The 111,836-nt window shown below is 70.8% G+C and carries 102 protein-coding genes, 1 tRNA gene and 5 pseudogenes; 53 read left to right on the top strand and 55 right to left on the bottom strand.

Annotation, left to right across the window (positions count from 1 at the left end; translation table 11 throughout):
- Positions 1 to 194: 194 nt before the first annotated feature.
- Genes ACSUPV_RS25695 through ACSUPV_RS25710 form a run of 4 tightly spaced genes read right to left on the bottom strand, consistent with a single transcriptional unit; the run spans position 195 to position 5,170 of the window.
- Positions 195 to 1,529 carry an AAA family ATPase gene (locus tag ACSUPV_RS25695; protein WP_037769872.1) on the bottom strand — a complete coding sequence of 445 codons (1,335 nt, stop codon included), beginning with the start codon at positions 1,527 to 1,529 and terminating at the stop codon, positions 195 to 197.
- On the bottom strand, positions 1,526 to 3,118 hold the full coding sequence (locus ACSUPV_RS25700; protein ID WP_037769875.1) for a hypothetical protein: 1,593 nt from the start codon (positions 3,116 to 3,118) through the stop codon (positions 1,526 to 1,528). The genes ACSUPV_RS25695 and ACSUPV_RS25700 overlap by 4 nt, the downstream gene beginning before the upstream one ends.
- Positions 3,109 to 4,266, bottom strand: a complete 1,158-nt coding sequence (locus ACSUPV_RS25705) for a hypothetical protein (protein ID WP_031114298.1) — start codon at positions 4,264 to 4,266, stop codon at positions 3,109 to 3,111. Before ACSUPV_RS25705 ends, ACSUPV_RS25700 begins: the two co-directional genes overlap by 10 nt.
- Positions 4,217 to 5,170 carry a phosphatase PAP2 family protein gene (locus ACSUPV_RS25710; RefSeq protein WP_436948634.1) on the bottom strand — a complete coding sequence of 318 codons (954 nt, stop codon included), beginning with the start codon at positions 5,168 to 5,170 and terminating at the stop codon, positions 4,217 to 4,219. The genes ACSUPV_RS25705 and ACSUPV_RS25710 overlap by 50 nt, the downstream gene beginning before the upstream one ends.
- 191 nt (positions 5,171 to 5,361) lie before the next feature.
- Between ACSUPV_RS25710 and ACSUPV_RS25715 the strand changes: the two genes are divergently transcribed.
- Complete coding sequence (locus tag ACSUPV_RS25715) at positions 5,362 to 5,955, top strand: histidine phosphatase family protein (protein ID WP_436948635.1); 594 nt, start codon at positions 5,362 to 5,364, stop codon at positions 5,953 to 5,955.
- A 10-nt stretch (positions 5,956 to 5,965) separates the two neighbouring features.
- On the opposite strand, the gene ACSUPV_RS25720 is transcribed toward ACSUPV_RS25715, so the two are convergent.
- Positions 5,966 to 7,426, bottom strand: coding sequence for a hypothetical protein (locus ACSUPV_RS25720; protein WP_436948636.1), 1,461 nt, complete (start codon positions 7,424 to 7,426; stop codon positions 5,966 to 5,968).
- Between the two features lie 297 nt (positions 7,427 to 7,723).
- Between ACSUPV_RS25720 and ACSUPV_RS25725 the strand changes: the two genes are divergently transcribed.
- Together ACSUPV_RS25725 and ACSUPV_RS25730 are read left to right on the top strand one after the other, a co-directional pair.
- Positions 7,724 to 8,119 (top strand): hypothetical protein, encoded by a 396-nt coding sequence (locus tag ACSUPV_RS25725; RefSeq protein WP_051649426.1) that lies wholly within the window; start codon positions 7,724 to 7,726, stop codon positions 8,117 to 8,119.
- 73 nt (positions 8,120 to 8,192) lie between these two features.
- Entirely contained in the window at positions 8,193 to 9,059 is an 867-nt protein-coding gene (locus tag ACSUPV_RS25730) for a spermidine synthase (RefSeq protein ID WP_037769886.1), read from the top strand.
- Positions 9,060 to 9,092: 33 nt separating this feature from the next.
- Here the strand turns inward: ACSUPV_RS25730 and ACSUPV_RS25735 are convergent, their stop codons facing one another.
- The gene (locus ACSUPV_RS25735) at positions 9,093 to 9,602 is read right to left on the bottom strand and encodes a hypothetical protein (RefSeq protein WP_436948637.1); all 510 of its coding nucleotides are present in this window, start codon (positions 9,600 to 9,602) and stop codon (positions 9,093 to 9,095) included.
- A 132-nt stretch (positions 9,603 to 9,734) separates the two neighbouring features.
- Between ACSUPV_RS25735 and ACSUPV_RS25740 the strand changes: the two genes are divergently transcribed.
- The 6 genes from ACSUPV_RS25740 (at position 9,735) to ACSUPV_RS25765 (ending at position 16,574) form a co-directional block, all read left to right on the top strand.
- Positions 9,735 to 10,439, top strand: coding sequence for a response regulator transcription factor (locus ACSUPV_RS25740; RefSeq protein WP_031114284.1), 705 nt, complete (start codon positions 9,735 to 9,737; stop codon positions 10,437 to 10,439).
- Positions 10,436 to 11,824 carry a sensor histidine kinase gene (locus ACSUPV_RS25745; RefSeq protein WP_436948638.1) on the top strand — a complete coding sequence of 463 codons (1,389 nt, stop codon included), beginning with the start codon at positions 10,436 to 10,438 and terminating at the stop codon, positions 11,822 to 11,824. Before ACSUPV_RS25740 ends, ACSUPV_RS25745 begins: the two co-directional genes overlap by 4 nt.
- 201 nt (positions 11,825 to 12,025) lie before the next feature.
- Complete coding sequence (locus tag ACSUPV_RS25750; protein ID WP_359790050.1) at positions 12,026 to 13,339, top strand: ABC transporter substrate-binding protein; 1,314 nt, start codon at positions 12,026 to 12,028, stop codon at positions 13,337 to 13,339.
- A 33-nt stretch (positions 13,340 to 13,372) separates the two neighbouring features.
- The gene (locus ACSUPV_RS25755; protein WP_031114281.1) at positions 13,373 to 14,356 is read left to right on the top strand and encodes a carbohydrate ABC transporter permease; all 984 of its coding nucleotides are present in this window, start codon (positions 13,373 to 13,375) and stop codon (positions 14,354 to 14,356) included.
- Complete coding sequence (locus ACSUPV_RS25760; protein WP_031114279.1) at positions 14,353 to 15,240, top strand: carbohydrate ABC transporter permease; 888 nt, start codon at positions 14,353 to 14,355, stop codon at positions 15,238 to 15,240. The genes ACSUPV_RS25755 and ACSUPV_RS25760 overlap by 4 nt, the downstream gene beginning before the upstream one ends.
- A gap of 26 nt (positions 15,241 to 15,266) precedes the next feature.
- Positions 15,267 to 16,574 (top strand): glycoside hydrolase family 36 protein, encoded by a 1,308-nt coding sequence (locus ACSUPV_RS25765; protein ID WP_436948639.1) that lies wholly within the window; start codon positions 15,267 to 15,269, stop codon positions 16,572 to 16,574.
- Positions 16,575 to 16,632: 58 nt separating this feature from the next.
- Here ACSUPV_RS25765 and ACSUPV_RS25770 read toward each other — a convergent pair whose 3' ends face one another.
- The 4 genes from ACSUPV_RS25770 to ACSUPV_RS25785 all read right to left on the bottom strand — a co-directional run bounded on the left by ACSUPV_RS25770 (position 16,633) and on the right by ACSUPV_RS25785 (position 21,482).
- Positions 16,633 to 18,069, bottom strand: coding sequence for a GH1 family beta-glucosidase (locus ACSUPV_RS25770; protein WP_031114276.1), 1,437 nt, complete (start codon positions 18,067 to 18,069; stop codon positions 16,633 to 16,635).
- 138 nt (positions 18,070 to 18,207) lie between these two features.
- Positions 18,208 to 19,128: a carbohydrate ABC transporter permease gene (locus ACSUPV_RS25775; RefSeq protein ID WP_031114275.1), complete on the bottom strand. Its 921-nt coding sequence runs from the start codon at positions 19,126 to 19,128 to the stop codon at positions 18,208 to 18,210.
- A 12-nt stretch (positions 19,129 to 19,140) separates the two neighbouring features.
- Entirely contained in the window at positions 19,141 to 20,151 is a 1,011-nt protein-coding gene (locus ACSUPV_RS25780; RefSeq protein ID WP_436948640.1) for a carbohydrate ABC transporter permease, read from the bottom strand.
- A 5-nt stretch (positions 20,152 to 20,156) separates the two neighbouring features.
- On the bottom strand, positions 20,157 to 21,482 hold the full coding sequence (locus ACSUPV_RS25785) for an ABC transporter substrate-binding protein (RefSeq protein ID WP_031114272.1): 1,326 nt from the start codon (positions 21,480 to 21,482) through the stop codon (positions 20,157 to 20,159).
- A gap of 409 nt (positions 21,483 to 21,891) precedes the next feature.
- On the opposite strand from ACSUPV_RS25785, the gene ACSUPV_RS25790 reads away from it, so the two are divergent.
- Entirely contained in the window at positions 21,892 to 22,947 is a 1,056-nt protein-coding gene (locus ACSUPV_RS25790; RefSeq protein WP_031114271.1) for a LacI family DNA-binding transcriptional regulator, read from the top strand.
- 93 nt (positions 22,948 to 23,040) lie between these two features.
- Here ACSUPV_RS25790 and ACSUPV_RS25795 read toward each other — a convergent pair whose 3' ends face one another.
- From ACSUPV_RS25795 to ACSUPV_RS25805, 3 genes and pseudogenes are all read right to left on the bottom strand, one after another.
- The gene (locus ACSUPV_RS25795; protein WP_382609895.1) at positions 23,041 to 23,571 is read right to left on the bottom strand and encodes an NUDIX hydrolase; all 531 of its coding nucleotides are present in this window, start codon (positions 23,569 to 23,571) and stop codon (positions 23,041 to 23,043) included.
- 39 nt (positions 23,572 to 23,610) lie between these two features.
- Positions 23,611 to 24,483: pseudogene (locus ACSUPV_RS25800) on the bottom strand (MFS transporter); the annotation flags it as partial.
- Between the two features lie 55 nt (positions 24,484 to 24,538).
- Entirely contained in the window at positions 24,539 to 24,904 is a 366-nt protein-coding gene (locus ACSUPV_RS25805) for a VOC family protein (protein WP_436948641.1), read from the bottom strand.
- Positions 24,905 to 24,996: 92 nt separating this feature from the next.
- Between ACSUPV_RS25805 and ACSUPV_RS25810 the strand changes: the two genes are divergently transcribed.
- Positions 24,997 to 25,962 (top strand): helix-turn-helix transcriptional regulator, encoded by a 966-nt coding sequence (locus ACSUPV_RS25810; protein ID WP_436948642.1) that lies wholly within the window; start codon positions 24,997 to 24,999, stop codon positions 25,960 to 25,962.
- A 138-nt stretch (positions 25,963 to 26,100) separates the two neighbouring features.
- Here ACSUPV_RS25810 and ACSUPV_RS25815 read toward each other — a convergent pair.
- The 4 genes from ACSUPV_RS25815 to ACSUPV_RS25830 form a co-directional block, all read right to left on the bottom strand.
- A tRNA-His gene (locus tag ACSUPV_RS25815) sits at positions 26,101 to 26,173 on the bottom strand.
- 115 nt (positions 26,174 to 26,288) lie between these two features.
- Entirely contained in the window at positions 26,289 to 26,891 is a 603-nt protein-coding gene (gene orn, locus ACSUPV_RS25820; protein WP_031114254.1) for an oligoribonuclease, read from the bottom strand.
- Between the two features lie 173 nt (positions 26,892 to 27,064).
- Positions 27,065 to 28,312: a helix-turn-helix domain-containing protein gene (locus ACSUPV_RS25825; RefSeq protein WP_031114253.1), complete on the bottom strand. Its 1,248-nt coding sequence runs from the start codon at positions 28,310 to 28,312 to the stop codon at positions 27,065 to 27,067.
- A 377-nt stretch (positions 28,313 to 28,689) separates the two neighbouring features.
- Positions 28,690 to 29,022, bottom strand: coding sequence for a hypothetical protein (locus ACSUPV_RS25830; protein ID WP_031114251.1), 333 nt, complete (start codon positions 29,020 to 29,022; stop codon positions 28,690 to 28,692).
- Between the two features lie 332 nt (positions 29,023 to 29,354).
- On the opposite strand from ACSUPV_RS25830, the gene ACSUPV_RS25835 reads away from it, so the two are divergent.
- A complete protein-coding gene (locus ACSUPV_RS25835; protein WP_031114250.1) occupies positions 29,355 to 29,882 on the top strand; it encodes a universal stress protein in 528 nt (175 codons plus the stop codon).
- Positions 29,883 to 30,034: 152 nt separating this feature from the next.
- Positions 30,035 to 30,595 carry a GPR1/FUN34/YaaH family transporter gene (locus tag ACSUPV_RS25840; RefSeq protein ID WP_037769917.1) on the top strand — a complete coding sequence of 187 codons (561 nt, stop codon included), beginning with the start codon at positions 30,035 to 30,037 and terminating at the stop codon, positions 30,593 to 30,595.
- A 171-nt stretch (positions 30,596 to 30,766) separates the two neighbouring features.
- On the opposite strand, the gene glmS is transcribed toward ACSUPV_RS25840, so the two are convergent.
- From glmS to ACSUPV_RS25855, 3 genes are all read right to left on the bottom strand, one after another.
- Entirely contained in the window at positions 30,767 to 32,584 is a 1,818-nt protein-coding gene (glmS, locus tag ACSUPV_RS25845) for a glutamine--fructose-6-phosphate transaminase (isomerizing) (protein WP_031114247.1), read from the bottom strand.
- A 12-nt stretch (positions 32,585 to 32,596) separates the two neighbouring features.
- On the bottom strand, positions 32,597 to 32,854 hold the full coding sequence (locus ACSUPV_RS25850; RefSeq protein ID WP_031114246.1) for a hypothetical protein: 258 nt from the start codon (positions 32,852 to 32,854) through the stop codon (positions 32,597 to 32,599).
- Positions 32,855 to 33,190: 336 nt separating this feature from the next.
- On the bottom strand, positions 33,191 to 34,072 hold the full coding sequence (locus tag ACSUPV_RS25855) for a DUF4429 domain-containing protein (protein WP_031114243.1): 882 nt from the start codon (positions 34,070 to 34,072) through the stop codon (positions 33,191 to 33,193).
- Positions 34,073 to 34,152: 80 nt separating this feature from the next.
- Here ACSUPV_RS25855 and ACSUPV_RS25860 point away from each other — a divergent pair, with 80 nt between their 5' ends.
- Positions 34,153 to 35,757, top strand: coding sequence for a beta-N-acetylhexosaminidase (locus ACSUPV_RS25860; RefSeq protein ID WP_436948643.1), 1,605 nt, complete (start codon positions 34,153 to 34,155; stop codon positions 35,755 to 35,757).
- Positions 35,758 to 35,905: 148 nt separating this feature from the next.
- Here the strand turns inward: ACSUPV_RS25860 and ACSUPV_RS25865 are convergent, their stop codons facing one another.
- From ACSUPV_RS25865 to ACSUPV_RS25895, 7 genes are all read right to left on the bottom strand, one after another.
- Positions 35,906 to 37,678, bottom strand: coding sequence for an IucA/IucC family protein (locus tag ACSUPV_RS25865; RefSeq protein WP_436948644.1), 1,773 nt, complete (start codon positions 37,676 to 37,678; stop codon positions 35,906 to 35,908).
- The gene (locus ACSUPV_RS25870; RefSeq protein ID WP_031114239.1) at positions 37,675 to 38,205 is read right to left on the bottom strand and encodes a GNAT family N-acetyltransferase; all 531 of its coding nucleotides are present in this window, start codon (positions 38,203 to 38,205) and stop codon (positions 37,675 to 37,677) included. Before ACSUPV_RS25870 ends, ACSUPV_RS25865 begins: the two co-directional genes overlap by 4 nt.
- Complete coding sequence (locus ACSUPV_RS25875) at positions 38,202 to 39,479, bottom strand: lysine N(6)-hydroxylase/L-ornithine N(5)-oxygenase family protein (protein WP_037769924.1); 1,278 nt, start codon at positions 39,477 to 39,479, stop codon at positions 38,202 to 38,204. The genes ACSUPV_RS25870 and ACSUPV_RS25875 overlap by 4 nt, the downstream gene beginning before the upstream one ends.
- Entirely contained in the window at positions 39,463 to 40,905 is a 1,443-nt protein-coding gene (desA, locus tag ACSUPV_RS25880) for a lysine decarboxylase DesA (RefSeq protein WP_031114236.1), read from the bottom strand. The genes ACSUPV_RS25875 and desA overlap by 17 nt, the downstream gene beginning before the upstream one ends.
- Positions 40,906 to 41,060: 155 nt before the next feature.
- Positions 41,061 to 41,915, bottom strand: a complete 855-nt coding sequence (locus ACSUPV_RS25885; RefSeq protein WP_436948645.1) for a siderophore-interacting protein — start codon at positions 41,913 to 41,915, stop codon at positions 41,061 to 41,063.
- Between the two features lie 136 nt (positions 41,916 to 42,051).
- Positions 42,052 to 43,095: an ABC transporter substrate-binding protein gene (locus ACSUPV_RS25890; RefSeq protein ID WP_031114233.1), complete on the bottom strand. Its 1,044-nt coding sequence runs from the start codon at positions 43,093 to 43,095 to the stop codon at positions 42,052 to 42,054.
- Between the two features lie 251 nt (positions 43,096 to 43,346).
- On the bottom strand, positions 43,347 to 44,351 hold the full coding sequence (locus ACSUPV_RS25895) for a hypothetical protein (protein WP_382609540.1): 1,005 nt from the start codon (positions 44,349 to 44,351) through the stop codon (positions 43,347 to 43,349).
- 276 nt (positions 44,352 to 44,627) lie between these two features.
- On the opposite strand from ACSUPV_RS25895, the gene ACSUPV_RS25900 reads away from it, so the two are divergent.
- Positions 44,628 to 44,849, top strand: coding sequence for a hypothetical protein (locus tag ACSUPV_RS25900; protein WP_359790036.1), 222 nt, complete (start codon positions 44,628 to 44,630; stop codon positions 44,847 to 44,849).
- Between the two features lie 210 nt (positions 44,850 to 45,059).
- Here the strand turns inward: ACSUPV_RS25900 and ACSUPV_RS25905 are convergent, their stop codons facing one another.
- From ACSUPV_RS25905 to ACSUPV_RS25920, 4 genes are read right to left on the bottom strand one after another with little or no spacing between them, the layout of a single operon-like run.
- Positions 45,060 to 46,220, bottom strand: a complete 1,161-nt coding sequence (locus ACSUPV_RS25905; RefSeq protein ID WP_436948646.1) for an acyl-CoA dehydrogenase family protein — start codon at positions 46,218 to 46,220, stop codon at positions 45,060 to 45,062.
- Positions 46,221 to 46,225: 5 nt separating this feature from the next.
- Positions 46,226 to 47,176 (bottom strand): hydroxymethylglutaryl-CoA lyase, encoded by a 951-nt coding sequence (locus ACSUPV_RS25910; RefSeq protein WP_031114229.1) that lies wholly within the window; start codon positions 47,174 to 47,176, stop codon positions 46,226 to 46,228.
- Positions 47,173 to 49,089 carry an acetyl/propionyl/methylcrotonyl-CoA carboxylase subunit alpha gene (locus ACSUPV_RS25915; RefSeq protein WP_436948647.1) on the bottom strand — a complete coding sequence of 639 codons (1,917 nt, stop codon included), beginning with the start codon at positions 49,087 to 49,089 and terminating at the stop codon, positions 47,173 to 47,175. The genes ACSUPV_RS25910 and ACSUPV_RS25915 overlap by 4 nt, the downstream gene beginning before the upstream one ends.
- Positions 49,090 to 49,103: 14 nt before the next feature.
- Positions 49,104 to 50,720 carry a carboxyl transferase domain-containing protein gene (locus ACSUPV_RS25920; RefSeq protein ID WP_359790031.1) on the bottom strand — a complete coding sequence of 539 codons (1,617 nt, stop codon included), beginning with the start codon at positions 50,718 to 50,720 and terminating at the stop codon, positions 49,104 to 49,106.
- Between the two features lie 86 nt (positions 50,721 to 50,806).
- On the opposite strand from ACSUPV_RS25920, the gene ACSUPV_RS25925 reads away from it, so the two are divergent.
- The 3 genes from ACSUPV_RS25925 to ACSUPV_RS25935 all read left to right on the top strand — a co-directional run bounded on the left by ACSUPV_RS25925 (position 50,807) and on the right by ACSUPV_RS25935 (position 53,715).
- Positions 50,807 to 51,415: an SACE_7040 family transcriptional regulator gene (locus ACSUPV_RS25925; protein ID WP_031114224.1), complete on the top strand. Its 609-nt coding sequence runs from the start codon at positions 50,807 to 50,809 to the stop codon at positions 51,413 to 51,415.
- Positions 51,416 to 51,634: 219 nt separating this feature from the next.
- The gene (locus tag ACSUPV_RS25930) at positions 51,635 to 52,792 is read left to right on the top strand and encodes an acyl-CoA dehydrogenase family protein (protein WP_031114216.1); all 1,158 of its coding nucleotides are present in this window, start codon (positions 51,635 to 51,637) and stop codon (positions 52,790 to 52,792) included.
- A 35-nt stretch (positions 52,793 to 52,827) separates the two neighbouring features.
- Positions 52,828 to 53,715: an acyl-CoA thioesterase gene (locus tag ACSUPV_RS25935; protein ID WP_382609519.1), complete on the top strand. Its 888-nt coding sequence runs from the start codon at positions 52,828 to 52,830 to the stop codon at positions 53,713 to 53,715.
- Here the strand turns inward: ACSUPV_RS25935 and ACSUPV_RS25940 are convergent.
- Positions 53,708 to 54,496, bottom strand: a complete 789-nt coding sequence (locus ACSUPV_RS25940; RefSeq protein WP_031114214.1) for a phosphatase — start codon at positions 54,494 to 54,496, stop codon at positions 53,708 to 53,710. The genes ACSUPV_RS25935 and ACSUPV_RS25940 overlap by 8 nt on opposite strands.
- 93 nt (positions 54,497 to 54,589) lie before the next feature.
- The gene (locus tag ACSUPV_RS25945; protein WP_436948648.1) at positions 54,590 to 56,053 is read right to left on the bottom strand and encodes a PucR family transcriptional regulator ligand-binding domain-containing protein; all 1,464 of its coding nucleotides are present in this window, start codon (positions 56,051 to 56,053) and stop codon (positions 54,590 to 54,592) included.
- A gap of 130 nt (positions 56,054 to 56,183) precedes the next feature.
- Here ACSUPV_RS25945 and ACSUPV_RS25950 point away from each other — a divergent pair, with 130 nt between their 5' ends.
- Genes ACSUPV_RS25950 through ACSUPV_RS25960 form a run of 3 tightly spaced genes read left to right on the top strand, consistent with a single transcriptional unit; the run spans position 56,184 to position 60,369 of the window.
- A complete protein-coding gene (locus ACSUPV_RS25950) occupies positions 56,184 to 57,650 on the top strand; it encodes a sodium:solute symporter (RefSeq protein WP_436948649.1) in 1,467 nt (488 codons plus the stop codon).
- Positions 57,651 to 57,706: 56 nt separating this feature from the next.
- A complete protein-coding gene (gene speB / locus ACSUPV_RS25955; RefSeq protein WP_031114210.1) occupies positions 57,707 to 58,687 on the top strand; it encodes an agmatinase in 981 nt (326 codons plus the stop codon).
- Positions 58,684 to 60,369 (top strand): thiamine pyrophosphate-binding protein, encoded by a 1,686-nt coding sequence (locus ACSUPV_RS25960; protein ID WP_436948650.1) that lies wholly within the window; start codon positions 58,684 to 58,686, stop codon positions 60,367 to 60,369. The genes speB and ACSUPV_RS25960 overlap by 4 nt, the downstream gene beginning before the upstream one ends.
- Positions 60,370 to 60,407: 38 nt before the next feature.
- On the opposite strand, the gene ACSUPV_RS25965 is transcribed toward ACSUPV_RS25960, so the two are convergent.
- From ACSUPV_RS25965 to ACSUPV_RS25975, 3 genes are all read right to left on the bottom strand, one after another.
- A complete protein-coding gene (locus ACSUPV_RS25965; protein WP_359790020.1) occupies positions 60,408 to 61,010 on the bottom strand; it encodes a hypothetical protein in 603 nt (200 codons plus the stop codon).
- Positions 61,011 to 61,203: 193 nt separating this feature from the next.
- Positions 61,204 to 61,824 (bottom strand): DUF7691 family protein, encoded by a 621-nt coding sequence (locus tag ACSUPV_RS25970; protein WP_436948651.1) that lies wholly within the window; start codon positions 61,822 to 61,824, stop codon positions 61,204 to 61,206.
- A 121-nt stretch (positions 61,825 to 61,945) separates the two neighbouring features.
- Positions 61,946 to 64,087: an ArnT family glycosyltransferase gene (locus ACSUPV_RS25975; RefSeq protein WP_436948652.1), complete on the bottom strand. Its 2,142-nt coding sequence runs from the start codon at positions 64,085 to 64,087 to the stop codon at positions 61,946 to 61,948.
- Between the two features lie 145 nt (positions 64,088 to 64,232).
- Between ACSUPV_RS25975 and ACSUPV_RS25980 the strand changes: the two genes are divergently transcribed.
- The 6 genes from ACSUPV_RS25980 to ACSUPV_RS26005 all read left to right on the top strand — a co-directional run bounded on the left by ACSUPV_RS25980 (position 64,233) and on the right by ACSUPV_RS26005 (position 72,629).
- Complete coding sequence (locus tag ACSUPV_RS25980) at positions 64,233 to 65,084, top strand: serine hydrolase (protein WP_037770121.1); 852 nt, start codon at positions 64,233 to 64,235, stop codon at positions 65,082 to 65,084.
- A gap of 52 nt (positions 65,085 to 65,136) precedes the next feature.
- Entirely contained in the window at positions 65,137 to 66,114 is a 978-nt protein-coding gene (locus ACSUPV_RS25985) for an esterase-like activity of phytase family protein (RefSeq protein ID WP_436948653.1), read from the top strand.
- Positions 66,115 to 66,194: 80 nt separating this feature from the next.
- A complete protein-coding gene (locus tag ACSUPV_RS25990) occupies positions 66,195 to 69,926 on the top strand; it encodes an ABC transporter ATP-binding protein (protein WP_436948654.1) in 3,732 nt (1,243 codons plus the stop codon).
- Positions 69,927 to 70,042: 116 nt separating this feature from the next.
- Positions 70,043 to 70,435 carry a hypothetical protein gene (locus ACSUPV_RS25995; protein ID WP_382609495.1) on the top strand — a complete coding sequence of 131 codons (393 nt, stop codon included), beginning with the start codon at positions 70,043 to 70,045 and terminating at the stop codon, positions 70,433 to 70,435.
- Positions 70,436 to 70,549: 114 nt separating this feature from the next.
- The gene (locus tag ACSUPV_RS26000; protein ID WP_436948655.1) at positions 70,550 to 71,986 is read left to right on the top strand and encodes a S28 family serine protease; all 1,437 of its coding nucleotides are present in this window, start codon (positions 70,550 to 70,552) and stop codon (positions 71,984 to 71,986) included.
- A gap of 97 nt (positions 71,987 to 72,083) precedes the next feature.
- Positions 72,084 to 72,629 (top strand): DUF4760 domain-containing protein, encoded by a 546-nt coding sequence (locus ACSUPV_RS26005; protein WP_051649431.1) that lies wholly within the window; start codon positions 72,084 to 72,086, stop codon positions 72,627 to 72,629.
- Between the two features lie 22 nt (positions 72,630 to 72,651).
- Here the strand turns inward: ACSUPV_RS26005 and ACSUPV_RS26010 are convergent, their stop codons facing one another.
- From ACSUPV_RS26010 to ACSUPV_RS26040, 7 genes and pseudogenes are all read right to left on the bottom strand, one after another.
- On the bottom strand, positions 72,652 to 73,308 hold the full coding sequence (locus ACSUPV_RS26010) for a hypothetical protein (RefSeq protein ID WP_031114196.1): 657 nt from the start codon (positions 73,306 to 73,308) through the stop codon (positions 72,652 to 72,654).
- A 146-nt stretch (positions 73,309 to 73,454) separates the two neighbouring features.
- Positions 73,455 to 75,290 (bottom strand): glycoside hydrolase family 3 protein, encoded by a 1,836-nt coding sequence (locus tag ACSUPV_RS26015; RefSeq protein ID WP_436948656.1) that lies wholly within the window; start codon positions 75,288 to 75,290, stop codon positions 73,455 to 73,457.
- A gap of 426 nt (positions 75,291 to 75,716) precedes the next feature.
- Positions 75,717 to 76,520, bottom strand: a complete 804-nt coding sequence (locus ACSUPV_RS26020) for a sugar phosphate isomerase/epimerase family protein (protein WP_031114193.1) — start codon at positions 76,518 to 76,520, stop codon at positions 75,717 to 75,719.
- A gap of 11 nt (positions 76,521 to 76,531) precedes the next feature.
- A complete protein-coding gene (locus ACSUPV_RS26025) occupies positions 76,532 to 77,497 on the bottom strand; it encodes a bifunctional helix-turn-helix transcriptional regulator/GNAT family N-acetyltransferase (RefSeq protein WP_037770143.1) in 966 nt (321 codons plus the stop codon).
- A 72-nt stretch (positions 77,498 to 77,569) separates the two neighbouring features.
- Positions 77,570 to 78,172 carry a dihydrofolate reductase family protein gene (locus tag ACSUPV_RS26030; RefSeq protein ID WP_436949942.1) on the bottom strand — a complete coding sequence of 201 codons (603 nt, stop codon included), beginning with the start codon at positions 78,170 to 78,172 and terminating at the stop codon, positions 77,570 to 77,572.
- A 227-nt stretch (positions 78,173 to 78,399) separates the two neighbouring features.
- Positions 78,400 to 78,537: pseudogene (locus tag ACSUPV_RS26035) on the bottom strand (amidohydrolase family protein); the annotation flags it as partial.
- A 544-nt stretch (positions 78,538 to 79,081) separates the two neighbouring features.
- Positions 79,082 to 80,131, bottom strand: a complete 1,050-nt coding sequence (locus tag ACSUPV_RS26040) for a LacI family DNA-binding transcriptional regulator (RefSeq protein ID WP_031114189.1) — start codon at positions 80,129 to 80,131, stop codon at positions 79,082 to 79,084.
- A 302-nt stretch (positions 80,132 to 80,433) separates the two neighbouring features.
- Here ACSUPV_RS26040 and ACSUPV_RS26045 point away from each other — a divergent pair, with 302 nt between their 5' ends.
- The 3 genes from ACSUPV_RS26045 to ACSUPV_RS26055 are packed head-to-tail and all read left to right on the top strand — an operon-like array spanning position 80,434 to position 83,584.
- Positions 80,434 to 81,585, top strand: coding sequence for a Gfo/Idh/MocA family protein (locus ACSUPV_RS26045; RefSeq protein WP_031114187.1), 1,152 nt, complete (start codon positions 80,434 to 80,436; stop codon positions 81,583 to 81,585).
- Positions 81,582 to 82,751 carry a dihydrodipicolinate synthase family protein gene (locus ACSUPV_RS26050; RefSeq protein WP_031114186.1) on the top strand — a complete coding sequence of 390 codons (1,170 nt, stop codon included), beginning with the start codon at positions 81,582 to 81,584 and terminating at the stop codon, positions 82,749 to 82,751. Before ACSUPV_RS26045 ends, ACSUPV_RS26050 begins: the two co-directional genes overlap by 4 nt.
- 35 nt (positions 82,752 to 82,786) lie before the next feature.
- Positions 82,787 to 83,584: a sugar phosphate isomerase/epimerase family protein gene (locus tag ACSUPV_RS26055; RefSeq protein WP_436949943.1), complete on the top strand. Its 798-nt coding sequence runs from the start codon at positions 82,787 to 82,789 to the stop codon at positions 83,582 to 83,584.
- Positions 83,585 to 83,661: 77 nt separating this feature from the next.
- On the opposite strand, the gene ACSUPV_RS26060 is transcribed toward ACSUPV_RS26055, so the two are convergent.
- The gene (locus ACSUPV_RS26060; protein WP_382609474.1) at positions 83,662 to 84,552 is read right to left on the bottom strand and encodes an NAD(P)-dependent oxidoreductase; all 891 of its coding nucleotides are present in this window, start codon (positions 84,550 to 84,552) and stop codon (positions 83,662 to 83,664) included.
- A gap of 50 nt (positions 84,553 to 84,602) precedes the next feature.
- On the opposite strand from ACSUPV_RS26060, the gene ACSUPV_RS26065 reads away from it, so the two are divergent.
- Complete coding sequence (locus ACSUPV_RS26065; RefSeq protein WP_382609471.1) at positions 84,603 to 85,010, top strand: MerR family transcriptional regulator; 408 nt, start codon at positions 84,603 to 84,605, stop codon at positions 85,008 to 85,010.
- Between the two features lie 28 nt (positions 85,011 to 85,038).
- On the opposite strand, the gene ACSUPV_RS26070 is transcribed toward ACSUPV_RS26065, so the two are convergent.
- Positions 85,039 to 85,632: a CGNR zinc finger domain-containing protein gene (locus tag ACSUPV_RS26070; RefSeq protein WP_359790009.1), complete on the bottom strand. Its 594-nt coding sequence runs from the start codon at positions 85,630 to 85,632 to the stop codon at positions 85,039 to 85,041.
- Between the two features lie 86 nt (positions 85,633 to 85,718).
- On the opposite strand from ACSUPV_RS26070, the gene ACSUPV_RS26075 reads away from it, so the two are divergent.
- Entirely contained in the window at positions 85,719 to 86,519 is an 801-nt protein-coding gene (locus ACSUPV_RS26075; protein WP_436948657.1) for an MBL fold metallo-hydrolase, read from the top strand.
- A gap of 7 nt (positions 86,520 to 86,526) precedes the next feature.
- Here the strand turns inward: ACSUPV_RS26075 and ACSUPV_RS26080 are convergent, their stop codons facing one another.
- Together ACSUPV_RS26080 and ACSUPV_RS26085 are read right to left on the bottom strand one after the other, a co-directional pair.
- Positions 86,527 to 87,174 carry a dihydrofolate reductase family protein gene (locus ACSUPV_RS26080; RefSeq protein ID WP_436948658.1) on the bottom strand — a complete coding sequence of 216 codons (648 nt, stop codon included), beginning with the start codon at positions 87,172 to 87,174 and terminating at the stop codon, positions 86,527 to 86,529.
- Between the two features lie 83 nt (positions 87,175 to 87,257).
- On the bottom strand, positions 87,258 to 87,623 hold the full coding sequence (locus ACSUPV_RS26085) for a hypothetical protein (protein ID WP_436948659.1): 366 nt from the start codon (positions 87,621 to 87,623) through the stop codon (positions 87,258 to 87,260).
- A gap of 214 nt (positions 87,624 to 87,837) precedes the next feature.
- Here ACSUPV_RS26085 and ACSUPV_RS26090 point away from each other — a divergent pair, with 214 nt between their 5' ends.
- The 6 genes from ACSUPV_RS26090 (at position 87,838) to ACSUPV_RS26115 (ending at position 94,434) form a co-directional block, all read left to right on the top strand.
- Positions 87,838 to 88,857: a LacI family DNA-binding transcriptional regulator gene (locus ACSUPV_RS26090; RefSeq protein ID WP_037770074.1), complete on the top strand. Its 1,020-nt coding sequence runs from the start codon at positions 87,838 to 87,840 to the stop codon at positions 88,855 to 88,857.
- Entirely contained in the window at positions 88,854 to 90,374 is a 1,521-nt protein-coding gene (locus ACSUPV_RS26095; RefSeq protein WP_382609453.1) for a sugar ABC transporter ATP-binding protein, read from the top strand. Before ACSUPV_RS26090 ends, ACSUPV_RS26095 begins: the two co-directional genes overlap by 4 nt.
- Positions 90,364 to 92,316: an ABC transporter permease/substrate-binding protein gene (locus ACSUPV_RS26100; protein ID WP_436948660.1), complete on the top strand. Its 1,953-nt coding sequence runs from the start codon at positions 90,364 to 90,366 to the stop codon at positions 92,314 to 92,316. The genes ACSUPV_RS26095 and ACSUPV_RS26100 overlap by 11 nt, the downstream gene beginning before the upstream one ends.
- Before the next feature lie 73 nt (positions 92,317 to 92,389).
- A complete protein-coding gene (locus tag ACSUPV_RS26105; RefSeq protein WP_436948661.1) occupies positions 92,390 to 93,292 on the top strand; it encodes a ribokinase in 903 nt (300 codons plus the stop codon).
- A complete protein-coding gene (rbsD, locus tag ACSUPV_RS26110; RefSeq protein ID WP_436948662.1) occupies positions 93,289 to 93,678 on the top strand; it encodes a D-ribose pyranase in 390 nt (129 codons plus the stop codon). The genes ACSUPV_RS26105 and rbsD overlap by 4 nt, the downstream gene beginning before the upstream one ends.
- Positions 93,679 to 93,921: 243 nt before the next feature.
- Positions 93,922 to 94,434, top strand: coding sequence for a hypothetical protein (locus ACSUPV_RS26115; RefSeq protein ID WP_436948663.1), 513 nt, complete (start codon positions 93,922 to 93,924; stop codon positions 94,432 to 94,434).
- Here ACSUPV_RS26115 and ACSUPV_RS26120 read toward each other — a convergent pair.
- Positions 94,388 to 94,796: pseudogene (locus ACSUPV_RS26120) on the bottom strand (GNAT family N-acetyltransferase). The gene ACSUPV_RS26115 and the pseudogene ACSUPV_RS26120 overlap by 47 nt on opposite strands.
- A gap of 8 nt (positions 94,797 to 94,804) precedes the next feature.
- Positions 94,805 to 95,218, bottom strand: coding sequence for a cytidine deaminase family protein (locus tag ACSUPV_RS26125; protein ID WP_436948664.1), 414 nt, complete (start codon positions 95,216 to 95,218; stop codon positions 94,805 to 94,807).
- A 162-nt stretch (positions 95,219 to 95,380) separates the two neighbouring features.
- On the opposite strand from ACSUPV_RS26125, the gene ACSUPV_RS26130 reads away from it, so the two are divergent.
- From ACSUPV_RS26130 to ACSUPV_RS26155, 6 genes are all read left to right on the top strand, one after another.
- The gene (locus ACSUPV_RS26130; protein WP_436948665.1) at positions 95,381 to 96,328 is read left to right on the top strand and encodes a GNAT family N-acetyltransferase; all 948 of its coding nucleotides are present in this window, start codon (positions 95,381 to 95,383) and stop codon (positions 96,326 to 96,328) included.
- Positions 96,329 to 96,427: 99 nt separating this feature from the next.
- Positions 96,428 to 96,754, top strand: coding sequence for a hypothetical protein (locus tag ACSUPV_RS26135; RefSeq protein WP_010046599.1), 327 nt, complete (start codon positions 96,428 to 96,430; stop codon positions 96,752 to 96,754).
- A gap of 98 nt (positions 96,755 to 96,852) precedes the next feature.
- A complete protein-coding gene (locus ACSUPV_RS26140) occupies positions 96,853 to 97,167 on the top strand; it encodes a pore-forming ESAT-6 family protein (protein WP_031114159.1) in 315 nt (104 codons plus the stop codon).
- Positions 97,168 to 97,224: 57 nt separating this feature from the next.
- Complete coding sequence (locus ACSUPV_RS26145; protein ID WP_382609444.1) at positions 97,225 to 97,611, top strand: DUF6507 family protein; 387 nt, start codon at positions 97,225 to 97,227, stop codon at positions 97,609 to 97,611.
- Positions 97,608 to 100,208, top strand: a complete 2,601-nt coding sequence (locus tag ACSUPV_RS26150) for a hypothetical protein (protein WP_436948666.1) — start codon at positions 97,608 to 97,610, stop codon at positions 100,206 to 100,208. Before ACSUPV_RS26145 ends, ACSUPV_RS26150 begins: the two co-directional genes overlap by 4 nt.
- Before the next feature lie 9 nt (positions 100,209 to 100,217).
- Positions 100,218 to 100,859, top strand: a complete 642-nt coding sequence (locus tag ACSUPV_RS26155) for a hypothetical protein (protein ID WP_359789908.1) — start codon at positions 100,218 to 100,220, stop codon at positions 100,857 to 100,859.
- Positions 100,860 to 101,102: 243 nt separating this feature from the next.
- Here ACSUPV_RS26155 and ACSUPV_RS26160 read toward each other — a convergent pair.
- Positions 101,103 to 101,390, bottom strand: a pseudogene (locus tag ACSUPV_RS26160) (transposase); the annotation flags it as partial.
- A 417-nt stretch (positions 101,391 to 101,807) separates the two neighbouring features.
- On the opposite strand from ACSUPV_RS26160, the gene ACSUPV_RS26165 reads away from it, so the two are divergent.
- Genes ACSUPV_RS26165 through ACSUPV_RS26175 form a run of 3 tightly spaced genes read left to right on the top strand, consistent with a single transcriptional unit; the run spans position 101,808 to position 103,406 of the window.
- Complete coding sequence (locus ACSUPV_RS26165; protein ID WP_031121098.1) at positions 101,808 to 102,176, top strand: toxin-antitoxin system YwqK family antitoxin; 369 nt, start codon at positions 101,808 to 101,810, stop codon at positions 102,174 to 102,176.
- Between the two features lie 42 nt (positions 102,177 to 102,218).
- Complete coding sequence (locus ACSUPV_RS26170; RefSeq protein WP_051649117.1) at positions 102,219 to 102,725, top strand: hypothetical protein; 507 nt, start codon at positions 102,219 to 102,221, stop codon at positions 102,723 to 102,725.
- A 42-nt stretch (positions 102,726 to 102,767) separates the two neighbouring features.
- Positions 102,768 to 103,406 carry a pentapeptide repeat-containing protein gene (locus tag ACSUPV_RS26175; protein ID WP_078650972.1) on the top strand — a complete coding sequence of 213 codons (639 nt, stop codon included), beginning with the start codon at positions 102,768 to 102,770 and terminating at the stop codon, positions 103,404 to 103,406.
- 15 nt (positions 103,407 to 103,421) lie between these two features.
- Here the strand turns inward: ACSUPV_RS26175 and ACSUPV_RS26180 are convergent, their stop codons facing one another.
- Together ACSUPV_RS26180 and ACSUPV_RS26185 are read right to left on the bottom strand one after the other, a co-directional pair.
- Positions 103,422 to 103,685 (bottom strand): hypothetical protein, encoded by a 264-nt coding sequence (locus ACSUPV_RS26180; protein ID WP_436948667.1) that lies wholly within the window; start codon positions 103,683 to 103,685, stop codon positions 103,422 to 103,424.
- Between the two features lie 94 nt (positions 103,686 to 103,779).
- The gene (locus ACSUPV_RS26185; protein ID WP_436948668.1) at positions 103,780 to 104,658 is read right to left on the bottom strand and encodes a helix-turn-helix transcriptional regulator; all 879 of its coding nucleotides are present in this window, start codon (positions 104,656 to 104,658) and stop codon (positions 103,780 to 103,782) included.
- A 165-nt stretch (positions 104,659 to 104,823) separates the two neighbouring features.
- Here ACSUPV_RS26185 and ACSUPV_RS26190 point away from each other — a divergent pair.
- Positions 104,824 to 105,183 (top strand): annotated as a pseudogene (locus tag ACSUPV_RS26190) (SDR family NAD(P)-dependent oxidoreductase); the annotation flags it as partial.
- Between the two features lie 76 nt (positions 105,184 to 105,259).
- Positions 105,260 to 105,754, top strand: coding sequence for a hypothetical protein (locus tag ACSUPV_RS26195; RefSeq protein WP_436948669.1), 495 nt, complete (start codon positions 105,260 to 105,262; stop codon positions 105,752 to 105,754).
- On the opposite strand, the gene ACSUPV_RS26200 is transcribed toward ACSUPV_RS26195, so the two are convergent.
- Both ACSUPV_RS26200 and ACSUPV_RS26205 read right to left on the bottom strand, forming a co-directional pair.
- Positions 105,736 to 106,032 (bottom strand): hypothetical protein, encoded by a 297-nt coding sequence (locus ACSUPV_RS26200; protein WP_436948670.1) that lies wholly within the window; start codon positions 106,030 to 106,032, stop codon positions 105,736 to 105,738. The genes ACSUPV_RS26195 and ACSUPV_RS26200 overlap by 19 nt on opposite strands.
- Positions 106,032 to 106,256, bottom strand: coding sequence for a hypothetical protein (locus ACSUPV_RS26205; protein ID WP_037766010.1), 225 nt, complete (start codon positions 106,254 to 106,256; stop codon positions 106,032 to 106,034). Before ACSUPV_RS26205 ends, ACSUPV_RS26200 begins: the two co-directional genes overlap by 1 nt.
- Positions 106,257 to 106,385: 129 nt before the next feature.
- Between ACSUPV_RS26205 and ACSUPV_RS26210 the strand changes: the two genes are divergently transcribed.
- Together ACSUPV_RS26210 and ACSUPV_RS26215 are read left to right on the top strand one after the other, a co-directional pair.
- Entirely contained in the window at positions 106,386 to 107,210 is an 825-nt protein-coding gene (locus ACSUPV_RS26210; RefSeq protein WP_436948671.1) for a helix-turn-helix domain-containing protein, read from the top strand.
- Complete coding sequence (locus tag ACSUPV_RS26215; protein ID WP_078650969.1) at positions 107,197 to 107,409, top strand: DUF397 domain-containing protein; 213 nt, start codon at positions 107,197 to 107,199, stop codon at positions 107,407 to 107,409. The genes ACSUPV_RS26210 and ACSUPV_RS26215 overlap by 14 nt, the downstream gene beginning before the upstream one ends.
- On the opposite strand, the gene ACSUPV_RS26220 is transcribed toward ACSUPV_RS26215, so the two are convergent.
- Positions 107,387 to 107,557, bottom strand: a complete 171-nt coding sequence (locus ACSUPV_RS26220; protein ID WP_157993107.1) for a hypothetical protein — start codon at positions 107,555 to 107,557, stop codon at positions 107,387 to 107,389. The genes ACSUPV_RS26215 and ACSUPV_RS26220 overlap by 23 nt on opposite strands.
- Before the next feature lie 526 nt (positions 107,558 to 108,083).
- On the opposite strand from ACSUPV_RS26220, the gene recD2 reads away from it, so the two are divergent.
- Both recD2 and ACSUPV_RS26230 read left to right on the top strand, forming a co-directional pair.
- Positions 108,084 to 110,366 carry an SF1B family DNA helicase RecD2 gene (gene recD2 / locus ACSUPV_RS26225; RefSeq protein WP_037766052.1) on the top strand — a complete coding sequence of 761 codons (2,283 nt, stop codon included), beginning with the start codon at positions 108,084 to 108,086 and terminating at the stop codon, positions 110,364 to 110,366.
- A 178-nt stretch (positions 110,367 to 110,544) separates the two neighbouring features.
- The gene (locus ACSUPV_RS26230; protein WP_031121088.1) at positions 110,545 to 111,834 is read left to right on the top strand and encodes a citrate synthase; all 1,290 of its coding nucleotides are present in this window, start codon (positions 110,545 to 110,547) and stop codon (positions 111,832 to 111,834) included.
- Positions 111,835 to 111,836: the final 2 nt, after the last annotated feature.

The following is a 111,836-nucleotide window of genomic DNA, read 5'->3' on the forward strand; positions in this document are numbered from 1 at the left end:
GGGAGGCTGGGGGTGGGTGGTTTCGGTGGTGCGGGTCATGGCCGCCACGCGACCCGGTGCTCGGCCAAGTGCGCCAGCACCGCGTGGTTCGCCTCCCACCCGTCCGGGCTGTGTTCATCGGCCGCCTCCGGCGGTGTGCCGGCCTCCGGCCGGCGGGCGGGGGGGCTGGGGGTGGGTGGTTTCGGTGGTGCGGGTCATGGCCGCCACGCGACCCGGTGCTCGGCCAGGTGCGCCAGCACCGCGTGGTTCGCCTCCCACCCGTCCGGGAACTTCACCACCGTCCCCAGCTGCACCGGCTCCGTCGACGGATAGTCGTCCAGGAGGTCGGTCACGCCCGCCCGGCACACCACCACGCACGCGTGCCGGTGGCGGGAGGCCAGGACGCAGAGGCGGCCCGTCTCCAGGTGGAACGCGGTCGCGTCGGGGCGGCCGGAGAGGGGGTGGAGGACCACCGTCACGTCGTACTCGCGGCCCTGCAGCCGGTTCGCCGTGTCCACGACCACCTCGGTGACGCCGAGGTCGGCGAGGGCGGCACGGACCGCGGCCGCCTGGTCCCGGTGGGCCGTGCCCACGGCGATGCGGTCGGCCGTGAGGGGGGAGGGGTCCGGTGAGCGTTCCGAGGTCGCCGCGCCGCCCCGGTCCAGCATGCGGCGTACGACCGTGGCCACCGCCCGGACCGCCTCCGGATCCGTGCGCGGGGTGTGCCGGGCGGGCAGTTCCAGCAGGCCCCAGCCCGACGCGGCCGCCTCGTCGATCACCCGGTCGGGGCCCGAGCCGTCCGACGGCACCGCGAAGGACAGGCCGCGGTCGCCGTGGCCGGTGCCGCTGCGGAACGGCGTGTAGGGGTAGAAGGCGTCCGAGACCAGGGGCGCCGCCGACGCCGGGAGCCGCCAGGACACCGGCAGGCGGTGCTGCGGCAGGTCCGGGTTGTGCGCGAGCAGCGTCGTCACCGCCGAGGCGGACGGATCGTAGGAGAGGCCCGCCCACTGCTCGCTGCCCACGATCGCGAACGGGTCGAGCTGCCCCGGGTCGCCCACGAACAGCGCCCGCTCGAACAGCCCGGCCACCGCGAGCAGCGCGTCCGAGCGCATCTGGTACGCCTCGTCGACGATGGCGTGCCGCCACGGCTCGTCGACCTTGACGTGCGCCCACTTCGCCGCCGTCGAGATCACCACGGCCTGCCCGGCGAGGTCCGCCGCCTTGGCCGACTTGCGTACGTTCTCCAGGCCGTCGAGCGCCTTGTCGTACGGATCGGCGTCGTTGCTGTGCAGGCGCCCCACGGGCAGCTCGGGGTTCTTCTCGGCGAGCCGCAGGACGAGGTCGTCGACCTGGGCGTTGGTCTGCGCGACCACCATCAGCGGGTGACCGGCCTCCGCCAGCTCCAGGGCCGCCCGGACCACGAGCGTGGACTTGCCGGCCCCGGGCGGGGAGTCCACGACCACACCGCGCGCGGTGCCGTGGAGGGTGTCGTGGAGGATCGCGTCGGTGGCCTGTGCCGCGGCGGCCGAGGGGTCGAACACCGTGGTCACAGCACATCCTCCTCGGTCACCGGGTCGGCGGCCTCCAGGGTCGCCTCGCCGGGCGGCCCGCCGTGCGTCCACGGCGTCTCCTCCGGGTCGGGCAGCTTGGCGCCGCCCCGCTGCTCGTGCTCGAAGAGCGTGAAGCAGACCCGGTCGCCCTTCTCCGGCACCGAGCCCGGCTCGGGCTCCTTGCCGCGGCCCATCTTGTCGAGGATCCGCAGCACGACGCAGGCCCCGTCCTCCTCGTCCGCGACGAACTCCGCCGACTGCGGCTTCCCGCCCAGCGAGCGGTACACCTTCGTGCGCTCGCCCAGGTGCGGCCGGTCGTCCGTGCGGACCGTGACCAGGGGGCGGGGGCTGGGGCGCTTGCCGTCGCTGTACGCCATCACGACATCGGTGACCTCGCCCGCGAACGCCTCCCCGGCCAGCCGTCGGCCCGCCATCACCAGCGGGTCGTCGAGGGCCTCCTGCGCCTCCAGCCGGGCCTGTTCGCGTTCGCGCGTCGCGAGCTTGTTGGCCGCGGTGACGGCGTCGTCGCGGCGCGGCTGCGGGGGCTCGCCGGCCAGGACCCGGTCGCGGTGGCCGGTGAACGACCAGCGGTCGCGGGTCCACCGCTCCTCGACATGCGCTCCCTCGGGCAGCTCGCGCAGCAGGTCCAGGCCCCGCCAGACCGCGTCCCAGGTGGGCCGGGTGCGGCTGTGCACGAGGTCGCGGATCTCCTGCTCGGCGGAGGTCAGCGCGCCCAGCCGTTCGTCGGCCTCCAGGCCGTCCTCGGCGGCGGCCAGGGCCGTGCGGGCGCGGTCGTAGCGCTCGATGGCCGGGGCGAGCAGCTTGTTGTCGAAGGCCGGGTCGGTGGCCGGACCGGCCGGGGGACACGTCAGCTGCCCCTGGGCGTCCCGCTCCAGCTCGGCCTTCAGCGCGGCCTCGGCGCCGGTCATGCCCTCGGGCGGGTCGATCCAGGCGAGCAGCGCCCCCAGGTGCTGGTCCTCCAGCGAGGACTGCCCGGTCGCCCAGTGCCGGCCCAGGACGTCGGTCATCGCCAGCAGCAGCGAGGAGCCGGGCACCCGGGCCCGCTCCCCGAAGTGCGTCAGCCACCGGCCGAGCAACGGCACCCGCGGCGGCGCCGGGTAAGGGGCCTCCGGGTCCTGCTCGGCCGTACGCCGGAACCGCATGGACCGCCCGAGCAGCCGCACCAGGTCGATGCCCGCCCGGCTCGGCACGATCAGCTGCGGCGCGTCCGCGCACAGGTCGACCTCGACCTTGACCCGCTTGCCGGTCTCCGGGTCGGTCTCCGTGCGCTCGGCGGCCTCGACGACCTCCGCGTACGCGTCGACGTAGGGCAGCACCACGTCGGCCAGGTCGGCCAGGAACGCGAACCTCAGGTCGCGGTCGCGGGGCTGCGGGACGACCAGCAGGCGCGGCGCGTCCCGGTCGGTGCCGACCAGCGCGCCGAGCGGGGCACCGGCCTCACCCGCGGTGATCAGCGGCACGAACACCAGCGGACGGTCGCCGAGGTGCCGGTGCCGGACGGTGGCGGCGGGCTGGGCGCGGCCCGTGCTGACCGCTTCGAGGCGGGCCAGGGTGGAGATCAGCGACACGCCGCCTCCAGGGCCTCGGCGCGCAGGGCCGCCGCGCGGCGCAGGGCCGCCACCGCCGGGTCGTCGGGGTCGCCCGCCTCACCGCGGGCGGCCGCGAGGACGTCCTCGACGGTCGTCAGGCCGCCCAGTTCCGCCCGCACCGGGCGGCCGAGGGACGTCACCGCGCCCGTCTCGCGCGACCGGGCCCGGCAGTGGAAGGCCAGCTCGCACGCGGACAGGCACTCGGGCGCGTACGTCGCCGGGACCGACTCCACGGCCGCCGTCAGCTCCTCGGCGGGCAGCTCGGGCGAGAAGCACGTGCCCTCGGGGAGCGCGTCGGCGATGTCCTCGATGCGGGTCAGCCGGGCCAGCTGGCGGGCCGTCACCGCGCGCTGCTTGCGGATGTCCACCGCGGACGCGGCCGGCTGGTTGGAGAAGTCCCGGGGGCAGACCAGCAGGATCCGGTGCCGCACGCGTGGGGCCGCGACCCTGTCCTGGGCGCCGCGCCCCTCCGGCTCCGCGCCGAGACGCGCCGCGACCTCCTCCAGCGCCAGCACGTACACCGCCGCCTGCCGGGCCGCCGCCCCCACCTTCGCCGGGTCCGCCGAACCGTCCAGCAGCGGGAACGACTTGATCTCCACCACCGTCCAGCTGCCGTCCGGATGCACCACCACCGCGTCCGGCTCCAGGAACGCGGGGGAGCCCGCGACGTCCAGCGCCAGCATCGGATGGTCGAGCAGGGTCCACGCGCCCGGGTGCGCCGCGGCCTCCCGCAGCTCCAGCGCCGTACGGGCCGTGCGGCCCTGCGGGCCGGTCGCGGTCAGGTCGGGCACGCGCGCGTCGGCGGGTGGTTCGGCCGAGCGGTCCAGCTTCTCGTGCACCAGCCGCAGCAGCTCCGCACCGCCGTCGGCCTTGACCTTCGCCTCGAACGCGTTGCCCCGCGTGAGCGCGAACTGCGACTGCCCGAAAGTCGACGGGGAGCCCAGAGCGCTCGCCAGGGCCGCCTTGTTCACCCCGGCGCCGTCGAGGATCGCGCGCCGCGCGCACCCGGGGTTGGCAGCCAGGGCCGCCAGGGCGCGCGCGTCCAGTGCCTTCGCGGGTACGTCGGGGCCGCGCAGCTCAGCGAGCCGGTGCCGGAGCGCCGTCCCCCGCGTCCTTGGGGGAGGCACTCGGCTCGGCTCCCGCTCCGAGCCGCGCATCGCGCTGCCGTGGAATTCGCTCACCCGCGGAAGTCTGGCATCCGGCACTGACAATTGAGGAACCTGCGCCGGAAGAGGCCGCCGCGACCGGCGCGACCCGCGGCAGGAGCTGTGCCCCGACCCGGTCCGCCGTCCGCATCACGACCGGCGCCAGCAGCAGTCCGACGCCCATGACGGCCGCGCCCGCGACGGCGTCGAGGAAGTAGTGGTTGGCCGTGCCCATGACCACGATCGTCGTGATCAGCGGGTAGGCGACACCGGCCGCCTTCGCCGTGCGCGAGCCGCCGTAGCGCCACAGCATCACTCCGCACCACAGGGCCCAGCCCACGTGCAGACTCGGCATGGCCGCGTACTGGTTGGTCATGCCCCCCATGCCGCGCGGTGCGCTCGCCGCGCCGCCCCACCAGCCGTAGGAGCTGTACTGGGCCATCGTGTCCACGAAGCCGTGGCTCGCGTCGAGGAGCCGGGGCGGGCAGGTCGGCAGCAGGGTGAAACCGATCAGGCCTATGAGGGTGGACGTCATCAGCCAGGTCCGCGCGGCGCGGTAGCGCACGGCCCGGGAGCGGAAGAGCCAGACGAGGATCGCCGGCGTGACCAGGTAGTGCAGGGACGCGTACCAGAAGTCCGCCGGTATGCCTATCCAGGCCTCGCGCGTGAAGAGGCGGTTGAGTGGTTGCTCGAAGTTGATGCGGAGCGCCTTCTCGAAACGCAGGAGCGCCAGACCGTGGTCGACCGCACCGGAGACGTCGCCCCGGGCGAGGAGCCGGCCCGCCGTGTAGCACGCGTACACCAGCAGGATCAGCGGCAGCTCGGTCCACCAGCGCAGCCTGCGCGCGGGGGCCGCCTCGGTGCCCGGTGTCTCGGCGTGCGGCATCCGATCGCCCTCCCCCTTCGTCGTCACGCGGCGCCCGGCCGTCCGGTCGTGCCACTTTACGGCGTACGTGTGCGCCCAGGGGGCGCTCTCCGGACCTCAAAGACGCAGAGATCGCCCCCCGGGTTGCCCGTGGACAGGGTGCGCGATGATGGACGCGTTCCGCTTGCGTTTTTCTTCCGGAAAGGTTCCCCATGGCTGCGCGCATCCTCCTGGCCCGCCACGGACAGACCGAGTGGTCCCTGTCCGGCAAGCACACGGGCAGGACCGACGTGCCGCTTCTGGAGGAGGGCCGGCGCGGCGCCAAGCTGCTCGGCGAGCGCCTGCACCGGGCGCCCTACGACGGCCTGCCCGGTGTCGAAGTGCGCACCAGCCCGCTGGCACGCGCGCGTGAGACGTGCGAACTGGCCGGATTCGGGGACCGCGCGCGGGCCTGGGACGTGTTGCTGGAGTGGGACTACGGGGCGTACGAGGGCATGACGCCGGCGGACATCCAGGCCGTCCGGCCCGGCTGGCTGATCTGGCGCGACGGCGTCCCCGAGGGCGAGACGCTCGCCGAGGTGACGGCCCGGGCGGACGAGGTGGTCTCCTGGGCCCGCTCCGAGGACCGCGACGTCCTGGTCTTCGCCCACGGGCACGTCCTGCGCTCCATCGGCGCGCGCTGGCTGGGCCTGCCGCTCGACTTCGCGGCCCGGATACGGCTGAACCCGACGTCCCTGTCGGTGCTGGGCTGGGCGTACGGGGAACCGGCGATCGAGAGCTGGAACGACCTGGGCCACCTGGTCTGAAACGGCCTGGTCACGTGGTCCGAGTCGAGCGCGGCGACGCGGCGTGCCGGTCCAGGAACGCCGACACCCCCGACGCCCTCCGGTGCGGCAGCAGCACGCGCGCGGTGGCCGCCAGCATCGTCTGGACCCGGGACGACTGGACCTCCTCCAGCAGGTCCAGCACCCGCATCCCGGCCACCGCGGCCTCGTCCGGCCGCCCGCCCCGCGCGAGGTCGTCCGCCAGCTCCGCCGTGTACAGGGCGATGTTCCGTGTGAAGTGCGGATCCTGGAGTTCCGCCGCCCGCCGGGCGTGCCGTGCCGCCCGGGGCCAGTCGCCCAGCGTGGACCAGCACTGCGCCTCCAGGCCCTCCAGTTCGGCCTCGCCGTAGAAGCTCATCCACTCGGGGTCGGCGTCCGAGGGGCCCCGCTCGAAGAGCGCCTGGGCCCGGGCCAGGGCCTGCTCGCAGCCGACGCGGTCGGCGAGACCGGCCCAGCCGCCCGCCTCGCGCAGCGCGAGCAGCGACATCAGCCGGGCCGACCCCACGGGCCGGGCGACGCGCTGCGCGGCCTGGGCCGCCCGGACGGCCTCGCGCGGGCGGCCCGCGTCACGCGCGAGGAACGCCGTGTTGCAGAAGGCGTGCGCCTCCAGTCCCGGGTCGCCGGTCATCCGGGCGGTCGCCAGGGCCTCGGCGTAGTGGGAGCGGGCGTCGTCGAAGCGTCCCGAGTCGTGGGCCAGCCAGCCCACGGAGATGGCCAGTTCACCGGCGCCTGAGTAGAGCCGGTCGGCCGTCGTCTGCCGGGTCGTGCCGGCGTCGAGCAGCGCGTAGGCGGCACGCAGCGGGGCCGCCGCCCGGCGGTAGAGGCCGTCGGCGCCGTGCCGGTCGTCGAGCAGGCGGATCCGGCGGACGGCTTCTTCCAGGGCACCCGCGTCGCTCGCCCCGGCACGGCGCACGGGGCGCTGTGCCGCCGCGGCGTCGAAGGCGAGGCCCACGGGCCCCAGCGAGGCGGCGGCCACCGTGGCGCCCCCGCCGGTCATGAATGCGCGACGTAGCACGTCGCTCTCCTCGTAGGTGTCGTGCGGGTGGTACGGGTCGTACGGGTTCTGCGTGTCATACGGCTCGGACGCCCCACTGGTCTCACTCGTGACGTTCGTGAGGTTCGTGGTGCGCGTCAGGGGCGCGTTCTCGATGCCGCGCGCCCGGCGTCCGCGTACCGACGAGCGGGGCGCGAACCCGAGGTCGGTGAGCGTGCGACCCGGGAACATGTGCAGGAACACCCGTTCATAGGCGTAGTTGGGGCAGCGGATCTCACCCGCCTCGACCCGCCCGATGTAGCGCGCGTCACAGCTCACCTGCTCGCCGATCTCGAGGCCGGCCCGGCGGATCGCCGCGGCGAACTCGGACGGCGAGCGCTGTCCGCGCAGCTGCCGGAAGGCGAGGTTCGGCCGTGTCGGCCGGTTGGGTTGAGACGAGGTCACCGCTGACGACGCCATGGCCGGGTCCTCTCGTGCGAACCGTCGAACCATGCCGGATTCGGGGTGACTTGTGCGTGTTGTCAGCATGGCCTGCCCTGTGTCCGGCGGGCAAGAACGTACCTGCTGTGTCGGAGCCACCACGCTGGGTTTGGCTACAAACCGGATATCTCATCCGTGATCTGCCATGAAGTGCCATCCTTTGCGGCTGACTTCCTCCGTAGCCGTTGACGGCCTCACGCGTTGAACCCTGCGGACCGGGAGGCCCCCGACTCCCGACCGCTCGTCCAAGCAGGGGTTTTCGTGGTGGAGGCCGGGATGGAGACCAGCCGGATCAACGATCATCGAACGCCGCCGAGCACACCGGCGGCCGGCTGCGATGTGGTGACGGTGCCGGCGCGGCAGGGGCTGGAGGCGGTCGACATCCTGCGGCGAGGGACAGCGGAAGCGGTGGGACCCGTCCTGCACCACGACGGGGGCGCCACCCTGGGGTTCCTGGTACCGCCGGGCACGGCCGCGGCATGGGACGTGCCCGGGAGCACGTGCACGGAGACCGACGGACGCGGACTGACCCTGGCGCCCGAACCCCCCGTGGCGGGCTCGGACTGGCTGCTCCCGCCCGGGGAGGCGGACCTCGCGACGGACCCCGCGGTGCTGCGCCGGGCCCTCGGGGAGGCGGCCCGGACGATCAGGGCGGCGGACGGCTGCCGCTGAGGCGCCGGGCCCCGGGCGCCGGTCGGCGCGGAGCGCATGCCCTGCTCGACGGCTCGCCCCTGATAATGCCCCCATGGGAAAGTCCAGGAGCGGGCGGCGCCGAGCCGGTGCGGAGGCCGTCGTCGAGAGCGTCGACGGCGGGCTCGCCGAGCTGATCCCCGACCGCGAGCGGGCCCGGGCCTGGACCCTCGTGATCGACGGGGCCCCGCAGTCGCACGTCGACCTGGACGACCCGGCGTACCTGTCCTTCGAGTACCAGCGCCGGCTCGGGCATGTCATCGACCTCGTCGCCCCGCCGGGCCGGCCCGTGCACGCCGTGCACCTCGGCGGCGGCGCGCTCACCCTCGCCCGGTACGTCGCTGCCACCCGGCCCCGCTCCACCCAGCAGGTCGTCGAACGGGACGCCGCCCTCGTGCAACTGGTCCGCCGCGAGCTGCCGTTGGATCCGAACGCGCGGATCCGGGTGCGGTCCGTCGACGCCCGCGAGGGACTCGCCAAGGTGCCGGACGGCTGGGCCGACCTCGTCATCACCGACGTGTTCAGCGGCGCCCGGACACCGGCCCACCTGACCTCGACGGAGTTCCTCGACGACGTCCGCAGGGCCCTCAAGCCCGGCGGTGTCCACGCCGCCAACCTCGCCGACGGGCCGCCGCTGACCCACCTGCGCGGCCAGATCGCCACCGCCGCCGCCCGTTTCGAGCAGCTCGCGCTGGTCGCCGACCCGACGGTGCTGCGCGGCAAGCGCTTCGGCAACGCCGTCCTGGTCGCCTCCGACCTCCCGCTGCCCGTCGCCGAACTGACCCGCCGCGCCGCCTCCGACCCGCACCCGGGCCGGGTCGAGCACGGCAGGACGCTCACCCACTTCACCGGCGGGGCCGTGCCCGTCACGGATCTCGCGGCGGTGGCCTCCCCGGCGCCGCCCGCGTCGGCGTTCCAGTAGCCGAGTGGGGCTCACGGGCCCCGGGTCCGGCGCTCAGTAGGTCCCGATCTCCACGCGCGGCGGCCCGTCGTGCCAGGTGCAGAACACCGACACCCGGTCCGCGCCCGAGGAGAACTCCACGCGGATCCACGACTCCGTCTTCCACACCTGCATCGACCAGCCCGCGCCGGGAGTCGCCGAGACGAGGGAGGCGGACGTCCTCCCGAGGTCGAACACCGCCCGGCCGCCGTCGGTGTCGTAGCTCCTGACCCGGCCGGTGGCGGCGGGAGAGGGGCTGGGGGTCGTCCGAGTGGGGGCGGGGGTCGGCTTCGACGTCGTCGGCGGGGCGCTCGGGGGCGTCCGCTTAGGCGGAGGCGTCCGCTCCGTCGGCGTCGCGAGCGGCTTGGGCTCCCGCGGGGCCGCGTCGGCGGCCTTGATGGGCAGGGCGCGCGGCGGGTCGTAGGCCGTGCCCGCCATCACCGTGTGGACACCCCACCACGACAGCGTGACCGCCGCGCCCGTGGCGAGCAGCCAGGCCAGCAGGTGTACGAGTCCTCTGCGCATCGCGGGCCATCCTGCCTCACGCGCCCCACGCGCTGTCCAGGAACGGGCGTCACGCAGGGGCCCGTTGTCCACAACCGCGGAGTTGTCCACAGGCCCGCACCCGGCTGTTCGAGATGGCGTACGGTGCGGCGCATGGCAAGTGTGCTCGTGGTCGAGGACGACCAGTTCGTACGCTCGGCGCTCATCCGGCACCTGACCGACGCCTCGCACGCGGTGCGCAGCGTCGGTACGGCACTGGAGGCGCTGCGCGAGGTCGCCCATGTCCGCTTCGACGTGGTGATCCTGGACCTCGGACTGCCCGACCTCGACGGGTCCGAGGCCCTGAAGATGCTGCGCGGCATCACGGACGTGCCGGTGATCGTCGCCACCGCCCGGGACGACGAGGCGGAGATCGTCCGGCTGCTCAACGCCGGAGCGGACGACTACTTGACCAAGCCCTTCTCCGTCGAGCACCTCTCCGCCCGCATGGCGGCCGTGCTGCGCCGTGCCCGCTCCGGCTCCGGGGAAGGGCAGCCCTCCCCGGTGCTCCGGGTCGGCGGCCTGACCGTCGACCCGCTGCGCCGCCAGGCCGAGTTGGACGGCGCCCGGCTCGACCTCACCCGCCGCGAGTTCGACCTGCTCGCCTTCCTGGCCCGCCGGCCCGGAGTCGTCGTCCCCCGCAAGGAACTGCTCGCCGAGGTCTGGCAGCAGTCGTACGGCGACGACCAGACCATCGACGTCCATCTGTCCTGGCTGCGGCGGAAACTGGGGGAGACGGCCGCCAGCCCGCGCTATCTGCACACCCTCAGGGGCGTCGGTGTGAAGCTCGAACCGCCGGGGGCGGAGGCGCCGCGATGAGGTGGGCGCTGGTCAAGGTGGCGCTGGCGGTGACGACCATGGTCGTGCTCGCCTTCGCGGTGCCGCTCGGACTCGTCATCCGCGAGATGGCACGGGACCGTGCCTTCTCCAACGCCGAGCGGGAGGCCGCGGCCGTCGCCCCCGCCCTGTCCATCACCACCGACCACGACCAGCTGGAGCGGGTCGTCGCCGCCGCCGGATCCGATGCCGGCCTGGCCGTGCACATACCGGCGGGCGACGGCCAGGAGGCCCTGGAACTCGGGCGGCAGCGCGCCGCCGACGAGGAGATCGCGGCCGTCCGGAAGCTGGGCCGCGCCTCCACCACCGGCGTCCCCGGCGGCTCGACGCTGCTCCAGCCGGTCGCGCTCAGCACCGGCGAGATCGCGGTCGTCGAGGTGTACGTGCCGCAGGCCGAGGTCACCAACGGCGTGGGCACGGCCTGGGCGGTGCTCGCCGGAGTCGGTGTCGCGCTCGTCCTCGGGTCGGTCGCGGTCGCCGACCGGCTGGGCGTGCGGATGGTCCGGCCCGCCAAGCGCCTGGTCGACGGGGCGCGTGAACTGGGGGAGGGCAGGCTCGGCGCCCGGGTGCCGGAGGAGGGCCCGACCGAGCTGCGGCTGGCCGCCGTCGCGTTCAACTCCATGGCCGACCAGGTCGTCCAGCTCCTGGCGAACGAGCGGGAGCTGGCGGCCGACCTCTCCCACCGGCTGCGCACGCCCCTGACCGTGCTGCGGCTCAACACCGCCTCGCTCGGCGAGGGACCGGCCGCCGACCAGACCCGGAGCGCGGTCGAGCAGCTGGAGCGCGAGGTCGACACGATCATCCGCACGGCCCGGGAGGCCAAGCCGCAGACGGCCGCGGCCGGTCCGGGAGCCGGGTGCGACGCCGCCGAGGTGGTGCGGGAACGGATGGCCTTCTGGTCGGCGCTCGCGGAGGACGAGGGCCGTACGTGGCGGGTGGCCGGGGCCGACCGGCCGGTGCGCATACCCGTGGCCCGCGCCGACCTGGCGGCCGCGCTCGACGCGCTGCTCGGCAACGTCTTCCGGCACACCCCGGAGGGCACCGCCTTCGCGGTCGACGTGCACAACGCCGAGGACGCGGTGATCGTCCTCGTCTCCGACGCGGGCCCGGGCATACCCGACCCGAAGGCGGCGATGGCGCGGGGCCGTGGCTCCGGGAGCGACGGCTCGACCGGGCTGGGCCTGGACATCGTGCGCCGGCTCGCGGAGTCGACCGGCGGGGACCTGCGCATCGGCTCCTCGGTGCTCGGCGGGACCGAGGTGCGGATCTGGATCCAGGTGGACGGCCGTGCCCCCGCGAGCCGGGGACACCGGCAGCTGCGACGCCGACGGCCCGGCAGGCCGGCCGCCGCCTTCAAGCACTCCTGACTCGTCGGGCGCACGGCACTCCTGACTCGTCGGGCGCACGGGTCGGTCACGTTTCGACAAATGCACGGAACGGCTCTTGACGCATGACCGGACATACGGCTGTTATTGCGCCACCGTGTTCGGTCAAGTTGATTTCTGGTCGATTGCGACTGGATTTCACGCCACACCCTCATGACCGAACCCTGCCCTCAGGAGCCGTTCATGCACGACCTCTCCCTCCCCGGACCCTCCCTCCCCGCCCCCGGCCGCCGCACGGTGCTGCGCGGCATAGGCGGTGCGGCCCTGCTCGGTGCGGGCATACCCCTGCTGTCCGCCTGCGGCGGCAGCGGCTCCGCCGCCGACCCGAAGACGGTCAGCCTGGGCTCCAACTCCTCGGACGCGGTGCCGAAGAAGGCGTTCGCGGAGATCTACGCGGCCTTCACGAAGAAGTCCGGGATCAAGGTCGACGTCAACACCAAGGACCACAACACCTTCCAGGAGCAGATCAACTCGTATCTGCAGGGCACGCCGGACGACGTGTTCACGTGGTTCGCGGGCTACCGGATGCAGTTCTTCGCGGCGAAGAAGCTCGCCACCCCGATCGACGACGTGTGGCAGAAGATCGGCGGGAACTTCCCCGAGGCGATGAAGAAGCTCTCCAAGGGCGAGGACGGCAAGTACTACTTCGTGCCGCTGTACACGTACCCGTGGGCGGTGTTCTACCGCAAGAGCGTCTTCGCCCAGCACGGCTACGAGGTGCCCACCACGTGGGACGACTTCGTCGCCCTGTGCAAGCGGATGCAGAAGGACGGGCTGGTGCCGATCGCCTTCGGCGACAAGGACGCCTGGCCGGCGATGGGCACCTTCGACCAGATCAACTTCCGCACCAACGGCTACGACTTCCACGTGGAGCTGATGGCGGGCAAGGCGTCCTGGACGGACGCCAAGGTGCGCAAGGTCTTCGACCACTGGACGGAGATCCTGCCCTTCCACCAGGAGGGCGCGGTGGGCCGTACCTGGCAGGACGCGGCGCAGACCCTGGTGGCGAAGAAGGCGGGCATGTACCTGCTGGGCACGTTCGTGGGCCAGCAGTTCACCGACAAGGCCGATCTGGAGGATCTGGACTTCTTCGCCTTCCCGGAGATCGACCCCGCCTTCGGACAGGACACCGTCGAGGCGCCGACCGACGGGTTCATGCTCTCCAAGGCCCCGAAGAACAAGGCGGGCGCGGTCGAGCTGCTGGAGTACCTGGGCACGCCGGAGGCCGAGGAGATCTACCTGAAGTCGGACCCGAACGTGGTGGCGGCCTCCACCAAGGCGGACACCTCCTCCTACAGCGCGCTGCAGAAGAAGGCCTACGAGATGATCTCCGGCGCGAAGAGCCTGACGCAGTTCATGGACCGTGACTCCCGGCCGGACTTCACCTCCACGGTGATGCAGCCCGCGCTGCAGAACTTCATCCGCAACCCGAAGAACATCGACAGCATCCTCTCGTCGATCGAGCGCCAGAAGAAGACGATCTTCGCCTCCTCCTGACCGGAAACGGAGAATCGACGACTCGGATCCGACATGACCGCCACCCCCGCGAAGGCTCCGGAGCCGGCCACCACGCCGGTTCCGGGGCCCGCCCCCACGTCAGAACCCGCCAAGGCGCCCCACGGGCACAAGCGGCTGCTCACCCGCCGTGACCGCATCACGCTCGGCCTGATGGCCGGGCTGCCGACGATCCTGCACGTGGCCCTCGTCTGGGTCACGGCCCTGGCCTCGATCGCCCTGGCCTTCACCACCTGGGACGGCATCGGCTTCGACTCCATCCAGTGGGTCGGCCTGCAGAACTTCAGGGAACTGTTCACCAACAACCCGCAGTTCTGGCCCGCCGTCGAGCACAACGTGATCTGGTTCGTCGTGCTCATCCTGCTGCCCACGCCGTTCGGCCTGTTCCTCGCCGTGCAGCTGGACAAGCGGATCCGCTTCAGCCGCGTCTACCAGACCGCGTTCTTCCTGCCGGTCGTGGTCTCGATGGCGGTGATCGGCTTCGTCTGGCAGCTGGTCTACAACCCGGACACAGGCCTGATCAACAGCCTCATCGGCGCCAACAAGCCCGGCCACTACATCGACTGGATCGGCGACCCGGACCTCAACCTCTGGGCGATCCTCGTCGCCGCCTCCTGGCGCCACACCGGCTACATGATGATCCTCTACCTGGCCGGCCTGAAGAGCGTCGACCCCGCCCTGCGCGAGGCCTCCGCCCTGGACGGCGCCAACGAGTGGCAGACGTTCAAGAACGTCATCTTCCCCACCCTGCGCCCGACCAACACCGTCGTCCTGGTCGTCACGATCATCGAGGCGCTGCGCGCCTTCGACCTGGTCTTCGTCTTCAACAAGGGCGCCCAGGGCACCGAACTGCTGTCGATCCTGGTGACCAACAACATCATCGGCGAGTCCAGCCGCATCGGATACGGCTCCGCGATCGCGGTCGTCCTGCTGGTGATCTCCCTCGCCGTGATCATCCCGTACCTGATCGCGACCTTCCGGAAGGAGCGGCAAGCGTGAGCACCGTGAGCGCACCGGTCAAGCAGCGCACCCCGATCCGCCCCGCCCGGATCCTGCTGCACACCTTCCTCGTCGTCACGGCCCTGGCCTGGCTCGCGCCGCTGCTGTGGGCGCTGCTCGCGGCGATGCGCCCGTACGGGGAGACCAGCGAGAAGGGCTATGTCTCCTGGCCCGACAAGCTCAGCCTCGACAACTTCACCAACGCCTTCACGCAGTCGGACATGCTGCACTACTTCGGCAACACGCTGCTCATCGCCGTGCCGGCGGTGCTGCTGACGCTGCTGCTGTCGTCGATGGTCGCCTTCTACGTCAGCCGTTTCGACTTCCGTCTCAACCTGGCGCTGCTGCTGGTCTTCACGGCCGGCAACCTGCTCCCGCAGCAGGTGATCATCACGCCGCTGTACCGGCTGTACCTGCTGATCGACCTGCCCGGCATCACCATGAGCGGCAAGCTCTACGACTCCGCGCTCGGCCTGGTGCTGATCCACGTGGCGTTCCAGTCGGGCTTCTGCGCGTTCGTGCTCAGCAACTACATGCGCTCGCTGCCGCACGAGCTGACCGAGGCCGCCCTGGTCGACGGCGCCTCGGTGTGGCGGCTGTACTGGCAGATCGTGCTGCCGCTGTGCAAGCCCGCGATGGCCGCCCTGGCCACCCTGCTCTCCATCTGGATCTACAACGACTTCTTCTGGGCCATCGTGCTGATCTCCACCGGCGAGAACATGCCGATCACCTCGGCGCTGAACAACCTCTCCGGGCAGTACTTCACCGACCCCAACCTCGTCGCCGCCGGCGCCCTGCTCACCGCGATCCCCACCCTGATCGTGTACTTCGTGCTCCAGCGGCAGTTCGTCAGCGGCCTGACCCTGGGCGCCAACAAGGGCTGACCCGCCCGCATCCGAAAGAGACCACCGTGCACCACCCCTTCACCCCCGTCGCCGCCGTGCCGGTGGACCCCCGCAAGGCCAGGGTCCACGAGGAGGGCTGGCAGTCCTGGAGCCCCAGCGGCGCCTACGCCCTCGGCGCGACGCCGTACCGCCCGACGAACGCCAACTGGGCGACCGTCTGCTACCGCCCGGGCGTCACCGTCCCCGCCGGCACCTTCCAGGGCGAGGGCCTGCTCGCGCTCGACCCCGGCGACGGCTCACCGGTCCGGCTGTGGGCGGCGGCCGAGCCGACGCGCGAGGTGCCGTCGATCCGGCTCGCCGTGCGGGACGGGGTGGCGGAGATCGGCGCGGACGGCCCGGTGAAGGAGTGGACGGGCCCGGACATCCAGTCGGTGCTGGGCGAGTGGGCCCGAGGCCTCGGACTCGACGCGCCGCGCCCGGCACCGACCGTCTGGTGCTCCTGGTACGAGTACTTCACGGCCGTCACCGAGGACGACATCCACGAGAACCTCCGCGCGATGGACACCCTCGACCTGCCCGTCGACGTCGTCCAGATCGACGACGGCTACCAGCGGGCCCTCGGCGACTGGCTCATCCTCTCCGGCCGCTTCCGCTCCCGCGCCGGAATCGCCGAGAAGATCCGCTCCCGCGGCCGCCGCGCCGGCATCTGGACGGCCCCGTTCCTCGTCGACCCGGCGAGCGACCTGGCCGCCGAGCACCCCGACTGGCTGGTCCGCGACACCGCCGGCGGCTTCGCGCACGCCGGCCGCAACTGGGGCCACGACCTGCGCGTCCTGGACACCACCCACCCCGGCGCCGCCGCGTACCTGACCGAGGTCTTCACCACCCTGCGCGCCGAGGGCTACGACTACTTCAAGGTCGACTTCCTCTACGCCGGCGCCCTGGACGGCGTACGCCACGCCGACACCGACGCGCTCACGGCCTACCGCTCCGGCATCCGCCTGATCCGCGAGGCGATCGGCGCCGACTCGTACCTCCTGGGTTGCGGGGCGCCCCTCCTGCCCTCCATCGGCCTGTTCGACGCGATGCGCGTCAGCCCGGACACGGCCCCGCACCGCCGCCCCGAGGCCGACGACTACTCCCAACCGGGCCAGGACCCGGCCGAGTTCACCGGCGCCGCCCGCCAGTGGCAGCACGGTCGCCTCTGGACCAACGATCCCGACTGCCTGATGGCCCGCCCGGCCGTCGAGACCCGCGAACGGTGGGCGGCCCACGTGGAGTCCACCGGCGGACTGATGGCCTCCAGCGACCGCCTGCTCTCCCTGGACCCGTGGGGCGTGGAGACCACGCGCCGCCTCCTCACGAAGGCGTGACCAGCGGGGCGCGGCACTCCCCTAATCGTGCCGCGCCCCGTCCCCCCTCTCCCGGTGGTCAGACCGCCGAGACCTCGGGCAGCGTCCCCGTGCGGGCCGCCCGCCCGTACCAGCGGGCGCTGGTCTTCGGCGTGCGCTCCAGCGTCGCGTAGTCCACGTACACCGCGCCGAAGCGCTTGCCGTAGCCGTACGCCCACTCGAAGTTGTCCAGCAGCGACCACAGGAAGTAGCCGCGGACGTCCGCGCCGTCGGTGATCGCGCGGCGGACCGCCGACAGGTGGCCGTGGAGGTAGGCGACGCGCTCCGGGTCGTGCACCCGGCCGTCGGAGTCGATCTTGTCGTCGTAGGCCGCGCCGTTCTCGGTGATGTACAGCGGCAGGCCCGGCGCCTCCCGGGTGTAGCGCATGATCAGCTCGTGCAGGCCGGTCGGGTCGATCGTCCAGTCCATCTCGGTGCGGTCGCCCGGCGTCTGGTGGAAGGCCACGTCGTCGGCGGCCGGCCACGGCGAGTGGTCGCTCGATCCGTGGCCGTCGGCGCGCGGCCCCTTCGCCTTCGGGTCGGCCGCCGAGACCAGCGTGGGTGTGTAGTAGTTGAGGCCCAGCGCGTCCAGCGGCTGGTTGATGAGCGCCAGGTCGCCGTCCAGGACGTGGTCCCAGTCCGTGAGGCTCGCCGTCGCCACGTACAGCGACTCCGGGTAGGCGCCGTGCAGCATCGGCCCGTGGAAGACCCCGCTGGCCAGGTCGTCGATCTTCCGGGCCGCCGCCAGGTCCGCCGGGTCCTGCGAAAGCGGCCGGACCACCGCGGAGTTGAGGCTGACCGCGACCGTATTGCGGGCCGGCATCACCGACCGCAGCGCGGACGCGCCCAGCCCGTGCGCCAGGTTCAGGTGGTGCGCGGCCCGCAGCGAGGCCGCCGGATCCGTACGCCCCGGGGCGTGCACTCCCGAGGCGTAGCCCAGGAACGCGCTGCACCACGGCTCGTTGAGCGTCATCCACTGCTCCACGCGGTCGCCCAGCGCCTCGCCGACGATCTGCGCGTACTCCGCGAAGCGGTACGCCGTGTCGCGCTCGGGCCAGCCGCCCGCGTCCTCCAGCTCCTGCGGCAGGTCCCAGTGGTAGAGGGTGACGGCCGGCTTGACGCCCTTGGACAGCAGCTCGTCCACGAGCCGGCGGTAGAAGTCCAGGCCCTTCTGGACGGCCGGGCCCCGCCCGGTCGGCTGCACCCGCGACCACGAGACGGAGAAGCGGTAGGCGCCCAGGCCCAGCTCCGCCATCAGCGCCACGTCGTCGCGGTAGCGGTGGTAGTGGTCGACAGCGATGTCACCGTGGTCGCCGCCGGCCGTCTTGCCCGGCGTATGGCTGAAGGTGTCCCAGATCGACGGCGTACGGCCGTCCTCCCGCACCGCACCCTCGATCTGGTACGCGGAGGTCGCCGCGCCCCAGAGGAAGGCGGGGGGGAAGGTCACCGGGGTGGCCGGGTTCTCGGAGTCAGGCATGGAAGCGCTCCCATTGGGGGTCGTGGAGACCGACAGGTGGAGGGGGAGGAGAGAGGGGGGAGGGGAGAGGGGGAGGAGGGGGAGGAGCAGGGGCCGGGGCGGCGCTGACCCGGCCCCCTGGACGAGCGGGCGAGGGCGTCAGCCCTTGACGGCGCCCTGCATGATGCCGCCCACGATCTGCTTGCCGAAGATCGCGAAGACCAACAGCAGCGGCAGCGTGCCCAGCAGCGCGCCCGCCATGATCAGGGACTGGTCGGGCGTGTAGCCGCGGCCGAGGCCCGCGATCGCGACCTGCACGGTCGGATTGCCCATCTGGGTCAGCACCAGGAACGGCCACATGAAGTCGTTCCAGGTCTGCACGAACGTCAGCATCCCGAGCACGGCCATCGCGGGCCGCGCGGCCGGGAACACCACGTGCCACACCACGCGCCAGCTGCTCGCGCCGTCCACCCGGGCCGCTTCGATGATCTCGTCCGGCAGTGCCTGGATCAGGTACTGCCGCATGAAGAACACACCGAACGCGCTCACCAGCGACGGGAAGATCACCGCCTGCAACTGGTCGGTCCAGTCCAGCTTCGCGACCATCATGTACAGCGGGATCACGCTCAGCTGGGGCGGCACCATCATCGTGCCGATCACGATCAGCATCAGCGCGCCGCGGCCCCGGAACCGCAGCTTGGCGAAGGCGAAACCGGCGATCGTCGACAGGAAGACGATGGTCAGCGAGGAAACCCCCGCCACGATCGTGGTGTTGAGGAACGCCTCGCCGAGGTTGGCGTCCTTCCAGGCGATCTCCAGCTTGTCGAACAGCCCCGAGCCGAACCAGAACGGCGGCGGTGTCTGCGCGAGGCGCTGGTTGTCACGCGAGGCGGCGATCGCCGTCCACACCAGCGGGAACAGCGAGACGATGGTGAACACGATCAGGATCGCGTACGCGATCGGACCGCCGTGCAGCTGCCCGCCCGCCCGGGCGGACTTCGGCAGACGGGGGCGTTTGGACTTGTTCGCGGGCGCCGCGCCGGGCGGCGGCGCGTCGGGGGGCGTCACAGTCGTCGTCACGGCCGGAACTCCTTAACTACTGGCGCGCAGCCGGCGCGAGATGACGTAGTTGACGATGCCGATGACGATCAGCATGAGGAACATCGTCCAGGCGATCGCCGAGGCCCGGCCCAGGTGCTGGGCGACCCAGCCCTGCTCGTACAGGTACAGGCCGAGCGTCTGGAACTGGTGCTCCGCGCCGCCGGACGTGCCCTTGTTGGCGTCGAACAGCAGCGGCTCGCCGAAGACCTGGCTGGCGCCGATCGTCGACACGACACAGGTGAACAGGATCGTCGGGCGCAGCGCCGGCAGCGTCACGTGGATGAACTGCTGCCAGCGGTTGGCCCCGTCCAGGGCCGCCGACTCGTACAGGTCCTGCGGGATCGCCTGCATCGCGGCGAGGTAGATCAGCGCGTTGTAGCCGGTCCAGCGCCAGATGATGATCGTCGAGACGGCGATCTGCGAGGGCCACTTGTCGTTCTGCCAGTCGACCGGGTTGATGCCGACCATGTCGAGCGCCCAGTTGATCATGCCGTAGTCACGGCCGAAGAGCAGCACGAACACCAGCGAGGCCGCGGCGATCGACGTCGCGTACGGCGCGAGCATCGCGACCCGGAAGAACGTCGAGGCCCGCAGCTTGTAGTTGAGGATGTGGGCGATGCCCATCGCCATCAGCAGCTGCGGGACGGTGGAGATGATGCCGATGGTCAGGGTGTTCTTCGCCGCGTTCCAGAAGAAGTCGTCGTCGAAGATCCGGGTGTAGTTGCGCAGCCCGACCCAGTTCATGTCGGTCGGCGCGGTCAGCTCCACCTGATGCAGCGAGGCCCATCCCGTGTAGATCAGCGGGAACAGGCCGAACGCGAGGAACAGCAGGAAGAACGGCGAGACGAAGGCGTACGGGCTCCAGCGGATGTCCCGCTGCCAGCGCCGGGACAGCCGGTCCCGGCGCCGCCGCGCCTTCTCGGCGTCGGCGTCCCCGGGCGGGCGGCCCGGGGCCGCGCCCCCCTTCGCGGGGGGCGCGGCGGTGTCGTGACGGGTGGCCATACGGGTCACTGGTCCAGCTTGTTGTCGATGGTCTTGATCGCCGAGTCCCAGGCCTCCTTGGCCGACTTGCCCTTCGTCACCAGGATCACGCCGTTGTCCGTCAGGCCCTGCATGATGATCTGATCCTTCGGGCCGATCACCTGGACCGGGGCGGCCTTGGCGGCCTCCGCGAAGATCGGGCCGATCTTCTGGTCACCGGTCATCTCGTTCGTCGCGCCGGTCACTTCGGGCATGGTGTAGGTGGACGGGGCGCTCGGGAAGCTGGCCTGCACCTTGAACAGCTTCGCCTGCTGCTCCGGCGCGGTCAGCCAGGTCACGAACTTCTGGGCTTCCTTCACGTTCTTGCCGCTCTTCGGCACGGTGAGGAAGGTGCCGCCCCAGTTGCCGCCCTTGGGCGCCTCGGCCACGGCCCACTTGCCGGCCGCGTCCGGCTTGGAGTTGCCCTTGATCGTGCCCAGCATCCACGGCGGGCAGGCGATGGTGGCGAACTTGTTGTTGGCGATCGTGGAGTTCCAGCCCGGCTGGAACTGCGTCTGCGACTGGACGAGGCCCTTCTCGGCGGCCTCGGAGGTCAGGTCGAAGGCGGCCTTGACGGCCGGGTTGGTCTTGTAGATGACCTTCCCTGAGGCGTCGTAGAACTTCTCCTTCTCGCTGCCGATGATCGCCTGGATCAGACCGCCGGGGGAGTCCATGAAGAAGGTGCCCTTGGGAGCCTTCGCCTTGTAGCGCTCACCGACGTCGACGAGCTTGGCCCAGTCGCCGGCCCACAGCTTGCCCACCTCGGCGGGGTCGGTGGGCAGGCCGGCCTGCTTGAAGAGGTCCGTTCGGTAACAGATCGCCATGGGGCCGACGTCGGTGCCGAGGCCGATGGTCCTGCCGTCCTTGGTGGTGGCCTGCTGCCACTTCCAGGGCAGCCACTTGCTCTTGTCCACGCCCGGAGCCTTCGACATGTCCTCGAGCTTGTCGGCCTGGGTGGCCGTGACCTCGGCGATGTTGGCGACTTCGACGGCCTGGACGTCCAGCAGACCGCTGTTGGTGGTCAGGTGGTTCAGCAGCGCCGGGTAGTAGTTCTCGTTCCGCTCGACGACGTTCTCGGCGATCTTGATCTTCGGGTTGAGCTTCTCGTACTCGGCGTAGAGACCGGCTTCCTTGAAGCCCATGGTGCCGAAGAGCCCCACCGAGATCGTCGTCTTGCCGCCGCTGTCGCCGTCCGAGGAGCCCGAGCCGTTGCTCTTGCCGTCGTCGGCACAGCCGGCCAGCAGCCCGGCGCCCAGCGACGCGGCGGCCGCGAGGACCATCGCCTTGCGGGCGGTTCGGATGCGTGCTCGCATGTCGTCCTCCTGTTGCCCTGACGTGCCGACCCCCCGGCCAACTGCATGGTTGGACCCGTTTTTGCTCGCTGCGGCTCGGGCGGGGAACGTGCGGGTTGTGTATGTGTCAGGTAGTGTGGGAGCGCTCCCACCAGTGATGTGTTGAAGAGTCCCCGGTAGCGGCGGGGGTGTCAAGGGACCGGGCAGCGAGATATGCGTTCAGTTATCGGGACGTTAACTGGACCCGGGTCGGACCCCGTTGCGACCCCGGTCGTCGGTATCCGGCCAGCCGGCGGCGGCCGGACCGGCTCGTCGGGCCGAAGCGGAACGCCGAGGACGGCGAGCCGCCGGGAGCGGTCACTACAGCTGACGGGCCTGTTAAATTCCAGGCCAGTCGCAGAGTGCGGGTGTGGAGGGGAAGGCGGAGCCCATGGCAAGCCACGGAGCGCGGGGCCGAAGCGGTGGCCGGCCCACCCTCGAAGAGGTGGCGGCGCGCGCCGGTGTCGGCCGCGGCACGGTCTCCCGGGTGATCAACGGTTCGCCCCGGGTCAGTGACGCGACCCGCGCGGCCGTCGAGGCGGCGGTCGCCGAGCTCGGCTACGTGCCGAACACCGCGGCCCGCGCCCTCGCCGCCAACCGCACGGACGCGATCGCGCTGGTCGTGCCCGAGCCGGAGACCCGGTTCTTCGCGGAACCGTACTTCTCGGACATGCTGAAGGGTGTCGGGGCCGCGCTGGGGGACACGGAGATGCAGCTGCTGCTGATCTTCGCGGGCAGCGACCGTGAACGCCGCCGCCTCGCCCAGTACCTGGCGGCGCACCGGGTGGACGGCGTCCTGCTGGTGTCGGTGCACGCCGACGACCCGCTGCCGGACCTCCTCGCCCAGCTGGAGATCCCGGCGGTGATCAGTGGTCCGCGATCGTCGGCGGAGACGCTGCCGTCGGTCGACTCGGACAACTACGGCGGTGCCCGGCAGGCCGTGGAACACCTGCTGTCCCGGGGCCGCCGCCGGATAGCCCACATCACCGGCCGCCTCGACGTGTACGGCGCCCAGCGCCGCATCGACGGCTACCGCGAGGCCCTGATCGACGCGGGCCTCGGGGCGGACGAGGCGCTGATCGAGCCGGGCGACTTCACGGAGGAGGGCGGCCACCGCGCCATGGCGGCGCTGCTGGAGCGCGACCCGGGCCTGGACGCGGTCTTCGCCGCCTCCGACGTCACCGCGGCCGGTGCCCGCCAGGCGCTGCGCGAGGCGGGGCGCCGCATCCCCGACGACGTGGCGCTCGTCGGCTACGACGACTCGGCCATCGCCCGCCACATGGAGCCGCCCCTCACCAGCGTGCGCCAGCCCATAGAGGAGATGGGCCGCCGGATGATCGACCTCCTCCTCACGGAGGTCGCCGACCGCCGCCCCCTCGCGTCCCGCGGGCTGGAGCGCCGGCAGATGGTCCTGGCGACGGAGCTGGTGTCCCGGTCGTCCTCGTGATGGGCCGGCCTCTGGACGGGTACCGCCCGGGCCCGTCCCTCATGGAGGTGGCGGTCGTGGAAGGGGCCACGCGCCCCGACCCGGGCGAACGGTTCACACGGGTGGGTGAGGTGGCGGCGGCGCGGCGGTGCCCGGTGCGCTGAGGGCCGGGTGGCGGCGCAGGGCATCCAGGCCGTCGGGCACGAACTCCCAGGTGTGGACGGCCTCGCGAAACTCCCGCTCGTCGAGCCAGCCGTGCCAGGCGATCTCGGAGGGGTCGGGGGTCAGAGGCCCGGTGACGACGGCCTCGTGCACCCCGAGCCAGTAGGGGCTGATCGCCCCGCGGCACAGGAACGTCAGGACGCGCCGCACCGGCACCCGCACGCCCAGCTCCTCGGCCAGTTCCCGCGCCGCCGCCTCCTCGTACGACTCGCCGACTCCGACGCCGCCGCCGAACAGCCAGTCGTACCGCCCTGGAAACCGGGACACATGGTCCGGCCTCCGGTACACCAGCACGCGCCCCCGGGCGTCACGGCAGACGGTTGTCGCGACCCTGTGCAGCCAGCCGTTGCGGATCGCTTCGTCCCGGTCGACCACCCCGATCACCCGGTCCTGTTCGTCGACCCGCTCCACCGGCTCACCCATGACCGTCACGATCCCACGGGCGTACGAACGGACGCGCTCAGCTCTCGCCGGTGCCGGTCGCCGGACGAGGCAGACGAACGCGGTCGTGACCAGGGCGGCCATGTACGCGATGAACACCTGGCCGGCGCCTTCCAGGCCGATCGGTTCGGTCAGCAGGCCGACGCCGATCGCCGGCACGGAGATGCCCGTGCAGGCCACCACGAACAGGGTCGAGATCACCGCCGCGCGCCGGTGCCCGGGGGACGCCGGCCCCTGCCCGCACCCGCCGACGAGCGCGCTGGCGACCACCAGCGACATCAGCTCCCATCGCAGCGGGCCCGCGAGCAGCGCGAGTCCGGCGAGGAGCCCGGCGCAGCCGAGGGGGAGCGACCGCCGCACCCCGACCCGGCCGACGGCCAGTTGCCCGGCGGTCGACGCGAAGAACGCCAGCGCGACGACCAGCCGCTCACGGCGTGGTCGTCCACGCCCAGGGACTCCGCGAGGAATTCCGGGCTGACCGAGGTGAACACCCCGAACAGGGTGAACCCGACGAATGAGGCGGAGGTCGCGGGGCCGAACACGGCCCGCACCCGCGGGGGCAGGGCGGGCCGCTGCGGCCGTACGGTGCGCAGCGGCCGCCGCTCCGGCACGGTCTCCGCGAGCCGCAGCAGCACGGCTGCCGAGGCGGCGACGAGGAGGAGGTGGGTGACGAAGGGGAGGTGAGCGGCCAGGGCCGTACTGCGCGAGGACGCCGGAGAGCGGGGGACCGCAACCCAGTCCGCCCATGGTGGCGGCCGTCGCCACGAACGTGGCCCGGGAGACGCCGCCGCCCGGCGCGAGCTCCCTCACGTACGCCGTGGCCGCGCCGGTGAACTGTCCGGCGGACAGCCCCGACAGCAGCCGCCCGGCGTACAGCCGGCCGAGCCCGGTGGCGCCGACGGCAGGCGCGTCACCTGTCGCTCGCGTGAGCCTGCCGCATTGCTGCCTTTCAGTCCTGCGGTGCGACGCGGATACGGTTCCCGTCAGGATCGGCTGCGAGGAAGGTCAGCCCGAACCCCGCATCATGAGGCTCGCGCAGGATCGTAACCCCCTTGGACTTCCACTGCTCAAAGGTCGCCTTGAGCTCGTCGGGTCCACCGTCGATGGCCAGGCAGACCTCACTGGTGCGCGGAACGTCCGGTGACAGATTCTCGAACTGGCCAGACCACAGACCGAGGTCAGCGCCTGGCCCGAGGTCGAAGGTGATGTATCCCGGAGTCTCGAACGAAGGGCTCATGCCGAGGAGGTCACCATAGAAACGAGCTGCGGCGGGAGCGTCGTTCACGTAGACGATGGACACGACGGATGTGAGCATGGTTGTTCCTTCTCGCAGGTGGCAGGTACGCATCCACCAGCCTGACCGGGATATGCGCCGCATCGTGTCGCAATTCCTGAAAAAATTGGTCGGTGACCCCAGACCGCTTCTTCACCCTGATGCTGCTCCTCACATCGAGGGATGCCGCGACCACACAGGAACTCGCCTCAGCGCTCGGGGTGTCCCTGCGAACCATCACCCGGGATCTGAACTGGCTCCGCGACGCCGGTCTGCCGGTGACCGCACACCGGGGCCGCCTCGGAGGCGTGACCATGCTGCCCGGCTCCGGACTCGACCTCACGCGACTCACACCGGGCGAGCGTGAACATCTGTCGCTCACCGGGCTGGACGAGAAACAACGTGCGGAGCTCAACACGTCGGTCGAAAGCCGGCGCGCGCTCTCCAAGATCGCCGCCGTACAGCCACGTCGAGTTGATGAACTCCTGCCGCTCACCGACGTCGTGCACGTGGACAGCCGTCCCTGGCGTCAGGCACAAGCTCCCAGCACGACTCCGGCTTCACTGATCGGCCCAGTGCGGCGAGGTCGCCGGCTACGGATCGAGTACGACAGCCCACGTGAGTCATGCCCACGCGACCTGGTGGTGGATCCCTACGGGCTGTTCGCCAAGGCCGGCGTCTGGTACCTCGTCGCCGACTGTGGCCGAGTGCCACGGATGTACCGACTCGAACGGATCACGACGTGGAAAGAAGTCGACCAGCCACGACGGATCCGCGAGGGCCAGACCCTGGCCACCGTCGCCGCAGCGCTCATTGATCAGTGGGAACACGACCACGCGATAGAGGTCAGCGCCACCATCGACCAGACCCAGATCGAGCGAGCGCAACGGATCTTCGGCCTACGACTCGTCCCGGACGACCATGAAGAATCCGCCACCGGCCGCAAGGTAACAATCCGCTTCCTGCACTTGGAGGACGTGCGAGCACTACTGCCGTTCGGGAGCGCCATCACTGTGCACGGCCCCACCGAAGCCAGGGCTCACCTCCGCGACCTCGCCACTCATCTTGCCCACCACTATGCGCCGTCACCAACGTCCTGACCCGTGCGGCTTCGAGCGATTCGAATGATCGTTTTCCGCTGTCCGGACAGCGGGGCAGGTGGTTCCCGTCGTGTTCCCATGACCTCGGGCATGACGAAGGGCTGACCTGTGTTACCAGGCCAGCCCTTGATCATTCAGGGTGAGTGACGGGACTCGAACCCGCGGCATCCTGGACCACAACCAGGTGCTCTACCAGCTGAGCTACACCCACCATGACCGGCTTGGAGATCAGTGATGTCCCCGACCGGCCGAGAAAAAGTGTACAGGGTCCGAAGGGGTGCTCGCGCACGGCTTTCGCGGCGCCCCTCGACGGGCCCCCGTCCCGCCTACTCGGCAGGCAGGACGTGCTTCGCGGCGATCGCCTTCGCGGTGTCCGAGTCGGGCCCGGGCTGCGGGACGAAGAGGGCCTCGCGGTAGTAGCGCAGCTCGGCGATGGATTCGCGGATGTCGGCGAGCGCGCGGTGGTTGCCGTTCTTCTGCGGGCTGTTGAAGTAGGCCCGGGGGTACCAGCGGCGGGCCAGCTCCTTGATCGACGACACGTCGACGATCCGGTAGTGGAGGTAGTCCTCCAGGGTCGGCATGTCACGCAGCAGGAAGCCGCGGTCCGTGCCGACGGAGTTGCCGCACAGCGGGGCCTTGCCCGGCTCCTTGACGAACTCCCTCACGTACGTCAGGACCTGCTCCTCGGCGTCCTTCAGCGTCGTGCCGTTCTCCAGTTCGGCGAGGAGTCCGGACGCGGTGTGCATCTGACGCACCACCTCCGGCATCGTCTCCAGCGCCCGCTCCGGCGGCCGGATGACGATGTCCACGCCGTCGCCGAGCACGTTCAGCTCGGAGTCGGTGACGAGGGCGGCCACCTCGATGAGCGCGTCGTCCGACAGCGAGAGGCCGGTCATCTCGCAGTCGATCCACACCATGCGATCGTTCATGTGTCTAACCTTACGGCGTCGCTCCGCGGGTCGGCCGTGTGTGCGGATGCGGTTGTTCGCCCTCGCCGGACGGGCCAGAGGCGGCCGAGCGCCGCTGTCGGCCGCTGGTGTCGTGCCCGAACGCCGGGCGGACCGAGTGGTCAGGTCGGTCCGCCCGGCGGTTCGAGGTCACGTCATGTTCCGCTGCGCTGTCCCGGCAGGCTCGCCGACAGGGCCGGGGACGGCCCGGCCGCGCTCGCCGCCGCCGCACGGCGGGACTGGAGCGGGACGGGGTGCTCAGGGTGCAGCGGGGCCGGCGCCTGGCCGGGATGCCCCGGGTGGCCGCTGTGACCCAGGTGGCCCGACGCGCCGCCGGAGCCGGGGCCGCCCTGGCCACCGTCGGTGTCCTGCGGCCGCTCGCCCTGCGGGCGCCGGGCGCGGTACGCCGCCCGGTACGCGGCCGGGGACGAGCCGAGCTGACGGCGGAAGTGGCCGCGCAGAGCCACCGGTGAGCGGAAGCCGCAGCGGCCCGCCACCTCGTCCACCGAATAGTCCGATGTCTCCAGCAGGCGCTGCGCCTGGAGCACCCGCTGCGTGATCAGCCACTGCAGCGGAGCGCTCCCGGTCAGCGAGCGGAAGCGGCGGTCGAACGTACGCCGGCTCATGTACGCGCGTGCCGCCAGCGTCTCCACGTCGAACTGTTCGTGGAGGTGCTCCAGCGCCCAGGCGACGACCTCGGCGAGCGGGTCGGCGCCGATCTCCTCGGGTAAAGACCTGTCGAGGTAGCGCTCCTGCCCGCCGGACCGGCGCGGCGGGACCACCAGGCGGCGGGCCAGGGCTCCGGCCGCCTCGTTGCCGTGGTCCGTCCGCACGATGTGGAGACAGAGATCGATTCCGGCCGCCGTGCCCGCCGATGTGAGCACGTCGCCGTCGTCCACGAAGAGTTCCCGTGGATCGACGTGCACCGACGGATAGCGCTTGGCCAGTGTCGGCGCGTACATCCAGTGTGTCGTCGCGGGGCGGCCGTCCAGCAGGCCCGCCGCCGCGAGGACGAAGGCGCCGGTGCACAGCCCGACGATGCGGGCGCCCTCCTCGTGGGCGCGGCGCAGCGCGTCGAGCGCCTCGTCCGGTGGCGGAGAAGTGATCGAACGCCAGGCCGGTACGACGACCGTGCCCGCGCGCGAGATCGCTTCCAGGCCATGCGGTGCGCTGAGTTCCAGGCCCCCTGTGGTCCGCAGTGGGCCGTCCTCACCGCCGCACACCAGCAGTCGGTAGCGCGGTACGCCGGCGTCCTGGCGGTCGATCCCGAACACCGACAACGGTATGGAACTCTCGAAGATGGGGCCGCCGCTGAACAGCAGCACCGCGACGATCTCCTTGCGGCGTCGCCCGGAAAGCTTCCGGGCCGCGGCTTCCGGCGCGGCAGTGGAGTCGTGGCTCATACTGCTAAGCCCCCCTCGGTGGTCGCGGCTCCTCGGTTGTGTCGCTCCTGCACGTTTCCCCTCGGTCCTGCACGAGTCCCCCGCCGTAGACAGTCAAGATCGAATCTACTGTGTCGCGTCACGCCGAAGTGGCCGGTTCGGCACTCGGCACATTGTCGACTTGGCAACTTGGCGTGAAGCATTCGATCACGAAGCGTTGCACTCGTGGGGCGTGCAGGGAAGTGCGCCTTGTCGCAGTGGCCAATCCACGTAGGGTGCGCAGACCCCCTGAGGCCCTTTCCGTGCAGGTCGAACGGGGGTTGGGGGGTGGTTCCGCAGGGTGATGCACAGGTGCGAGAAGTTGGCTGAAAAGCAGCGTGCGTGTGCGCGGAAACCGGTCAGCCGACCGGTGTATCTCCGCCGGTGTGTCGTCCGCCACGGTGCGACCCCGTTCCGGTGCGGTGGTGCCTGCCCCGGTGGGGCGCCCGGTCCTCGGCCGCGAGGCGGACCGCGCCGCGCTCGGACTGGCGCAGCAGGACCCGGCAGGCGGCCGTGACGGCGGCGAGCCCGAGGGCCGTGCCCGCGGCGCCGGCGAGGGAGGTGCCGTAGCCGAGGAGCACGACCGGGACGAGCAGGCAGCTGAAGGCCGCCCAGCGGACCACGTCCGTCGCGGTGTCCCGCGGCGGCGGGGTCGCGCGGTCCGCCTCCGGGGCGGGGCGAGGTCCGGACATGCGTGCTCCCTGTGGCGTGACTCACGGGGTTCAACGCGTGGCCGGGACGTCGGTCACTGGCCGACCGGATCACCCCCACGGGTAAGTGAATCCTGTGCAAACCGCCTGTACAGCGCAGCAACCATTGCGTTACGGGCGTCGCCTCGTGCATGCTCCCTGGAACCCGCACGCACGGCGGGCGGGATCTGGGCTAAGGAGGCGTGCCGCCGTACCCTTGGGGGTATGGGGTTGGGAAGACCATTCCCGGACACAGCTCTGCCGCTCACTGCTGCACTCGTCAGCGAGCCCCGCTCGCGGGCCCACCCATAAAGGATCACAACGCCGAGACAGCCATGGCCGGTCACGAATTCTTCGAACCCGCGGACCGCAAGCGGCCCGTCGCCGATCCCACGGCGGCCGAGCCCCTGGCGGCGGAAGAGCCACGCCATTCCTGCGACCCCGCCTTCAAGCACGGGGTCGTCGTCGGCTTCGACGGCTCCACGTCCAGCGAGCGCGCCCTGGCGTACGCGATCGGCATGGCCCATCGCTCCGGGTCGGGCCTGATCATCGTCCACGTGGCCAACCGGCTGCCGACCACGGTGTGGGCCGGCTGCGAGCCGCCCGTGTTCGTGGACGTGCCGGACCACCGCACCGAGGTGCTCGGTCTGGAGCTGGCCTGTGCGGACTACCTCGCCGAGGTGCCCTGGATCCTGGTCGAGCGCGGTGGCGACATCTGCCACGAACTCGAAGAGGTCGGCCGGGAGTACGAGGCCGACGCGATCGTCGTCGGGTCGACGCACGGCATCGTGGGCCGGATCTTCGGCTCCGTCGCCGGGCGGCTCGCCAAGCGGGCGCAGCGGCCCGTGGTCGTCATTCCCTGACGGGTCCTGACAGCCAGTCCCTGAGGGGCAGTCAACTTCCTTCCTCTTCTTTCGTGTACGCGTGAATCTACTCGCGCGTAGAGGTGTTTGTGCCCTTGTGAAGGGCATATACGGGACACCGCACAACTGCACATGCACGAAGGGAGCCCGCCGTGGACAAAGACGTCTCCGCGGGAAGCGGAATCACGACCGTGGTCGGTCGACTCGCCCTCGCCCTCACCCTGTTGGCCTTCGGCCTGGGGCATACCGCTGTGATCGACGGCGTGACAGCCGCTGACGCCGTGTCCATCGCCCAGTACGTGGGCGGCATCGCGCTCTTCGTCGCCGGGCTGGTGGCCCTGCGGGAGGGTGACTTCGCCGGCGGTACGGCGTTCTCCGTGCTCGGCGCGCTGTGGTTCACCTGGGCCGTGACCGAGGGCGCGGGCGGCAACGAGGCAGGGCTGTTCCTGCTGTTGTTCGCCCTCGTGGCGCTGTCGCTCACGCTGGCCGGTGGGGACCAGCTCGGTCAGGTGATGTACGGGCTGTTCTTCGTCGCCCTGCTGCTCATGGCGATCGCCGAGTTCGCCGGCAACGACGGGCTCACCAAGGTGGGTGGCTGGTTCGCCGTCGCCGGGGGTGCGGTGGCGTGGTACGCCGCGACGGCGGCGCTGGCGCACTGGCCGACCGTTCTTCCGAGGCGTGCTGCCGGCCGGGGGGTGACGGCCACCGGCTGAAATGGCAGCCGACGCCGGGGTATTGGGCGGCCCCGGCGTAGAAACGGACCCCCTGTGCTTGGTGGCAGCACGTGGGGGTCCGTCCTCTTTTTGCGCCTGAACCGGCGCCGCTCTCGCGGACGTGGTTGCTCGCCGCGGGGGTTCCTCAAGCGTCGCTTCGGTGGTCAGGCCTTACTCCACCGTCACCGACTTGGCCAGGTTCCTCGGCTTGTCGATGTCGCGGCCGAGCGCCAACGCCGTGTGGTAGGCGAGGAGCTGGAGCGGGATGCCCATCAGGATCGGGTCGAGTTCGTCCTCGTTCTTCGGGACGACGATCGTGTCGTCGGCCTTCTCCTGGTGCTGGTGGGCCACCGCGAGGATCCTGCCGCTGCGGGCCTTGATCTCCTCCATGGCAGCGCGGTTCTTCTCCAGGAGGTCGTCGTCGGGGACGATCGCGACCGTGGGGAGGGCCGGCTCGATGAGGGCCAGGGGGCCGTGCTTGAGCTCGGAGGCCGGGTAGGCCTCGGCGTGGATGTAGGAGACCTCCTTGAGCTTCAGGGAGGCCTCGCGGGCCACCGGGTAGCCCCGGACGCGGCCGATGAAGAGCATCGAGCGGGCCTCGGCGAACTGCAGGGCCAGCTTCTTGACGTCCTCCTCGTGCTCCATGATCTCGGCGATCTGCGCGGGGAGCTTGCGCAGGCCCTCGATGATGCGCTTGCCGTCGCGGACCGACAGGTCGCGGGTGCGGCCGAGGTGCAGGGCGAGCAGGGCGAAGGCGACCGTGGTGTTGGTGAAGCACTTGGTGGAGACCACGCAGACCTCCGGCCCGGCGTGCACATAGATGCCGCCGTCGGCCTCGCGGGCGATCGCCGAGCCGACCACGTTCACCACGCCCAGGACGCGGGCGCCCTTGCGCTTCAGCTCCTGCACGGCGGCGAGGACGTCGTAGGTCTCACCGGACTGGGAGACGGCGACGTAGAGGGTGTCGGGGTCGACGACCGCGTTGCGGTAGCGGAACTCCGAGGCCGGCTCGGCGTCGGCGGGGATGCGGGCCAGCTCCTCGATCATCTGGGCGCCGATCATGCCCGCGTGGTACGAGGTGCCGCAGCCGAGGATCTTCACGCGGCGGATCCGCCGGGCCTCGCGGGCGTCCAGGTTCAGGCCGCCGAGGTGCACGGTGGAGAAGCGGTCGTCGATGCGGCCGCGCAGCACGCGGTCCACGGCGTCGGCCTGCTCGTGGATCTCCTTGTGCATGTAGGTGTCGTGGCCGCCCATGTCGTAGGAGGCGGCCTCCCACTCGACCGTGGTGGGCTCGGCCGTGGTGCGGGTGCCCTCCGTGGTGTAGGTGCGGAAGTCGTCGGCCTTGAGGGTGGCCATCTCGCCGTCGTCCAGCGTGACGATCTGGCGGGTGTGGGTGACCAGCGCGGCGATGTCCGAAGCGACGAACATCTCCTTCTCGCCGATGCCGAGGACGACCGGGGAGCCGTTGCGGGCGACCACGATCCGGTCGGGGAAGTCGGCGTGCATGACGGCGATGCCGTACGTGCCCTCGATGAGCCGGAGGGTCTCGCGGACCTTGTCCTCCAGCTTGGTGGCCTGGGAGCGGGCGATGAGGTGGGTGAGGACCTCGGTGTCCGTCTCGGAGAGGAACTCGACGCCGTCCGCCTCCAGCTTGCGGCGCAGGTCGGAGGCGTTGTCGATGATGCCGTTGTGGACGACGGCGACCTTGCCCTCGGCGTCCAGGTGCGGGTGGGCGTTCACGTCGGAGGGGGCGCCGTGGGTGGCCCAGCGGGTGTGGGCGATGCCGGTGGTGCCCTTGAAGCGGGCCGGGACCTTGGCCTCCAGGTCGCGGACGCGGCCCTTGGCCTTGACCATCTTCAGGCCGGAGGTCTTCGGGGACGTGACGACGATGCCCGCGGAGTCGTACCCGCGGTACTCCAGGCGCTGCAGGCCCTCCAGGAGCAGGGGGGCGACGTCACGCTTCCCGATGTAACCGACGATTCCGCACATGTATACGTATTCCTAGCCGTAGACGATGCGCCGCAGCTGCCGGAGTGAGAGTTCCGGCGGTGCCACCGCGCGATACTTGAGGTCCGCCTCGATCCGCTCGAAGATCGCCGCGTTCACCAGGCCCTGGGCCTGGAGCTCGCGGTGGCGGCGACGGACGTACTCCTCGGTCGTCTCGTCGAAGTAGGCGAGCACGTCCTGGATCACGCGCAGCGCCTCGCCTCTACTGAGGGGCGTGGACCGCGTCAGATGATCTACGAGTTCGTCGTGCACTCGCTAGATCCTGGGGCACCGGCGGCGCTTTCGCAAGAATTCTGCCCGGTTTCGGGCAGGAGTCTGTGGAAAGCCGACCGACATCCCGTTGCCCGAGGCGTCGATTTTTTGGACGCGATGGACATTCCTGGTAGGGGCGCACCCGGTTCTCCCGGCGCACCATGATCAGAGACGGTGCCGTTACGTCGCCGTCAAGCTCGGCCAGAACCCCGTCTTCCACCTGCATGCCGGTGACATCGCCTACGGCGACCCGGCCGGCCAGGTCAAGACCTCCGACACCGGCTTCGACTCGCGCGGCCGGTAACGCCCCCGGGCCGTTGCCTCAGCCTCGGGCCGTCACATCCGCTTGAGGACCGCCTGTTTGGCCGCCGTGAACTCGTCGTCCGTCAGCACGCCCGTGCGGTGCAGTTCACCGAGCTCGCGCAGGCGGCGCAGCAGGGCGTCGTGGTCGTCCTCGGCGGGCGCGACCGGAGGGGAAGGCAGTTCCGGTCGCGCCTCCCGCACCTCGGCGGCGGCCTGGGCCGGGTGCGGAAGCCTGGCCTGGACCGCCGCCGCGACCAGTGCCATCAGCGGGTCCTTCTTGAAGCCCCACAGCTCCACGGCGTTGGGGTCGTACTTGGGCGGGGTCTTGGTGGGGGCGTTGCGCACGACGAAGCGGAGGTGGCCGTTCTCCAGGCCGGCCGCCGGGTGCCACTCCACGCCCGTGATGTCGCCGAGCGCGAGCGTGCGGGGGCCGGCGGCGGCCTTGGCGTCCTCCGTCTTCCAGTTCCACTCCAGGCGTATGCGCTCGCCGTCGAAGCTCGCGGTGCCGTCGCCGGCGGAGACCGAGAGCGGCACGGACGGTCCCGGCAGCAGGTACTCGGTCACCGGGTCCGTCGGCACCTGGTCGAGCAGCAGCGCGTTGCGGACTTCGTCCGTGAAGTACTCGGCGACCCCGTATCGGTCGGACTCGACGATCAGCTGGTACGGGTCGTGGGGCTCGGTGAGCCGCCCGCCGGTCGCGTGCAGCAGGGGATCGGCGCCGTCCCGCAGGCGCAGCCGCAGCCTGCCGCTCTTCTTGCCCTGCTCGAACGAGACCCCCGCCAACGCCCCCAGCGGGACGACCAGTTCACCCAGCTCTCTGCGCAGCAGGCTGACGTTCTTGTCCCGCCCGGGGGTCAGCCGCAGGGCGTCGCCGTCGAAGATCCACGAGCCGTCCTTCTGGATGATTTCCGCCATGGGGTGGATTGTTCCATCAGTCTCCCGGGATAGTGGTCCAGACCTCTTGGAGCTCCACGGCTCACGGAAGGGACGGTTTTGTGAGAGACGGTTCCGTAAGACAGCACAGCAGAACGCTTCGCCTTCTCGGATCCCTGCTGCTGGTCGCGGTGGGCGTCTGCGTCACCAAGGCCTCCCCGGCGCAGGCGGCGGCACCCACACCCCTCGACCGGGTCATACCGGCCCCCGCCTCGGTCGCCCCCGGCGGCGCCCCGTACCGCATCACGCGCGGTACGCACATCCGCGTCGACGGCTCCCGGGAGGCGCGGCGCGTCGCCGAGTACCTCGCGGACCTCCTGCGGCCCTCCACCGGCTACCGCCTCCCGATCACGACGTACGGCCAGGGCGGCATCCGACTGCGCCTCGCCGACGGTGACTTCGGCGCCGAGGGCTACCGCCTGAGCAGCACGCCCCGGGCCCTCACGATCAGCGCCGGGACGCCCGCCGGTCTCTTCCACGGCGTGCAGACCCTGCGCCAGCTCCTCCCCGCGGCCGTCGAGAAGGACACGGTCCAGCCCGGCCCGTGGCCGGTCGCCGGCGGCACCGTCGAGGACAGTCCCCGCTACGGCTGGCGCGGCGCCATGCTCGACGTCTCCCGGCACTTCTTCACCGTCGACCAGGTCAAGCGCTACATCGACCAGCTCGCCCTCTACAAGATCAACAAACTGCATCTGCACCTCAGCGACGACCAGGGCTGGCGCATCGCCATCGACTCCTGGCCGCGGCTGGCGACCTACGGCGGTTCGACGGAGGTCGGCGGCGGGCCCGGCGGCTTCTACACCAAGGCCGACTACAAGGAGATCGTGCGGTACGCCGCCTCGCGCTACCTGGAGGTGGTGCCCGAGATCGACATGCCCGGCCACACCAACGCGGCCCTCGCCTCCTACGCCGAGCTGAACTGCGACGGCGTGGCACCGCCGCTGTACACCGGCACCGAGGTCGGCTTCAGCTCGCTGTGCGTCGGCAAGGAGATCACGTACGACTTCGTCGACGACGTGGTCCGGGAACTGGCCGCGCTCACCCCGGGCAGGTACCTGCACATCGGGGGCGACGAGGCGCACTCCACCAGCCACGAGGACTACGTGAAGTTCATGGACCGGGTGCAGCCGGTCGTCGCCAAGTACGGCAAGACGGTCGTCGGCTGGCACCAGCTGACCGGGGCGACCCCGGCGAAGGGCGCGCTCGCGCAGTACTGGGGGCTGGACCGGACGAGCGCGGAGGAGAAGGCGCGGGTCGTGAAGGCCGCGCAGGGCGGGACGGGGGTGATCCTGTCTCCGGCGGACCGGGTGTATCTCGACATGAAGTACACGGAGCAGACACCGCTGGGGTTGTCCTGGGCGGGGTACGTCGAGGTACGGCGGTCCTACGACTGGGACCCGGGGGCGTATCTGCCGGGGCTGCCCGCGGGGGCCGTGCGGGGTGTGGAGGCGCCGATGTGGTCGGAGACCCTGGAGAACTCCGAGCACATCGAGTACATGGCGTTTCCGCGGTTGCCGGGGGTGGCCGAGTTGGGGTGGTCGGCGGCGGGTTCGCGGGACTGGGAGCGGTACAAGGTGCGGCTTGCTGCGCAGGATGAGCGGTGGGATGCCCTGGGTGTTGAGTGGTATCGGTCGCCGCAGGTGCCGTGGGGGGTCGCTGGGCAGTGATGCGGCTGCGGGTGCGTGGGGGCTGGTCGCGCAGTTCCCCACGCCCCTGAAAAGACTGCGCAGTTCCCCGCGCCCCTGAGAGTTCCCCTCTGCCTGAAAAGGACGGGCCCCCGGTGGACCGTACACCGGGGGCCCGTCTGCTTCCGGGTCAGAAGCCCGCGATGGGATTCTTCAGGTTGCCCACCAGCTGGAGGGCGCCCGACGGGTCCGACAGGTCCACCATCTGCTCGTTGTTGCGGAGCTGGAGGCGGTTCAGGCAGGACAGGGCGAACTCGGGGGCGAACATGTCGTACTGCTTGAACTTGTCGGCGAGTTCCGGCATCGACTCCTGGTAGGCGCGGGTGACCTCCGCGACCGTGCGCCAGAAGTCGTCCTCCTCCAGGATTCCCTCGGTGGCGAGGTTCGCCGCGAGGAAGCGGAAGAAGCAGTCGAAGACGTCCGTGAAGATCGACAGGAGTTTCTTGTCCTCCGGGACCTCCACGCGCAGCCGCTCGACCGTCGGCGGCAGCACCGCGTCCGGGTCCATGACCGCGATCTCCTCGGCGATGTCCTTGTAGATCGCCCGCTGCACGACTCCGTCCTTCAGCACGAGGATGACGTTCTCGCCGTGCGGCATGAAGACCAGGTCGTAGGCGTAGAAGCTGTGCAGGAGGGGAGTGAAGTACGCCTGGAGGTAGCGGCGCAGCCACTCCTTCGGGGCGAGGCCCGACCGCTCGATCAGCGCGCCCGCGACGGACGCCCCCTGCTCGTCGACGTGGATCAGCGAGGCCATGGTGGCCGGCTGCTCGCCCTCCTGGAGGGACGGCACCGGGCTCTCCCGCCACAGCGCGGCGAGCATCTTGCGGTACGGCGAGTAGCGGTCGGTCGCCCGCTCGTACTCCAGGTGCCGGTAGCCGACGGCCGCGCGCTCGCGGATGATCGACAGGCCCGTGGACTTCAGCACCGGGTCGCCCTCGATGAGCTGGGCCAGCCAGTCGTTGATCGCCGGGGTGGCCTCCATGTAGGCGGCCGAGAGACCGCGCATGAAGCCCATGTTGATGACGGACAGGGCGGTTTTGACGTAGTGCTTCTCCGGGCTGGTCCGGTTGAAGAACGTCCGGATGGACTGCTGCGCCAGGTACTCGTCGTCGCCCTCGCCCAGGCACACCAGGTGCTTGCGGGCGACCTCGGCGGCGAAGGTGACGGAGAGCTTGTTCCACCACTGCCAGGGGTGGACCGGGATGAACAGGTAGTCGGCGGGGTCGAGGTCCTGGTCGCGCAGGACGGCGTGGAAGCGCTCGACGGTCTCCGCGCCCAGTTCCTCGCGCAGGAAGGACTCGTACTCGATGCCGACGCCGGCCGTGAACGCGGCCCGAGAGCGGTGTGCCGCCAGCCAGACCAGGCGGACCGGGCTCGCCGTCTCGGGGGCGTACGACAGGTACTCGTGGATGCCGAAGCCGAGCCGCCCGTTGTTGGCCACGAAGCAGGGGTGGCCCTCGGTCATCGAGGTCTCGATGGTCTGGAAGTCGGCGCGGGCCAGCTCGGCCGCCGTGGTCTTCGGCTTGGTGAGCTTGTAGCAGGTGCCGGAGAGCGTGGAGGAGATCTCCTCCAGGTAGACGGGCAGGATGCTGTCGCTCAGGCCCAGGGACTTCTGCAGCTCGATGAAGAAGTCCAGGGCGGCGAGGGGGGCTTCGGTGCCGTCCCGGTGGCGGGTGATCGACTCGGCGTCGACCTGCCAGTGGTCGAGGGCCCGGACCGTCGCGGCGAAGGTGTACCGGGTCAGACCGTCGTCGCTGCGGACGACGTACGTGCCCTCGCCGGTGGCCTCCGGCGTGATGAGGCGCTCGTGCGCGAACTCGGCGAGCGCCTTGCGGATCAGGAGGCGGTTGGCCCGTGCCCAGCGGTGGGGGGACAGATGCGCTACGGCGTCGGACAGGGTCATACGGCTACTCCTCGGGCGGCCAGGAACTGTGCGCGCGTGCAGAAGCTGAGCAGCGCGCGCTTCTCCGGCTTCTGGATCTCGCGCTCGGGTACGAACCCGACGGCCTCGTTCAGGGCGTGCACGGCCTTGTTGTCCACGTCGGGCTCGACGACGACGCGCCGCACCGCCGGGTCCTCGAAGAGGTGCTCCATCACGGCGGTGATGACGGACCGGGTGAAGCCGCGCACGGGCGTGTCGGTCGGCGGGGTGAGGAAGTGCATGCCGATGTCGCCCGGCTGCGGCTCGTACAGGCCCACCAGCTCGCGGTGGGCCGGGTCGTACTTCTCCATCAGGAAGGCGGGGACACCGTCCTGGAGGCCGAGCTCGGCGTGGTGGTGCTCGTCGGCCGCGATCTCCATGTAGGCGCGCTCGACGTCCTCCAGTTTCGCGTCCTGCATCATCCAGAAGGCGGCCTTGGGGTGGGTGACCCAGGCGTGCAGGAGCTCGGCGTCCTTCAGCGGGTCGAGGGGGCGGAACGTGAAGGTCATACCGAGAACTCCTGGAACGCGATCGTCTTCTCCACCGGGTAGTACTCGGTGCCGAGCAGCTCGCGGATGATGTACGCGTTCCGGTACGGGCCCATGCCCAGGTCGGGGCTGGTGATGCTGTGCGTGTGGACCCCGGCGTTCTGCAGGAAGACGCCGCGGCCGGTGACGTCGATGGCGTAGTTGCGGGCCACGTCGAAGTTGCCGTGGGAGTCGTAGCGCAGGCGGTCGCGGACCGGCTTGAGGAACTCCGGCTCGGCGTAGCGGTAGCCCGTGGCCAGGATCAGGCCCTCGGAGGTGAGCTCGAAGTCCTTCTCCTGCTCCTCCTGGCGGAAGGACAGGGTGTACGTGCCGTTCTCGTACCGCGCCGCGTTCAGCGAGGAGTTGGTGAGCAGCCGCGTCGGGACCGGGCCGCCGAGGTTCTTCTGGTAGAGCAGGTCGAAGATCTCGTTGATCAGGTCGCCGTCGATGCCCTTGAACAGGCCCTTCTGCTCGGCCGTGAGGCGGTAGCGGGTGGCCTCGGGCAGCTCGCGGAAGTAGTCGACGTACTCCGGGGACGTCATCTCCAGCGTGAGCTTGGTGTACTCCAGCGGGAAGAAGCGCGGGGAGCGGGTGACCCAGTTCAGCTTGTAGCCGTGGACGTCGATCTCGCCGAGCAGGTCGTAGTAGATCTCGGCGGCCGACTGGCCCGAGCCGACCAGCGTGATGGAGTCCTTCTTCTGCAGCTCCGCCTTGTGCTGGAGGTAGCGGGAGTTGTGGATGAAGTCGCCGCCCAGGTCCTGGCAGGCCTCGGGGATGTGGGGCGGGGTGCCGGTGCCGAGGACCAGGTGGCGGGCGCGGTAGGTGTCGCCGGCCGTGGTCCGCACGACGTAGACGTCGTCCTCGTAGGTCACCTCCGCCACCGTCGTGTTGAAGCGGATGCTGCTCAGCTTGTTCGCGGCCCAGCGGCAGTAGTCGTCGTACTCGACCCGCAGCGGGTAGAAGTTCTCCCGGATGTAGAACGAGTACAGCCGGCCCTTCTCCTTCAGGTAGTTCAGGAAGGAGTACGGGGACGTCGGGTCGGCGAGGGTGACCAGGTCCGACATGAACGGCGTCTGCAGGTGGGCGCCGTCGAGGAACATCCCCGCGTGCCACTCGAAGTCGGGCTTCGACTCCAGGAAGACGCCGTCGAGTTCGGCGATGGGCTCGGTCAGGCAGGCCAGGCCGAGGTTGAAGGGGCCGAGCCCGATGCCCACGAAGTCATGGGTTCTGGTCGGGTTGTCAGGACGCGCGGTCAAGGGATTCTCCCAGGTACTGCTCGGCGTGGCCGGCGATCAGGTCGAGGACGGCGGCGATGTCGGACGCCTGCGTCTCGGGGTTGAGCAGGGTGAACTTCAGGTAGTGGCGGCCGCCCACCTTGGTGCCCGCGACGATGGCGTCACCGGAGGCGAACAGGGCCTTGCGGGCGTAGAGGTTGGCGCGGTCGATCTCGGCGGGGTCGGTGACGTTCGCCGGGATGTAGCGGAAGACCAGAGTGGACAGGCTCGGCTCGACCACCACGTCGAAGCGCGGGTCGGCGGCGAGCAGCTTCCAGCCCTCCCGGGCCAGCGCGCACACCTCGTCGAAGAGCTGCCCGATGCCGTCGGCGCCCATGGTGCGCAGCGTCATCCACAGCTTGAGCGCGTCGAAGCGGCGGGTGGTCTGCAGGGACTTGTCCACCTGGTTGGGGATACGTTCCTGCACCATGCGGCGCGGGTTCAGGTACTCCGCGTGGTAGGTGGCGTGGCGCAGCGTCGCGGCGTCCCGGACCAGCACGGCCGAGGAACTGACCGGCTGGAAGAAGGACTTGTGGTAGTCGACGGTGACGGAGTCGGCGCGCTCGATGCCGTTGATGAGGTCGCGGTGCTTGAGAGAGGCGAGGAGGCCGCAGCCGTAGGCGGCGTCGACGTGCATCCAGGTGGTGAACTGCTCGCACAGCTCGGCGATCTCGGGCAGCGGGTCGATCGAGCCGAAGTCGGTGGTCCCGGCGGTGGCGACGACGGCCATGGGGACGAGGCCGTCCTCGGCGCAGCGCTCCAGCTCGCGGGCGAGGGCGACGGTCTGCATGCGCTTGTCGTGGTCGACGGGTATGGAGACCACGGCGTCCTGGCCGAGCCCGAGGAGTTTCGCGGACTTCTTCACGCTGAAGTGGCTGACCTCGGAGGCGAAGATGCGCAGTTTGGCGAGCGTGTCGGTCTTGGCCTCCTCGCGGGCGAGCAGCAGCGCCTGGAGGTTGGACTGGGTGCCGCCGGAGGTGAACACGCCGTCGGCGTTCTCGCCGAGGCCGATGCGGGCCGTCGTCCAGTCGATCAGTTTCCGCTCGATGAGCGTGCCGCCGGCGGACTGGTCCCAGGTGTCCAGGGAGGAGTTCACGGCGGACAGGACGGCCTCGCCGAGCACGGCCGGGATGACGACCGGGCAGTTGAGGTGGGCCAGGTAGCGGGGGTGGTGGAAGTAGATCGCGTCCCGGAGGTAGACCTCCTCCAGTTCGTCGAGCACCGCGGTGGTGTCGTGCAGCGGCTGGTCGAGGTCGATCTCGTCGATGCGGGGAGCGAGGGCGTCGACGGTGACGCCGGTGAACGGCCTTTCGGTGGCGGCGAGTTTGGCGGCCACCCGCTCGACTCCGTCGGTCACGGAGCGGCGGTACTGCTCCGCGGTGGTGTCGTTGAGCAGGTGCGAGCGCATGTGGGGGTCCTCCGGTGGGGACAGTCCGGTGCGGGACAGGGGCGGGCAGAGCCCCGATCTAACTTAGGTAAGCCTAACCTAAGTTGATCGATCGAGGGCCGGGCCCTGCCGTGACCGTGGTCACTCGGATCACGTCGGTCGGTTCGGTTGTGCGGCTATCCCTCGGCCCGCAACTGCTCCTCGCTCACGCCGCGGCGCCAGTAGCCGACGAACGTGACCCGCCGCCGGTCGATCCCGCGCTCGCGCACGAAGTGCCGGCGCAGTTCCTTCACGCAGCCGGACTCGCCGGCGATCCAGACGTACGGGTGTTCGGCGGGCGGGAGTTCTGCGTCACGGAGGGCGTCGAGGGCCATGGGGGAGTTCTCGTCGCCCTGCTCCTCCCGCACGAGCCAGGTGATCTCGGCGTCCGCCTCGGTCACCAGGTCCTGGATGTCCCCGGCGTGCGGCACCTCCAGCCAGACCCGGGCGCGGGTGCCGGCCGGCAGGGACTCGACGATGGCAGAGGCGGCCGGGACGGCGGTCTCGTCGCCCCAGACGACCACCAGGTCGGCGTCCTCCGGCGGGCGGAAACGGATCGCCCGGTTGTCGGCGACGGCCGGACCGAGCAGCAGGACCCGGTCACCGGCGGCGGCCCGGGCCGCCCAGCGGGAGGCGGGCCCGGCCTGGACGGCGGCGCCCGGCTCGATGCCGTGCAGGGCGAAGTCGATGTCGATCTCGTCCGGGTCGCGGCGCAGGGCGCGCAGCGTGTACGAGCGCATCACGGCCCGTACGTCGTCCGGGAGTTCCCGCCAGCCCTGCCACCAGCCGTCGCCCAGTTCGAGCGGGACGACCGGCTCGGGCTGCCCCGGGTGCGGCAGGAACAGGGACAGGGACTGGTCCCGCCCGTCGGAGTGGAAGGCGTGCAGGTCGGGCCCGCCGAAGGTGACCCGGACCAGAGACGGCCCGAGCCGCCTCGTCCGCACGACCTGGAGGGAGAAGAAACGGAACGGGGCGGCTACGGCGGTGGTCATATAAGGCTCCTGAGTTGTCGTCAGGCGGTGGGGGCGCGGCCTCAAGGGGGGCGCACCTCAAGGGGCGCGGGGAACGCGCGCAGCCACACACGGCCCGCACGCGCGATCCCCGCTCAGCCCTCGGGGCGCTCAACGCCTAGCTGACCTTCTTCGCGGTCTCGATGGCCTTCGCCAGGTTCTCCACCAGTGGCACGCACTTGTCGTACGACAGGATCGGCTCGGGCGAGCGCGCGATGACCTGCCCGGCCTTGACCGCGGGCAGCTTCTTCCAGGTCGCCTCGGTGATGTCCGCCGGCTGGATCGTCGAGGAACGGTCGTCCATCATGATGATGTCCGCCGGGTACTTGTCGACGTTCTCCCAGCTCAGGCTCTCGAACCAGCCGCCGGTCTTGGCCTTGGCCTTCTCCGGCGGCTCGACGAAGTTCACGCCGAGGGCCTTGAAGTACTCCAGGTCGACGGAGAAGTTGGTGCCGGAGACGTAGAAGAGCTCCTGGCTCGCGGAACCGGCCATCACCTTGATGTCGGGGTGGGCCTTGGCGGCCTTGCGGAGGCGCTCGGAGGCCTCCTCGAAGCGCTTCTTGGCGTCGGTGGCCTTCGCGGCCTTCATGTCGCCGCCGAGGGACTCGGCCAGCTCCCACATGCGCTGCAGCGGGGCGGTGAGCTGGCGGTCGTAGACGGAGATGCCGACACTCGGGGCGAGCTTGGCGATCTTGTCCTTGGAGGCCTCGGGGACGTACCAGAGGGTGCCGGCCGAGTCGAACATGGTGCTGATCAGCACGTCGGGGGCGAGGGCGGCGTACTTCTCGACGCTGAACTGGTCCCAGGTGTTGCCGAGGATGGTCACCTTGCTGATGTCCATGTCGCCGGCCTGGACGTCGGGCTTGCCGGCCTGCGTCTTGGTGGGGCCGAAGACGCCCTTGACGGAGACGCCGTAGTCGTGGAGGGCGGCGGCGACACCGGTGAACGCGACGATGTTCGCGGGCACCTTGTCGAGCTTGACGGTCTTGCCGCGGTCGTCCTTGAAGGACCAGGGGCCGGACTTGGCGGACGCCGTCGATTCCGAGCCGCCGTCCTTGGAGTCCTCGGTGCCGCACGCGGTCACGAAGGCGCCGAGTCCGAGTGCGCCACCGGCAGCGAGGAGGCCGCGGCGGGAGAAGCGGGCGGTTCTGGCGTTCGACATGGGTGGGTCTGCTTTCGTACGTACGGAGCCACTGCGGGCGCGGCTGTTGGCCACTTGGCTGGAATCAGGCTTAGGTTAGCCTAACCTCAGATCTTGTCCAGGGGGGCCCTCGTATCCGTGCCCGGGGGAGAGGGCGGGGATGCCCGACGGGGTAGTGATCCGGATCACGGCGTAAGGGAGCTTCTCGGCGGCCCCGCCCGCAAGTTACGACGACGGGTCACGGTCCGGGACCGGGCGACGGCCTCTGGGCCTCAGTCGGGGCGTGCATCGGCCCCATGCGCCAGGCAGACCAGCCACATGCTCAGGAAGACCACGAGGGAGTACGCCCCGACCGCCAGCCAGGGTGCCGGTGCACCCGTGGTCCAGAGCGCGAGAGGCAGTGCGCCGGCGCAGGCTGCGCTGACCGGTGCGGCGTGTCGGTAGTGACTGCGGGGTGGGTCGTAACGGTCGAGATCCAAGGGCGCGGGCAGGGCAAGCTTCGGCTCCTTCCTCAGGAAGGCGCTCTGCCTGGCCAGCTGCGCGGCTCTCTGGCCCGCCTGCATGCGGAAATGGGAGTACCTGTCCACGTAGACGAGAGGTGTGGTGAGCTCAAGACCCGACGAGGGTGCGACCTCCCAGCCGTCATGATGTGCCTCCTCGTAGGCGGTGGCAATCTGGTCGGCCAGTTCCCGCCACTCCGCCACGCCCGTGATCTCCGTCAGCTCGGCCAGGCCGGGGAGGATCTCTGTCAGGCATTGTGTGCCGCGCTCCTCGTCGGACTTGCGAGCGGTGAAGAGCGGTATCAGGCGGTCGAGATAGTCGGTGAGGTCAACCCAGCAGGCCGCCGGTCCGTAGCCGAACTTGCGCCTTGAGTTGGGTAGTGACTTGTCGATCTCCTTGAAGAGTTTCTCGGTGTCGCGCAAAGCGCGGCTCCGCGCCAGGTCCTGTTTGGCCTGCACCTCCTCGGCGAGGATCCGCAGACGGTCCGCATTCCGCGCGGCGATTTCCTGGACTGCCTGTGCTTCGCCAGGCCTCTTGGCCAGCGCCTTGCCGCCAGAAGCCTCGAGATGCCGATAGGCCAGGACCCATCTCAGTTCCCAGTACTCGACCTTCTTGGGATCGGCACCCTTGAACCTCAATATCCTGTGCAGGGTGTCAAGCCCCACAAGCCTGTGTCCGTTGCAGATTCTGGACATCTCCGCTTTGCCGAGATGCGCTCCTGAAGTTCCGTAGGAGCTCCCCACAAGTTCTCGCAGCTCCCGAGCGAACTCACGCATGTGCGCATCATGCGCTGTCACGTCCAGGTCGTTCCTCGGCCGCCCCCGCCGCCGAGCCGGCGCCTCGCTCTCGTCCCTGCCGGGACCCCCCTGCCCTGACATGACCTGAGGCTACCCATGGCTTCGAGAACCAAGCAACAATTCTGACCTGCGCTTTCCAACAGGGAGGAATGCACAGGTTCCGCCGCTGACAGCGTGCGGATATGAACGGTGTGGGCCTCGTCGGTGTGGTTGTGGAACAGCCGGCGGGCCGATCACTCACACCGGAGGGACACCATGAGTAACGACCGTCAGCGTTCGCGTGTCGAACGCGTGGACATGATCGTCTTCTTGTCGATTCTGGCTGCTGGTGTTGTACTCACGCTTCTCGGCGTTCCGGCAGGCTCCATCGCCGGCATCGCTGCCGCCCTTGCGGGGCTCTACGGGGCATGGACGGCCGCGCGCGAGCGGCAGCCGTCACCTCGTGATGATCGTAAAGTGGACGACTGTGCCGACTAGACATATCGGCAGTTGATACAGGCCTTTTCGCCGAATGCGGGCCTGGCGTGCTTTGGCATTGTCTGCCCGAGCAACATGGGCATGGAACTTTCGGCCGGCGCCCGCTGTACCTGGATGAGGCCGGGACAGCGGGCGGACGGCGAGGCGCTGACTGCGAGGCCACCCGATTCGAAGGACTCCGTTACATCTCCTTGTGCCCAGCGGTCGAGATCAGCCCTCGAGCCCCAACTCCCGTGCGATGAGCATCCGCTGGACCTCGCTCGTGCCCTCGCCGATCTCCAGGATCTTGGAGTCGCGCCACATGCGGGCGACCGGGTACTCGTTCATGAAGCCGTAGCCGCCGTGGATCTGGGTTGCCTCGCGGGCGTTGTCGACCGCGATGGTGGAGGAGTGCAGCTTGGCGAGGGCCGCCTCCTTCTTGAAGGGTTCGCCGGCGACCAGGCGGGCCGCCGCGTCGCGCCAGGCCAGGCGGGCCGTGTGGGCCTTCATCTCCATGTCGGCGATCTTGAACTGGATGGCCTGGTTGGCGGCGATCGGCTTGCCGAAGGCGTGGCGTTCCTTGGCGTACTTGACCGATTCGTCGACGCAGCCCTGGGCGAGGCCCGTCGCCAGGGCCGCGATCGCGATGCGGCCCTCGTCGAGGATGCGCAGGAACTGGGCGTAGCCGCGGCCCTCCTCGCCCAGGAGGTTCGCCGCCGGGACGCGGACGTCCGAGAAGGACAGCTCGCGGGTGTCCGAGGCGTTCCAGCCGACCTTCGAGTACGGCGCCGCGATCGTGAAGCCCGGGGTGCCGGACGGGACGATGATCGAGGAGATCTGCGGCTTGCCGTCCGGGCTGCGGCCCGTGACCGCCGTGACCGTGACCAGGCCCGTGATGTCCGTGCCCGAGTTGGTGATGAAGCACTTCGTGCCGTTGATGACCCACTCGTTCGTCGACGCGTCCAGCCGGGCCGTCGTACGCGTCGCGCCCGCGTCGCTGCCGCCGTCCGGCTCCGTCAGACCGAACGCGCCCAGCAGTTCGCCCGAGCAGAGGCGGGGGAGCCACTCCCGCTTCTGGGCCTCGGTGCCGTAGCGGTGGATCGGCATCGCGCCGAGCGAGACGCCGGCTTCGAGGGTGATGGCCACCGAGGAGTCGACCCGCGCCAGCTCCTCCAGGGCCACGCCGAGGGCCAGGTAGTCACCGCCCATGCCGCCGTACTCCTCGGGGAACGGCAGGCCGAACAGGCCCATGCGACCCATCTCCCGGACGATCTCGTACGGGAATTCATGCCGCTCGTAGAAGTCGCCGATCTTCGGCGCCACCACCTCGTGCGCGAACTCCTCGACCGTGCGGCGGAGTTCCTCCAGCTCGGGGGAGAGACGGTAATCCATCGTGATCAGTGCTCCTCGGTGTCCTCGTGGGACAGGGCTCGGACGGTGCGGGACGGGCTGGGTCGGCCCAGGCGGGCGGCCATCCACGTGCTCGTGGCGACGAGGCGGCCGAGGTCGATGCCGGTGTCGATGCCGAGGCCCCGCAGCATCCACACGAGGTCTTCGGTGGCGAGGTTGCCGGTCGCCGACTTGGCGTACGGGCAGCCGCCCAGGCCGCCCGCCGAGGCGTCGACGGTGGTCACGCCCTGCTGGAGGGCCGCGAGGGTGTTGGCCAGGGCCTGGCCGTAGGTGTCGTGGAAGTGGACGCCGAGGGCGGACGGCGGGATGCCCGCCTCGTCGAGGGCCGCGAGGAGCGCGACCACATGGCCCGGGGTCGCCACGCCGATCGTGTCGCCGAGGCTCAGTTCGTCGCAGCCCATGTCCGTCAGGGCCCGGCAGACCCGCACCACCTGCGGGATCGGGACCGGGCCCTCCCACGGGTCGCCGAAGCACATGGAGAGGTAGCCGCGGACGTGGACGTCGTCCGCCTTCGCCCGGGTCACCACCGGCTCGAACATCGCCAGGGCCTCGTCCACCGTGCGGTTGAGGTTGGCCTTGGCGAAGGACTCCGTGGCGCTGGCGAAGACCGCGACCCTGCTCGCTCCCAGGGCCAGGGCGCGATCCAGGCCCCTCTCGTTCGGGACGAGGACCGGGAGGGCCACCGGGAGGTCGGCGACCTGAGGGAACAGCTGCTCGGCATCGGCCAGTTGGGGGACCCACTTGGGGTGGACGAAGCTCGTCGCCTCGATCGTCGTCAGGCCCGCGTCGGCCAGGCGGCGGATGAACTCCGCCTTGACCTCCGTCGGGACCGTCGCCTTCTCGTTCTGCAGGCCGTCGCGCGCTCCCACCTCGTGGATGCGGACCCGGGTGGGGAGGTCCCCGGCCGGGACGGCCATCGGGAGTCCTGGGGCTGTCATTCCGCCGCCTCCTCGTGGGGTGCGATGACCGCCAGGACCTCGTCCATGGCGACCGTGCTGCCGGGCGAGACGTCCAGCTCGGTGACCTTGCCCGCGTGCGGCGCGGAGATGACGTGCTCCATCTTCATCGCCTCCACGACGAGCAGGCTCTGACCGGCGCTCACCTCGTCGCCGACGGCCACCTTGACGACCGTCACCGTGCCGGGCATCGGGGCGGTGAGGGAGTCGGCGCCCGCGTGCGCCGCCCGGGTCAGCGACGCCGCGACCGGGTCGTGGTCGCGCACGTGCCAGGCGTCGCCGTCGCGCCCGAGCCAGTCGGCGGCGCGGTGGAAGGTGTGCCGGACGCCGTCCAGGCTCACCGCGACCCGGTCTTCGGTGACCGTGGCCGTGCCGCGCGGGGTGTACTCCAGCGGGTCCTGCACCCGCAGGTGGAAGGCCGGTGGCTTCGGCTCGCCGCCCAGGCGCCAGCCGCTCGGCACCGAGAACGGGTCCGTCCAGCCGCCCGGCTCGGGCTTCAGGGCCTCCAGGCGTACGGCCGCCGCCGCCTCGTAGACCTCCGCGGGGACCTCCGTGGGGACCAGCCCTTCCACCTCCCGCTCCACGAGGCCGGTGTCCATGTCGCCGGAGACCACTGCCGGGTGGGCGAGCAGGCGGCGCAGGAAACCGGCGTTCGTCTGCACGCCGAGCGTGACCGTCTCCGCCAGGGCCGCCCGGAGCTTGCGCAGGGCGGTCGCGCGGTCGGGGCCGTACGCGATGACCTTGGAGAGCATCGGGTCGTAGAGGCTGCCGACCTCCGTGCCCTCCGTGAGGCCCGAGTCGGTGCGGATGCCGTCGCCCTGGGGCTCGCGCAGCCTCAGGACCCGGCCGCCGGAGGGGAGGAAGCCGCGGGCCGGGTCCTCGGCGCAGATCCGGGCCTCCACGGCGTGCCCGGTCAGATGTACGTCCTCCTGCGCGAAGCCGAGGGGCTCCCCGGCCGCGACCCGCAGCTGCCACTCGACCAGGTCCAGGCCCGTGATCAGCTCGGTCACCGGGTGCTCCACCTGGAGGCGGGTGTTCATCTCCATGAAGTAGTACGACGACGGGTCCGTGCCCGGGACGATGAACTCCACCGTGCCCGCGCCCCGGTAGCCGCAGGAGCGGGCCGCCTGGACCGCCGCCTCGCCCATCGCCGCACGCGTCTCCTCGTCGAGGAGCACGCTCGGCGCCTCCTCGATGATCTTCTGGTGGCGGCGCTGGAGGGAGCACTCGCGCTCGCCCAGGTGGACCACGTTGCCGTGGCCGTCGGCCAGGACCTGGATCTCGATGTGGCGGGGGCGGTCGATCCAGCGCTCGACGAGGAGCGTGTCGTCGCCGAAGGAGGCGCGGGCCTCGCGGCGGGCGGAGGCGATCTCGTCCTCCAGGCGGGTCAGGTCCCGCACCAGGCGCATGCCCTTGCCGCCGCCGCCCGCGCTGGGCTTCAGCAGCACCGGCGCGCCCAGCTCGCGGGCCGCCTCCGCCAGGTCCGGGTCGCGGCCCCCGGGGACGACCGGCACGCCCGCGTCCCGGACCGTCTCCTTGGCGCGGATCTTGTCGCCCATCAGCGCGATCGCGTCCGCCGGCGGACCGATGAAGACCAGGCCTGCGTCGGCGCAGGCGCGCGCGAAGGCGGCGTTCTCGGCGAGGAAGCCGTAGCCCGGGTGGACGGCCTGCGCGCCCGTGCGGGCCGCGGCCTCCAGCAGGCGCTCCACCGACAGGTAGCTCTCGGACGCCGGGGCCGGGCCGATCCGCACCGCCGTGTCCGCCTCGCGGACGTGCCGGGCGTCGGCGTCCGCGTCGGAGAAGACGGCCACCGAGCGCACGCCCATCGACCGCAGCGTCCGGATGACGCGTACGGCGATCTCGCCACGGTTGGCCACCAGCACTGTCTCGAACATCGTCGTCCGTCCCCTCACATCCGGAAGACGCCGAACTGGGGGTCACCCAGGGGCGCGTTGGCGCACGCGGTCAGGGCCAGGCCCAGGACCTGGCGGGTGTCCAGCGGGTCGATCACCCCGTCGTCCCAGAGGCGGGCCGTCGCGTAGTAGGCGTTCCCCTGGCGCTCGTACTGCGCACGGACCGGGGCCTTGAAGGCCTCCTCGTCCTCCGCCGGCCAGGACTCGCCGCGGGCCTCCAGCTGGTCCCGCTTGACGGTCGCGAGGACCGAGGCGGCCTGCTCGCCGCCCATGACCGAGATCTTGGCGTTCGGCCACATCCACAGGAAGCGGGGGGAGTACGCCCTGCCGCACATGGAGTAGTTGCCCGCACCGTACGAGCCGCCCACCACGACCGTCAGCTTCGGTACGCGCGTGCACGCCACGGCCGTGACCATCTTGGCGCCGTGCTTGGCGATGCCGCCCGCCTCGTAGTCCTTGCCGACCATGAAGCCCGAGATGTTCTGCAGGAAGACCAGCGGGATGCCGCGCTGGTCGCACAGCTCGATGAAGTGGGCGCCCTTCTGGGCGGACTCGGAGAACAGGATGCCGTTGTTGGCGACGATGCCCACCGGGTGGCCGTGGATCCGGGCGAAGCCCGTGACCAGGGTCTGGCCGAACTCGGACTTGAACTCGGCGAAGCGGGAGCCGTCGACGACGCGGGCGATGATCTCGCGCACGTCGTACGGGGTGCGGGAGTCGACGGGGACCGCGCCGTAGAGGCCCTGCGGGTCGACCTTGGGCTCGACGGGCGCGGTGACCTCCCAGGGGAGGGGGCCCCGGGCGGGGAGCGTGGAGACGATCGTGCGGACGATGCGCAGGGCGTGCGCGTCGTTCTCCGCGAGGTGGTCGGTGACGCCCGAGACGCGGGAGTGGACCTCGCCGCCGCCGAGCTCCTCCGCTGTGACGACCTCGCCGGTGGCCGCCTTCACCAGGGGCGGGCCGCCGAGGAAGATCGTGCCCTGGTTGCGGACGATCACCGCCTCGTCGCTCATCGCCGGGACGTACGCCCCGCCGGCCGTGCACGAGCCGAGGACCGCGGCGATCTGGGGGATGCCGGCGCCGGACATGCGGGCCTGGTTGTAGAAGATCCGGCCGAAGTGGTCGCGGTCCGGGAAGACCTCGTCCTGCATGGGGAGGAACGCGCCGCCGGAGTCCACCAGGTAGACACAGGGGAGGCGGTTGTCGAGGGCGACCTCCTGGGCACGGAGGTGCTTCTTGACCGTCATCGGGTAGTACGTGCCGCCCTTGACCGTGGCGTCGTTGGCGATGACCACCGCCTCGCGGCCGCTGACCCGGCCGATGCCGGCGATGACACCGGCGGCCGGGGCCTGGCCCTCGTACATCCCGTCGGCCGCGAGCGGGGCCAGCTCCAGGAAGGGCGAGCCCGGGTCGAGGAGGGTGTCGACGCGGTCGCGGGGGAGCAGCTTGCCGCGGGCCGTGTGGCGGGCGCGGGCCTTCTCGCCGCCGCCCTGTGCGGCCGCGGCCAGCTTGCTGCGCAGCTCCTCCACGAGGGCGCGGTGCGCCTCCTCGTTGGCCCGAAAGGCCTCCGACGCGGGGTCTGCCGCGCTCGTGAGCTCCGGTGCCTCGTGCATCCTGCGGTCCCCTCACCTTGTTAATGAGCGTTAACGCATTTCCTTCAGGTTAACGAGCGCTAACCTCCCTGTCTAGAATTGATTTCATGGCCACCAGAACCGACGCCCCCACCCGCCGTGAGCAGATCCTCAAGGAGGCCGCGCGGCTGTTCGCCGAGCGGGGCTTCCACGGGGTCGGAGTCGACGAGATAGGCGCCGCGGTCGGGATCAGCGGGCCCGGGCTGTACCGGCACTTCGCGGGCAAGGACGCGATGCTCGCGGAGTTGCTGGTGGGGATCAGCGGGCAGTTGCTGACCGGGGCGAAGCGGAGGGTTGCGGAGGCGGACGGGGGTGCGGGGGCTGAGGTGGTCCTCGACTCGCTGATCGAGGGGCATATCGACTTCGCGCTGGACGACCGGCCTCTGATCACCCTGCACGACCGGGAGCTGGATCGCCTCCGGGACAGCGACCGGAAGATGGTGCGGCAGCTGCAGCGGCAGTATGTGGAGCTGTGGGTGGCGGTGGTGCGGGAGGTGTATCCCGGGCTGGGGGAGCCTGCGGCTCGGTCCGCTGTGCACTCGGTGTTCGGGTTGCTGAACTCGACGCCGCACCTGGGTAGGGGTGGGGTGTTGCCCGGGCGGGCGGCCACGGCGGAGTTGTTGCATCGGATGGCCCGGGGGGCGTTTGCGGCGGCGGGTTCGTCTGTGGCGGACTGAGCCGGGTTTTCCTCGCCCCGCCGCCCCCACGCATCTCTTCCCGCTCGCGGCTCCCGCTTGGAGTGGGCCTCCAGGGCCCACCCCGGGCCACGCTCCCCAGCTGACAGAGGGCGCGAGTGACGAGCGTTACCCCGCCACCACCCTGGACGGTCGTTGATACTCGCCGGTACCTTAGGGTGAGCAAGCGCTTAGACAGCTGAGGTCCGTGGAGGTGGCGGCGTGCGCCGTACGGTGTTCAACGAGGATCACGAGGCGTTCCGGGAGACCATCCGCGCCTTCATCGAGGCCGAGGTCGTCCCGGTTTACGACGAGTGGTTCGCGGCGGGCCAGGCGCCCCGCGACTTCTACTACAAGCTCGGTGAGCTGGGGATCTTCGGGATCAACGTCCCGGAGGAGTTCGGCGGTGCCGGCCTGGAGACGCACAAGTTCGAGGCCGTGCTGTACGAGGAGACCGCTCGTGCCGGTGTCCAGTTCGGCGGCTCCGGCGTGCACGTGCTGCTCGCCCTGCCCTACATCAAGATGCTGGCGACGGACGAGCAGAAGAAGCGGTACCTGCCGAAGTTCGTCACCGGCGAGGAGATGTGGGCCATCGCGATGACGGAGCCGGGCACCGGTTCCGACCTCGCGGGCATGAAGTCCACCGCCAAGCTGAGCGAGGACGGCACGCACTACGTCCTGAACGGCGCCAAGACCTTCATCACGGGTGGCGTGCACGCCGACCGTGTGATCGTCTGCGCCCGCACCTCCGCCCCGACCGCCGAGGACCGCCGCCACGGCATCTCCCTCTTCGCCGTCGACACCAAGTCCGAGGGCTACTCCGTCGGTCGCAAGCTCGACAAGCTCGGCCTGAAGACCTCCGACACCGCCGAGCTGGCGTTCGTCGACGTCAAGGTGCCCGTCGAGGACCTCCTCGGCGAGGAGAACAAGGGCTTCTCCTACCTCGGCCACAACCTCGCCTCCGAGCGCTGGGGCATCGCCTTCGGCGCCTACGCCCAGGCCAAGGCCGCCGTCCGGTTCGCCAAGCAGTACGTGCAGGAGCGCACCGTCTTCGGCAAGCCGGTCGCGCACTTCCAGAACACCAAGTTCGAGCTGGCCGCCTGCCAGGCCGAGGTGGACGCCGCCGAGGCCGTCGCGGACCGCGCGACCGAGGCCCTCGACGCCGGTGAGCTCACCCCTGCCGAGGCCGCCTCCGCGAAGCTGTTCTGCACCGAGGTCGCCCACCGCGTCATCGACCGCTGCCTCCAGCTGCACGGCGGCTACGGCTACATGAACGAGTACCCGATCGCCCGCCTGTACGCGGACAACCGCGTCAACCGCATCTACGGCGGCACCAGCGAGATCATGAAGTCGATCATCGCGAAGGACATGGGGCTGTAAGCCGGCCGTAGTCATTGGCCGGTACAACAGTTCTCATGAGCCAGGCACTTCAGGACCTCCTCGATCTGCTCGACCTGGAGCAGATCGAGGAGGACATATTCCGCGGCCGGTCCCGGTCCGCCGTCGTCCCCCGGGTCTTCGGCGGGCAGGTCGCGGCGCAGGCGCTGGTCGCCGCCGGGCGGACGGTCCCCGAGGACCGGCCCGCGCACTCGCTCCACGCGTACTTCCTGCGCCCCGGCGACCCGGGCGCGCCCATCGTCTACACCGTCGACCGGATCCGCGACGGCCGCTCCTTCACCACCCGCCGGGTGGTCGCCGTCCAGCACGGCAAGCCGATCTTCCATCTGTCGGCGTCGTTCCAGGTGTACGAGGACGGGCTGGACCACCAGGAGCCGATGCCCGCCTCGCCCGATCCCGCGACGCTGCCCACCGGTGAGGAACGGCTGCGCGGGTACGGGCACCTCGACCCGGTGGTGGTGGAGAAGTTCCTGGAGGCGCGTGCCGCCGTCGACCTGCGGTACGTCGACGAGCCGCCGTACGGGAAGTTCGGCGAACCCCGCGAGCCGCACTCGCAGGTGTGGTTCCGCACCAACGGCAAGCTCGCCGACGACCCGCTGCTGCACGTCGTCCTCGCCACGTACGTCTCCGACATGACACTGCTCGACTCCGTGCTGCTCGCGCACGGCCGGGGCGGCTGGGCCGTCGGGGACGTCGTCGGGGCCTCGCTGGACCACGCGATGTGGTTCCACCGGCCGTTCCGCGCGGACGAGTGGCTGCTGTACGACCAGGAGTCCCCGTCCGCGTACGGCGGCCGGGGACTGGGCCAGGCCCGGATCTATACGCAGGACGGGCGGCTGGCCATCACGGTCATCCAGGAGGGCGTGGTCCGCGTCCCCCGCGAGCCGGGCTCGGGACCTAGCTGAGCCCCGCCTCCGCCAGCAGGTACGCCGTCATCGGGTCGTAGTGGCGGGGGCTGACCACGTGGTCGTCCAGGGGCACCGTCACCTGCACGGTGCCCTCCGCCTCGGCGATGAAGAGGGCCGGGTCGTTGCAGTCGGCGTAACCCATGGAGTCCAGGCCGTGCTGTCCCGCGTAGCCGGCCCAGCCGTGGTCGGCGACGACCAGGTCGGGCAGCGGGCGGCCCTCGCGCTCCAGGCCCGTCAGGATCGCCTTCATGGGCTCGCCCGAGTGGGTGTGCCAGAGGGTGGCGCCGTGCTCCAGGACGGCCACGTCCGCGAACTGCATGACGTAGCCCTCCTCCGTCGTCAGGCCGTCCGGGATGACGACGATCTCGCAGCCGGCCGCGCGCAGGGCCGCCGCGGTCGCGCGGTGCACGTCGAGCAGGCCGCCGGGGTGGCCGGTGGCGAACAGGACCCGCTGCTGCCCGTCCGCCGCCTTGCGCAGCCGCCCGGCCATCCGCTCCAGCCCGGCCACGGTCAGCTCCGGGTCGATGGTGTCCTGGCCGTACCGGTGCTCGGGGTCGTCGTTCACGCCGACCCGCTCCGCCATCACCGCGAGGACGTCCTGCTCGTCGCTCCAGCGGTCGCCGAGTTCCAGGCCGAGCCAGTAGTGGCGGTCGCCGTTCGCGAGCTTGCGGTAGTGGGAGAGGTTGTTCTCGCGCGGGGTGGCGACGTCGCCCGCGATGCGCGTCCTGACGAGGTGCTCGACGAGTTCGGCGCGGCTGGGTGTCCCGGGTATCGGCATGGCACCCATTGTGAGGCAGCCTCCCACGGCCAACCCTGGCGTATCGCACGCTGGGACGTGCGTCACGTACTCAGTGGGGCCCCGCTCACGTACTCAGACCTGCCGCAGCGCGAACCAGAGTTCCATGCGGACGTCCGGGTCGTCGAGGTCCGTCTCCAGCAGGGCCGCGCAGCGGGCGATGCGCTGCCGGACGGTGTTGCGGTGCACGGACAGGGCGACGGCCGTACGGTCCCAACTGCCGTGCAGGGAGAGCCAGGCGCGCAGGGTCTCGGTGAGCGCGGGGTGGGCCGTCACCGGGGCGAGGAGCGCGCGGGCGTGGTCCGCCGCCTCACCGGGCGGGACCAGGTCGGCGAGGGCGGGGCGGGCGCCGTGCCGGAACAGCGGCGCCCGGGTGGCGCGGGCCCGGGCCAGGGCGCGGGCCGCCTGGGTGTCGGCGGCGGGCCACTCGGCGGGCGTGACGGCGGCGCTGACGCCCAGGGTCCAGCCGGGCAGCGGCTCCGGTGCCCGGTCGGCCGGAACCAGGACGCGGACGACGTCGCCCGCCGGATCGACCAGGGCGGAGCCGAGCGCGGCGCCCAGCGCGGAGGCCGCGACGGGGTCGGGGGCGCCGTCCCCGTCCGGCCGGGCGTGCACGACGAGCCACCGGTCACCGCCCAGCAGCGACGCGGCCTCCTCGGGCGGCGCCCCCAGCAGCAGTCGCACCAGCGCGGCGGACCGCGCCGCACCCGTGCCGCTTCGCTGATCGCCGGTGAGCAGGGAGAGGAGCACGGCGGCGACGGAGGCGATGGTGTGGTCCCCGGGGGCGCGGTGCGGCGTGGCGACCCCCAGCACGAAGCCGTGCCCCGCGCCGAGGGCATACACCGCCAGCTGGGCACCGGCGACGCTGTCGGTGGCGGAGGCCGGGCGGCTCGCGGGCGGCTGTACGACCTCCGCCAGCCGCGCCAGCGCCTCGCGCACCTCACCTCCCGGGTCCCTCCCCGCCCCCGCGATCTCCGCCCCTTCCGGCCCGTACAGCACGGCCCGGCCGCCCAGCCGCTGGGCCAACTGGCGGAGGACCGACGCGACCGGGTCGGGGCGGGACGCGGCGGCGGCGAGGCTCTGCTGAGCCTCGGTCACGCGGCGCAGTTCGGCCATGCGGGCCCGGGCCATCAGCTGCCAGACCGCCCGGGCCACACCCGAGAACGTGGTCTGCGGCGGCACCTCCAGCAGCGGCAGGCCGTGCGCGTCGCAGGCCGCGACCAGCGCCCTCGGCACCGTGTCGTGCACCGGCGCCACGCCGAAGCCGAGGGCCGCACCGCCCGCCGCGACGATCCGGGACACGTAGTCGTCGAAGTAGGTCCCGGACCCCGCCGCCTCGGGGATGTGCACGCCCGCTGTGAGCAGCAGTTCCCCGCCCAGCAGATAGGGGTACGGGTCGGCCATCTCCGAGGTGTGCACCCAGTGGACGACCGTGTCCGCGGCGGCGGGACCCGCGATCCGGCGCAGCGCCAGGTCCTCGTGGGCCAGCAGGGCGGACAGCGGTACCGGTGGGGTGGGCGGGACAGTCGGGTCCGGCATGTGCGTTCCCTCCAGCCAGTGCCGCGCGGATGGATGAAACGTACACTTCGCTGTCGCTTTCCGGCCACCTAGGGTCAGTCCTCGTCAACCTCGTCGTCCCCCACGACCGAGCGCGTGCGAAGGAGGCCCCATGGCCGTCGACTACCTCGTGATCGTCGTCTACCTGGCCGGAATGCTGGCCATGGGCTGGTGGGGCATGCGCCGCGCCCGGTCCAAGAGCGAGTTCCTCGTGGCCGGCCGCCGGCTCGGCCCGGCCATGTACTCCGGCACCATGGCGGCGATCGTCCTCGGCGGCGCCTCCACCATCGGCGGTGTGGGGCTGGGCTACCAGTACGGACTGAGCGGCGCCTGGATGGTGTTCACCATCGGCCTGGGCCTGCTCGCCCTGTCCGTGTTCTTCTCCGCCCGCATCGCCCGGCTGAGGGTCTACACCGTCTCCGAGATGCTCGACCTGCGCTACGGCGGTGGTCGCGCCGGCATCATCTCCGGGCTCGTCATGTGGGCGTACACGCTGATGCTCGCCGTGACCTCGACCATCGCCTACGCCACCATCTTCGACGTCCTGTTCGACCTCAACCGCACCCTGGCGATCGTCCTCGGCGGCTCGATCGTCGTGGCGTACTCGACCCTCGGCGGCATGTGGTCGATCACGCTGACCGACATGGTGCAGTTCGTCGTGAAGACCATCGGCGTGCTCCTGCTCCTGCTGCCCATCGCCGTCGTCAAGGCCGGCGGGTTCGGCGAGATGAAGGCGCAGCTGCCCACCGAGTACTTCGACCCGCTCGGCATCGGCGGCGAGACGATCTTCACCTACGTGCTGATCTACACGTTCGGCATGCTCATCGGGCAGGACATCTGGCAGCGCGTCTTCACCGCCCGCAGCGACCGCACCGCCCGGTGGGGCGGCACCATCGCCGGCACGTACTGCCTCGCCTACGCCCTCGCCGGTGCCGTCATCGGCACGGCGGCCAGGGTGCTGTACCCGAAGCTCGGCAGCGCGGACGACGCCTTCGCGACGATCGTGAAGGAGGAACTGCCCGTCGGCGTGCGCGGGCTGGTGCTGGCCGCCGCCCTGGCCGCCGTGATGTCGACCTCCTCCGGCGCGCTGATCGCCTGCGCCACCGTCGCCAACAACGACATCTGGTCCCGGCTGCGGGGGATCAGCCGGAGCGCACCGGCCGACGATCACGACGAGGTCAAGGGCAACCGGGCGTTCATCCTCCTCATGGGCCTCGCCGTCATCGCCACGGCCATCGCCATCGACAACGTCGTCGAGGCGCTGACCGTCGCCTACAACCTCCTCGTCGGCGGACTGCTCGTGCCGATCCTCGGCGGCCTGGTGTGGAAGCGCGGCACGGTGTACGGCGCCCTCGCCTCCGTGGTGGTCGGCGGAGTCGCGGTCGTCGTGCTGATGGCGACCCACGGCATCCTCGCCAACGAGCCCGTCTACTACGGCCTGCTCGCCTCGCTCGCCGCGTACGTGATCGTCTCCCTGGCCACCCCCGCCACCGACGCCGCCGTGCTGGCCGCCTGGCGCGAGCGGCTCGCGGGGCGGTCTCCCGAACTCGCGTCCGAACCGGTCGCGGCTCCCCAGTAGAGTCGTAGAGCAAGCAGTACATACGCGATGAAGCGTAGGAAAGAAGGCATTTCTTCATGAGCAGCAACGAGACTCCGCGCGGGCCCGTCGACTCCTCCCGCATCCCGCGGTACGCCGGCCCCGCGACCTTCGCCCGGCTGCCCCGGCTCGACGAGGTCGGCCGGGCCGATGTCGCCGTGGTGGGCGTCCCGTTCGACTCGGGTGTCTCGTACCGGCCGGGCGCCCGCTTCGGCGGCAACGCGATCCGCGAGGCGTCCCGGCTGCTGCGGCCGTACAACCCGGCGCAGGACGCCTCCCCGTTCGCCCTCGCGCAGGTCGCGGACGGCGGCGACATCGCCGTGAACCCGTTCAACATCAACGAGGCCGTCGAGACCGTCGAGGCCGCCGCGGACGACCTGCTCGGCACGGGCGCCCGCCTGATGACCCTCGGCGGCGACCACACCATCGCCCTGCCCCTGCTGCGCTCGGTGGCGAAGAAGCACGGCCCGGTGGCGCTGCTGCACTTCGACGCCCACCTCGACACCTGGGACACCTACTTCGGCGCCGAGTACACGCACGGCACCCCGTTCCGCCGCGCGGTGGAGGAGGGCATCCTCGACACCGAGGCGCTCTCGCACGTCGGCATCCGCGGTCCCCTCTACGGCAAGCAGGACCTGACCGACGACGAGAAGATGGGCTTCGGCATCGTCACCTCCGCCGACGTCTACCGGCGCGGTGCCGACGAGGTCGCCGACCAGCTCCGCCAGCGCATCGGCGACCGGCCGCTGTACATCTCCATCGACATCGACTGCCTCGACCCGGCCCACGCCCCCGGCACCGGCACCCCCGAGGCCGGCGGCATGACCTCGCGCGAGCTGCTGGAGATCCTGCGCGGCCTGGCCTCCTGCAACCTGGTCTCCGCGGACGTCGTCGAAGTGGCCCCCGCGTACGATCACGCGGAGATCACGTCGGTGGCGGCCTCCCACACGGCGTACGAACTGACCACGATCATGTCCCGCCAGATCGCCGCGGCCCGGAAGGACTCGGAAGCCAAGTGACCCACGACCACGACCTGGTGCTCCGCCCGACGCCCGCCCAGACGGAGGCCGCCCTCAACCCTCCTCCCGGCCGCAACGGCGGAGACCTGGTCGTGGAAACCCTGGCCGGGCTCGGCGCGACGACCGTCTTCGGCCTGCCCGGCCAGCACGCCCTCGGCATGTTCGACGCGCTGCGCCGCTCCGACCTGCGCTACATCGGCCTGCGCGTGGAGAACAACGCCGGGTTCGCGGCCGACGCCTACGGCCGGATCACCGGCGAGGCCGCCCCGCTGCTGCTGTCGACCGGGCCGGGCGCGCTGACGTCCCTCGCCGCGCTCCAGGAGGCCGCGGCCGCCTCCGCGCCCGTGCTGGCGATCAGCAGCCAGGTCCCCACGGCGGGCCTCGGCGGCGGACGCCACGGCTACCTGCACGAACTCCCCGACCAGGCGGCCTCGTTCCGGGGCGTGGTGAAGTCCGTCCACACCGTCCGCACCCAGTCCCAGATCCCCTCCGCGATCGAGGCGGCCTGGAAGTCGGCGCTGACCGCCCCGCACGGGCCGGTGTGGGTGGAGATCCCGCAGGACGTGCTGCTCGCCGGGACGGCGATCCCCGTGGTGACGGGCGGCGACGCGTTCCCCGAGGAACTGCCGCCCCGCCCCGAACTGACCGCCGTCGCCGCCGACCTGCTGTCGAAGGCCGCCCGCCCGGCGATCATCGCGGGCGGGGGAGTGGTACGGGCGGACGCCTCGGGCAAGCTGAAGCAGCTGGCGGAGCGGCTCCGGGCGCCGGTCGTCACGACCCCCGGCGGCAAGGGCGCGTTCCCCTGGACGCACCCCCTGTCCCTCCAGTCCTGGATCGAGGACCGGCACACCACGGACTTCCTGGAGGACGCCGACGTCCTGCTCGTGGTCGGGTCGGGCCTCGGCGAACTCTCCTCGAACTACCACACGTTCAAGCCGCGCGGCCGGGTGATCCAGATCGAGGCCGACCTCGGCAAGCTGGAGTCCAACCACCCCGCCCTCGGCATCCACGCCGACGCCCGGCTGGCGCTCCAGGCCCTGCTGGAGACGGTGTCGCCCCGCGAGGACGCGTCGGCCGCGGACCGCGTCCGTCAGGTGCTGGCGAAGGTCACCGACCGCATCGCCGCCCAGGACCTCACCCTGGAGCAGGACGTGCTGGCGTCCGTGCGCAGGGCGCTCCCGGCCGACTCCCCGTCCTTCTGGGACATGACCATCCTGGCCTACTGGGCCTGGTCGGCCTTCGACGCCAAGGGCCCCAACCACCTGCACTCCGCCCAGGGCGCGGGCGGCCTCGGCTACGCCTTCCCGGCGGCCCTCGGCGCGGCGGTGGCCGACCCGACCCGGCCGGTCCTCGCGGTCTCGGGCGACGGCGGGGCGCTGTACTCCGTCGCCGAGCTGGCGACGGCCCGCCAGTACGGCCTGAACGTCACCTGGCTCATCGTCGACGACGGCGGTTACGGCATCCTGCGCGAGTACATGACCGACGCGTTCGGCGAGGCGACCGCGACGGAACTGACCCGGCCCGATTTCGTGGCGCTGGCGGAGTCCTTCGGCGTCCCCGGGGTCCGGACGACCCCGGAGAGCCTGGAGCAGGACCTCGCGAAGGCAGTGGAGACGCCCGGGCCCTCGGTGGTCCTGCTCCCCGCCGTCCTGCGGATGTTCGCGCCGACGCACCTGGGGTGAGCGCCGGCCGGGCGGGCTGGGGGTGTCGGGGTGTACCCCTACAGCCCGTCGCGGACCATCGCGGCGACGATGTGGACGTGGCGGTCGGCCGCCGTGCCCGACCATTCGTTGTCGTAGTTCAGGCCGTAGGGCCAGAAGTGGCCGCCGCCGGTGGAGATCTTGGCGCCGGAGCCGTCGTACTGCTTGACGAGCGCGGTGGCCTGCGCGCCGGTCCAGGTGCCGCTGCCGCCGAGGCGGGACCAGCCGCCGCTCAGCCCCACGCCGAGGGTGTGGGAGATCTCGTGCAGGGCCGTCCGCTCGTTCATGTAGCTGCGGTTGCTGCCGAAGCGGATCGTGCCGTTCGTGCTGCCGTCGGCGGTGGGCACGCCCGGCTCGTAGCGGACGGTGATGGTCTTGCCCAGGTCGCTGAGGTTGTTGTAGCGGGCCACCGCCGCGTTCATGGCCTTGGTGATGAGGTCGTAGGCGGAGCGCTGGTCCGCGGTGGGGTTGCTCGCGCGGACGAGGGACCAGGTGATGGTGGCCGCCGCGGCGCGTTCCCGGGCCGGGGCGGGCGCCGCCTGGGGGGTGGCGGCCTGGGCGACGCCGGGGCCGGCCAGCAGCGCGGCGGTCAGGGCGGCCACGAGTGCCTTGCGTGGGCTCATTGCGGATCCTCCTGTGGGGGTGGCCGTCACGAAGTCTTCGATACTTCGCACAGCGTTCGGGATCTCGGACATGCGGCACCGTGGTCCACATCGGAGCGGATGAAACGAAAGCCCTTGCCCGACACGGCAGTTGGCGCGCTGTCGACCGCAAGTATCCCGGTGGGAAAGGCGACGTCAAGGGTTCGAGCAGAGGTCAGTGGAACCAGAAGAGCAGCGTGTCCGGGTTCATCCCGAGCTTCCGCGAACGCTCCCACTCCTCCGCCTCGAACCGCATGACCTCGGCGAACCGGCGTGCGGCAGCGCGGAATTCGGGATCCAGCCGGTCCAGCACGGACGCGTACGCGTCGGCGAGGGCGGCGGCCCGCTGGGTCGGCAGGGTGCCGATCGCGGGCACCGCGTCGCCGGGGTGGGGGAGGCGCAGGGGCGGGCCGCTGAACAGGAACGTGCCGGGGAGCAGGTCGGACGGGACGCCGTGCCGGGCCAGTTCGTCGTCCATGGCGTAGAACCACGCCGGACGCCGCCAGTCGCCGAGGTCGGTGGGATCCGAGAAGTGCGCGGCGACGACCTGGTAGAAGGCGTAACTGTACGAGGGGCAGAGGTCGGTGCTCGGGGTGCCGTCGATCAGCTCCTCCAGGGCCTGGTGGATGGAGACGTCCAGGTCGATGCCCTGCTCCAGGAACCGGGCGTCGGTGCGCTCGCACTCCGTGCGCACCCGGGCGAGCGTGCGCTCCTGCTGCTCGGTTCGCTCCACCGCGGTGAGCAGCCGCACCACCGTCCGCATGTCGCCGGTGCTCATCTCCAGGCAGTAACCCACCGCTCGTTTCCCTTCACCCGTCCGCCGGACACCCGGTGTCCATGATCGGGGACAGGGGAACGGCCCCGGACCGAGGGGTCGGGGCCGTTCGACGGGGCGCACCGGTCCCGGGGACGTGGTGTCAGCTGACGTCGGACGCGTCCAGGCGGTAGATCGTCGACTGGTTCGACTGGTTCGACTGCGTCGAGGAGCCGGAGGTCGCTGCCGAACTCGACTCCGTATTCGTGCTCTTGCTGTAGTCGCTCTCCTTCACTGCCGTGCCGTGCTTCTGCACCCACGCCGTGACCTCGGAGCTGACGGTGGACCCACCGCCCGGACCGCCGCCCAGCTGGATGTAGTGCAGCTCGCCCTTCTTCACCAGTTCCTTGAGCCGGGCGAGCGTCATCGCCTTGTCGCTGCCGGACCAGCCCCACATGGAGATGACGGGCTCGCCGCTGCTGACGATGAGCTGGGCCGCGCTCTGCGAACTGGACACCGCCAGCAGCCACTTGGCGCCATCCTGGTGCTTCTTCAGGTACGCGATCAGCTCGCTGCTCGCGCCGCCGCCCATGCCACCGGCCATGCCGCCGGGCTGCCGGGTGCCGGAGGTGCTGCCCTGGGGCATGCCGCCCGCCCCTTGAGGAGCCTGTCCGCTCTGGCCGCTCTGGCTTCCCTGCCTGGTCTGTCCGCCCTGCCCGTTCTGACCGCCGGGCGGCGTCCCGCCCCCCGGGAAGCCCCGGCCGCCGCCGTCGCCCCCGCCCCCGGGCCCGCCGAAGCCACTGCCCGTGGACGGCCCCGCGGTCGGGTTCGTACCGCTCATGCCCCCGCCGCCCGACCCGGACGGCACCGACCAGGCGTACGCGGCAGGACCCGCCACCGCCGCGACGACCGCCGCCACCACCGACACCGCGAGCAACCGCAGCCGCAGGCCCGAGGTGCCGGAGCGGAAGACGAACAGGCCCGCGAGGGCCAGCGCCATGACGACCAGGACGGTGGGCCACAGCCAGGTGTTCCAGCCGGAGGCCCGCCGCAGCAGCACCGCCGCCCAGACGGCCGTGACGCCCAGCCCGAGGGGCAGCACCCACAGCCACCGCCGGTCGCGGCGGAAGGCCCGCAGCAGCAGCACCCCGCCGCCCCCGCACAGCGCCGCGATGCCCGGGGCTAGCGCGGTCGTGTAGTACGGGTGCATCGTGCCCTCGGCCAGCGCGAAGGTCAGGTAGTGCAGCACGGTCCAGCCGCCCCACAGCGCCAGCGCGGCCCGGGTGGGGTCCGTACGCGGGGCGCGGCCGCACAGCACCAGGCCGCCGACGAGGGCGATGCCGGCGAAGGGGAGCAGCCAGGAGATCTGGCCGCCGAGGATCTCGTTGAACATCCGGCCGAGGCCCGCGGTGCCGGAGAAGCCGCCGCCTCCGCCCCCGCCGCCACCGCCGTTGCCCTCACCGCCGAGGATCCGGCCGAGGCCGTTGTAGCCCGTGATCAGGTTCCAGGCGGTGCCGTCCGTCGAACCGCCGATGTACGGCCGCTCGGAGGCCGGCACCAGCGACACCGCGGCCGCCCACCAGAAGCTGGACACCGCCAGCACCACGCCGGCCGCCAGCAGGTGCACGATCCGCTTCGCCCACGCGGGCCGGGCCGCGTACAGGTAGACCACGAACACGGCGGGCAGCGCGATGTACCCCTGGAGCATCTTGGTGTTGAAGGCGAGCCCGAAGCAGGCCGCCGAGCCGAGCAGCGGCAGCAGCCGCCCGTTCCGCGTCGCGCGCAGCGCGAGGGCCGCGCCGGACACCATCAGGAACACCAGCAGGGTGTCCGGGTTGTTGTCCCGGTTGATGGCGACCGTGATGGGCGTCAGGGCCAGGACGAGGGCCGCCACGGCCGCCGCCGCGTGCCCGAACACCCGCTTCACGCAGGAGTGCAGGATCCAGATCGTGGCCAGGGCCGCCACGGTCATCGGCGCCATCATCTGCCAGGTGCCGTACCCGAAGAGGCGGCACGACAGGCCCATGACCATCAGGGCGAGCGGCGGCTTGTCGACGGTGAGGAAGTTCCCGGCGTCCAACGAGCCGAAGAACCACGCCTTCCAGCTCTCCGTGCCGCTCAGCACGGCGGCGCTGTAGAAGCTGTTGAGACTGGACCCGGACAGGTTCCAGGAGTACAGCACCGCGGCCAGGGCGAGGATCGCGAGCAGCACGGGGAGCGACCAGCGCGGGGCGGCGGCGGTGTCCCGAGGCGGGGCCGGAGGGGGCTCGGCGGTGCGGAGCTGGGTTTCGGTCGGAGATGTCACCCGGGCATCGTGGACAGCCCCGGTTGGTGGTCGCTGTGCCGAAGCTGGCCCTTTCCTGTGAAACCGCACCGCGCGAGGTAACGACTCGTACAAGCCTTCACCCATGCCTACAACCTTTACCCCGCGCCCGTGTGTCAAGGGGTGCATGACTCCTGGGATATCCCGCCGCGCGAGAGTGCTGGCGGTGGCCGTGGGTACCGGCGTGCTCGTGCCCCTCGTCGCCGCAGCCACGCCCGCCGCCGCTGCCACGCCGGCCGTGACCTGCACCTCGGCCAGGGCCGGCCTCGCCGACAAGCTGAAGAAGGACATCACCGCCGCGCTCGCCACCCGCAAGGGCACCGTCGCCGTCGGCCTCCACGACCGCAGCACCAACACGACCTGCACCCTGCGCGCGAGCTCCGCCTACGACTCGGCCAGTGTCGTCAAGGTCACCGTTCTCGCCACGCTGCTGTGGGACGCGAAGAAGACGAACCGGTATCTCACCGACCGCGAGAACACCCTCGCCAAGGCCATGATCACCAAGTCGGACAACGCCGCGACCTCCACCCTGTGGAAGCAGCTCGGCATGACGAAGATCAAGGGCTTCCTCGCCGCGGCCGGCATGACGCAGACCAAGCCCGGCGCGAACGGCTACTGGGGCCTGACCCAGATCACCGTCACCGACGAGCAGAAGCTGCTGAAGCTCATCACCGGCAAGAACACGGTCCTGAGCGACAACTCCCGCGCCTACATCCTCAAGCTGATGAGCCAGGTCGTCTCGTCCCAGCGCTGGGGCACCCCGTACGGCGTGCCCGCCGGTGTCACCGTCGCCGTCAAGAACGGCTGGCTGCAGCGCTCCACGAACGGCTGGCGGGTGCACAGCATCGGCGCGTTCAAGGGCGGCGGCCACGATTACACGATGACCGTGCTCACCCACGGCAACAGCACCATGAACTACGGCATCGCCACCATCCAGGCCGTGGCCAAGGTCATCCACCGCGACCTGGCCGCGAGCTGACCTTCACCCCGTCGCCCACCCGGCGTCACCGGCCCGCCCTACGGTGACGCCCATGCCTCTGAGAACCCAGCTCGCCCTCCTCACGGCGGGCCTGGCGGCGGCCACGTGCCTGACCGCCGCCGGCCCCGCCCAGGCGTCGACGTCCCACGCCTGCTCGCCGTCCGTGTCCATCGGCCGTTTCTCGGACGCGCTCGACAAGACGACGTACGAGAACACCGTCGTCGGCAACTTCTCCGCCCTCGCCGTGGACCGGGACGGCTCCCTGGCCGCCCTCTCCGACCGCTCGTCCCTGTTCCGCCTGGACGCGCGGACGCTCAAGCCCCGGTCCGTGCTCCCCCTCTCCGACGAGAACGGGGCCGCGCTCGACTCCGAGGGCCTGGTCGTGGACCGGGACGGCACGTACCTCGTCTCCTCCGAGACCGAGCCGTCGGTACGCCGCTACTCCCGCACCGGCGAGATCCTCGACCGCCTGCCGGTCCCGGACGACCTGCGCGTGGCCCCCGCGGGCCGCGGCCGGCCCAACGGCACGTTCGAGGGCCTGACCCTGCTGCCCGACGGCCGCACGCTGGTCGCGTCCATGGAGTACCCGCTCTCCGGCGACCCCGCCGACACCGTCCGCCTCCAGACCTGGAAGCGCCACGGCTCCCACTTCCGGCTCGGCGTGCAGTACACCTACCGCACCGACCCCGGCCTGGGCGTCCCCGAGATCCGGGCGACCCCCGACGGCCGTCTCCTCGTCCTGGAGCGCGGCTTCACGGCCGGCGTGGGCAACACGGTCCGCCTCTACCTGGCCGACCCCCGCAACGGCATGCGGAAGACCCTGCTCACCGACCTCGTGACCTGCCCGACCCTGGGCGCCACGGCCAAGCAGCCCCAGCCGAACCCGCTGCTGGACAACATCGAGGCCATGACGATCACGGGCCGCACGAAGAACACGCTGAGGGTCCTGCTCGCCAGCGACGACAACGAGAACCCGGCCCAGACGACCCGCTTCTACTACTTGCGGGTAAGGACAACGCCTTTCTTTTAGGGACTGTCACAGCGGGATGAAATCCGCCCCCGAAGACGTTGGTGCCTTCCGGCAGAGCAGGACGACTGGAAGGCACCGGCGTGACACCGAAACGGGGATGGGCACGACGACTGTGGGCCTACGCGTGGCGCCACCCGAAGGACGTCGTACTCGCTCTCGGGTCCTCCCTCGCCGGCATGGCCGTGATGGCCCTCGTCCCCCTGATCACCAAGGTGATCATCGACGACGTCATCACCGAGCACACCCGGTCCATGACCACCTGGGCCGGCCTCCTCGTCGGCGCCGCCCTGGTCGTCTACGTCCTCACGTACATCCGCCGCTACTACGGCGGACGCCTCGCCCTCGACGTCCAGCACGACCTGCGGACGGAGATGTACGGCACGATCACCCGGCTCGACGGCCGCCGCCAGGACGAGCTGTCCACCGGCCAGGTCGTCGGCCGTGCCACCAGCGACCTCCAGCTGATCCAGGGCCTGCTCTTCATGCTCCCGATGACCATCGGGAACTTCATGCTGTTCCTGATCTCCCTGGTGATCATGGCGTGGCTGTCCGTGCCGCTCACCCTGGTCGCCCTGGCCGTGGCCCCCGCCCTGTGGTGGATCGCCAAGCGCAGCCGCACGCGGCTGCACCCCTCCACCTGGTACGCCCAGGCCCAGGCCGCCGCCGTCGCGGGCGTGGTCGACGGCGCCGTCAGCGGTGTGCGCGTGGTGAAGGGCTTCGGGCAGGAGGAGCAGGAGACCGGCAAGCTCCGGGAGGTCGGCCGCAGGCTCTTCGCGGGCCGGCTGCGCACCATCCGCCTGAACTCCGTCTACACCCCGGCCCTGCAGGCCGTTCCCGCCCTCGGCCAGGTCGCGATGCTGGCCCTCGGCGGCTGGCTGGCGGTGCGCGGGCACATCACGCTCGGCACGTTCGTCGCCTTCTCCACCTACCTCGCCCAGCTCGTCGGGCCCGTCCGCATGCTCGCCATGGTCCTCACCGTCGGCCAGCAGGCCCGTGCCGGCACCGAGCGCGTCCTGGAGCTGATCGACACCGAGCCGTCCCTGAGCGACGGCCACAAGGACCTGCCCGCCGACGCCCCCGCGACCGTCGAGTTCGACGACGTCTCCTTCGGCTACGAGGGCGCCCACGGCAAAACCAGCCCCGTCCTCGACGGGCTCTCCTTCGAAATCCGCCCCGGCGAGACCCTCGCCGTCGTCGGCTCCTCCGGCTCCGGCAAGTCCACCGTCTCCCTGCTCCTGCCGCGCTTCTACGACGTCACCCGCGGTGCCGTCCTGGTCGGCGGGCACGACGTGCGCGAACTGACCCTGGAGTCGCTGCGGGCCGCGATCGGACTGGTCCCCGAGGACTCGTTCCTCTTCTCCGACACCGTCCGCAACAACATCGCCTACGGCCGCCCGGACGCCACCCAGGAGGAGATCGAGAAGGCCGCCCGCGCCGCCCAGGCGGACCGGTTCATCAGGGACCTCCCCGACGGCTACGACACCACCGTCGGCGAACACGGCCTCACCCTCTCCGGCGGGCAGCGCCAGCGCGTCGCCCTCGCCCGCGCCATCCTCAGCGACCCGCGCCTGCTGGTCCTGGACGACGCCACCTCCGCCGTGGACGCCCGCGTCGAGCACGAGATCCACGAGGCCCTGAAGAGCGTCATGCGGGGCCGCACGACCCTGCTGATCGCCCACCGCCGCTCCACCCTGAACCTCGCCGACCGCATCGCCGTCCTGGACGGCGGACGGCTCGCCGACATCGGCACCCACGAGGAACTCCAGGAGCGCTCGGCGCTCTACCGGCGCCTGCTCACCGACCCCGACGAACTGGGCGCGGTCTCCCCGGGCCACACCCAGCCGGCCTGCCCCCAGGAGGACACCTCCGTACGGGACGAGCTGGACGCCGAGTTCGACGCCGAGCGCGGCGTCACCCCGCGGCTGTGGAGCGGTGACCGCGAGCGCAAGGACCTGGCCCTCGCCGAGAGCCCGGCCACCCCCGAACTCCTCGCCCAGGTCGAGGCGCTGCCCCCGGCCACCGACGTGCCCGACATCGACGAGTCCCGGGCCGTCCAGCCGGAGGAGTCCTACGGCCTGCGCCGCCTGCTGCGCGGCTTCGGGCTGCCGCTGCTGGTCAGCCTCGCCCTGGTCGCCACCGACGCGGGCATGGGCCTGCTGCTGCCGGTGCTGATCCGGCACGGCATCGACTCGGGCGTCACGCAGGCCGCGCTCGGCGCGGTGTGGGCGGCGTCCCTGCTCGCGCTGCTGACGGTGGTCGTGCAGTGGGCCGCCCAGATCGGCGAGACCCGCATGACCGGACGCACCGGCGAGCGGGTCCTGTACTCGCTCCGCCTGAAGATCTTCGCCCAGCTCCAGCGTCTCGGGCTCGACTACTACGAGCGGGAGCTGACCGGCCGGATCATGACCCGGATGACCACCGACGTCGACGCTCTGTCGACGTTCCTGCAGACGGGCCTGGTCACGGCCTTCGTCTCGGTCGTCACCTTCTTCGGCATCATGATCGCCCTGCTGGTGATCGACCTCCAGCTCGCGCTGGTCGTCTTCGCGACGCTGCCGCCGCTGATCATCGCCACGTTCTTCTTCCGCCGGGCGAGCGTGAAGGCGTACGAACTGGCCCGCGAGCGGGTGTCGGTGGTCAACGCCGACCTCCAGGAGTCGGTCTCCGGGCTGCGGATCGTGCAGGCCTTCCGGCGCGAGCGGGACGGCGGGCGGCGGTTCGCCGAGCGCAGCGACAGCTACCGCCTGGCACGCATCCGGGGCCAGTGGCTGATCTCGGTGTACTTCCCGTTCGTGCAGTTCCTGTCCTCGGTGGCGGCGGCGGCCGTGCTGATCGTGGGCGGGGCCCGGGTCGACGACGGCACGCTGGCCATCGGCTCCCTGGTGGCGTACCTGCTCTACATCGACCTGTTCTTCGCCCCCGTGCAGCAGCTCTCCCAGGTCTTCGACGGCTACCAGCAGGCGTCCGTCTCGCTGGGCCGCATCCAGGAGCTGCTGCGGGAGCCGACGTCGACGAAGTCCGCCGACGAACCCCTCGAAGTCCTGTCCCTGCGGGGCGAGATCGCCTTCGAGGACGTGCACTTCGCCTACGGCGACGACGAGGAGGCCCTCGGCGGCGTCGACCTGCGCATCCCCGCCGGGCAGACCGTCGCGTTCGTCGGCGAGACCGGCGCCGGCAAGTCGACCCTCGTCAAGCTCGTGGCCCGCTTCTACGACCCGACCGCCGGCCGGGTCACCGTCGACGGCGCCGATCTGCGCACCCTGGACCTCACCTCGTACCGGCACCGTCTGGGGGTCGTCCCGCAGGAGGCGTACCTCTTCCAGGGCACCGTCCGCGACGCCATCGCCTACGGCCGGCCCGACGCCACCGACGCCGAGGTGGAGGCGGCGGCCCGCGCGGTCGGCGCGCACGACATGATCGCCACCCTGGAGGGCGGCTACCTCCACGAGGTCGCCGAGCGCGGACGCAACCTCTCCGCCGGGCAGCGCCAGCTGATCGCCCTGGCCCGCGCCGAGCTGGTCGACCCGGACGTGCTGCTGCTCGACGAGGCCACGGCCGCCCTCGACCTGGCCACGGAGGCCCAGGTCAACCAGGCCACCGACCGCCTCGCGGGCCGCCGCACGACTCTCGTCGTCGCCCACCGCCTCACCACCGCCGCCCGCGCCGACCGGGTCGTCGTCATGGACCACGGCCGGGTCGCCGAGGACGGCACGCACGAGGAGCTGCTCGCGCGCGGCGGCCGGTACGCGGAGCTGTGGCGCACGTTCATCGGCGCCGCCGAGCCGGAGGAGCCGGTCGGCGCGTCCCGCTGAGACCCCCGGACCCCGGACCGCGTTTCCGTAACGCTCGTGCAACCGTCCGACATACGTCATGCGTCCGTACACGCGTACGCCGATGGTCGCGGACGACGCGGTACGAGAGGACGACAGTGGACAGTGGAGCGATACGCCGACGGCTCGCGCTCGGCCTGGCCGTGCTGACCGCCTCCGGCCTGCTCGCGGTCGCGGCGCCGGGCGAGGCGCAGGCCGCCGCCTCCGCCTACTGTCCCGGCCGCAAGGTCCGCACCCTGCCGTTCTCCACCGGGACCGTGCTCGTCTACAAGCGCGGCGGCTACGTCTGCGCCGTGACCCTCACCAAGAAGCCCGGCGTGAGGCGCACGATGTCGGTGAGCGTGCAGGCCCGCGGCAACCTGCCGGTCGTCGACCAGGGCACGTACGCCTACCACGCGGGCCCGGTGACCGTGCACGCCGGGCGCCGCTGCGTGTGGCTCAAGGGCAAGGTGGGCCGGGGGAAGTACAGCTCCGGCTGGATCCTGTGCTGACGCCCGGCACCCTGTGAAGTGTGCCCGCGCACAGGGATTTCCCTATGTCCCCTGGTGCTTGGGCGAGTTGGTCCGCTAGCTTCCGGCGCACATCTGTCTCACAGGGGAGTGCGCATGCGCAAGGCGCTCAGATGGCTGCTGGCGTTCACGGTGCTCATAGGCACCTTGGGCACGGCGGGAGCGGCCACCGCCGCCGACGCCACCGGCACCGACGGCACCACCGACATCAAGGAAAGGCTGCTCTCCATACCGGGCATGAGCCTGGTCGAGGAGAAGCCGTACACGGGCTACCGCTTCTTCGTCCTGAACTACACGCAGCCGGTCGACCACCGGAAGCCCTCCAAGGGCACGTTCCAGCAGCGCATCACCGTGCTGCACAAGGACGTCTCGCGCCCGACGGTCTTCTTCACGAGCGGCTACAACGTCTCCACGACGCCCCGCCGCAGCGAGCCGACCCAGATCGTGGACGGCAACCAGGTCTCCCTGGAGTACCGCTTCTTCACCCCGTCCCGGCCCCAGCCCGCCGACTGGACCAAGCTGGACATCTGGCAGGCCGCCAGCGACCAGCACCGCGTCTTCAAGGCGCTGAAGGGCATCTACGGCAAGAAGTGGATCTCCACGGGCGGTTCGAAGGGCGGCATGACCGCCACCTACTACGAGCGCTTCTACCCGCGTGACATGGACGGCGTCGTCGCCTACGTCGCCCCCAACGACGTGGTGAACAAGGAGGACTCGGCGTACGACCGGTTCTTCGCCCGCGTCGGCACCAAGGAGTGCCGCGACCGGCTGAACGGCGTGCAGCGCGAGGCGCTGGTCCGCCGCGAGCCGCTGGAGAAGAAGTACGCCGCCTACGCGGAGGAGAACGGCCTCACCTTCACCACCATCGGCAGCCTGGACAAGGCCTACGAGGCCACCGTCCTCGACTACGTGTGGGGCTTCTGGCAGTACAGCCTGCTGTCCGACTGCGACCAGATCCCGGCCGACGCCAAGAACGCCACCGACGACGAGATCTGGACCTCCGTCGACACGATCGCCGGCTTCTCCGCCTACGCCGACCAGGGCCTGTCGACCTACACGCCGTACTACTACCAGGCCGGCACGCAGCTCGGCGCGCCGACGATCGGCTTCCCGCACATCGAGAAGCAGTACATCCGCTACGGCTACCAGCCGCCGCGGAACTTCGTCCCGCGGGACATCCCCATGAAGTTCCAGCCGCAGGCGATGCGGGACATCGACACCTGGGTCCGGCACAACGCCCGCCACATGCTGTTCGTCAACGGGCAGAACGACCCGTGGAGCGCGGAACCGTTCCGCCTCGGCAAGGGCGCGAAGGACTCCTACGTCTTCACCGCCCCCGGCATGAACCACGGCGCCAACGTCGCGGGCCTCGTGCCCGAGCAGAAGGCGCTCGCCACCGCCCGCATCCTCGACTGGGCCGGTGTCGCCCCCAGCGCGGTGCAGGAGGACCCGCGGGCGGCCAAGCCGCTGGCGAAGTTCGACGCCAAGCTGGACAAGCGGGACGTGCAGCGCGAGATGACGCTGCGTCCGTAACCGGATGCCGCCCGCACTCGACCGCCCCTCGGCCTCCCGGCCGAGGGGCGGTTCGCGTGTTCCTGCGCTCGCGGTGAATGCTCCGTACGGTGACCGGATGGACAGTTCTGTCGTCTTCAACGTCGTGACCACGGCCATCGCCGTCGTCGCAGTGGTGACCTCCATCGTGTTCAGCGCACGGCAGGCCCGCACCGCGCAGCACGCCAACCACATATCGGTGCTGGTCGACCTGCTCAGGGAGTTCCGGTCCGCGGAGTTCCACGAGCAGCACGACTACGTGTGCACCCGTCTGGGGGCCGAGCACGACCCGGAGAACGGAGTGCGCGGATTGCCGGCCGAGGCCAAGGCGGCCTTCTGCAGCGTCGTCTACTACTACCAGTCGTTCGCCAACCTCGCCGTCTTCGGTCTGCTCGACCAGACCCTGCTGGTCACCGTCCTGCGCACCCGGATCGTCTCGGTCTGGAAGGCCGTCCGGCCGTTCGTGGAGCGGGAGAGGGAGCTGCGGGGCGAGGGCGGCAACGGAACCTATCTGTCGACCTTCGAAGAACTGGCCCGACTGGCGGCGGAACTACCCCCCGAGCACGTCCGTGACCAGATGGCCGAGGCCCGGCGACGACTGTCACGCAGAGGGCTGATGCGCTGAGGCGGGCGAGGGCGGAGACCGCTCACAGCGGCCGGGCGCATCCCACGGGCCGGTCTCCGCCGAGCCGTACGTACAGGGCGGTCGAGGCGGGGCAGTCGGCCCGCTCGGCGACCGCCCGGACCACCTCGTACTCCGGCTTCTGCTCGCCCTTCCCGTCGCAGGCCGCCTCGCGGACCTGCCCGTCGCCGGAGCTGTAGACGCAGTCGCCGACGATGGTGCGCGGACCGCCCCCGCCGCCCGGGTCGCCCGGGTGCGGCGGCTGGAGGTTGCGCATGCACGCGTACCCCTGCGGCACCGCCCCGTCGCCGTCCTCGTCGGACGCGGGCCGCTGCTCGCTGATGTGCAGCACGAAGTCGGTGGTCGCCGGGCAGCGCGGCCCGTCCCGCACCGCGCCGTCGTGCCGCGCCACGACCCGCGCCGCCGCCCGCTCCCCGGAGCACGGCACCTCGGTGAAGCTCGTCGTGCCGAACGAACTGCACTCGTCGACCGCGAGGAACACCGCCCCGTACCCGGACGGCCGGGTCGGCGGCGGCGACACCGTGGTGGCCCTCCCGCTCGCCGGCTCGCCCAGCCGGCCGTCCTCCGCCACGCCCGCCGAGGGGCTCTGGCACCCGGTCAGCAGCGCTCCGAGCAGCACCAGCAGCCCGCACACCACCCCCGCCGAACTTCTCCCGCGCATCGCCATCCCCCCGAGTTGCCAGGGCCCGTCGTCCAGATCACAAACGACAGGCCCTGGCCCAGCGTGACTCTCCGGGTGGGCGCACGCCAGGCTCACGGGGCGGTTTGCGCACCTTGGGGGTGGTGCGCCCGGTCCGTGGCGTACGTCTAGTACGTCAGCCCGTATCCGATCGGGTACAGCACCTGCTCCGGATCATCCGCCCGTCGCACCGCCACCGGGAGCTTCCCGCGGGGCGCCACCCGCCCCGCGATGACCCGCGCGGCGGCCCGCAGTTCGACGTCGGTCCAGGAGTAGGCGGCCAGGCAGGCCGCGGCGGACGGCAGCTGGGCCACGTCGTACGGGTTGCGGATCGCGACCGCCACGACCGGCCGCCCGGTCGCCGCGAGCTGCTCGACCAGCGTCTTCTGCGCGCTGCCCGCGCCGACGTTGTACGTGGCGGCCACCACCGCGTCCGCGTCCCGCGCCGCCGCGACCGCCCGGGCGATGGTCGCCGCGGACGGTGCCGTGCCCGTCGACAGGGCCGTGGCGGTGAAGCCCAGTCCGGTCAGCGCGCCCGCGAGGACTCCGGTGGGCGGCCCGGTCGTCCCCGACGGCGAGGCCGGATCGGCCCCGACCACGAGCACCTTGGGGTACCGGCGCCGCGACAGCGGCAGCAGCCGCCCCTCGTTGACGAGCAGTGTGGTCGTCCGCTCGGCGATCCGGTCGGCCGCCGCCAGATGCGCCCGGGTCCCGACGGTCCGGTCGACGCCGTCCTGGGTGACGTACGGCGAACGGAACAGCCCGAGCTTCTCCTTGAGGCGCAGGATCCGCAGCACCGACGCGTCGAGCCGGGCCTCGGTCAGCTCGCCCCCGCGCACGGCGGTCAGCACGGCGTTCCACGCGAGGTCCAGGTCGGGCGGGTTGAGGAGCTGGTCCACGCCGGCCTTCAGCGCGAGCACCGGCACCCGGTCGTCGCCGTACTTGGTCCGGACGCCCTCCATGCCGAGGGAGTCGGTGACCACGACACCGTCGTAGCCGAGCTTCTCGCGCAGGATGCCGGTGAGGATCGGGCGGGAGAGGGTGGCCGGGTCGCCGGAGTCGTCCAGGGCGGGGACCATCAGGTGCGCGGTCATGATCGAGTCGATGCCGGCGGCGATGGCGGCCCGGAACGGCGGGGCGTCCAGCTTCTCCCACAGCTCCCGGCTGTGCGTGATGGTGGGGAAGCCGGTGTGGCTGTCGACGTTGGTGTCCCCGTGCCCGGGGAAGTGCTTGGCGGTCGCGGCGACCCCGGACCCCTGGTATCCGGCGACCTCGGCGGCCACCAGCGCGGCCACCGCCCGCGGGTCGGCGCCGAAGGACCGTACGCCGATGACCGGGTTGGCCGGGTTGACGTTCACGTCGGCCACGGGGGAGTAGTCCTGCCGGATCCCCATCGCCCGCAACTCGGCACCCGCGATCCGGCCCAGGGTCAGGGCGTCCGACCGCGAGCCGCCCGCGCCCACGGCCATGGCGCCGGGGAACAGCGTGGCCGGCCTGCCCACCCGGGCCACGATCCCGTGCTCCTGGTCGGTGGAGATGAGCACGGGCAGTCCGCGCGGCAGGTCCAGGGACGCCTTCTGGATGCCGTTGGACAGGTCGGCGATCTGGTGCGGCTCGCGGGTGTTGTGCGCCCAGGCGAAGTAGATGATGCCGCCGACCCGGTACGTCGCGACCAGCTCGGCGGCCGTACGGACCCCGATCTCCTTGAGGTTGGCGTCGATGTCGGCCTGGTCGGGGGCGGTGGCGGAGTGGCCGTAGACCCGCATCACGAAGAGCTGCCCGACCTTCTCCTCCAGCGTCATGCGGGAGACGAGGGCGCGGAGCCGGCGGTCGTCCGGGGCGCCGGCGGCGTACGCGGGCCCGGCGGCCGCGAGGGCGGCGGTGACGCCCGCGCCGGCGGCGAGGAGGGTACGTCTGGAGGGCTGTGCGGTGTTTCCCGTGCTTCCCGTGCCGGTGTCGTGCACGTGGGCTCCTTCCGGAGGTGATCCGCTCGGATCCGCTGAAGGAAATCTGAAGGAAACTTCCAAGAGGTCACCAATAACCGGGAAGTTTCTGCCAGTCAAGGGAATGCACAGTAACCGGGGAGGGGCCGCCACCGGCGCGGTTGGAGGGGGGCGCGCCGATGGCGGCGGTGCCGCCGGCCGCGGTACGGCGGAGAGGGTGGTCAGCGATCGCAGCCAGCAGCGAGGGCCGACACCGCACCGAGGTGACTCTCCGGCGGCCTGGGATTGGACGACCCGAGTCCGGCCCGGGTTCCCGACTCGGCCCGGATTCCCGGAAATCGGTACGCGGGAGGCGGAGGCGACTCAACGGGGCGGGTGAGCCGCTGCTTTCGGCCACGCGTCACCCGGCGTACGGGGTCTCGGGAGGGGCGTGAGGCTGCACGCGCTTCACGCCGAGTCGTTCAGCAGCCTGCTCAGGTGCTCGCGCCCCGGCCCCAGCAGATCGGGCAGCGGCGCCGCGTCCTCGTACCAGCGCTTCTCGTACTCCCAGCACAGCCAGCCGTCCCAGCCGTGCCGGGAGAGGATCTCCACGCACTCGGCCAGGGGCAGGACGCCCTCGCCGAGGGGCAGCGGGGTCGTGTCGTCGGCGGAGGCGATGTCCTTGACCTGCACGTAGCCGAGGTGGGGGGAGAGGGCCGCGTACGTCTCCGAGGGCTGCTCGCCGCCCAGCCAGGTGTGCATGACGTCCCAGAGCGCGCCGACCTGGCGGTGGCCGACGAGCCCGAGGACGCGCATGGCGTCGGCGGCGGTGCGGTGCGAGTCATGGGTTTCCAGGAGTACGCGCACGTTGCGGTCGGTCGCGTACTCGGCGGCCGTGCCCAGGCGGCGGGCGGCCGTCGCGTCCGCCTCCTCCGGGCTCTGCGTGTCAGGGTCGCCGCCGGGGAAAACCCGGACGTACGGGGCGCCGAGGTCGTGGGCCAGGTCGAGGAGGGCGCGGATCTCGGCCAGGACGGGTTCGTCGTCGCCCGGCGCGGCGACCCGCGCGTACCCCGCGAGGCCCAGGATCTCGACGCCCGCCCCCTTGAACTCGGCCGCCACCTCGGCCCGCTGGGCCGGATCGAGGCCGGTGTGGACCGGCTCCTCGGGGTGGGTGCGCAGTTCGACGCCGTGATAGCCGTGCGTACTGGCGAGGCGCAGCACGTCGGGCAGGGGCAGGCCGGGGACACCGAGGGTGGAGAACGCCAGCTTCATGTGGACGGACCCTACCCGGCACCCCCGTCCGCGACTCCCTTTCGTCCCTCGGGCGTTGCGTGAAGATCCAGCCGCCAGTCCTGGCCGGTCAGGTCCCGGCCGAAGGAGCGGTGCGGTTTCTCGGCGACCAGGACGAAGCCGTGGCGCTGGTAGATGCGGCGGGCCGCGGTGAGGACGTCGTTGGTCCACAGGACGACCTCGCGGTAGCCGGCCTCGCGGGCGAAGTCGACGACGGCCCTCACCAGCCGGTCGCCGATGCCGAGCCCGCGCGCGTCCGGCTCGACGAGCAGCAGGCGCAGTCGCGCGGCCCCGGGCGCCTCGTCCCGAACGCACATCACGCACCCCACCGGCCGGCCGTCCAGCTCGGCGATCCACGTCCGCTCCAGGTGCGGGTCGTGGTCCTCGGCGTAGTCGGCGACGATCCTCGCGACCAGCCCCTCGTAGTCGGCGTTCCAGCCGTACTCGGCGGCGTACAGCGCGGCGTTGCGCTGCACGATCCAGCCCAGGTCGCCGGGGGCGGGCTCGCGCAGGACCACGTCCTCGGGGCGCGGGGCCCGGCCGCCGCCGAGAATCGCCCGGACGGTCGCCATCGCCTCCGCCAGCCGCGGCCGGTCCGCCGCCCGCACCGTGTCCAGCAGCGCGCCGACCGACTCGCGCGCCCGCTCGTCGAGGAGCGCGGCGGCCTCCCGGCCGCGCGCGGTGAGCGTGATGCGACGGCGGCGCGGATCCGTCTCGGACGGGCCGCGCTCGATCAGCCCGTCCTCCTCGAACCGGTTCAGGATGCGGCTGAGGTATCCGGCGTCCAGGTGCAGCTGGGCCCGCAGGTCGGCGGCGTCCGTGCGCGGCGCGTGGGCCAGCTCGTAGATCACCCGGGACTCGGTGAGGGTGTAGGGGGCGTAGAGCCGGCGGCCGTAGTCGAGGGCGCCGATGACGTTCGTGTAGAAGCGGTTGAAGGAGCGGATGTCCTGGACGGTCACGACCACCACCCCGGTCTTTGACTCAGTCAGAGATTCCGATGAGGTGAGCCTAGGCCGCCCAGGACACGGGGGCTACCCCTCGGTGGTGGTGGCCGGCCGGTACACGCACACCTGCGCGCCGGTCTTCGCGGTGGTGGTGGAGACCAGCTCCATCGGGCGCATGGCCCCGTCCCCCGGGAAGATCGTCTTGCCGCCGCCGAGGAGCACCGGCATGACGACGAGTTGGAGCTCGTCCACCAGGCCCTCGGACAGCAGCGTCCGCACGAGCGTCGGGCTGCCCATCATCGCGAGGTCGCCGCCCTCGCTCTCGCGCAGCTCCCGGGCGCGGGCGACGGCCTGGTCGCCGGGGATGAGCTCGGTGTTGTTCCAGGTGAGGTCGGCCTCGCCGAGGGTGCTGGACACGACGTACTTCTTCAGAGAGTTCATCCGGTCCGCGAACCGGTCCCCGGCCCGCTCGGGCCAGGCCGCCGCCATGGTCTGCCACGTCCGCCGCCCGAACAGCAGCGCCTCGGCTCTGGCGAGCCCCGCGTCGAAGGCGCCGCCCAGTACCTCCTCGTCGAAGTACGGGTGCGACCACCCGCCGTGCGCGAAGCCCCCGTCGGTGTCCTCCTGCGGCCCGCCCGGGGCCTGCACGACACCGTCCAGGCTGATGAACTCGGTGACGACGATACGCATGGGACTCACTCCGCTTCCTCGCACAGGCGATCAGTACATTCGATCCGGCATTGCAGACCGGCCTACGACGCGAAACTCATCGCCCCGGCCGCGGACACGTCCGTCACACCCGGGGCGCCGGCGTCCGGGCCATGGTTCCTCGAAGACGACGGCGGTGTACGACGAACACACCGATCGGTGGGACGAGTTGCTGCCCCCGGAGGCCGGAGTGGCTGCGAACGGCCCTGTCACCCGGCCCGCAGCCACTGCTGCCCGAGGCCCAGTCGCTCCAGGGCGTGGAGCTGGTGCAGGTAGCGGTAGGGGATGTCGGGGAAGTCCGAGCCGAGCAGGACGCGGTCGCCGAGCGCGGCGAGCCGGGGCAGGGCGCCTGAGGATGACAGTGTTCCCTCGCCACCCAACCCGTCGGCGTCCGATGGCGATGCCGGTCAGTGACTGTCCGGTGTTGACGTCCGGTGGCGGTGCCAGTCGGCCGTTGTTCGGTCTGTCGGTGTCCGGTGACGGTGCCGGTCAGCCACAAGCCAGCCCGTCCGGCGTTTGAGGACGATGCCGGTCGGCCGCTGTCCGGCCTGTCGGCGTCCGAGGCGGTGCCGGTCGGCCACAAGCCAGCCCGTCCGGCGTTTGAGGACGATGCCGGTCGGCCGCTGTCCGGCCTGTCGGCGTCCGAGGCGGTGCCGGTCAGCCGCAATCCAGCCCGTCCGGCGCTTGAGGACGATGCCGGTCGGCCGCTGTCCGGCCTGTCGGCGTCCGATGGGCATGCCGGTCAGGCACTATCCGGCCTGTCGGCGTCCGAGGCGGTGCCGGTCAGCCGCAATCCAGCCCGTCCGGCGTTTGAGGACGAGGCCGTTCAGGCCGAAGCGGGGGCCTGGGGGCGGCAGCCCCCAGCACGGCCCGGGCAGCAACCGCCCAGCACTACGAAACCCGCGGCACCCCGGAGGACCCCCGCACCATCAATTCCCCCCGCACCGACGCGATCCCCCCGGGCGGCGCCTCCTCCCGCCCCATGGCGATCCGCCCGGCCCGAGCCCCGGCCTCCGCCAACGGCAACCGCACCGTCGTCAGCGACGGCACCGCGTCGATGCTGAACGGCAGGTCGTCGAACCCCGCCACCGACACGTCCTCCGGAATCCGCAGCCCGGAGTCCCGCAGCGCCGCGCACGCCCCCAGCGCGACGGAGTCGTTCGCCGCGACGACCGCCGTCAGCGACGGGTCCCGCCGCAGCAGCTCCAGCGTCGCCTCGTAGCCGGAGCGTCGGTCATAGCGCCCGTGCACGGTCCACCGAGGGTCCTCCTCGATGCCGTGCGCGGCCAGTGCCGCCCGGTGCCCCTCCAGCCGGTGCCGGGTCGTCGTCCGCTCCTCCGGCCCCGCGATGTACCCCAGCCGCCGGTGCCCCAGCCCGATCAGGTGCTCGGTCAGCTCCTGCCCGCCCCCGCGGTTGTCGAAGGTCAGCGCGATCGCCCCGGTCTCCGGCGCCGGCGGGCGCCCGCACAGCACGACCCGCGTCCCGGCGTCCGCCAGCTTCCGCACCTTCGCGTCCATCGCCGCCTTGTGCGCGGCGTCCTCGATCGCGCCGCCCGTGAGCACCACGGCCGCCGCCCGCTGCCGCTGCAGCAGCGTGAGGTACGTCAGCTCCCGCTCCGGCGAGCCGCCCGTGTTGCAGACCACCGCGAGTCTCTCCCCGCCCGCACGGCCGCCCGGCCCGCCGATCTCGGCCTGGATCGCGCTCGCCATGATCCCGAAGAACGGGTCGGCGATGTCGTTCACCAGGATCCCGACCAGGTCGGAGGTGGCGGCGGCCAGGGCGCTCGCGGGCCCGTTGAGCACGTAGTCCAGCTCGTCCACGGCCTTCAGCACCCGCTCCCGGGTGGAGGCGGCCACGGGGTAGTTCCCGTTCAGCACGCGCGACACCGTCGCGGGGGAGACCTGTGCGCGGGCCGCCACATCCGCCAGGGTCACCGTCATCTCGTCGTCCTCCGGTCGCGCATCTCGATCGTCCGCCTGCCTACACACCCATACCTGTGACCGCGGTTCCGACGGACCTATGGCCATGGTTTGTGCAGACCTTAAGCCCCCGAGCCCCGGTTGTTCGCCCCCTCGAACAACTCGTCCTGGTCACGGTCTTGTCCGGACCACGGTTCAGAGGCTAGCTTCTCCGTATGTAGAAAGCGCTTGCTGTAACGCTCACCAGTCCACGGGTGGCTCACCGGCCCCCGGGCGACGGGTGGGGCGTACGCGGCGCGACGACCGCGTACGAAGGGAACGACGTGACACGCAAGACGGTGCGTATCGCCATGAACGGCGTGACCGGGCGCATGGGCTACCGCCAGCACCTGGTCCGCTCCATCCTCGCCCTGCGCGAGCAGGGCGGCCTCGACCTCGGCGACGGCACCGTGCTGTGGCCCGAGCCGATCCTCGTCGGCCGCCGCGAGCACGCGCTCAGGGCGCTGGCGGAGCAGCACGGGCTGGAGCACGTCTCCACCGACCTGGACGCGGTCCTCGCCGACGAGACGGTGGACATCTACTTCGACGCGCAGGTCACCTCCGCCCGTGAGGAGGCGCTGAAGAAGGCCATCGCCGCCGGCAAGCACATCTACACCGAGAAGCCGACCGCGACGGGCCTCGCCGGCGCTCTCGACCTCGCCCGCCTCGCCGACGAGGCCGGCATCAAGCACGGCGTCGTCCAGGACAAGCTCTTCCTCCCCGGCCTGCTGAAGCTGAAGCGCCTCATCGACGGCGGCTTCTTCGGCCGGATCCTGTCGGTGCGCGGCGAGTTCGGCTACTGGGTCTTCGAGGGCGACTGGCAGGCCGCCCAGCGCCCGTCCTGGAACTACCGGGCCGAGGACGGCGGCGGCATCGTCGTCGACATGTTCCCGCACTGGGAGTACGTGCTGCACGAGCTGTTCGGCCGCGTGAAGTCCGTCCAGGCCATCGCCACCACCCACATCCCGGAGCGCTGGGACGAGAACGGCAAACCCTACGACGCGACGGCCGACGACGCCGCGTACGGCATCTTCGAGCTCGACGGCGGCGCCATCGCCCAGATCAACTCCTCCTGGGCGGTCCGCGTCAACCGCGACGAGCTGGTGGAGTTCCAGGTGGACGGCACGGAGGGCTCGGCGGTGGCCGGACTCCGCAACTGCCGGGTCCAGCACCGGTCGGCGACCCCGAAGCCGGTCTGGAACCCGGACATCCCCGCCACGGAGGTCTTCCGCGACCAGTGGCAGGAGGTCCCGGACAACCAGGACTTCGACAACGGCTTCAAGGCCCAGTGGGAGCTGTTCCTCAAGCACGTCTACGCCGACGCCCCCTACCACTGGGACCTGCTGGCCGGTGCCCGCGGTGTCCAGCTCGCCGAGCTGGGCCTGAAGTCCTCGGCCGAGGGCCGCCGCCTCGACGTCCCGGAGATCTCGCTGTGACCATCCGACTCCCGGACAGCGGCGGGGCGCTGCGGACGTACGAGCCCCGCACCGAGCCCCTCGTCGTGACGCCCGGCACCCCCTTCACGTCCCGCACGGTCTTCTCGGCGGCGCACGTCGTCGCCGACCCGTACGCGGACGTCTCCCCGGACTCGCCCGCCGCCGTCGACTGGGACGCCACCCTGGCCTTCCGCCGCCACCTGTGGTCGCACGGGCTGGGCGTCGCCGAGGCCATGGACACCGCACAGCGCGGCATGGGCCTGGACTGGGCGGGCGCGGCGGAACTGATCCGCCGGTCGGCGGCCGAGGCCAAGTCGGTCGGCGGCCTGATCGCCTGCGGCGTCGGCACGGACCAGCTGTCCGTCACCGAGGTCGGCCACCCGTACGGCCTGGCGGAGATCCGCGCCGCGTACGAGGACCAGCTCGCGGTCGTCGAGGAGTCGGGCGCGCAGGCGATCCTGATGGCCTCCCGGGCCCTGGCCGCGGTCGCCAAGGGGCCGGAGGACTACCTGGAGGTCTACGGCCATCTGCTCCGGCAGGCGTCCGAGCCGGTCATCCTGCACTGGCTGGGCCCGATGTTCGACCCCGCGCTGGAGGGCTACTGGGGCGCCACGGACCTGGACGCGGCGACCCGTACGTTCCTGGACGTCATCGCCGCGCATCCCGACAAGGTCGACGGCATCAAGGTCTCCCTGCTGGACGCCCAGCGCGAGATCGACATCCGCCGCCGGCTGCCGCAGGGCGTCCGCTGCTACACGGGCGACGACTTCAACTACCCCGAGCTGATCGCGGGCGACGAGCAGGGCTTCAGCCACGCCCTGCTGGGCATCTTCGACCCGCTGGGCCCGCTGGCGGCGCAGGCGGTGCGGGTGCTCGACACGGGGGACGTCGAGGGATTCCGGGAGTTGCTGGACCCGACGGTCGAGCTGTCCCGCCACCTCTTCCAGACGCCGACCCGCTTCTACAAGACGGGTGTGGTGTTCCTGGCCTGGCTGGCGGGCCACCAGTCGCACTTCACGATGGTCGGCGGCCTGCAGTCGGCCCGGTCGCTGCCGCACTTCGCGAAGGCGTACGAACTCGCCGACGGCCTGGGCCTGTTCCCGGACCCGAAGCTGGCGGAGGAGCGGATGAAGACGCTGCTGAGCGTGTACGGGGTGGACCAGTGAGCACGACCGGGTTGGACCGTTTCTCCATCAACCAGATGACGGTGAAGCAGCTGTCGATGCCGGAACTGGTCGACGGCTGCGGCCGGCTGGGCATCCGCAACGTCGGCCTGTGGCGCGAGCCGGTGCAGTCGTACGGCCTGGAGGCCACGGCGAAGCTGGTCCGCGACGCGGGGCTGACGGTGACAACGTTGTGCCGGGGCGGCTTCTTCACGGCGATCGACCCGGGGGAGCGGGCCGAGGCCCTGGCCGACAACCGCCGCGCGATCGACGAGGCGGCGACGCTCGGCACGGACACCCTGGTCCTGGTCTCGGGCGGCCTCCCGGCCGGTTCGAAGGACCTGCACGGGGCGCGGGAGCGCATCGCGGACGCCCTGGCGGAACTGGGCCCGTACGCGGAGCGGCACGGCGTCCGCCTCGCGATCGAGCCGCTGCACCCCATGTACGCCTCGGACCGCTGCGTGGTGTCGACGCTGGCCCAGGCCCTCGACCTGGCGGAGCGCTTCCCGGCGCACCAGGTCGGCGTCACGGTCGACACGTACCACATCTGGTGGGACGACACGGCTCCCGCGCAGATCGCCCGGGCGGGCGAGGGCGGCCGCATCCACACCTTCCAGCTCGCCGACTGGACGACCCCCCTCCCGGAGGGCGTGCTGACCGGCCGGGGGCAGATCGGCGACGGCGCGATCGACATGCGCGAGTGGCAGGGTCATGTGGAGGCCGCCGGCTACACCGGCGCGATCGAGGTCGAGCTGTTCAACGACGGGTTGTGGGCCCGGGACGGCCAGGAGGTCCTGGCCGAGACGGCGGCGCGGTTCGTCGAGCACACCCGGTAGCCACGGCCCGGCACCAGGCGCGCTGCCCTGCCCCGGGCTGGGGGCGGGGCGGCGGCCGGTGCTCCGGAACCGGTCGGTCATTCGCCGCCCGGCTTGGCGAACTCCTCGATCAGCACCGGGTACTGCTCCTTGCCGTGCCCGGCGGCGATCGCACGGTCGGCCATCGCCTTGATCAGCTTCGGCAGTTCGGCGTTGACGCCCACCGCCTCGCTCTCCTCGACCAGGTGGGCCATCGCACGTGCGTCGGTCTCCAGGGCCGACACCTCGGCCGGGAACGAGCCGCTGTCGATCTGCTCGGCGTAACCGGGCAGCCACTCGGCCACCCCGGCGGCGATCTGCCGGGCGAACGGCGCGAACGTCCCGGCGTCGACACCGGCCGTCCTGAGCAGCGCCGTGCCCTGGAGCCAGGCGTTGAGCACGCTCCACATCATGGCCAGACCGGCCACGTCGTACAGGGACGCGAGCCCGTGGTCCGCGCCGAGGTAGGTGACGGTGCCCAGTGCGCCGAGCGCGGCCTCGTGCTCCTGGAAGTCCGCCTCCGCGCCGCTGTGCAGGATCACCGCCTCGGCGGTCCCGATCGCCGGCGGCACGGCCATGATGGCGCCGTCCAGGTAACGGGCGCCGCGCTGCCCGGCCCAGCGGGCGGCTTCCCGGGCCTGGGCCGAATCGCCCGAGGTCAGGTTGACCAGCGTCGCGCCGTCCAGGTCCACACCGTCCGCGCCGAGCAGGTCGCGCACGGCCTGGTAGTCGGTGAGGCAGACGACCGTCAGGGAGCCCGCCGCGACGGCGTCACCGACCGAGGGGGCGAGCCGCGCGCCCTCGGCCACCAGCCGGTCGGCCTTGGACGCCGTCCGGTTCCACACGGTCGTCGGGTGACCGGCCCGCAGGAACGCTGCGGCGAGGGCCTGACCCATCAGCCCAAGTCCGATGACAGATACGGGAGTTCGGGGTGCGTTGTCCTTGTTCATGACAGCATCGTCAACGTTGATACCGGTGTGAAGGTCAAGGGGGGCTTTCGATGCGGATCGGGGAACTGAGCCGGCGGACGGGCGTCAACACCCACCAACTGCGCTACTACGAGGCGCAGGGGCTGCTGGAGGCGGACCGCGGCGCGAACGGCTACCGCGAGTACGACGAGAGCGCCGTGCTGCGGGTGAAGCAGATCCGGCACCTGCTGGGCGCCGGCCTGTCCTCCGAGGACATCGCGTACCTGCTGCCCTGCGCGGTCGGCGAGGCCCCGACCCTGCCCGGCTGCCCCGAGTTGCTGGCCGCGATGCGGTCACGACTACGACGACTGGACGACCAGATGGCCCGACTGGCCCGCTCCCGCGACGCCCTCACCGACTACATCGAGGCAGCGGAACGCACGAGCGCCGAAACCTACCCACCCCTCGACGACCCGGACCTGGCGGCCGTACCGGCGTGACCCGGGGCGTGGTCCGCCCGGCCGGGCGTCAGTCCGCCTTGCTGCGGCGCGCGTACGCGCGAGCCGCCCGCGCGCGGTCGCCGCAGCGGGTCGAGCACCACTGGCGGCGGCCGTGGCGGAGCAGGAAGCGGTTGCAGGGCGGGGAGCCGCAGGCGGTGAGGCGTTCCGCGTCGGGGGAGGTGAGCAGGTCGGCGGCGTCGGCGGCGAGCGTGGCCAGGGCCAGGTCGACGATCGCGGTGGTGGGGTGGGGGGCCGTGCGGTAGGGGCCGGTCTTGTCGTCCCAGCGCAGCAGCGGGGCCGTCGGAACCCTGGTCATCGCGTCGTTGATGGCCGTCACCGCCGCGGGCAGGGCGGGTACGCCGTCGGCGCGGGCGGCGAACAGGGACCTGACCTGTTCACGCAGTGACCGCAGCTGGGCCGCGCACATCTCCCGCATGCCGGCGTCGGCCGGGGCGAGGCCTCGCTGGGTCAGCCAGTGGTTCGCCTGCGCGGGGGTGCCCAGGAGGTCGAACGTGCGCCCGCCGGGCACGGCGATCGCGGTGTTGGCGAGGGCCAGGGAGGGGTGCTCCTCCTCGCCGTGCGCGGGCGGCGGAGCGGGTTGTTCGGTCACGGACTCCTCCATGCTTCTCATGGTACGGCTTGCCCGTATCCGTGAGAAGCGGCTACGGTCTTCTCACGGTTCGATCGCGTCTATCCGTGAGGTGCTGCATGTCTTCTGTTCCCGTGGCGACCGACTTCCCCGTCCGCGTGCTCGGTGGCCCGACCGCCTTCTTCGAGTACGGCGGCGTGCGCTTCCTGACCGACCCGACCTTCGACGCCCCCGGCGACTACAGCCGCCCCGGGGCTCCGCTCCTGACCAAGACCGCGCCCGCCGCCGCCGGCCCAGCCGACCTCGGCCGCATCGACGTGGTCCTGCTCTCCCACGACGAGCACGCCGACAACCTGGACACCTCCGGCCGCGCCCTGCTCGCCGGCATACCCCTGACCCTGACCACGCCCGGCGGCGGCGAGCGCCTGCGCGAGAGCCTGGGCGACAAGGTCAAGGGCCTGGCCGACTGGGAGTCCGTCGAAGTGGACCGGCCCGGCGGCGGCACGGTCACCGTGACCGGCGTCCCGGCCCTGCACGGCCCCGGCCCCCGCGAGGAGGTCGAGCCGTTCACCGGCCAGGTCGTCGGCTTCGTCCTGACCGGCGAGGGCCTGCCCACCGTCTACGTCAGCGGCGACAACGCCTCACTCGACGCGGTCCGTGAGACCGCCGGCCGCTTCGCCCCCGTCGACACCGCCGTGCTCTTCGCGGGCGCGCCCCGCTTCCCCGTCCTCTTCGACAACCAGGTCCTCGTCCTGGACAGCGCCATGGCCGCCGAGGCCGCCCGGATCCTCGGGGCCCGCCGCGTCGTCCCCGTCCACTACGACAGCTGGTCCCATTTCACCGAAGGCGGCGACGCACTGGAGGCCGCCTTCACCGCCGCCGGGCTCGCCGACCTGCTGGACTGGGGCAAGGGCGCCTGACCTGCCGTCACCTGCGCCAGAACAGGTGATGAATCACCCCGCTCGGGCTCGGCACCACATCGCGGTGGAAGCGGTCGAGCAGCTCCTCGGGGGACTCCCACAGCCGTGAGCCGGACCCGAGCACCACGCCGGGCGAGACCGCCACGTGCAGCGTGTCCACCAGGTCGGCGTCGAGGAACTCCCGGACGGTGGCCGCCCCGCCGCCGAGCCGGACGTCCTTGCCGCCGGCCGCCTCGCGCGCCTGCTCCAGGACCTCGGCCGGGTCGCCGCCGACGAAGTGGAACGTGGTGTCGGAGAGGCTGAACGAGGGCCGCTCGTAGTGGGTCATCACGAACACCGGCGTGTGGAACGGGGGTTCCTCGCCCCACCAGCCCTTCCACTCGTGGTCCTGCCACGGGCCGCGGTGCGGACTGAACTTGTTGCGCCCCATGATCTCGGCGCCGATGTTGTTGTGGAAGTCGCGCACCAGGTAGTCGTCGAGGCCGCGGCTCCCGCCCGGGTCGGTGCGGTTCGGCCAGCTCGCCGTCGCACCGGCCCAGGCGAACATCGTCCCCGGGTCGGCGTGGCCGAACGGCCGCTCCAGGCTCTGGTGCTCGCCGGCACCGAATCCGTCACTCGAGACGTTGAAGTTCTGCACGCGCAGCAGCTGGGACACAGCGCTCCTCCTGTGGTCGACGAGAGGGAAGACCGCCCGGGCCGGCGAAACTCATCGGCCCGGGCCCGGCGGTTCCCCCCCGCTCACCCGGCCTGCGCCACCACGTGGTCGATCACCCGCTGGAAGTCCTCGCTCGGCGAGAACTCCACGAACTCACTGTCCTCCAGGGCCACCGGCACGTGTCCGGGACCCCAGTAGTAGGCCTGCCCCGCCACGTACTCCTCCTCGCCGGCGGCCGTACGCATCCTGATCCGGCCCTTCAGCAGATAGCCCCAGTGCGGGCACTGGCACGCGTCGTCGGGCATGCCCTTGAGGGCCGGGCCCATGTCGGTGCCCTGGGGCAGGGTGATGTAGCCGACCGACATGCCACCCCCGATCGGCATCAGCCGCAGTTCCACTCCGTCGCCCTCGAGTGCGACGGGCACGTCGTTCCGGGTCGCCGCCGTCATGACTCCTCCGCTCCGGCCCGCCGGGCCTGGAAAAAAAGGGGCTTCCCCTCTCCAGCCTGGACCGTCGAGGGACGGCCCGCGACATCACGATCCGGTCAAGAGGTACCGCGGGGGTCTTGATTTACCGGTGTGTAATCGATTCCATCCACCCGTCGATGTAATCGATTCCACGAACCCGTGACGGGTTCCGTTTCCACAAGGAGGTGGAGCGGCGATGGCGAGTATCAAGGACGTCGCCGCCGAGGCGGGCGTCTCCGTCGCCACGGTCTCGCGCGTCCTGAACGACCACCCGTCGGTCAGCGCCGACGCACGCACCCGCGTGCTGGCCGCCGTCGAGACCCTGGGCTACCGCCCGAACGCCGTCGCCCGCTCCCTGCGCACCGACCAGACCCACACCCTCGGCCTGGTCATCAGCGACGTGATGAACCCCTACTTCACCGAGCTGGCCCGCTCCGTCGAGGAGGAGGCCCGCGCGCTCGGCTACAGCGTCATCATCGGCAACGCCGACGAGCGGCCCGACCTCCAGGACCACCACGTGCGCAACCTCCTGGACCGCCGCATCGACGGCCTGCTCGTCTCGCCCACGGACGGCGGCTCGCCGCTGATGCTGGACGCCGCGCGGGCCGGGACGCCCATGGTGTTCGTGGACCGCTGGATCCCGGGCGTGGACGTGCCGGTCGTCCGGGCGGACGGGCGGGCCGCCGTGCGGGACCTCGTGACGCATCTGCACGGGCTCGGGCACCGGCGGCTCGCGATCATCGCCGGTCCCGCGGCGACCACGACCGGCCGGGAGCGCGTGGAGGCCTTCCGCGAGGCGCTCGCCGCGTGCGGTCTGGAACTCCCCGACGCCTTCATAGGGCAGGGCGACTTCCAGGCCGAGAGCGGGCGCCGGGTCACCGAGGGCTTCCTCGACCTGGCCGAACCGCCCGAGGTCGTCTTCGCGGCCGACAACCTGATGGCGCTCGGCGCGCTGGACGCCGTACGCGCGCGCGGACTGCGCGTGCCGGACGACATCGCGCTGGCCGCGTTCGACGACATCCCGTGGTTCGTGCACACCGACCCGCCGATCACGGCGATCGCCCAGCCCACGGGCGAACTGGGCCGGGCCGCCGTACGGGCCCTGGTCGACCGCATCGAAGGACGGCCGGGCGAATCCGTCACCCTCCCCGCCCGGCTCGTCGTGCGCCGCTCCTGCGGCGAGAACCCCACCCCAGTGCAAAGGAGCACGTCGTGAGCAACCCGGACGAGTTGCTGCGCATCGAGGGCATACGGAAGACCTTCCCGGGTGTGGTCGCGCTGGACGGCGTCGACTTCTCCTTGCGCCGGGGCGAGGTGCACGTGCTGCTCGGTGAGAACGGCGCGGGCAAGAGCACGCTGATCAAGATGCTCTCCGGCGCCTACACACCCGACGCCGGGCGGATCCTGGTCGGCGGCGAGGAGACGCGCATCCAGAGCGCCCAGGACTCCGAGCGGCTCGGGATCGCCACCATCTACCAGGAGTTCAACCTCGTACCCGACCTGACGGTCGCCGAGAACATCTTCCTGGGTCGGCAGCCCCGCCGCTTCGGGATGATCGACCGCAAGCGGATGGAGGCGGACGCCGAGGTCCTGCTGAAGCGGGTCGGCGTGAACGTGTCGCCCCGCGCGCGGGTCCGCGAACTCGGCATCGCCCGCCTGCAGATGGTCGAGATCGCCAAGGCGCTCAGCCTGGACGCACGCGTGCTGATCATGGACGAGCCGACCGCCGTCCTCACCTCCGAGGAGGTCGAGAAGCTCTTCGCGATCGTGCGCACCCTGCGCGAGGACGGCGTCGGGATCGTCTTCATCACGCACCACCTGGAGGAGATCGCCGCCCTCGGCGACCGGGTGACGGTCATCCGCGACGGCAGGAGCGTCGGGCAGGTGCCCGCCTCCACCCCCGAGGACGAGCTGGTCCGGCTCATGGTGGGGCGCTCGATCGAGCAGCAGTACCCGCGCGAACGACCCGACAAGGGGCCCGCGTTGCTCACCGTCGAGGGCCTCACCCGGGACGGCGTCTTCCACGACGTCGGCTTCGAGGTGCACGCCGGTGAGGTCGTCGGCATCGCGGGCCTGGTCGGGGCCGGACGGACCGAGGTCGTTCGGGCGGTCTTCGGGGCCGACCCGTACGACAAGGGCACCGTGAAGGTCTCCGGCGCCCCGATCGCCAAGTACGACGTCAACGCGGCCATGAGCGCGGGCATCGGACTCATCCCCGAGGACCGCAAGGGCCAGGGCCTGGTGCTGGACGCGTCGGTGGAGGAGAACCTCGGTCTGGTGACCCTGAGGTCGGCCACGCGCGCGGGGCTCGTCGACCTCAAGGCCCAGCGCGAGGCCGCCGAGCGGATCGCGAAGCAGCTCGGCGTGCGCATGGCGGGCCTCGGCCAGCACGTGCGCACGCTCTCCGGCGGCAACCAGCAGAAGGTCGTCATCGGCAAGTGGCTCCTCGCCGACACCAAGGTGCTGATCCTCGACGAACCGACCCGCGGCATCGACGTCGGCGCCAAGGTCGAGATCTACCAGCTCGTCAACGAACTCACCGCCGCCGGCGCGGCCGTCCTGATGATCTCCAGCGACCTGCCCGAGGTGCTCGGCATGAGCGACCGGGTGCTGGTGATGGCCCAGGGCCGGATCGCCGGTGAACTCTCCGCCGACGAGGCGACCCAGGACGCCGTGATGGCACTCGCCGTAAGCAACCCCAGCACCGACAAGGAGGCCTCCCGTGGCCACTGACACGCTCAAGAGCACGACGGGCGCGGGTGGCGCCTCGGGAGGCCTGCGCCGCCTCCTGCTCGACAACGGCGCGCTCACCGCGCTCATCGTCCTCGTCATCGCGATGTCGGCCCTGTCCGGCGACTTCCTGACGACGGACAACCTCCTCAACGTCGGTGTCCAGGCGGCCGTGACCGCCATCCTCGCCTTCGGCGTCACCTTCGTGATCGTCTCGGCGGGCATCGACCTGTCGGTCGGCTCGGTCGCCGCGCTGTCGGCCACGGTCCTCGCCTGGAGCGCCACCTCGGCTGGCGTCCCCGTCTTCCTCGCCGTGCTCCTCGCCATAGCGACCGGCATCGTCTGCGGCCTGGTCAACGGCGTCCTGATCTCCTACGGCAAGCTGCCGCCGTTCATCGCCACGCTCGCCATGCTGTCCGTGGCCCGCGGCCTGTCCCTGGTCATCTCCGAGGGCTCCCCGATCGCCTTCCCCGACTCGGTCTCCCACCTCGGCGACACCCTCGGCGGCTGGCTGCCGGTGCCGGTCCTGGTCATGGTCGTCATGGGCCTGCTCGCCGCGTTCGTGCTCGGCCGGACCTACATCGGCCGCTCGATGTACGCGATCGGCGGCAACGAGGAGGCCGCGCGGCTGTCCGGCCTGCGCGTGAAGAAGCAGAAGCTCGCGATCTACGCCTTCTCGGGCGTCTTCGCCGCCGTCGCCGGTGTCGTCCTCGCCGCCCGCCTCTCCTCCGCGCAGCCCCAGGCCGCCGACGGCTACGAGCTGGACGCGATCGCCGCGGTCGTCATCGGCGGCGCCTCCCTCGCGGGCGGCACGGGCAAGGCGTCCGGCACGCTCATCGGCGCGCTCATCCTGGCGGTGCTGCGCAACGGGCTGAACCTGCTGAACGTCTCCGCGTTCTGGCAGCAGGTCGTCATCGGCGTGGTCATCGCGCTGGCGGTGCTCTTCGACACGCTGCGGCGCAAGGCGGGGGCGACCCCGGTGGCGGCCGGTGCCTCCGGCGGGGGCAAGGGCAGGCAGGCGGCGACGTACGGTCTCGCGGCCGTCGTCACGGTCGCGATCGTCGGCGCCACGTCCTTCCTGCACAACGGCTCCTCCTCCGCGTCCACCCCGAGGATGGGCCTGTCGCTGTCCACCCTCAACAACCCCTTCTTCGTGCAGATCCGGGCGGGCGCCCAGGCCGAGGCGAAGCGGCTGGGCGTCGACCTGACCGTCACGGACGCCCAGAACGACGCCTCCCAGCAGGCCAACCAGCTGCAGAACTTCACCACTTCGAACCTGGGCGCGATCATCGTCAACCCCGTGGACTCGGACGCCGCGAGCAACTCGGTGAAGGCCGCCGACCAGGCGAAGATCCCGGTCGTCGCGGTGGACCGGACCGTCAACAACGCGGCGGTGGACACCCTGGTCGCCTCCGACAACGTGGCCGGCGGTGAACTCGCGGCCAAGTCCATCGCCGAGAAGCTGGGCGGCGAGGGCAAGATCGTCATCCTCCAGGGCCAGGCGGGCACGTCCGCGGCCCGGGAGCGCGCCGAGGGCTTCGCCAAGGGGCTGAAGGCCTACCCGGGCATCCAGGTCGTGGCCCAGCAGCCCGCCGACTTCGACCGCACCAAGGGCCTCGACGTGATGTCGAACCTGCTCCAGGCCCACCCGGACGTCCAGGGCGTCATCGCCGCCAACGACGAGATGGCCCTCGGCGCGATCAAGGCGCTGGGCTCCAAGGCCGGCAAGTCGGTCCACGTCGTCGGCTTCGACGGCACGCCTGACGGACTGAAGGCGGTCGAGGGCGGCACGCTGTACGCGTCCGTGGCGCAGCAGCCGTCCCAACTCGGGAAGATCGCCGTGGACAACGCCCTGAAGGCGCTCCAGGGCAAGGAGGTCGAGCAGACGGTGAAGGTGCCGGTGAAGGTGGTCACGAAGGAGAACGTGGCCGGCTTCAGCGGCTGACATCGGGGAACGGCGGGCGGTCGCACGGCTGGTGGGACCGCCCGTCCATGTCACTCACGTGGGGAGACAACTCATGTACGACTACGACCTCCTGGTCGTGGGGTCGGCCAACGCCGACCTGGTGATCGGAGTGGAGCGCCGGCCCGGTGCCGGCGAGACCGTGCTCGGCTCCGACCTGGCCGTCCACCCGGGCGGCAAGGGCGCGAACCAGGCGGTCGCCGCCGCCCGGCTCGGCGCCCGTACGGCACTGCTGGCCCGCGTCGGCGACGACGACCACGGGCGGCTGCTGCTGGACTCGCAGCGGGAGGCCGGCGTCGACACGGTGGGCGTCCTGGTGGGCGACGCACCGACCGGCGTCGCCCTGATCACGGTCGACCCGTCCGGGGACAACAGCATCGTCGTCTCGCCGGGCGCCAACGGCCGGCTGACCCCCCAGGACGTGAGCGCCGCCGGGTGCCTGTTCCAGAGCTCCAAGGTGGTCTCGACGCAACTGGAGATCCCGCTGGAAACGGTGGTGGAGGTCGTACGGAACCTGGCACCGGACAGCCGCTTCGTCCTGAACCCCTCCCCGCCGCGCCCCCTCCCGGCGGAGGTGCTGGCGGCCTGCGACCCGCTCATCGTCAACGAGCACGAGGCCAAGGTGATCCTGGGCGACTCGGCCGTCGGGGACACCCCCGAGGACTGGGCGCGGATCCTGCTCGCGAAGGGCCCGCGGTCGGTGGTGGTGACGCTGGGCTCGGAGGGCGCGCTGGTGGCGTCGGCGGAGGGCGTCTTGCGTGTCGCGTCCGTGAAGGTGCACGCGGTGGACACCACGGGCGCGGGCGACGCGTTCACCGCCGCGCTGGCCTACCGGCTGGGGGCGGGCGAGCCCCTGGCGGAGGCGGCGGCGTACGCGGCGCGGGTCGGCGCGGCGACGGTGACGAAGGAGGGCGCGCAGGCGTCCTTCCCGACGGCGGAGGAGGTCGCCCAGCTGTGAAGAAGGCCGGAATACTCAACCGTCACCTCGCCGGAGCACTGGCCGAACTCGGCCACGGCGACGGCGTACTCGTCTGCGACGCGGGCATGCCCATCCCGGACGGCCCCCGCGTGGTGGACCTGGCCTTCCGGGCCGGAGTACCGGCGTTCGCGGAGGTCCTGGAAGGGCTGCTGGCCGAGCTGGTGGTCGAGGGGGCGACGGCGGCGGAGGAGGTACGGCGGGCCAACCCGCAGGCCGCGAAACTCCTGCACGGGCACTTCCCCGCACTGGACCTCGTCCCGCACGAGCGGCTCAAGGAACTGTCGGCGGGCGCCCGCCTGATCGTCCGCACGGGCGAGGCACGGCCGTACGCCAACGTCCTGCTGCGCTGCGGCGTCTTCTTCTGACCGCCGTCCACCGAGATGTGCGTCCACCGAGATGTTTCGAGGGGCCCGATCCGTCGACCGGGCCCCTCGGCTTTCCCCTCCCGTCAGAAACCCCCGCGATCCCCCCGGATCCCCCTCCAGAAGTCCTGACACCAAGTACGACTGCCAAAGGACGGGAAGGGTTGCACGGCCGGGTAAGAAATTCTTGCCGGATCCTTACGGATCCCCGCGCCGGGGCCGGAACAGGTGCCCTAGGTTGACGGAATGGGCCTCTTCGACAAGCTGACCGGAACCCAACATCCCGACGACGGTGTCGTTCCGCGCCCGGTCGAGGAGGTGCGGGCGGCCCTGCTCGCTCTCAACGGGCCCGACGTGCCGTATGCCGTGCTCGTCGGGGCCGCGGAGGGCGCCGACGTCGTGGCGGAGTGGCGGCTGGCCGAGACCGCCTGGCAGAACCTCTTCATCCGTTCCCAGCTCAGCCGTGCCGTCCGGTTCCGGATGCGCTTCGTCGACGCCGAGCACGAGGTGCGCGTCGTCGAGGAGGGGCGGGAGGTCACCCGGGTCGGGAACCCGCCGAGGCTGAGCATCTCCCGGCAGTACACGCGCGGGCCGGACCGGACCGTCACCCGCCACTACACCCTCGGTCGCGGGGAGAGCGGCCGCCTCGAAGCCACGGAGACCTTCCGCTTCGACAGCGCCGAACTGCGCGATCCCCTGCGGGACACCGTCCTCACGTCGGGCTGGACGTGGCGGGGCGTGGTGTTCGGCAGACTGTGAGCACGCGGGTGAGTCCGCCGTCGTCCTCCACGATGTCCCGGACGTGCGCGAACCCGAGCCGGCCCAGCAGCCGCAGCGAAGCCTCGTTCCGCGCGTCCACGGTCGCGTGCACCTCGGTGAGCCCGAGGGTCTCGAAGCCGTACGCCACGAGCGCCTCGGCCAGCTCCGTCCCGAGCCCGCCGCCCCAGGCCTCGGGGGACAGGGCGTAGATGATCTCGTGGCCGTCGACCTGGTCGGTCCGCTTGATCTCGGCGTGCCCGATCAGCCGCCCGGGTGTCCTGGAACAGGGCGACGAAGCCGTCTTCGTCGTCCGGGGCGTAGGGGGTGAGGAGGAGGCGGCGAGTGCGCAGGGCCGGGGGCAGGACGGCGCTCACTCGACGCCGCCGAACTGATCGGCCCAGACGTAGCTCTCGGGCAGCAGCTCCTTGACCGGAACGGCCCGGACCCCGTCCCCCGTGCCGACGATGACTTCGACGGCGGGAAAGTAGTCGAGAAGAACCTGCCGGCAACGCCCGCACGGCGGCACGACCCCCCGGCCGCGGTCGCCCACGGCGACGACGGTGTCCAGCTCGTACACGCCCTGAGCGGCCGCCACGCCGATGAGCGTCAACTCGGCGCAGGGCCCTCCGGTGAAGTGGTAGACGTTCACCGCGGTCACGATCCGCCCGTCCCGGGCACGCCCCGCGGCGGCCATGGTGTGCCTCTCGCCCCGACACCGCGTACGGGCGACGTCCGCCGCGGCCCGGACGAGCTCATGGTCGACGGGGAGGGTCTGCGTGGTCATCGGCCCTGCTTTCGTCTTTCATCGGAGTCAATTCGTCTGAGTCAAGGGGACGTTGACCCGAGCGGCCGGGGTCGTGCAACCGGAAATCGGCGAGTCACGACGGGGCCAAGGGCGGGAAAAGCCGGTCGACAGCACGAGCGAGATCGGCGCAGGATCCGGTGCATGTCCGCTCCTCCACGACTGCGGCTCCCGCCGGGCTACCGCAGCCGACCGGCGACCCTCACCGACGTCCCCGCGATCCACCACATCGTCGCCACCTGCGAGCGCGACCTGCACGGGCGCGTCGACACGGCAGCCGACGGCATCGCCGTCGACCTGGCACGACCCGGCCTGGACCCGGAGTCCGACACACTGCTCGTGCACGACGCCGGTGGAGCACCGGCCGGCTGGGCCTGGGTGCACGGAGGCCGCCGCAGCATGATCGACGTCCACCCCGACCACCGTGGGAAGGGGCTGGGCAGCGCGCTGCTCGCCTGGGCCGAGGAACGTGCCCGCCGGGCGGGCAGCGCACGGCTGGCCCAGACGCTCCCCGACGGCGACCGGACGGCCGCCGCGCTGCTGCTCTCCCGCCGGTACCAGCCGTACATCACCCAGTGGCTGCTGCGGATCGACATGCCCGGCGAACCCGAGGTCCCCGAGGCACCGCCCGGCATCACGGTGCGACCGTTCAGACCCGGTGACGAGCGGGCGGCGTACCGGCTCACCGAAGACGCCTTCGACGAGTGGCAGCAGCGCCGCAAGCCCTACGTGGAGTGGGCCCGCCTGACGGTCGAACGCCCCACGTTCGCACCGGCCCTGTCACCCGTGGCGTTCGCCGACGGCCGGATGGTAGGCGCGGTCCTGTCGCTGTACGTGCCGGACTCCGACGAGGGCTACATCGACCGCGTCGCGGTACGCCGTGACCACCGCGACCGCGGCATCGCCCGCTCACTCCTGCGCGAGGCGTTCCACGGTTTCTGGCTGCGCGGCCGGCGCTCGTGCGCGCTCTGGACCCACTCGGCGACCGGCGCCCTGTCGCTGTACGAGCGGGTGGGCATGACGGTCGCGCAAGGCTCGACGGTCTTCAGCAAGGCACTCGACGACGATGGGGATGCTGTGGCGGGGCTGTGACGATGAGGCTGTTGCGACTGTTATCGCAAACTGTGAACATGGTGGGGGCGGAAACGCTCACAGAGACCAATGAGAAGCCGGGGGAGGCGAGTTAGCGCGATGAAGTTCGACATGGGCGCGCAGACGCTGTCGACGTTGCAGCGTGATACGCGTGGTTCGACGGACGACCTGGGTGGTCTGGTCCGGCAGTTGGTGGCGGCGGCGCAGCCGTTGGAGGGTAAGTTCAACGGTTCGGGTCGTGTGATGTTCGACCAGTTCAAGGCGCGGGCGGACCGTATCGCGTCGGATCTGAACTCGTCGCTGTCGGCGATCCTGGGCGGTCAGTCCGGGATGGACTCGGCGTTCTCCTCGGGTGACCAGGAGCAGGGCGACAACGCGCGTCAGCAGATGTCGGCGGCGAACTTCGACGCCGCGCGTTTCCGCTGAGTTCTTCCGGCGTTTGAGCGCTGTCGGCGTGCGAGCGCTGTGGGCGTTGCGCCGGTTCGGTTTCTGGTTGTGTTTCGTTTCTCGGGGAGTGGTGTGTGATGGCGGGTGCGGGTTCGGATCGCCGGTCGTATGACACGGGTGCGTCGGCGGATGCGCAGTCGAACATCCAGGGGGTGATCGGCCGTCTGGAGTCGCTGATCACCGAGCGTGACAAGCAGGTGAAGGCGGCGATGGCCGACTTCACGGCGGATGGTGTGGCGGATGAGTACCACGGCAAGGAACAGCGGTGGAACAACGCCTCGCAAGAGGTGAAGAACATTATTCATCTGCTGAAGACGACGCTGGAGAAGAACGACGGCACGGCGCAGTCGACGATTCAGCGTGCGAAGGCGGCGGTGGACAACATCGGCTGAGTCTGCCGCTGTTGTTCTGTCAGGTTGTTCGTTGATTGTGCGTGACGGGGGTTTTCGGTGCCCGGCTGGGATTTGAAGCCGCAGGGTATTTCGCATGTGCTGAAGACGACGGGTGAGGCGGCGTCGAAGCTGGAGAAGTACGCGACGGCGTTCGGTGAGCATCTGACGTCGGCGGCGTCCAGCGCGGGCACCGTGTCCGCCGAGGGCGGTGGTGAGGGCGGCGAGAAGGCGCAGGGCGGCCTGGTCGCTTTGGCGTTGTCGCAGTTCGCGGAGCGTGCGACGAAGGATCTGAAGTTCGTCGCGGCGCGGGCGGGTAAGTCGTTGCAGGGCGCGGTGGATGCGACCACGGCGTATCTGAACGGTGATGAGGAGATGGCGGCGGAGGCGCAGCGCAAGACGCTGCAGGCTCCGGTGGTGGATCTGCCGGGAGTCGGTAAGCGGTGATCCAGCCGGAGAAGATCCCCCAGTTCACCGGAAATCTCGAGCAGCTGGAGACGGACTACGCGGATCTGAAGAAGGACGCGGGTCATGTCCGGGATGCCGGTGGTGACATCCACTCGCGGTTCCAGGGGTTGTCGGCGTTCTACCACGCTCCGGAGGCGGAGCAGCTGTTCGCGACGACGAAGCCGGTGAAGGAGAAGGCGGACGCCTTCGCCGACGACCTGGAGAAGGTCTCGGGCGCGCTGTCGTCGTACGCCACTGAAATCCGTCCGCTGGTGGCGAAGCTGAAGCAGCTGAAGACGGACGCGGCGGCCTTTGTCTCCTCGGTCAAGGATGATGACGAGTGGGAGTACGACGAGGACAAGGTCGACGAGCACAACAAGCTGCGTGATGAGATCACCGCGACGGTCGCGGCGTTCTGGGCGGCGGAGCGGACCTGCCACAACAAGATCACTGCGTTGTGGGGCGGGACGCAGATGGTGGCCGGGGATGGTTCGGACAAGAAGAACCAGTACGGCTTCAACGCCGAGGACATGAAGAACGCGAAGCTTCCCTGGGGTGACCCGGTGGAGGAGAAGCACCACTGGTACGAGGTCGGCCACTGGGTGAAGTCGTTCGTGTGGGACGGCCTGATCGTGGACGGTGTGTGGGGCACGATCAAGGGTCTGGGCACGCTGGTGGGCTTTGGTGGCTGGGAGGCGATGGGGCAGGCGTGGAAGGGCCTGGCCCAGCTGGCGACCGGTCTGGTCATCACGGCGATTCCGGGGGCGCAGGCGTGGTTCTGGACGGCGTCGGACAAGGACATGCCGTCCTGGCTGCGTGACTCGCGCACGGCGATGAAGGAGACCGGCAAGGCGCTGGTGGCGTGGGACCAGTGGGGCAAGAACCCCGCCCGCGCCGCGGGTGCGGTCACCTTCAACGTTCTGACCACGGTCTTCACCGGCGGCGCCGGCGCGGCCGCCTCGGGTGCGGGCAAGGCGGGCGCGGTCGCCAAGGCCCTGTCGGTGGCGGGCAAGGCGGGCCGGGTGATCGACCCGATGACCTACATCGCCAAGGGCGCGGGCGCCGGTCTGTCGAAGATCGGCGACATCACCAAGGGTTTGAAGGGCGTCGGCAACATCGACATCCCCGCCCTGCCCGAGAACGCGGTCACCCTGCCCGAGGGCACGGTCAGACTCCCCGACGGCACGGTACGGCTGCCCGAGGGCGCGGCCCTCCCGGACGGCGCCACGACACTGCCCGACGGCAACGTGCGGCTGCCCGACGACGCCCCGGCCCTGCCCGAGGGCACCACGAAACTCCCCACCGAGGACGGCGCCCCGGCGCGCTACTACGACCCGGACGGCAACATCCTCGACGAGCACGGCAACGTCCTGCAGCACGCCCAGGACGGCCCCGGCGACATCGTCGACCAGCCCGACACGGGCAACCCGGCCGCCGGCGCGGACGCCCCGCGCGTGGACTCCCCCGCCCACGAACCGGCCCTGGTCGGCGCGGGCACCCACACCGCGGAACAGGCGGGGCAGCACATCCGCTTGGGCGACAGCCTCGACAACAATCTCGGCCATGTCGGCCGGGTCGGCGACGACGTACCCACGACACCAGCCGTCCAGGCGGGCGGCGATGTGCCGACCGTCCACGCGGGCGGTGATCTGCCACACGCCGGTGGAGCGGGCGACAACCTGCCCGGCGGCAGCGCAGGCAATCACCTGCCGGGAGGAAGCGCCGACCACATGCCCAGCGGGACAGCCCACGAGCACGGTGCCGGACCTTCGGCGAGTCACGAAACGCCCCACACTGAACACATTGGGCACGACGACCATCCTCAAGAAATAGGTCATGCTGCTCCGGCAGGCGGATCCATCGAAGTACCGACCAGAGGGCAGGGCGGAGGGCCCCCGGGAGAAGGAAACGGTGGGTTTGGCCACAGCCACGAGCCGCAAAGGGTGGACTACAGCGAGGGAGATGAGAGGGCATCGGTGCCGACGGGGCGCATGCAGCCGGACCAGGAGGCATCGGTCGCTGAGCAGCTCGCAGCCGCAAAGATGGCACCGCAAGACATCGAGAAATCCCTCGCCGGACTCCGCAAGAGTGAGTACGGCGCTGGAATTGCCAAGCACATCAGCAATGGAAATCTGGCTGATGTTCCCGGATACGCGGACCTCCTGTCCCAGTGCAAGCAAGTCAGTAAGGGCAGCGACATGACGCCAGCTGTCTATATGGCGATGGAGCATGCAACCGATCTGCAAGCTCGCGGCGTTGAGGGGCTGGGTCTCGAACTGAAAAAACCAGAGGTCGGTCTTGATTTGGATGTGTTGGTCCGGTCCGGCGACCGAATTGAGTACGGTGTTCAGCTCAAGGACGTGAAGAGCGCGACGGGAATAAATAGCGCGACGAAAGGTATAGCTGCGAAGCAGTTGAGGGGGCCCATTGATGGTCAGAAAGTGGCCATATTGGACGTCCATGACACCAAAGCGGCGCTCACCAGCGAAATTTTGGAGCGCGTTGCTGCCCGCGCTAATATGACGGAGGCTACTTTCGTCCTGCGATTCGAGGATGGCTCGATCACCGTTCCGGCCAACGGTCCTACGTACCCGTAAGGAAAGTTCATGTCCATGCTCATGCGCGCGCCCCGTGAATGCGCGTCCTGGTTCTGGGATTTGGAGGACTACGCGCCGCCCGGGTTGCAGTCTGCGCTCACGACCGCTGCCAAGATGTCCGCTGTCCTGCGGAAACATGGCCTGTTGGAGCCGGACAACTTGGAATGGCCGTGGTTCATTCCTGGGCTGGGCGGTGCGCCTGTCCTGACGCGTCTGCATCTCATGCGACCGCTTGACGATGAACAGACAATCCAGCGCGTCCAAGAAATGCGTCCTGTTGGCTTCCCGAAAGCCGTAGAAGGCGACCTTCTCGTTGCGGGGTCCGGTGTATGGCTCGATGAACACGGTGCACCGCGCCGTGAGTACCGGCTCGTGGAACTGACGGTCTCGCCGGAACATCTTGGCCTGTCGGCTGAGGTTTCCGTCTTCCATGACGTCTGGGGCCCGTTCGACTTCCGTGGCACGCCGCATCCGGAAGTGCATCGGCAGAACGCTCCGCGGCTTGCTGCTGCCCTGAAAGAGCTGGAGGCGTTGCTGGGAGTGCAGGCGGAGCCCGGTGAGCCGACGTATTTCGGGAGGGCCTTGGGGTACGGGGTCGACGAGCCTGTGGTCGTGGACGGACGTGGGCCGGACCTGACCGATCAATTGTGAGGGTCAGGCCTCGCGGCTGGGAGCCACGAGGAGGCGTGAAAAGCCTTGCGATTCGCGGCACGGCGATGAAGAACCCTGCCCGCGCCGCCGGAGAGATCACCTTCAATGTCCTGACCCCGGTCCTCACCGGCTGCGACTGGCGCTGGTGATCGCTGCGGCCATCGTGTGGACACGACGTGGGCTTTGGAGACGACGTCATCCGCGTGCCGGACCACACACGACGCAGCGTCGTCCTCCATTCCGTCACCCGGCGAGGGTGAGATTGTGCAGGCGGGCGATGCCGAGCATGGCCTGATGCACGCCGTCGCCTTTGAGGCGGCAGTCGCGCAGGATCTTCCAGGTCTTCATACGGGCGAAGGCGTGCTCGACGCGGGCGCGGACTTTGCGGTGTGAGGCGTTGTGCTCCTCCTTCCAGGCCACAAGTTCGCTCTGGCCGGGTTCGCGGCGGTGCGGGATGACCAGGCCGGTGCCGCGGTAGCCGCCGTCCGCGATGACCGTGGTCTTGCCAACTGCGGCCTTCGCGCCAGACCTATGACGCCGTGATGGAAGCTGCCCGGACGCAGAAAACGCAGCGAGCTTTGAGCCCCTGGACGTCGGCGACAACGCCACGTACCACGCCGGGTTGGCCTGGCTGGAGCGTCTGCGGTCGGCGCACGACCGCGGGTTGTCGCCATCGGCGGCCCTGGCCGAGTTGTCGGCGACGTCTGACACGAGCGCAGGCCGAGTGGATCCGACGCGTGCACCACGCACCGCCGCCCTTGCTGTACTACGCGACCGACCGCAGGACTGACGGCTGTTGTCCCCTTCGGCGCAAACCTTTGGTACAGGACCATTCGGTGGCTGACATGGTTACGACGCCTGAGCTGGGCCCGTTCGACAGGCTGCTCGGTACGGACTTCGACGGTCGGCCGGTCGATGACATGGAGGACGTCATCTGTGGTAGTGGACATGCGACGTATTGACATCGATGACGACGAGGTCGACATCGGCTTCGATCACCGGTTGCTCTATGCCGGACAGCCCTACACAGGGGAGGCGGTGGAGTACTTGGCCGGTCGTCTAGTGAGCCTTGCGACTTACACGGAGGGGCTCAAGGACGGCCCTTACCGTGAGTGGTACAGGGACGGCAAACTCCGGGCCGAGGGAATGATGCACATGGGATTCGTGTCAGGAGAATTCAAGCGTTGGCACCCCAACGGAGTCCTAGCAAAACGCATGATCAATAGCGAGGACGGAAAAGTTCCTATTGCTGAATACGAGTGGGATGAGGAAGGTCGCCCCACGCGCGCTTGGGAGCGCAGGAACCGCAATCAGTGAAGTAACGAGGTCTACACGGCAAACGGCCCTCGGTTGGCGGCGGTGCTGAGCGAGCTGTCCGAGGTTCTCGCGTCGGAGAGGGATCCAGACGACCTGACGTACTTCGCGAAGCCCACTTACGAAACCGTCATTGCGTGTGCACGCGATCCGAAGCGGGCGCCGTGGTACGACATCCTTATCGAGCGCAAGTTCTCCGTCGACAACACTTTCGCGCAGTTGTCGCTGGCCGTGTGTGACAGCGACGATCTTGCGCGGAAGAAGGGAACCTGGGAGCTGAGGACCGAGGCCTTTCGGGCGCTGGTGGGGATCGCGGACCGGGAGTACTTCGACGAGAAACTGGCGGACCTGCTGAGCAAGGAGATGGTCGAACTCTCCTCGACGACATTTCGGGAGGGCGTCGGCCGAGGTGTGACCCAGCTGGCTGAGCGCCGCCGGCAGAGGCTCGACCTGACCACCCAGCTCGTCGATTTCGCCGCGGCGGTGGCGACCGTCGACGGGCCGGCTATCGTGCAGTACTCGCGAGCTGCCGACGGCGCTGGCGTCCCGTGACGGCAAGACCTCTCTGTGACGAAGGAGTTGTAGCCACCCGTGATGCGCCGTCGCAGGGTCGGACAATGGACTCCGGCTCGGTTTCCCGCCGACGATGTCGCGGTCCAGCGCCTGTGCGACTGGCTCAACGCGAGCGAGGGCGGACTGGACGCCGTCGGCCTTGATCTCAGCGGAGCGGATCTCTCGCACGGTGATCTCTCGGAATCGTGGTTCACCGATGCCAAGTTGAGGAACTGCAACCTGACGGGCGCGGAGTTGTACCGCTCGGATGCTCAAGGGGCCGACTTGGAAGGGGCCGACCTGACGGCCGCCTCCCTCGTGCGCGTCAACCTTGATGACGCGGTGCTGCGGTATGCGACGCTCGACCGTGCCAATCTGGTAAAGGCATCACTGTGCGGCGTCGATGCATTTGGCGCCCACTGTCGAGGCACCCGTTTCATGGGATCCTCGCTGTTGGAGGTCGATTTCCGATCCGCAGATCTGAGAGATGCTGTGTTCGAGCGGAATTCGTTTCAAGTGACCGTCGATAACGGCACTCAGGTAGAGGGTGCATCAGGATCCGTTTTCGGGCCGGTAGTGCTTGTGGACGAGAGTTCCTCTCGAGAACTGTCCGGCCCGGAACTCCAGGCGTGGATCCGAGAGCGCGGCGGGAGACTGCACGTGGTGACCGGAGGGCGTTGACCTCGGTCCGAGACTTCAGGTGGGCAGGTCGTGGTCGCCGAAGGGGTGTCGGCAGCTGACTCGTTTGCATTTTCCCTGAGGGCCGCCGTGCTGGAAGCTAGGGCACGGGCAGGACAGACAGGGGATGGCGCCGTCCGGGTCGGGCGCCCAGCCGTTGTTCGTCAGCCGCGCTCGGGCGGTTTCCCGGATGCCGCGTACGTGGTCGTCGAGTCTGCGGAAGTCGGCCTCGTTCTCCTCGAAAGCCTTCTTCTGGGCGTCCGTCAGGTCGTATTGCTGCACGTTGCCCTCCCGAGGTGAGTGGCGGCGAGGGGTGTTTCGCCTCTTCGCCCCTACACCCACGATGGCCCGGCGGGCGTCTGCTCGCATGTCGAGCTCAGGGCTGGTGCGTCCGCAGGCTGTGAGCAGTACGGAGCCCTGTGATGCGGAGAAGGCCGAGCTTGTCCGCGTCGCTGCTTCCGGCCGCTGCCGTGTAGGTGACCATGCGCAGATCCGCGCCGGGGACGACGAGGACGTCGCAGTCGAGCCGGATGTCGCCGACCTGCGGGTGCCGGATCGTCTTCTGGTCGGTCGTGTGCTGGGTGGCGGTCGTCCGGGTGGCCCAGAGTTCGGCGAAGGCGTCGGACGTCTCTCGCAGTTCCCGCACGAGACGGTCGAGCCGGACGTCCGCAGGGTAGCGCGAGACGGCGTCCTTGAGGTCGGCCACGATCGACGCGGCGAAGGCGTCCTGTCCACGCTCGGACCGGACGGGAAGCATCGCGGCGTGAGCGGCTCCGTCTTCGAACAGGGCCCGGGCGAGGTTGCGTTCGGCGGCCGGGAGGACGGTGGGGTCGCCGTGCAGGGCGCTCCACGTGGTGTTCCACCACACCAGGGTCCAGTCGGCGGCGAACACCCCGATCGGAACGTCGCCCAGGCGCGCGGCGAGCCGTTGGATCCCCGGGGGCACATGGGGGTTGACCGTCCCGTCCCGGGGCGGCAGGAGCCCGGCACTCCGGTACAACTGGTCGCGCTCGGGCCGGGAGAGCTGAAGGGCACGGGCGAGGGCGCCGACGACCTGGGCCGAGGGGTTCTTCGCGCGTCCCTGCTCCAGACGCAGGACGTAGTCGACGGAGAGCCCGGCCAGTTGCGCCAGCTCCTCGCGGCGCAGCCCCGGGGCGCGACGGCCGTCCGTCACGGTGAAGCCGGCGTCGGCAGGGGAGAGGCGGTCGCGCCAGGCGCGCAGGAGTGCGGCGAACTCGGGCTGGGTGGAAGCCATGATTCATTCTCGCCGCGCGGCGCCGGACGAGCCTGGGTACTGCCGGTCCTAGTGACGGGGACGGCACTGGTCGGACGATGGCGTCAGCGGCGAACGTCGAGGTGCGCCCACCCGGGCGTCGTCGGCTGACCAGCCAAGGAGCCTGCCATGCAGCACACCATCGTGATGACCGGCGCGAGCGGCGGGATCGGCCGCATCGCCGCGGAGCACATCCTGCGCCGGTCGCCTGGCGCGCACCTGCTCGTCGTCGCCCGTGGTTTCTCCGGCGCGCGGCTCGCCGCGGAACTCGCAGCGGGCGGGCACACGGTCTCGCACCTCTCGGCGGACCTCGGCTCACTGGAGAGCGTCCGCTCGGCCGCCACCGAGATCCGTGACCGGCTCGACGGCGGTGGACTCCCGCCGCTGCGCGCCTTCGTGGGCAACGCGGGCACGCAGTACACGAACGCGTTGACCGAGGGACCCGATGGGTTCGAGTCCACCTTCGCCGTCAACGTGCTCGCCAACCACCTGTTCGTCCGCCTGCTCCAGGACCGTTTCACCGCTCCCGCCCGGATTGTGATCACCGCCAGCGACAACCCATTTCGGCGACTTCAAGCACAACATGGGCATGGTGCCGGGCCCGCTCTGGAAGTACCCCGACGTCCTCGCCCGCACGGGCGCCTTCCCCAGGGCCCACACCACGGCCGCCGGGCGCACGGCGTACTCCACCAGCAAGCTGGCCACCATCTACCTGGTGCACGAGTACGCGCGCCGGCTGCCGGCCGGGATCGACGCCGTCACCTACAACCCTGGGTTCGTCCCCGGCACCGGCCTCGCCCGCAACGCCGGCCCCCTGTCCCGGTTCGCCATGCGGCGCGTCCTGCCGTTGATGGCCCTCACGCCGTTCGCCAACAGCCGTGGCGTCGCAGGCCGCCACCTCGCCGACGTCGTTCTCGGTGCGACCGAGGCGCCGACCGGGTCCTACGTCGACCGGGGCAGCGCGGCCCGATCGTCGGAGGAGTCCTACGATCCGCAGCGCGAGCGCGAACTCTGGGACGCCGCCGAACGGTTCACTGCGGCGCACACCCGCTCGGTCCCTCAATCACCTTGCCGGTAACGACCTTTGTCCTCGGCGAGCCGTGCCCCTCTGCTCTCCGCGATCCGTGTGACGTCCCTGAGGGACTCGGTGAGCCGCTGGGCCAGATAGTGCAGCTCCGCGTTCGTCACCCGACGCTCCGCGAGAAGTGCGGCGGCATGGCCGAGAAGGTCCTCCGCCATGTCCAGCTGCACGGCTTCGATGTCGTCGGCCAGGCGTGAGACGTAGCCCGTCCCGTCGCCCACGAGGTAGCACGGCCTGCCCCCGGCCGTCGTCCAGGGCAGCAGGCGCCCGGCCATCACGCGCTCACCTCCGCCGCCAGGTAGGGGCGGACCAGTCGGTTGTCCTCTCCGCGCAGCGGACGCTCGTCCGGGCGGAGGGCACGGGCCACCGCGCCGGCCTTCTTGTCACCGCCGCGGCAGTACGGGCACGGGGGCGGTGCCGGGGATCGCCGTCGCCGTCCGCGGGGCGGGAACAGGACGCGGAGGAGCGGTTCGAGGGCCCGGGCGAGGAGGTCTGTCATGGGGTGTGCGCCTTCCACCTGCGGTGACTGCGTTCTGTGCTGAATCACTCACAGACTGGGGTCGGCCCTCGCTGCGCTGCCAGGGGCTGGAGCTTGACATCGCGCTTGTCAAGAAAAGGAGTTGGCCGCATGGACGAACGCCCACCGATTCGAACGCCGCGTCAGAAGTACGGGGAAGAACTGCGACTGAGGCGGACCGCCGCCCGGCTCACCCAGGAGGAACTGGGTGACCAGGTCGTCTGCTCACCCACGCTGATCAGCCATTTCGAGGCCGGGAGACGTCTTCCCAAGCCGGATGACGCGCAGCGGATCGATCGCGTCCTGGGAACGGACGGGTTCTTCGCGCGCTGGCTGGAGGACCTGGAGAACAAGTACGACCCCCGCTTCGCCGCCGCCGCGGAACTGGAGCGACAGGCAACGGTGATCCAGCAGTTCGCGCTCGCGCTGGTCCCCGGTCTGCTCCAGACACCCGATTACGCGCGGGCCGTGTTCGCCGCTTACCGTCCCAAGTCCACAGAGCAGGAACTTGACAGGCAAGTTGTCATTCGAACAGAGCGTGCCCGGCTCCTCGACGGCCCGTCGGCTCCCGTCGTCTGGACGCTCCTCGACGAGGCCGTGCTGCGACGCTCCGTGGGCGGCCCCCAGGTCATGGCGGAACAGCTGCACAAGATCGCGGACTTGGCCCGGGCACGACGTATCCGGCTGCATGTCCTTCCGTACCGCGTCGGTGCACATCCGCTCATGGAGAGCCTGCTCACGCTGATGAGCTTCGAGGACTCCGCACCGGTGGCGTACGTCGACGCGTTCGAGACCGGACGTCTGATGGACGATCCGGCGCTGGTGAGTACCTGTCAGACCGCCTACGCTCTGGCCCTGAGCGACGCGTTGTCGCAGCAGGAGTCACTGGCTCTCGTCAGGTCGGCAGCAGAGGAACACACGCATGGTCAGCAATGAGCGCACTGGGTGGTACAAGTCCAGTTACAGCGGCGGCAGTCAAGCCGAATGCCTCGAAGTCGCCCCCGGCCACCCCGACATACCCGTCCGCGACAGCAAAACCCCCCACAGCCCCATCCTGCTCCTCTCACCACCCTGCTGGACGGCGTTCGTCACCGCCGTGAAGCACGGGCACCTCACCGCCGCAAGCTGTAACTGACCAGCGACGCCCCGACCACCGACCCGAACGCCGGCAGCAGGAACTGCGCGAAGGCCTCCCAGCCCCACACGATCCCCGCGCACGCCGCCGTGATGTTGATGGCCAGGGACAAGATCCACAGGGCGACGCTCTGGGCCTGGGGTGACATCGTTCCTCGTCGTCATTCGGGTCCGGGGAGAAGGAAACGGGCGGAGTGGAATCAGCCCGGCCCCGGGCTCGGAAGGGGGCGGAATTCCGGCTCGGGGATCCGGCTCAAAGGGGGACTGCCGGGGGTGTTCTCGTGCCGCGCCGAAGGACCCGGTGCCACGACCGCGCGGTCTCCGGACAGCCCCGGAGCCACCACGAGCAGCGTCAACGTGCTGACGGCGCACAGGCCGACGAGAAGCGTCCCCGCGGTGTACGCGCGCCGAGGGGCGTGGGGGCCGGGGGGAGGCATCGGCATCACGGTCGCTCCGGAATCGAGTCCGCCCCCCTTTGATTCACGCCTGGATTCTCCCACGGGAAAGGAGCGCAAAAGGGGCAGCTCATATTCTTGAACTGTAAAGCTTCCGGTTTTCCTGTGAATCCGCCGTGAAACCTGAGCCCTTGTCCGCATACTGATCGGTCGCTTTATGGCGAGGTGATTCCGGTCCGTGGCCGCCGCCGCTGTCGTACCCGGGCGGTACGGTCGGATCATGACCGATCAGGCGGGGGCCTCCCAGGCGGGCGAGCGGCGACTGGCCACCCTGGAAGGCGTGCTCGAACGCATCACGTACGCCAACGAGGAGAACGGCTACACGGTCGCCCGGGTCGACACCGGCAGAGGCGCCGGCGACCTCCTCACGGTCGTCGGCGCGCTGCTCGGCGCCCAGGTCGGCGAGTCCCTGCGCATGGAGGGCCGCTGGGGCTCCCACCCGCAGTACGGCAAGCAGTTCCACGTGGAGAACTACACGACGGTCCTGCCGGCCACCGTCCAGGGCATCCGCCGCTACCTCGGCTCCGGCCTGGTCAAGGGCATCGGCCCGGTCTTCGCCGACCGCATCACGCAACACTTCGGGATGGACACCCTGAAGATCATCGAGGAGGAGCCCAAGCGGCTCATCGAGGTCCCCGGCCTCGGCCCGAAGCGCACGAAGAAGATCGCCGACGCCTGGGAGGAGCAGAAGGCCATCAAGGAGGTCATGCTCTTCCTCCAGACGGTCGAGGTGTCCACGTCCATCGCCGTGCGGATCTACAAGAAGTACGGCGACGCCTCCATCTCCGTGGTGAAGAACCAGCCCTACCGGCTCGCCGCCGACGTCTGGGGCATCGGCTTCCTCACCGCCGACAAGATCGCCCAGTCCGTCGGCATCCCGCACGACAGCCCGGAGCGCGTCAAAGCGGGCCTGCAGTACGCCCTGTCGCAGGCCACCGACCAGGGCAACTGCTACCTCCCCGAGGAGCGGCTGATCGCGGACGCGGTCAAGCTGCTCCAGGTCGACACCGGGCTCGTCATCGAGTGCCTCGCGGAACTGGCCGAGGTCCCCGAGGACGGCGGCGACCCCGGGGTCGTACGCGAGAAGGTCCCCGGGCCCGACGGCGGCTCGGAGCCGGTCACCGCCGTCTACCTCGTGCCCTTCCACCGCGCCGAACTCTCCCTCGCCGCCCAGCTGTTGCGCCTCCTGCGCACGGAAGAGGACCGCATGCCGGGCTTCCGGGCGGTGGCCTGGGACAAGGCCCTCGGCTGGCTGAGGACACGTACCGGCGTCGACCTCGCCCCCGAGCAGGAGGCCGCCGTCAAGCTGGCGCTGACCGAGAAGGTCGCCGTCCTCACCGGCGGCCCCGGCTGCGGCAAGTCCTTCACGGTCCGCTCGATCGTGGAGCTGGCCCGCGCCCGGAAGGCGAAGGTCGTGCTCGCGGCCCCGACCGGCCGGGCCGCCAAGCGCCTGGCGGAGCTCACCGGCGCCGAGGCCTCCACGGTCCACCGCCTGCTGGAGCTGAAGCCCGGCGGTGACGCGGCCTACGACCGGGACCGTCCGCTCGACGCGGACCTGGTGGTGGTCGACGAGGCGTCCATGCTGGACCTGCTCCTCGCCAACAAGCTGGTGAAGGCCGTCCCGCCGGGGGCGCACCTGCTGTTCGTCGGGGACGTGGACCAGCTGCCCAGCGTCGGCGCGGGCGAGGTCCTGCGCGACCTGCTGGCCGACGGCAGCCCGATCCCGGCCGTCCGCCTCACCCGGGTCTTCCGGCAGGCCCAGCAGTCCGGCGTGGTGACGAACGCGCACCGGATCAACGCCGGCCAACACCCCGTCACCGACGGCATGAGGGACTTCTTCCTCTTCGTCGAGGACGACACGGAGGCCGCCGGGCGGCTCACCGTGGACGTGGCGGCCCGTCGCATCCCGGCCAAGTTCGGCCTGGACCCGCGTCGGGACGTACAGGTCCTCGCCCCCATGCACCGCGGCCCGGCGGGCGCGGGCACGCTGAACGGCCTGCTCCAGCAGGCCGTCACCCCGGGCCGCCCCGACGTGCCCGAGAAGAGGTTCGGCGGACGGGTGTTCCGCGTCGGCGACAAGGTCACCCAGATTCGCAACAATTACGAGAAGGGCGAGAACGGGGTCTTCAACGGCACCGTGGGCGTGGTGACCTCGCTGGACCCGGTCGACCAGCGCCTGACGGTGCTGACGGACGAGGACGAGGAGGTTCCGTACGAGTTCGACGAGCTCGACGAGCTGGCCCACGCGTACGCCGTGACGATCCACCGCTCCCAGGGCAGCGAGTACCCGGCGGTGGTCATCCCGGTCACCACGGGCGCCTGGATGATGCTCCAGCGGAACCTGCTCTACACGGCGGTCACCCGGGCCAAGCAGCTGGTCGTCCTCGTCGGTTCGCGCAAGGCGATCGGCCAGGCGGTGCGCACGGTTTCGGCGGGCAGGAGGTGCACGGCACTCGACTTCCGGCTCGGTTCAACGAAAAATGATCGATCAAATGAGTCGTGAAGGTCACAAGCCACTTCCAGAAGGGGAACACAGGGGGCAGGATGAGCAAGTTGGCGGCACTCAGTGCCGTCAGTAGGCCCGATGGTCGACCCCGAGTGCACTCTCCTGAGCCAAGTGGGGGATGGTAGAGACAGTCAGGGCACCTCGAAGATGAGGCACAACGTCGGTGAGGGAAGACGTGAGCGACAACTCTGTAGTACTGCGGTACGGCGACGGCGAGTACACCTACCCGGTGATCGACAGCACCGTCGGTGACAAGGGCTTCGACATCGGAAAGCTCCGCGCCCAGACCGGTCTGGTGACGCTGGACAGCGGTTACGGCAACACCGCCGCGTACAAATCCGCCATTACCTACCTGGACGGCGAAGCGGGGATCCTGCGGTACCGCGGCTACCCGATCGAGCAGCTGGCCGAGCGCTCCACCTTCCTGGAGGTCGCCTACCTGCTGATCAACGGCGAGCTGCCGACCGTCGACCAGCTCTCGGCGTTCAAGAACGACATCACGCAGCACACCCTGCTGCACGAGGACGTCAAGAACTTCTACAAGGGCTTCCCGCGGGACGCCCACCCGATGGCCATGCTGTCCTCGGTCGTCTCGGCGCTGTCCACGTTCTACCAGGACAGCCACAACCCGTTCGACGAGCGCCAGCGCAACCTCTCCACCATCCGCCTGCTCGCGAAGCTTCCGACGATCGCGGCGTACGCGTACAAGAAGTCGATCGGTCACCCGTTCGTCTACCCGCGCAACGACCTCGGCTACGTCGAGAACTTCCTCCGCATGACCTTCTCGGTCCCCGCGCAGGAGTACGAGCTCGACCCGATCGTGGTCTCCGCGCTCGACAAGCTGCTGATCCTGCACGCGGACCACGAGCAGAACTGCTCGACCTCCACGGTCCGCCTGGTCGGCTCCTCGCAGGCGAACATGTTCGCCTCGATCTCCGCCGGCATCAACGCCCTGTGGGGCCCGCTGCACGGCGGCGCCAACCAGTCCGTGCTGGAGATGCTGGAGGGCATCCGCGACTCCGGCGGCGACGTGGACTCCTTCATCCGCAAGGTGAAGAACAAGGAGGACGGCGTCCGCCTGATGGGCTTCGGCCACCGGGTCTACAAGAACTTCGACCCGCGCGCCAAGATCATCAAGGCCGCCGCGCACGATGTGCTCTCCGCGCTCGGCAAGTCCGACGAGCTGCTGGACATCGCGCTGAAGCTGGAGGAGCACGCGCTCTCCGACGACTACTTCGTCTCGCGCAGCCTCTACCCGAACGTCGACTTCTACACGGGCCTGATCTACCGGGCCATGGGCTTCCCGACCGAGATGTTCACGGTCCTGTTCGCCCTCGGCCGGCTGCCGGGCTGGATCGCCCAGTGGCACGAGATGATCAAGGAGCCGGGCTCCCGCATCGGCCGTCCGCGCCAGATCTACACGGGCGTGGTCCAGCGCGACTTCGTTCCCGTCGAGGAGCGCTGAGC

This window comes from Streptomyces sp. SudanB52_2052 (genome assembly GCF_964272415.1).
GTDB classification, from domain to species: domain Bacteria; phylum Actinomycetota; class Actinomycetes; order Streptomycetales; family Streptomycetaceae; genus Streptomyces; species Streptomyces olindensis.

Bases quoted from the DNA above. Each gene is read 5' to 3' on its own strand.
- ACSUPV_RS25720 (WP_436948636.1), bottom strand. From the start codon at position 7,426: ATGGCGTCGTCAGCGGTGACCTCGTCTCAACCCAACCGGCCGACACGG.
- ACSUPV_RS25855 (WP_031114243.1), bottom strand. From the start codon at position 34,072: ATGGCGGAAATCATCCAGAAGGACGGCTCGTGGATCTTCGACGGCGAC.
- ACSUPV_RS25920 (WP_359790031.1), bottom strand. From the start codon at position 50,720: ATGCACGAGGCACCGGAGCTCACGAGCGCGGCAGACCCCGCGTCGGAG.
- ACSUPV_RS26085 (WP_436948659.1), bottom strand. From the start codon at position 87,623: ATGACGGCGGCGACCCGGAACGACGTGCCCGTCGCACTCGAGGGCGAC.
- ACSUPV_RS25945 (WP_436948648.1), bottom strand. From the start codon at position 56,053: ATGCCGGACCCGACTGTCCCGCCCACCCCACCGGTACCGCTGTCCGCC.
- ACSUPV_RS26060 (WP_382609474.1), bottom strand. From the start codon at position 84,552: ATGAACAAGGACAACGCACCCCGAACTCCCGTATCTGTCATCGGACTT.
- ACSUPV_RS26000 (WP_436948655.1), top strand. From the start codon at position 70,550: ATGCGCAAGGCGCTCAGATGGCTGCTGGCGTTCACGGTGCTCATAGGC.
- ACSUPV_RS25805 (WP_436948641.1), bottom strand. From the start codon at position 24,904: ATGCTCACATCCGTCGTGTCCATCGTCTACGTGAACGACGCTCCCGCC.
- ACSUPV_RS25890 (WP_031114233.1), bottom strand. From the start codon at position 43,095: ATGTCGAACGCCAGAACCGCCCGCTTCTCCCGCCGCGGCCTCCTCGCT.
- ACSUPV_RS25870 (WP_031114239.1), bottom strand. From the start codon at position 38,205: ATGACCTTCACGTTCCGCCCCCTCGACCCGCTGAAGGACGCCGAGCTC.
- ACSUPV_RS25980 (WP_037770121.1), top strand. From the start codon at position 64,233: ATGACTCCTGGGATATCCCGCCGCGCGAGAGTGCTGGCGGTGGCCGTG.
- ACSUPV_RS26065 (WP_382609471.1), top strand. From the start codon at position 84,603: ATGCGGATCGGGGAACTGAGCCGGCGGACGGGCGTCAACACCCACCAA.
- ACSUPV_RS25790 (WP_031114271.1), top strand. From the start codon at position 21,892: ATGGCAAGCCACGGAGCGCGGGGCCGAAGCGGTGGCCGGCCCACCCTC.
- ACSUPV_RS26115 (WP_436948663.1), top strand. From the start codon at position 93,922: ATGGGCCTCTTCGACAAGCTGACCGGAACCCAACATCCCGACGACGGT.
- ACSUPV_RS25965 (WP_359790020.1), bottom strand. From the start codon at position 61,010: ATGAGCCCACGCAAGGCACTCGTGGCCGCCCTGACCGCCGCGCTGCTG.
- recD2 (WP_037766052.1), top strand. From the start codon at position 108,084: ATGACCGATCAGGCGGGGGCCTCCCAGGCGGGCGAGCGGCGACTGGCC.
- ACSUPV_RS26175 (WP_078650972.1), top strand. From the start codon at position 102,768: ATGCGCCGTCGCAGGGTCGGACAATGGACTCCGGCTCGGTTTCCCGCC.
- ACSUPV_RS25865 (WP_436948644.1), bottom strand. From the start codon at position 37,678: ATGACCCTGTCCGACGCCGTAGCGCATCTGTCCCCCCACCGCTGGGCA.
- ACSUPV_RS25750 (WP_359790050.1), top strand. From the start codon at position 12,026: ATGCACGACCTCTCCCTCCCCGGACCCTCCCTCCCCGCCCCCGGCCGC.
- ACSUPV_RS25795 (WP_382609895.1), bottom strand. From the start codon at position 23,571: ATGGGTGAGCCGGTGGAGCGGGTCGACGAACAGGACCGGGTGATCGGG.
- ACSUPV_RS26075 (WP_436948657.1), top strand. From the start codon at position 85,719: ATGTCTTCTGTTCCCGTGGCGACCGACTTCCCCGTCCGCGTGCTCGGT.
- glmS (WP_031114247.1), bottom strand. From the start codon at position 32,584: ATGTGCGGAATCGTCGGTTACATCGGGAAGCGTGACGTCGCCCCCCTG.
- ACSUPV_RS26155 (WP_359789908.1), top strand. From the start codon at position 100,218: ATGTCCATGCTCATGCGCGCGCCCCGTGAATGCGCGTCCTGGTTCTGG.
- ACSUPV_RS25935 (WP_382609519.1), top strand. From the start codon at position 52,828: ATGAGCCAGGCACTTCAGGACCTCCTCGATCTGCTCGACCTGGAGCAG.
- ACSUPV_RS25940 (WP_031114214.1), bottom strand. From the start codon at position 54,496: ATGCCGATACCCGGGACACCCAGCCGCGCCGAACTCGTCGAGCACCTC.
- ACSUPV_RS26215 (WP_078650969.1), top strand. From the start codon at position 107,197: ATGGTCAGCAATGAGCGCACTGGGTGGTACAAGTCCAGTTACAGCGGC.
- ACSUPV_RS26090 (WP_037770074.1), top strand. From the start codon at position 87,838: ATGGCGAGTATCAAGGACGTCGCCGCCGAGGCGGGCGTCTCCGTCGCC.
- ACSUPV_RS26010 (WP_031114196.1), bottom strand. From the start codon at position 73,308: ATGCGCGGGAGAAGTTCGGCGGGGGTGGTGTGCGGGCTGCTGGTGCTG.
- ACSUPV_RS25885 (WP_436948645.1), bottom strand. From the start codon at position 41,915: ATGACCACCGCCGTAGCCGCCCCGTTCCGTTTCTTCTCCCTCCAGGTC.
- ACSUPV_RS26185 (WP_436948668.1), bottom strand. From the start codon at position 104,658: ATGGCTTCCACCCAGCCCGAGTTCGCCGCACTCCTGCGCGCCTGGCGC.
- ACSUPV_RS25725 (WP_051649426.1), top strand. From the start codon at position 7,724: ATGGAGACCAGCCGGATCAACGATCATCGAACGCCGCCGAGCACACCG.
- ACSUPV_RS25770 (WP_031114276.1), bottom strand. From the start codon at position 18,069: ATGCCTGACTCCGAGAACCCGGCCACCCCGGTGACCTTCCCCCCCGCC.
- ACSUPV_RS26210 (WP_436948671.1), top strand. From the start codon at position 106,386: ATGGACGAACGCCCACCGATTCGAACGCCGCGTCAGAAGTACGGGGAA.
- ACSUPV_RS25900 (WP_359790036.1), top strand. From the start codon at position 44,628: ATGAGTAACGACCGTCAGCGTTCGCGTGTCGAACGCGTGGACATGATC.
- ACSUPV_RS25895 (WP_382609540.1), bottom strand. From the start codon at position 44,351: ATGCGTGAGTTCGCTCGGGAGCTGCGAGAACTTGTGGGGAGCTCCTAC.
- ACSUPV_RS25745 (WP_436948638.1), top strand. From the start codon at position 10,436: ATGAGGTGGGCGCTGGTCAAGGTGGCGCTGGCGGTGACGACCATGGTC.
- ACSUPV_RS26195 (WP_436948669.1), top strand. From the start codon at position 105,260: ATGGGCATGGTGCCGGGCCCGCTCTGGAAGTACCCCGACGTCCTCGCC.
- ACSUPV_RS25735 (WP_436948637.1), bottom strand. From the start codon at position 9,602: ATGCGCAGAGGACTCGTACACCTGCTGGCCTGGCTGCTCGCCACGGGC.
- ACSUPV_RS26130 (WP_436948665.1), top strand. From the start codon at position 95,381: ATGTCCGCTCCTCCACGACTGCGGCTCCCGCCGGGCTACCGCAGCCGA.
- ACSUPV_RS25825 (WP_031114253.1), bottom strand. From the start codon at position 28,312: ATGAGCCACGACTCCACTGCCGCGCCGGAAGCCGCGGCCCGGAAGCTT.
- ACSUPV_RS26165 (WP_031121098.1), top strand. From the start codon at position 101,808: ATGCGACGTATTGACATCGATGACGACGAGGTCGACATCGGCTTCGAT.
- ACSUPV_RS26205 (WP_037766010.1), bottom strand. From the start codon at position 106,256: ATGACAGACCTCCTCGCCCGGGCCCTCGAACCGCTCCTCCGCGTCCTG.
- ACSUPV_RS25950 (WP_436948649.1), top strand. From the start codon at position 56,184: ATGGCCGTCGACTACCTCGTGATCGTCGTCTACCTGGCCGGAATGCTG.
- ACSUPV_RS26040 (WP_031114189.1), bottom strand. From the start codon at position 80,131: ATGACGGTGACCCTGGCGGATGTGGCGGCCCGCGCACAGGTCTCCCCC.
- desA (WP_031114236.1), bottom strand. From the start codon at position 40,905: ATGCGCTCGCACCTGCTCAACGACACCACCGCGGAGCAGTACCGCCGC.
- ACSUPV_RS25740 (WP_031114284.1), top strand. From the start codon at position 9,735: ATGGCAAGTGTGCTCGTGGTCGAGGACGACCAGTTCGTACGCTCGGCG.
- ACSUPV_RS26125 (WP_436948664.1), bottom strand. From the start codon at position 95,218: ATGACCACGCAGACCCTCCCCGTCGACCATGAGCTCGTCCGGGCCGCG.
- ACSUPV_RS26140 (WP_031114159.1), top strand. From the start codon at position 96,853: ATGGCGGGTGCGGGTTCGGATCGCCGGTCGTATGACACGGGTGCGTCG.
- ACSUPV_RS25985 (WP_436948653.1), top strand. From the start codon at position 65,137: ATGCCTCTGAGAACCCAGCTCGCCCTCCTCACGGCGGGCCTGGCGGCG.
- speB (WP_031114210.1), top strand. From the start codon at position 57,707: ATGAGCAGCAACGAGACTCCGCGCGGGCCCGTCGACTCCTCCCGCATC.
- ACSUPV_RS25925 (WP_031114224.1), top strand. From the start codon at position 50,807: ATGGCCACCAGAACCGACGCCCCCACCCGCCGTGAGCAGATCCTCAAG.
- ACSUPV_RS25730 (WP_037769886.1), top strand. From the start codon at position 8,193: ATGGGAAAGTCCAGGAGCGGGCGGCGCCGAGCCGGTGCGGAGGCCGTC.
- ACSUPV_RS25780 (WP_436948640.1), bottom strand. From the start codon at position 20,151: ATGGCCACCCGTCACGACACCGCCGCGCCCCCCGCGAAGGGGGGCGCG.
- ACSUPV_RS25710 (WP_436948634.1), bottom strand. From the start codon at position 5,170: ATGCCGCACGCCGAGACACCGGGCACCGAGGCGGCCCCCGCGCGCAGG.
- ACSUPV_RS26070 (WP_359790009.1), bottom strand. From the start codon at position 85,632: ATGGAGGAGTCCGTGACCGAACAACCCGCTCCGCCGCCCGCGCACGGC.
- orn (WP_031114254.1), bottom strand. From the start codon at position 26,891: ATGAACGATCGCATGGTGTGGATCGACTGCGAGATGACCGGCCTCTCG.
- ACSUPV_RS26220 (WP_157993107.1), bottom strand. From the start codon at position 107,557: ATGTCACCCCAGGCCCAGAGCGTCGCCCTGTGGATCTTGTCCCTGGCC.
- ACSUPV_RS25835 (WP_031114250.1), top strand. From the start codon at position 29,355: ATGGCCGGTCACGAATTCTTCGAACCCGCGGACCGCAAGCGGCCCGTC.
- ACSUPV_RS25755 (WP_031114281.1), top strand. From the start codon at position 13,373: ATGACCGCCACCCCCGCGAAGGCTCCGGAGCCGGCCACCACGCCGGTT.
- ACSUPV_RS26055 (WP_436949943.1), top strand. From the start codon at position 82,787: ATGACGGTGAAGCAGCTGTCGATGCCGGAACTGGTCGACGGCTGCGGC.
- ACSUPV_RS25785 (WP_031114272.1), bottom strand. From the start codon at position 21,482: ATGCGAGCACGCATCCGAACCGCCCGCAAGGCGATGGTCCTCGCGGCC.
- ACSUPV_RS25715 (WP_436948635.1), top strand. From the start codon at position 5,362: ATGGCTGCGCGCATCCTCCTGGCCCGCCACGGACAGACCGAGTGGTCC.
- ACSUPV_RS26005 (WP_051649431.1), top strand. From the start codon at position 72,084: ATGGACAGTTCTGTCGTCTTCAACGTCGTGACCACGGCCATCGCCGTC.
- ACSUPV_RS25915 (WP_436948647.1), bottom strand. From the start codon at position 49,089: ATGTTCGAGACAGTGCTGGTGGCCAACCGTGGCGAGATCGCCGTACGC.
- ACSUPV_RS26135 (WP_010046599.1), top strand. From the start codon at position 96,428: ATGAAGTTCGACATGGGCGCGCAGACGCTGTCGACGTTGCAGCGTGAT.
- ACSUPV_RS26020 (WP_031114193.1), bottom strand. From the start codon at position 76,520: ATGAAGCTGGCGTTCTCCACCCTCGGTGTCCCCGGCCTGCCCCTGCCC.
- ACSUPV_RS26030 (WP_436949942.1), bottom strand. From the start codon at position 78,172: ATGCGTATCGTCGTCACCGAGTTCATCAGCCTGGACGGTGTCGTGCAG.
- ACSUPV_RS26200 (WP_436948670.1), bottom strand. From the start codon at position 106,032: ATGGCCGGGCGCCTGCTGCCCTGGACGACGGCCGGGGGCAGGCCGTGC.
- ACSUPV_RS25830 (WP_031114251.1), bottom strand. From the start codon at position 29,022: ATGTCCGGACCTCGCCCCGCCCCGGAGGCGGACCGCGCGACCCCGCCG.
- ACSUPV_RS25910 (WP_031114229.1), bottom strand. From the start codon at position 47,176: ATGACAGCCCCAGGACTCCCGATGGCCGTCCCGGCCGGGGACCTCCCC.
- ACSUPV_RS26105 (WP_436948661.1), top strand. From the start codon at position 92,390: ATGTACGACTACGACCTCCTGGTCGTGGGGTCGGCCAACGCCGACCTG.
- ACSUPV_RS25905 (WP_436948646.1), bottom strand. From the start codon at position 46,220: ATGGATTACCGTCTCTCCCCCGAGCTGGAGGAACTCCGCCGCACGGTC.